The sequence below is a fragment of the Aeromonas sp. s12 genome (assembly GCF_040907925.1).
In the GTDB taxonomy this organism is placed as follows: domain Bacteria; phylum Pseudomonadota; class Gammaproteobacteria; order Enterobacterales; family Aeromonadaceae; genus Aeromonas; species Aeromonas veronii.
This window is the reverse complement of the sequence record NZ_JBFOCT010000008.1, coordinates 1-115,343: the sequence shown is the minus strand read 5'-3', so window position 1 is coordinate 115,343 and position 115,343 is coordinate 1. Positions and strand designations below refer to the sequence as shown.

At 59.0% G+C, this 115,343-nt stretch carries 107 protein-coding genes, 2 tRNA genes and 1 riboswitch (1 of these 110 running past the window's edge); of the genes, 48 read left to right on the top strand and 61 right to left on the bottom strand.

The genetic code is table 11. The features are described from left to right. From htpG to AB5Y67_RS02790, 4 genes are all read right to left on the bottom strand, one after another. On the bottom strand, nt 1–960 hold the 5' portion of the coding sequence (gene htpG, locus AB5Y67_RS02805) for a molecular chaperone HtpG (RefSeq protein ID WP_199427415.1). The gene continues 954 nt to the left of window position 1, outside the view; 960 of the gene's 1,914 nt are visible here — the first part of the coding sequence; its start codon is at nt 958–960; its stop codon lies beyond the left edge, outside the window. 177 nt (nt 961–1,137) lie between these two features. Further along, nucleotides 1,138–1,740: a recombination mediator RecR gene (gene recR, locus AB5Y67_RS02800; RefSeq protein WP_064341197.1), complete on the bottom strand. Its 603-nt coding sequence runs from the start codon at nt 1,738–1,740 to the stop codon at nt 1,138–1,140. A 184-nt stretch (nt 1,741–1,924) separates the two neighbouring features. Next, nucleotides 1,925–2,012, bottom strand: a tRNA-Ser gene (locus AB5Y67_RS02795). A gap of 134 nt (nt 2,013–2,146) precedes the next feature. Beyond that, a complete protein-coding gene (locus tag AB5Y67_RS02790) occupies nt 2,147–2,602 on the bottom strand; it encodes a YbjN domain-containing protein (protein WP_193859395.1) in 456 nt (151 codons plus the stop codon). 158 nt (nt 2,603–2,760) lie between these two features. Between AB5Y67_RS02790 and AB5Y67_RS02785 the strand changes: the two genes are divergently transcribed. Beyond that, complete coding sequence (locus tag AB5Y67_RS02785; RefSeq protein WP_005337120.1) at nt 2,761–4,098, top strand: flavohemoglobin expression-modulating QEGLA motif protein; 1,338 nt, start codon at nt 2,761–2,763, stop codon at nt 4,096–4,098. Between the two features lie 80 nt (nt 4,099–4,178). Here AB5Y67_RS02785 and AB5Y67_RS02780 read toward each other — a convergent pair whose 3' ends face one another. Together AB5Y67_RS02780 and AB5Y67_RS02775 are read right to left on the bottom strand one after the other, a co-directional pair. Continuing rightward, the gene (locus tag AB5Y67_RS02780; RefSeq protein ID WP_005351181.1) at nt 4,179–4,760 is read right to left on the bottom strand and encodes a thymidine kinase; all 582 of its coding nucleotides are present in this window, start codon (nt 4,758–4,760) and stop codon (nt 4,179–4,181) included. A gap of 91 nt (nt 4,761–4,851) precedes the next feature. Then, the gene (locus tag AB5Y67_RS02775; protein WP_005359896.1) at nt 4,852–6,432 is read right to left on the bottom strand and encodes a Na+/H+ antiporter NhaC family protein; all 1,581 of its coding nucleotides are present in this window, start codon (nt 6,430–6,432) and stop codon (nt 4,852–4,854) included. Between the two features lie 88 nt (nt 6,433–6,520). Next, a riboswitch (Lysine riboswitch) is annotated at nt 6,521–6,692 on the bottom strand. A 302-nt stretch (nt 6,693–6,994) separates the two neighbouring features. Between AB5Y67_RS02775 and AB5Y67_RS02770 the strand changes: the two genes are divergently transcribed. Next, a complete protein-coding gene (locus AB5Y67_RS02770) occupies nt 6,995–7,399 on the top strand; it encodes an H-NS family nucleoid-associated regulatory protein (RefSeq protein ID WP_005359895.1) in 405 nt (134 codons plus the stop codon). A gap of 69 nt (nt 7,400–7,468) precedes the next feature. Here the strand turns inward: AB5Y67_RS02770 and AB5Y67_RS02765 are convergent, their stop codons facing one another. The 5 genes from AB5Y67_RS02765 to AB5Y67_RS02745 all read right to left on the bottom strand — a co-directional run bounded on the left by AB5Y67_RS02765 (nt 7,469) and on the right by AB5Y67_RS02745 (nt 10,357). Then, a complete protein-coding gene (locus tag AB5Y67_RS02765; RefSeq protein ID WP_064341130.1) occupies nt 7,469–8,044 on the bottom strand; it encodes a cob(I)yrinic acid a,c-diamide adenosyltransferase in 576 nt (191 codons plus the stop codon). Further along, on the bottom strand, nt 8,041–8,271 hold the full coding sequence (locus tag AB5Y67_RS02760; RefSeq protein ID WP_005337126.1) for a DUF3820 family protein: 231 nt from the start codon (nt 8,269–8,271) through the stop codon (nt 8,041–8,043). The genes AB5Y67_RS02765 and AB5Y67_RS02760 overlap by 4 nt, the downstream gene beginning before the upstream one ends. A gap of 1 nt (nt 8,272) precedes the next feature. Then, complete coding sequence (gene queE, locus AB5Y67_RS02755; RefSeq protein ID WP_064341131.1) at nt 8,273–8,944, bottom strand: 7-carboxy-7-deazaguanine synthase QueE; 672 nt, start codon at nt 8,942–8,944, stop codon at nt 8,273–8,275. A gap of 61 nt (nt 8,945–9,005) precedes the next feature. Then, nucleotides 9,006–9,713 (bottom strand): 7-cyano-7-deazaguanine synthase QueC, encoded by a 708-nt coding sequence (gene queC / locus AB5Y67_RS02750; RefSeq protein ID WP_005359893.1) that lies wholly within the window; start codon nt 9,711–9,713, stop codon nt 9,006–9,008. Nucleotides 9,714–9,733: 20 nt separating this feature from the next. Continuing rightward, a complete protein-coding gene (locus tag AB5Y67_RS02745; protein ID WP_101529933.1) occupies nt 9,734–10,357 on the bottom strand; it encodes a tRNA-uridine aminocarboxypropyltransferase in 624 nt (207 codons plus the stop codon). On the opposite strand from AB5Y67_RS02745, the gene rrtA reads away from it, so the two are divergent. Next, a complete protein-coding gene (rrtA, locus tag AB5Y67_RS02740) occupies nt 10,356–10,949 on the top strand; it encodes a rhombosortase (protein ID WP_074042643.1) in 594 nt (197 codons plus the stop codon). The two genes, AB5Y67_RS02745 and rrtA, sit on opposite strands and share 2 nt — an antisense overlap. Here rrtA and pyrF read toward each other — a convergent pair. The 6 genes from pyrF to cmk form a co-directional block, all read right to left on the bottom strand. Continuing rightward, nucleotides 10,924–11,625 carry an orotidine-5'-phosphate decarboxylase gene (pyrF, locus tag AB5Y67_RS02735; RefSeq protein WP_064341133.1) on the bottom strand — a complete coding sequence of 234 codons (702 nt, stop codon included), beginning with the start codon at nt 11,623–11,625 and terminating at the stop codon, nt 10,924–10,926. The genes rrtA and pyrF overlap by 26 nt on opposite strands. 18 nt (nt 11,626–11,643) lie before the next feature. Further along, nucleotides 11,644–12,810, bottom strand: coding sequence for a lipopolysaccharide assembly protein LapB (lapB, locus tag AB5Y67_RS02730; RefSeq protein ID WP_064341134.1), 1,167 nt, complete (start codon nt 12,808–12,810; stop codon nt 11,644–11,646). Nucleotides 12,811–12,819: 9 nt separating this feature from the next. Further along, the gene (locus AB5Y67_RS02725; protein ID WP_005337143.1) at nt 12,820–13,104 is read right to left on the bottom strand and encodes a LapA family protein; all 285 of its coding nucleotides are present in this window, start codon (nt 13,102–13,104) and stop codon (nt 12,820–12,822) included. 158 nt (nt 13,105–13,262) lie between these two features. Continuing rightward, nucleotides 13,263–13,547 carry an integration host factor subunit beta gene (gene ihfB, locus AB5Y67_RS02720; RefSeq protein ID WP_005299934.1) on the bottom strand — a complete coding sequence of 95 codons (285 nt, stop codon included), beginning with the start codon at nt 13,545–13,547 and terminating at the stop codon, nt 13,263–13,265. Between the two features lie 92 nt (nt 13,548–13,639). Next, nucleotides 13,640–15,310 carry a 30S ribosomal protein S1 gene (gene rpsA, locus AB5Y67_RS02715; protein ID WP_368207570.1) on the bottom strand — a complete coding sequence of 557 codons (1,671 nt, stop codon included), beginning with the start codon at nt 15,308–15,310 and terminating at the stop codon, nt 13,640–13,642. Between the two features lie 94 nt (nt 15,311–15,404). Further along, nucleotides 15,405–16,097, bottom strand: a complete 693-nt coding sequence (gene cmk / locus AB5Y67_RS02710; protein WP_019444698.1) for a (d)CMP kinase — start codon at nt 16,095–16,097, stop codon at nt 15,405–15,407. Between the two features lie 248 nt (nt 16,098–16,345). Between cmk and ribA the strand changes: the two genes are divergently transcribed. Next, the gene (ribA, locus tag AB5Y67_RS02705) at nt 16,346–16,939 is read left to right on the top strand and encodes a GTP cyclohydrolase II (protein WP_005337152.1); all 594 of its coding nucleotides are present in this window, start codon (nt 16,346–16,348) and stop codon (nt 16,937–16,939) included. Between the two features lie 79 nt (nt 16,940–17,018). Here the strand turns inward: ribA and AB5Y67_RS02700 are convergent, their stop codons facing one another. Both AB5Y67_RS02700 and AB5Y67_RS02695 read right to left on the bottom strand, forming a co-directional pair. Then, nucleotides 17,019–17,975, bottom strand: a complete 957-nt coding sequence (locus tag AB5Y67_RS02700) for a LysR substrate-binding domain-containing protein (protein ID WP_325793815.1) — start codon at nt 17,973–17,975, stop codon at nt 17,019–17,021. 63 nt (nt 17,976–18,038) lie between these two features. Continuing rightward, the gene (locus AB5Y67_RS02695; RefSeq protein WP_325793816.1) at nt 18,039–18,914 is read right to left on the bottom strand and encodes a LysR substrate-binding domain-containing protein; all 876 of its coding nucleotides are present in this window, start codon (nt 18,912–18,914) and stop codon (nt 18,039–18,041) included. 95 nt (nt 18,915–19,009) lie between these two features. On the opposite strand from AB5Y67_RS02695, the gene AB5Y67_RS02690 reads away from it, so the two are divergent. Further along, complete coding sequence (locus AB5Y67_RS02690; RefSeq protein WP_325793817.1) at nt 19,010–20,233, top strand: MFS transporter; 1,224 nt, start codon at nt 19,010–19,012, stop codon at nt 20,231–20,233. Between the two features lie 145 nt (nt 20,234–20,378). On the opposite strand, the gene AB5Y67_RS02685 is transcribed toward AB5Y67_RS02690, so the two are convergent. From AB5Y67_RS02685 to AB5Y67_RS02665, 5 genes are all read right to left on the bottom strand, one after another. Further along, a complete protein-coding gene (locus AB5Y67_RS02685) occupies nt 20,379–20,933 on the bottom strand; it encodes a VOC family protein (protein ID WP_325793818.1) in 555 nt (184 codons plus the stop codon). Beyond that, complete coding sequence (locus tag AB5Y67_RS02680) at nt 20,927–21,691, bottom strand: hypothetical protein (protein ID WP_005337161.1); 765 nt, start codon at nt 21,689–21,691, stop codon at nt 20,927–20,929. Before AB5Y67_RS02680 ends, AB5Y67_RS02685 begins: the two co-directional genes overlap by 7 nt. 191 nt (nt 21,692–21,882) lie before the next feature. After that, nucleotides 21,883–22,608, bottom strand: a complete 726-nt coding sequence (nfsA, locus tag AB5Y67_RS02675; RefSeq protein ID WP_201957471.1) for an oxygen-insensitive NADPH nitroreductase — start codon at nt 22,606–22,608, stop codon at nt 21,883–21,885. A 71-nt stretch (nt 22,609–22,679) separates the two neighbouring features. Further along, nucleotides 22,680–24,245 carry an AbgT family transporter gene (locus AB5Y67_RS02670; protein ID WP_325793819.1) on the bottom strand — a complete coding sequence of 522 codons (1,566 nt, stop codon included), beginning with the start codon at nt 24,243–24,245 and terminating at the stop codon, nt 22,680–22,682. Between the two features lie 143 nt (nt 24,246–24,388). After that, the gene (locus tag AB5Y67_RS02665) at nt 24,389–26,341 is read right to left on the bottom strand and encodes a bifunctional diguanylate cyclase/phosphodiesterase (RefSeq protein WP_013723827.1); all 1,953 of its coding nucleotides are present in this window, start codon (nt 26,339–26,341) and stop codon (nt 24,389–24,391) included. Between the two features lie 861 nt (nt 26,342–27,202). Between AB5Y67_RS02665 and AB5Y67_RS02660 the strand changes: the two genes are divergently transcribed. Genes AB5Y67_RS02660 through AB5Y67_RS02650 form a run of 3 tightly spaced genes read left to right on the top strand, consistent with a single transcriptional unit; the run spans nt 27,203 to nt 29,658 of the window. After that, on the top strand, nt 27,203–28,141 hold the full coding sequence (locus AB5Y67_RS02660) for a LysR family transcriptional regulator (RefSeq protein ID WP_199427409.1): 939 nt from the start codon (nt 27,203–27,205) through the stop codon (nt 28,139–28,141). Between the two features lie 54 nt (nt 28,142–28,195). Then, entirely contained in the window at nt 28,196–29,218 is a 1,023-nt protein-coding gene (locus tag AB5Y67_RS02655; RefSeq protein WP_019444706.1) for a response regulator, read from the top strand. Nucleotides 29,219–29,226: 8 nt separating this feature from the next. Beyond that, nucleotides 29,227–29,658 carry a PAS domain-containing protein gene (locus AB5Y67_RS02650; RefSeq protein WP_005337175.1) on the top strand — a complete coding sequence of 144 codons (432 nt, stop codon included), beginning with the start codon at nt 29,227–29,229 and terminating at the stop codon, nt 29,656–29,658. 89 nt (nt 29,659–29,747) lie between these two features. Here AB5Y67_RS02650 and ltaE read toward each other — a convergent pair whose 3' ends face one another. The 3 genes from ltaE to AB5Y67_RS02635 form a co-directional block, all read right to left on the bottom strand. Further along, nucleotides 29,748–30,767: a low-specificity L-threonine aldolase gene (gene ltaE, locus AB5Y67_RS02645; protein ID WP_106844496.1), complete on the bottom strand. Its 1,020-nt coding sequence runs from the start codon at nt 30,765–30,767 to the stop codon at nt 29,748–29,750. A gap of 112 nt (nt 30,768–30,879) precedes the next feature. Further along, nucleotides 30,880–31,581 carry a short-chain dehydrogenase gene (locus AB5Y67_RS02640; protein WP_199427407.1) on the bottom strand — a complete coding sequence of 234 codons (702 nt, stop codon included), beginning with the start codon at nt 31,579–31,581 and terminating at the stop codon, nt 30,880–30,882. 87 nt (nt 31,582–31,668) lie between these two features. Continuing rightward, nucleotides 31,669–32,076, bottom strand: coding sequence for a helix-turn-helix transcriptional regulator (locus AB5Y67_RS02635; protein WP_005351138.1), 408 nt, complete (start codon nt 32,074–32,076; stop codon nt 31,669–31,671). Between the two features lie 147 nt (nt 32,077–32,223). On the opposite strand from AB5Y67_RS02635, the gene AB5Y67_RS02630 reads away from it, so the two are divergent. Beyond that, on the top strand, nt 32,224–33,123 hold the full coding sequence (locus tag AB5Y67_RS02630) for an aldo/keto reductase family oxidoreductase (protein WP_199427406.1): 900 nt from the start codon (nt 32,224–32,226) through the stop codon (nt 33,121–33,123). 71 nt (nt 33,124–33,194) lie between these two features. Here AB5Y67_RS02630 and AB5Y67_RS02625 read toward each other — a convergent pair whose 3' ends face one another. Together AB5Y67_RS02625 and AB5Y67_RS02620 are read right to left on the bottom strand one after the other, a co-directional pair. Continuing rightward, nucleotides 33,195–33,476, bottom strand: a complete 282-nt coding sequence (locus tag AB5Y67_RS02625) for an RNA-binding protein (protein WP_005337180.1) — start codon at nt 33,474–33,476, stop codon at nt 33,195–33,197. Between the two features lie 216 nt (nt 33,477–33,692). Beyond that, complete coding sequence (locus AB5Y67_RS02620) at nt 33,693–34,235, bottom strand: hypothetical protein (protein WP_199427405.1); 543 nt, start codon at nt 34,233–34,235, stop codon at nt 33,693–33,695. A gap of 106 nt (nt 34,236–34,341) precedes the next feature. Here AB5Y67_RS02620 and AB5Y67_RS02615 point away from each other — a divergent pair, with 106 nt between their 5' ends. The 32 genes from AB5Y67_RS02615 to AB5Y67_RS02460 all read left to right on the top strand — a co-directional run bounded on the left by AB5Y67_RS02615 (nt 34,342) and on the right by AB5Y67_RS02460 (nt 71,258). Beyond that, nucleotides 34,342–35,112: an amino acid ABC transporter ATP-binding protein gene (locus AB5Y67_RS02615; protein WP_199427404.1), complete on the top strand. Its 771-nt coding sequence runs from the start codon at nt 34,342–34,344 to the stop codon at nt 35,110–35,112. After that, complete coding sequence (locus tag AB5Y67_RS02610; RefSeq protein ID WP_042081929.1) at nt 35,105–35,902, top strand: amino acid ABC transporter permease; 798 nt, start codon at nt 35,105–35,107, stop codon at nt 35,900–35,902. Before AB5Y67_RS02615 ends, AB5Y67_RS02610 begins: the two co-directional genes overlap by 8 nt. 2 nt (nt 35,903–35,904) lie before the next feature. After that, nucleotides 35,905–36,726, top strand: coding sequence for a transporter substrate-binding domain-containing protein (locus AB5Y67_RS02605; RefSeq protein WP_005359852.1), 822 nt, complete (start codon nt 35,905–35,907; stop codon nt 36,724–36,726). Next, the gene (locus AB5Y67_RS02600) at nt 36,726–37,631 is read left to right on the top strand and encodes an amino acid ABC transporter permease (protein WP_199427403.1); all 906 of its coding nucleotides are present in this window, start codon (nt 36,726–36,728) and stop codon (nt 37,629–37,631) included. The genes AB5Y67_RS02605 and AB5Y67_RS02600 overlap by 1 nt, the downstream gene beginning before the upstream one ends. Further along, nucleotides 37,625–38,362 carry a penicillin-insensitive murein endopeptidase gene (mepA, locus tag AB5Y67_RS02595; RefSeq protein ID WP_005359850.1) on the top strand — a complete coding sequence of 246 codons (738 nt, stop codon included), beginning with the start codon at nt 37,625–37,627 and terminating at the stop codon, nt 38,360–38,362. Before AB5Y67_RS02600 ends, mepA begins: the two co-directional genes overlap by 7 nt. Nucleotides 38,363–38,447: 85 nt before the next feature. Next, on the top strand, nt 38,448–39,038 hold the full coding sequence (locus AB5Y67_RS02590; protein ID WP_005346564.1) for a LemA family protein: 591 nt from the start codon (nt 38,448–38,450) through the stop codon (nt 39,036–39,038). After that, on the top strand, nt 39,035–39,760 hold the full coding sequence (locus AB5Y67_RS02585; RefSeq protein WP_005351128.1) for a YgcG family protein: 726 nt from the start codon (nt 39,035–39,037) through the stop codon (nt 39,758–39,760). Before AB5Y67_RS02590 ends, AB5Y67_RS02585 begins: the two co-directional genes overlap by 4 nt. Nucleotides 39,761–39,780: 20 nt before the next feature. Then, nucleotides 39,781–40,398: a TPM domain-containing protein gene (locus AB5Y67_RS02580; protein WP_058058422.1), complete on the top strand. Its 618-nt coding sequence runs from the start codon at nt 39,781–39,783 to the stop codon at nt 40,396–40,398. A gap of 145 nt (nt 40,399–40,543) precedes the next feature. Next, nucleotides 40,544–40,631: transfer RNA gene (locus tag AB5Y67_RS02575), tRNA-Ser, on the top strand. A 381-nt stretch (nt 40,632–41,012) separates the two neighbouring features. Then, nucleotides 41,013–41,771: a flagellar motor protein gene (locus tag AB5Y67_RS02570; RefSeq protein ID WP_005351127.1), complete on the top strand. Its 759-nt coding sequence runs from the start codon at nt 41,013–41,015 to the stop codon at nt 41,769–41,771. Then, nucleotides 41,749–42,624, top strand: coding sequence for a flagellar motor protein MotB (locus AB5Y67_RS02565; protein WP_005337213.1), 876 nt, complete (start codon nt 41,749–41,751; stop codon nt 42,622–42,624). The genes AB5Y67_RS02570 and AB5Y67_RS02565 overlap by 23 nt, the downstream gene beginning before the upstream one ends. Before the next feature lie 163 nt (nt 42,625–42,787). Continuing rightward, nucleotides 42,788–44,926, top strand: a complete 2,139-nt coding sequence (locus AB5Y67_RS02560; protein ID WP_150389281.1) for a TonB-dependent hemoglobin/transferrin/lactoferrin family receptor — start codon at nt 42,788–42,790, stop codon at nt 44,924–44,926. Then, nucleotides 44,926–46,932: a prolyl oligopeptidase family serine peptidase gene (locus AB5Y67_RS02555; RefSeq protein ID WP_199416050.1), complete on the top strand. Its 2,007-nt coding sequence runs from the start codon at nt 44,926–44,928 to the stop codon at nt 46,930–46,932. The genes AB5Y67_RS02560 and AB5Y67_RS02555 overlap by 1 nt, the downstream gene beginning before the upstream one ends. Continuing rightward, on the top strand, nt 46,929–49,376 hold the full coding sequence (locus AB5Y67_RS02550) for a proprotein convertase P-domain-containing protein (protein ID WP_199427402.1): 2,448 nt from the start codon (nt 46,929–46,931) through the stop codon (nt 49,374–49,376). Before AB5Y67_RS02555 ends, AB5Y67_RS02550 begins: the two co-directional genes overlap by 4 nt. A gap of 59 nt (nt 49,377–49,435) precedes the next feature. Beyond that, nucleotides 49,436–50,875 (top strand): DUF1566 domain-containing protein, encoded by a 1,440-nt coding sequence (locus tag AB5Y67_RS02545; protein ID WP_199427401.1) that lies wholly within the window; start codon nt 49,436–49,438, stop codon nt 50,873–50,875. Nucleotides 50,876–50,888: 13 nt separating this feature from the next. Beyond that, nucleotides 50,889–51,458, top strand: coding sequence for a DUF1566 domain-containing protein (locus AB5Y67_RS02540; RefSeq protein ID WP_069527989.1), 570 nt, complete (start codon nt 50,889–50,891; stop codon nt 51,456–51,458). A gap of 379 nt (nt 51,459–51,837) precedes the next feature. After that, nucleotides 51,838–52,242, top strand: coding sequence for an NADH-quinone oxidoreductase subunit A (locus AB5Y67_RS02535; RefSeq protein ID WP_005344919.1), 405 nt, complete (start codon nt 51,838–51,840; stop codon nt 52,240–52,242). A 29-nt stretch (nt 52,243–52,271) separates the two neighbouring features. Continuing rightward, nucleotides 52,272–52,946: an NADH-quinone oxidoreductase subunit B family protein gene (locus AB5Y67_RS02530; protein ID WP_005344917.1), complete on the top strand. Its 675-nt coding sequence runs from the start codon at nt 52,272–52,274 to the stop codon at nt 52,944–52,946. A gap of 2 nt (nt 52,947–52,948) precedes the next feature. After that, on the top strand, nt 52,949–54,754 hold the full coding sequence (gene nuoC, locus AB5Y67_RS02525; RefSeq protein WP_040067274.1) for an NADH-quinone oxidoreductase subunit C/D: 1,806 nt from the start codon (nt 52,949–52,951) through the stop codon (nt 54,752–54,754). An 80-nt stretch (nt 54,755–54,834) separates the two neighbouring features. After that, nucleotides 54,835–55,377 (top strand): NADH-quinone oxidoreductase subunit NuoE, encoded by a 543-nt coding sequence (nuoE, locus tag AB5Y67_RS02520; protein ID WP_234915137.1) that lies wholly within the window; start codon nt 54,835–54,837, stop codon nt 55,375–55,377. Next, nucleotides 55,374–56,759, top strand: a complete 1,386-nt coding sequence (gene nuoF, locus AB5Y67_RS02515) for an NADH-quinone oxidoreductase subunit NuoF (protein WP_042056105.1) — start codon at nt 55,374–55,376, stop codon at nt 56,757–56,759. The genes nuoE and nuoF overlap by 4 nt, the downstream gene beginning before the upstream one ends. Nucleotides 56,760–56,800: 41 nt before the next feature. Then, nucleotides 56,801–59,557 carry an NADH-quinone oxidoreductase subunit NuoG gene (gene nuoG, locus AB5Y67_RS02510; protein ID WP_199427400.1) on the top strand — a complete coding sequence of 919 codons (2,757 nt, stop codon included), beginning with the start codon at nt 56,801–56,803 and terminating at the stop codon, nt 59,555–59,557. Continuing rightward, entirely contained in the window at nt 59,554–60,522 is a 969-nt protein-coding gene (gene nuoH / locus AB5Y67_RS02505) for an NADH-quinone oxidoreductase subunit NuoH (protein ID WP_005337244.1), read from the top strand. The genes nuoG and nuoH overlap by 4 nt, the downstream gene beginning before the upstream one ends. Before the next feature lie 10 nt (nt 60,523–60,532). Continuing rightward, nucleotides 60,533–61,075, top strand: a complete 543-nt coding sequence (gene nuoI, locus AB5Y67_RS02500; protein WP_005351100.1) for an NADH-quinone oxidoreductase subunit NuoI — start codon at nt 60,533–60,535, stop codon at nt 61,073–61,075. Between the two features lie 10 nt (nt 61,076–61,085). Continuing rightward, nucleotides 61,086–61,637: an NADH-quinone oxidoreductase subunit J gene (gene nuoJ, locus AB5Y67_RS02495; protein ID WP_199427398.1), complete on the top strand. Its 552-nt coding sequence runs from the start codon at nt 61,086–61,088 to the stop codon at nt 61,635–61,637. Next, the gene (gene nuoK / locus AB5Y67_RS02490) at nt 61,634–61,942 is read left to right on the top strand and encodes an NADH-quinone oxidoreductase subunit NuoK (protein ID WP_005337247.1); all 309 of its coding nucleotides are present in this window, start codon (nt 61,634–61,636) and stop codon (nt 61,940–61,942) included. Before nuoJ ends, nuoK begins: the two co-directional genes overlap by 4 nt. Continuing rightward, a complete protein-coding gene (nuoL, locus tag AB5Y67_RS02485) occupies nt 61,939–63,786 on the top strand; it encodes an NADH-quinone oxidoreductase subunit L (RefSeq protein ID WP_199427397.1) in 1,848 nt (615 codons plus the stop codon). Before nuoK ends, nuoL begins: the two co-directional genes overlap by 4 nt. A 98-nt stretch (nt 63,787–63,884) precedes the next feature. Continuing rightward, on the top strand, nt 63,885–65,429 hold the full coding sequence (gene nuoM / locus AB5Y67_RS02480; protein WP_199427396.1) for an NADH-quinone oxidoreductase subunit M: 1,545 nt from the start codon (nt 63,885–63,887) through the stop codon (nt 65,427–65,429). Further along, the gene (gene nuoN, locus AB5Y67_RS02475; protein WP_199427395.1) at nt 65,426–66,889 is read left to right on the top strand and encodes an NADH-quinone oxidoreductase subunit NuoN; all 1,464 of its coding nucleotides are present in this window, start codon (nt 65,426–65,428) and stop codon (nt 66,887–66,889) included. The genes nuoM and nuoN overlap by 4 nt, the downstream gene beginning before the upstream one ends. Nucleotides 66,890–67,121: 232 nt before the next feature. Continuing rightward, entirely contained in the window at nt 67,122–68,258 is a 1,137-nt protein-coding gene (locus AB5Y67_RS02470) for an FIST signal transduction protein (protein WP_199427394.1), read from the top strand. Further along, a complete protein-coding gene (locus tag AB5Y67_RS02465) occupies nt 68,255–69,712 on the top strand; it encodes an HD-GYP domain-containing protein (RefSeq protein ID WP_279487506.1) in 1,458 nt (485 codons plus the stop codon). The genes AB5Y67_RS02470 and AB5Y67_RS02465 overlap by 4 nt, the downstream gene beginning before the upstream one ends. A 1-nt stretch (nt 69,713) precedes the next feature. Continuing rightward, nucleotides 69,714–71,258 carry an HD domain-containing phosphohydrolase gene (locus AB5Y67_RS02460; protein WP_325793824.1) on the top strand — a complete coding sequence of 515 codons (1,545 nt, stop codon included), beginning with the start codon at nt 69,714–69,716 and terminating at the stop codon, nt 71,256–71,258. Nucleotides 71,259–71,322: 64 nt separating this feature from the next. On the opposite strand, the gene purL is transcribed toward AB5Y67_RS02460, so the two are convergent. Beyond that, complete coding sequence (gene purL, locus AB5Y67_RS02455; RefSeq protein ID WP_325793825.1) at nt 71,323–75,246, bottom strand: phosphoribosylformylglycinamidine synthase; 3,924 nt, start codon at nt 75,244–75,246, stop codon at nt 71,323–71,325. Nucleotides 75,247–75,395: 149 nt separating this feature from the next. On the opposite strand from purL, the gene mltF reads away from it, so the two are divergent. After that, complete coding sequence (gene mltF, locus AB5Y67_RS02450) at nt 75,396–76,880, top strand: membrane-bound lytic murein transglycosylase MltF (RefSeq protein ID WP_005344877.1); 1,485 nt, start codon at nt 75,396–75,398, stop codon at nt 76,878–76,880. 372 nt (nt 76,881–77,252) lie between these two features. Here the strand turns inward: mltF and AB5Y67_RS02445 are convergent, their stop codons facing one another. From AB5Y67_RS02445 to trmJ, 20 genes are all read right to left on the bottom strand, one after another. After that, nucleotides 77,253–77,477 carry a zinc ribbon domain-containing protein gene (locus AB5Y67_RS02445; protein WP_199427459.1) on the bottom strand — a complete coding sequence of 75 codons (225 nt, stop codon included), beginning with the start codon at nt 77,475–77,477 and terminating at the stop codon, nt 77,253–77,255. Between the two features lie 124 nt (nt 77,478–77,601). Then, on the bottom strand, nt 77,602–79,098 hold the full coding sequence (gene der, locus AB5Y67_RS02440) for a ribosome biogenesis GTPase Der (RefSeq protein WP_129504223.1): 1,497 nt from the start codon (nt 79,096–79,098) through the stop codon (nt 77,602–77,604). Between the two features lie 74 nt (nt 79,099–79,172). Further along, complete coding sequence (gene bamB, locus AB5Y67_RS02435; protein WP_005333796.1) at nt 79,173–80,357, bottom strand: outer membrane protein assembly factor BamB; 1,185 nt, start codon at nt 80,355–80,357, stop codon at nt 79,173–79,175. Continuing rightward, the gene (locus AB5Y67_RS02430; RefSeq protein WP_199427390.1) at nt 80,350–81,000 is read right to left on the bottom strand and encodes a tetratricopeptide repeat protein; all 651 of its coding nucleotides are present in this window, start codon (nt 80,998–81,000) and stop codon (nt 80,350–80,352) included. Before AB5Y67_RS02430 ends, bamB begins: the two co-directional genes overlap by 8 nt. Nucleotides 81,001–81,003: 3 nt before the next feature. Beyond that, on the bottom strand, nt 81,004–82,281 hold the full coding sequence (gene hisS, locus AB5Y67_RS02425; protein WP_199427389.1) for a histidine--tRNA ligase: 1,278 nt from the start codon (nt 82,279–82,281) through the stop codon (nt 81,004–81,006). A 138-nt stretch (nt 82,282–82,419) separates the two neighbouring features. After that, nucleotides 82,420–83,535, bottom strand: coding sequence for a flavodoxin-dependent (E)-4-hydroxy-3-methylbut-2-enyl-diphosphate synthase (gene ispG / locus AB5Y67_RS02420; protein WP_005333801.1), 1,116 nt, complete (start codon nt 83,533–83,535; stop codon nt 82,420–82,422). 10 nt (nt 83,536–83,545) lie between these two features. Then, nucleotides 83,546–84,514 (bottom strand): cytoskeleton protein RodZ, encoded by a 969-nt coding sequence (rodZ, locus tag AB5Y67_RS02415; protein ID WP_199427388.1) that lies wholly within the window; start codon nt 84,512–84,514, stop codon nt 83,546–83,548. After that, nucleotides 84,504–85,295, bottom strand: coding sequence for a PilW family type IVa pilus biogenesis/stability lipoprotein TapF (gene tapF, locus AB5Y67_RS02410; RefSeq protein WP_085943024.1), 792 nt, complete (start codon nt 85,293–85,295; stop codon nt 84,504–84,506). The genes rodZ and tapF overlap by 11 nt, the downstream gene beginning before the upstream one ends. Nucleotides 85,296–85,306: 11 nt before the next feature. Further along, nucleotides 85,307–86,410: a bifunctional tRNA (adenosine(37)-C2)-methyltransferase TrmG/ribosomal RNA large subunit methyltransferase RlmN gene (locus AB5Y67_RS02405; RefSeq protein WP_005344856.1), complete on the bottom strand. Its 1,104-nt coding sequence runs from the start codon at nt 86,408–86,410 to the stop codon at nt 85,307–85,309. Between the two features lie 167 nt (nt 86,411–86,577). After that, a complete protein-coding gene (gene ndk / locus AB5Y67_RS02400) occupies nt 86,578–87,006 on the bottom strand; it encodes a nucleoside-diphosphate kinase (RefSeq protein WP_005333805.1) in 429 nt (142 codons plus the stop codon). Nucleotides 87,007–87,273: 267 nt separating this feature from the next. Continuing rightward, nucleotides 87,274–88,557, bottom strand: a complete 1,284-nt coding sequence (gene pepB, locus AB5Y67_RS02395) for an aminopeptidase PepB (protein WP_199427387.1) — start codon at nt 88,555–88,557, stop codon at nt 87,274–87,276. Continuing rightward, the gene (pepB, locus tag AB5Y67_RS02390; protein ID WP_199427386.1) at nt 88,554–89,858 is read right to left on the bottom strand and encodes an aminopeptidase PepB; all 1,305 of its coding nucleotides are present in this window, start codon (nt 89,856–89,858) and stop codon (nt 88,554–88,556) included. Before pepB (AB5Y67_RS02390) ends, pepB (AB5Y67_RS02395) begins: the two co-directional genes overlap by 4 nt. Before the next feature lie 173 nt (nt 89,859–90,031). Then, a complete protein-coding gene (gene fdx, locus AB5Y67_RS02385; protein WP_005333808.1) occupies nt 90,032–90,370 on the bottom strand; it encodes an ISC system 2Fe-2S type ferredoxin in 339 nt (112 codons plus the stop codon). A gap of 1 nt (nt 90,371) precedes the next feature. Further along, nucleotides 90,372–92,219, bottom strand: a complete 1,848-nt coding sequence (gene hscA / locus AB5Y67_RS02380) for a Fe-S protein assembly chaperone HscA (protein ID WP_199427385.1) — start codon at nt 92,217–92,219, stop codon at nt 90,372–90,374. Between the two features lie 28 nt (nt 92,220–92,247). Continuing rightward, a complete protein-coding gene (gene hscB, locus AB5Y67_RS02375) occupies nt 92,248–92,766 on the bottom strand; it encodes a co-chaperone HscB (protein ID WP_005351031.1) in 519 nt (172 codons plus the stop codon). A gap of 118 nt (nt 92,767–92,884) precedes the next feature. Then, nucleotides 92,885–93,208 carry an iron-sulfur cluster assembly protein IscA gene (iscA, locus tag AB5Y67_RS02370; RefSeq protein WP_005333812.1) on the bottom strand — a complete coding sequence of 108 codons (324 nt, stop codon included), beginning with the start codon at nt 93,206–93,208 and terminating at the stop codon, nt 92,885–92,887. Between the two features lie 15 nt (nt 93,209–93,223). Further along, nucleotides 93,224–93,607 (bottom strand): Fe-S cluster assembly scaffold IscU, encoded by a 384-nt coding sequence (gene iscU, locus AB5Y67_RS02365; RefSeq protein ID WP_005333813.1) that lies wholly within the window; start codon nt 93,605–93,607, stop codon nt 93,224–93,226. Nucleotides 93,608–93,648: 41 nt separating this feature from the next. Further along, nucleotides 93,649–94,863: an IscS subfamily cysteine desulfurase gene (locus AB5Y67_RS02360; protein ID WP_199416035.1), complete on the bottom strand. Its 1,215-nt coding sequence runs from the start codon at nt 94,861–94,863 to the stop codon at nt 93,649–93,651. A gap of 53 nt (nt 94,864–94,916) precedes the next feature. Beyond that, the gene (gene iscR / locus AB5Y67_RS02355; RefSeq protein ID WP_026035025.1) at nt 94,917–95,420 is read right to left on the bottom strand and encodes a Fe-S cluster assembly transcriptional regulator IscR; all 504 of its coding nucleotides are present in this window, start codon (nt 95,418–95,420) and stop codon (nt 94,917–94,919) included. A gap of 92 nt (nt 95,421–95,512) precedes the next feature. Further along, nucleotides 95,513–96,235 (bottom strand): tRNA (cytosine(32)/uridine(32)-2'-O)-methyltransferase TrmJ, encoded by a 723-nt coding sequence (gene trmJ, locus AB5Y67_RS02350; protein ID WP_199416034.1) that lies wholly within the window; start codon nt 96,233–96,235, stop codon nt 95,513–95,515. A 187-nt stretch (nt 96,236–96,422) separates the two neighbouring features. On the opposite strand from trmJ, the gene AB5Y67_RS02345 reads away from it, so the two are divergent. Then, complete coding sequence (locus AB5Y67_RS02345) at nt 96,423–96,839, top strand: hypothetical protein (protein ID WP_005359788.1); 417 nt, start codon at nt 96,423–96,425, stop codon at nt 96,837–96,839. Here AB5Y67_RS02345 and AB5Y67_RS02340 read toward each other — a convergent pair. Next, entirely contained in the window at nt 96,792–97,325 is a 534-nt protein-coding gene (locus tag AB5Y67_RS02340; protein ID WP_005344837.1) for an SCP2 domain-containing protein, read from the bottom strand. The two genes, AB5Y67_RS02345 and AB5Y67_RS02340, sit on opposite strands and share 48 nt — an antisense overlap. 189 nt (nt 97,326–97,514) lie before the next feature. On the opposite strand from AB5Y67_RS02340, the gene AB5Y67_RS02335 reads away from it, so the two are divergent. Then, complete coding sequence (locus AB5Y67_RS02335; RefSeq protein WP_199427384.1) at nt 97,515–98,510, top strand: peptidase U32 family protein; 996 nt, start codon at nt 97,515–97,517, stop codon at nt 98,508–98,510. 11 nt (nt 98,511–98,521) lie between these two features. Next, nucleotides 98,522–99,394 carry a U32 family peptidase gene (locus AB5Y67_RS02330; protein ID WP_199427383.1) on the top strand — a complete coding sequence of 291 codons (873 nt, stop codon included), beginning with the start codon at nt 98,522–98,524 and terminating at the stop codon, nt 99,392–99,394. Between the two features lie 65 nt (nt 99,395–99,459). Here the strand turns inward: AB5Y67_RS02330 and nlpI are convergent, their stop codons facing one another. From nlpI to queA, 7 genes are all read right to left on the bottom strand, one after another. After that, complete coding sequence (nlpI, locus tag AB5Y67_RS02325; protein ID WP_005351017.1) at nt 99,460–100,404, bottom strand: lipoprotein NlpI; 945 nt, start codon at nt 100,402–100,404, stop codon at nt 99,460–99,462. A 90-nt stretch (nt 100,405–100,494) separates the two neighbouring features. Beyond that, nucleotides 100,495–100,863 (bottom strand): rhodanese-like domain-containing protein, encoded by a 369-nt coding sequence (locus AB5Y67_RS02320; protein WP_139400995.1) that lies wholly within the window; start codon nt 100,861–100,863, stop codon nt 100,495–100,497. Between the two features lie 84 nt (nt 100,864–100,947). After that, on the bottom strand, nt 100,948–101,895 hold the full coding sequence (secF, locus tag AB5Y67_RS02315) for a protein translocase subunit SecF (protein WP_005337322.1): 948 nt from the start codon (nt 101,893–101,895) through the stop codon (nt 100,948–100,950). A 10-nt stretch (nt 101,896–101,905) separates the two neighbouring features. Continuing rightward, entirely contained in the window at nt 101,906–103,759 is a 1,854-nt protein-coding gene (gene secD / locus AB5Y67_RS02310) for a protein translocase subunit SecD (protein ID WP_043823978.1), read from the bottom strand. 18 nt (nt 103,760–103,777) lie between these two features. Beyond that, a complete protein-coding gene (gene yajC, locus AB5Y67_RS02305; RefSeq protein WP_005337327.1) occupies nt 103,778–104,113 on the bottom strand; it encodes a preprotein translocase subunit YajC in 336 nt (111 codons plus the stop codon). 52 nt (nt 104,114–104,165) lie between these two features. After that, complete coding sequence (gene tgt, locus AB5Y67_RS02300) at nt 104,166–105,302, bottom strand: tRNA guanosine(34) transglycosylase Tgt (RefSeq protein ID WP_005337329.1); 1,137 nt, start codon at nt 105,300–105,302, stop codon at nt 104,166–104,168. A gap of 74 nt (nt 105,303–105,376) precedes the next feature. Further along, nucleotides 105,377–106,429: a tRNA preQ1(34) S-adenosylmethionine ribosyltransferase-isomerase QueA gene (queA, locus tag AB5Y67_RS02295; RefSeq protein ID WP_005344678.1), complete on the bottom strand. Its 1,053-nt coding sequence runs from the start codon at nt 106,427–106,429 to the stop codon at nt 105,377–105,379. A 212-nt stretch (nt 106,430–106,641) separates the two neighbouring features. Here queA and AB5Y67_RS02290 point away from each other — a divergent pair, with 212 nt between their 5' ends. The 3 genes from AB5Y67_RS02290 (at nt 106,642) to ahpF (ending at nt 110,065) form a co-directional block, all read left to right on the top strand. Next, nucleotides 106,642–107,088: a CBS domain-containing protein gene (locus tag AB5Y67_RS02290; protein ID WP_041235032.1), complete on the top strand. Its 447-nt coding sequence runs from the start codon at nt 106,642–106,644 to the stop codon at nt 107,086–107,088. Nucleotides 107,089–107,793: 705 nt separating this feature from the next. Beyond that, nucleotides 107,794–108,360 (top strand): alkyl hydroperoxide reductase subunit C, encoded by a 567-nt coding sequence (ahpC, locus tag AB5Y67_RS02285; RefSeq protein WP_005337335.1) that lies wholly within the window; start codon nt 107,794–107,796, stop codon nt 108,358–108,360. Between the two features lie 124 nt (nt 108,361–108,484). After that, entirely contained in the window at nt 108,485–110,065 is a 1,581-nt protein-coding gene (ahpF, locus tag AB5Y67_RS02280; RefSeq protein WP_199427382.1) for an alkyl hydroperoxide reductase subunit F, read from the top strand. Between the two features lie 136 nt (nt 110,066–110,201). Here ahpF and AB5Y67_RS02275 read toward each other — a convergent pair whose 3' ends face one another. The 3 genes from AB5Y67_RS02275 to AB5Y67_RS02265 all read right to left on the bottom strand — a co-directional run bounded on the left by AB5Y67_RS02275 (nt 110,202) and on the right by AB5Y67_RS02265 (nt 115,323). Continuing rightward, nucleotides 110,202–110,918 carry an SIMPL domain-containing protein gene (locus AB5Y67_RS02275; RefSeq protein ID WP_021229694.1) on the bottom strand — a complete coding sequence of 239 codons (717 nt, stop codon included), beginning with the start codon at nt 110,916–110,918 and terminating at the stop codon, nt 110,202–110,204. A 56-nt stretch (nt 110,919–110,974) separates the two neighbouring features. Next, nucleotides 110,975–111,535 carry a hypothetical protein gene (locus AB5Y67_RS02270; RefSeq protein WP_325793826.1) on the bottom strand — a complete coding sequence of 187 codons (561 nt, stop codon included), beginning with the start codon at nt 111,533–111,535 and terminating at the stop codon, nt 110,975–110,977. A gap of 86 nt (nt 111,536–111,621) precedes the next feature. Beyond that, nucleotides 111,622–115,323, bottom strand: coding sequence for a VWA domain-containing protein (locus AB5Y67_RS02265; RefSeq protein WP_368207569.1), 3,702 nt, complete (start codon nt 115,321–115,323; stop codon nt 111,622–111,624). Between the last annotated feature and the right edge of the window lie 20 nt (nt 115,324–115,343).

Genomic DNA, 115,343 nt, shown 5'->3' with positions numbered 1-115,343 from the left:
GTCATCCATGATGAAGACGCGCTGTACGTAGAGCTTCAGACCGTGCTTCTGCTCGCGGTTGTAGAGGTCGAACGGTGCGCGGGCCGGTACGTAGAGCAGGCTGGTGTACTCCTGCGCCCCTTCCACCCGGTTGTGACCCCACAGCAGCGGATCTTCAAAGTCGTGGGCGACGTGCTTGTAGAACTCCTGATACTCCTCGTCCTTGATATCTTTTGGGTTGCGGGTCCACAGTGCCGTGGCGCGGTTGACCTGCTCCCACTCGCCCGGAGTGCCGACGATGGTCTCACCATCCTCTTCGCGATCCGGGGTGCCCTCTTTGTACATCTCTACAGGCACGCTGATGTGATCGGAATATTTGCCCACCACGGAGCGCAGACGCCAGTCATCGAGGAACTCCTCCTCTTCGGCACGCAGGTGCAGGATGACATCGGTACCGCGACCCTCTTTGGTCACGTCAGCCACAGTGAAGGAGCCTTCCCCTTCCGATTCCCATTGTACGCCCTGCTCCGGAGCAGTACCGGCGGCGCGGGAGACCACGGTCACCTTGTCGGCCACGATAAAGGCGGAGTAGAAACCGACCCCGAACTGGCCGATCAGCTGGGAATCCTTACCCTGATCGCCGGAGAGGTTTTTGAAGAATTCTGCGGTGCCGGACTTGGCGATGGTACCCAGGTGCTCAATCACCTGATCACGGGTCATACCGATCCCGTTATCGGAGATGGTCAGGGTACGCTTCTCTTTGTCCACCACCAGACGCACACGCAACTGGCCGTCGTTTTCGAACAAAGAGGCATCGGAAAGCGCCTTGAAGCGCAGCTTGTCCGCCGCATCGGATGCGTTGGAGATCAGCTCGCGCAGGAATACTTCTTTGTTGGAGTAGAGGCTGTGAGCCATCAGGCTCAGCAGTTGTTTGACTTCAGTCTGAAAGCCGTGGGTTTCGGCATGAACACTTTGGGTCATGGACCAATCCTCAGAAACATCGGGTTGAACATATGCCCAACCTAGATGGGGACAGCGATCCAAATATCAAGGGGGCGAATGTGCAATCCTGCTCACTCGCCCCTTTAAATCCGCTCAAACGGCTATTTCTTACCCAGCTCGACCGCTATTAATGCGGGGAAACTGGCTGGCACCTTGCTATTTCAAGCGTTGGCGCCCCATCAGGGAGTGGGAGAGCGTTGTGCCATCCACCAGCTCCAGCTCGCCCCCTACCGGCACCCCGTGGGCGATGCGGCTCACCTCCACCCCGGCCGCACGGGCCATGTCGGCGATATACCAGGCGGTGGCATCTCCCTCGATGGTGGGGTTGGTGGCGAGGATCAGTTCGCTGATGTGCTCTTCCTTCAACCGGCGCTCGAGAATATCGAGCCCCAGCTCCTCCGGGCCTATGCCGTCCAGCGGCGACAGATGACCCATCAGCACAAAGTAGCGACCGGAGAACTGGCCGGTCTGCTCGATGGCCGCCACGTCCGCCGGGCTCTCCACCACGCAGAGCAGGCCATTCTCTTCCCGCTTGGGATTGGCGCAGATATCGCAGCGATCGTTCTCGGTAAAGGTGCGACAGTGGCTGCAATGACCAATCTCGGTCAGGGCGCGAGAAAGCAGCTGGGCCAGCCGCAAACCGCCGCTGCGATCACGCTCGAGCAGGGTAAAAGCCATCCGCTGGGCAGACTTGGGCCCCACCCCCGGCAATACCTGCAGGGCTTTCATCATCTCATCGAGCAGGGGACTGAACTTCATAACACTCCTTACACGGGCCTGCCCCTCGCCACCACCAGGGCCACGACGGGTCAGCAAAACAGGATAACGCCATTGGCGCAGGACTATACCCGAGCCCGCCGCCCATCGCCATCGGCTTGCCCACAGCGCCCGCAAAAACCCAGATAGCAAAAAGCCCTGATGTTTCCATCAGGGCTTTGCAATGTGGCGGTGAGGGAGGGATTCGAACCCTCGATACGTTGCCGTATACACACTTTCCAGGCGTGCTCCTTCAGCCACTCGGACACCTCACCAAATTTTGGTCTGTGGTTTAACGTGTTCAGCCAACACGGTGTTCGCTGCGCTGTTGCGCTGGAACGGGGCGTAATTTAGGGGAAAGCCCCGCCCGCGTCAACGGCTTTTTTCACCTGGCGAACCGTTCGAACACTTAATGCACAGATTCCGGTGCAACCTGGATTTCCGGCAGGTTGAGGAAGCCGAAACGTTCGCATTCGGCAACCAGTTCGTGGGTAGCGGCGATAGTGCTTTGCACGAACAGCAGGAACTGCTCGACGCTGAGTCCGGCCTTGGTAAAGACGGTGTGGCCGACCACCAGCCGCGGCAGGTTGTCATCGATGATATCGAGGAACACCTTGAGGGAGGGGTACTGCATATTGAGTCGGCCCAGTTCGGCAACCAGCGGCAGCATTGCGGAGGGGCGCACTTCCAGCTCGGAGGAGAACAGCAGGCCTTCCTCTTCCACGAAGATCCGGCTCTCCTGAATACCATCGACCGACTGCAAAGAGACAATGTGGATACCGTGACACTGGTCGCAGACATAGTGCTCGATACGAGCCTGTTGCAACCAACGCATGATCATTTCGGAGCTGGGGATATTCATCATTTCCACGACAAGATTGGGATCAAGGGGCGCAGTCTAAACCAATTTGCTATCAACAAAAAGCACGCCAACCCGATAACCCTGCGGCTCGCTTCTTTTTGGCAAGCGCTATGCATATACTCAGCCAAATCCACGATGACGCTTGCCCCACAGGGGGCCCCATGACTATCCAAGAAAAGTATCGCCTTCATCTGAAATCACTCTCGGATGAGCTGCTCACCCTGCAAAAACCCATCCGCATTCTGGATGCCATCAAATGGCCACGCCATCTGCAGGATCGCTTTCTGGCAAGCGGTGGCAGGGAGCTGCCCGCTATCGACAGGCACTTCTATGATGCCCTCCCCCTCGGCTTCGATCCGCGCAACAAGTATCTGGAGCTCAAGGAGCTGCGGGACCGGATCCGCAGAAAACTGGGGCCACAGGACGATCTTGGCCGGATCCTGCAAGAGACGGTCGATCAGTACATGGTGGTGATCGAGATGCTGCGCCAGCGGGGCCAACCCGATTTTCAGCGTTACAGCCAGCTGCTTTATGGCTCTGCCAGCGATCACCTGCGTGGGGATCGCAAGACTCTCAAGGAGCTGGGCGCCCGCCTGTGCGATATCTTCTCCCTGCCCGGCGCCCGCCATCTGGTGCGCCCCTACCCCAAGGAGTTCGAAGGAGAAGCCGCAGTCGCCAAACTGCAGGGCAAGCTGTCGAGCTACTTCAGTGACGGCACTGTGCAGGTGAAGCTGAGCGATGGGATTGTCTCCGATGCCGCTGCCGGGGGCGACTACATCAAGCTCAACTCCCACGCCCGTTTCTCCGAGCTGGACTTGCAGGTGCTGGAAGTACACGAGGGGTGGGTCCATGTCGGCACCACCCTCAACGGTCGCCAGCAGCCCTATGCCACCTGGCTGAGCGCCGGTTCACCGCGGATCACCGCCTGTCAGGAGGGGCTGGCGGTATTGATAGAGACCCTCACCTTCAGCTCCTTTCCGGATCGGGCCAAGCGTATCTCCGATCGGGTGATGGCCATCGACATGGCCGAGCGCGGCGCCGATTTTATCGAGGTGTTTCAGCACTTCGTGCAGCAGGGCACCAGCGAGCACGACGCCTACAAGATCACCCAGCGGGTCTTTCGTGGCGGCATGGTGGGCGGCGGCGCCTGCTTTACCAAGGATCTCTCCTACGTGCGTGGCTATGTGGAGACGGTCAACTTTATCCGCAGCGCCGTGCTGGAAGGGGTGCCCGAGATCCTGCCAATGCTGTTTGTCGGCAAGGTGACACTGGATGACATTCCGGTGCTCTATCAGCACTATCTGGAGGGGCTGATCGCCGCTCCCCGCTATTTGCCGCCGATGTTTCGCGATCTCACCGGCCTCTATGTCTGGTTCGGTTTTGCCTCCGGCATGTCACTGGTCGATATAGGCCGGGTACAGCACCATTTTCGCCAGCTGTTTCAACGCCTGCCGGTGGCAGACCCCATCATTGCGCCGGTGGATATCGAGATCGACTGAACCACAGCGATACAAGTTGGGGAAAATAAAAAGGGCGCCAGATTGGCGCCCTGCTCGACGATTCAAATATCGCAGCCGACTTACTTGTAGGCCCGACCTTCCAGATAGTGTTTGCGACAGAGCGACACATAGCGATCGTTGCCGCCGATCTCCACCTGTTCGCCATCACGCATCACCTGCCCCGCTTCGTTGACCCGGGAGTTCATGTGAGCCTTGTTGCCACACCAGCAGATACTCTTCAGCTCTTCAAACTTGTCGGCCAGACAGAGCAGATGGTAGGAGCCCGGGAACAGCTCGCCGCGAAAATCGGTCTTGAGGCCATAGGCCATCACCGGAATATCCTGCTCATCGACGATGCGGGCCAGCTGGTAGACCTGCTCACGGGTCAGGAACTGGGCCTCGTCCACGATGAAAACATCGATATGTTTCTTCGCATGACGCGCTTTCACCATTTCAAACAGATCGCAGCTGTCGCTGAACACGTCCACCTTCAGTTCAAGGCCAACCCGGGCACTGATCACCCCGACCCCAAAACGGTCATCGATGGCTGGCGTCATCGCCAGAGGATGCATGCCCCGCTCCAGATAGTTGAAGTGCGCCTGAATGAGCTGGGTGGATTTGCCTGAATTCATGGTGGCAAATTTGTAGTGCAGTGAAGCCATGATACTGTTCCGAAACTGAATTTATGGGGCGCATGCTAACCAAAGCCCCTGACAAAACCAAGGGGCCCGCGGGCCCCTTGCTCTATAAATGTTACGCGGTGGCCAGCACTGGCCGCGCTTTGGCCTTTTTCAGGTGATAGCCGGTAAAGAGCACGAACCAGAGGGCACTGACACTGAAACCGGCCAGGCTGGAGTGCATCAAGCCCATCGCCAAGTAACCGATGGCCGCACCGAAGGCGATGGCCAGTGCATAGGGCAGCTGGGTCATCACGTGATCGATGTGATGGCAACCGGCACCGGTGGCAGAGAGGATGCTGGTGCTGGAGATGGGCGAGCTGTGATCCCCGAATACCGAACCTGCCAGTACCGCGGCCAGCATCGGCAGCATCAGGCTGATGTCGCTGGCGGCGGCCATGTCACCGGCCAGCGGCAGCATGATGCCGAAGGTACCCCAACTGGTGCCGGTAGCAAACGCCATGGCACAGGAGAGGATAAAGACCACAGCAGGCAGCACTTCGATCGGCAGGTTACCGTTAGCCAGCGAAGCCAGATACTTGCCGGTCTCAACGTCGCGCACCACGGCACCTATGGTCCAGGCAAACAACAGGATGTTGATGGCTGGCAGCATGGCCATGACGCCTTGCGGAGCGGCCTTGATCCAGTTCTTGGCACCCAGCTTCAGGCGCATCGCCAGACCGATGGAGACCACCAGACTGCACAGGGCACCGTAGACCAGCGAAGAGCCGACGTTGGTATTTTCGAACGAGCCAAGCACGCTGAAGGGCAGCCCTTTCTCGCTCAGCACCGCAGCACCGGAATCGATCATAAAATAGATGGTGGCGGCGGTCAGGGTCAGGATCGGCAGTACCATGTCGATCATGCCGCCGTTGCTCTCCTCCGGGCTCTCCATATCCAGACCGATGGGGCGGCCCTTGGACTCATCCCACAGCTTGCCTTCCAGCGCCCACGCTTCGTGTTGACGCATCGGGCCGATGTCGAGTTGGAATGCAATCACCACCAGCACCATGATCAGGGTGAAGACGGCGTAGAGGTTCATCGGGATCATCTCGACAAATGCCGCGATGGGGCTCTGTTCAGTCAGACCGTGGGCCGCCATGATGCCGCCAACCAGGGCAATGATATAGGCCCCCCAGGAGGAGATGGGCATCAGCACGCAGACCGGCGCCGCGGTGGAGTCCAGCAGATAGGCCAGTTTGGCACGGGAGATCTGGAAGCGGTCGGTGACCGGACGGCAGATGGCCCCCACCGACAGGCTGTGGAAGAAGTCATCGATAAAGAAGGCAAACACCATCATACCGGTCAGCGCTTTGGCGCCCTTGCGGGTCTTGGCACGACGCTCGGCCCATTCGGCAAAGGCACGGGTCGCCCCGGAGACGCTCATCAGGCTGATGAGGCCACCCAGCAGCAGCATAAACAGGATCATGTTGACGTTGTCACGATTGAGCGCGCCATCGACCCAGAAGATCTTGAGCACGGTATTCAACATGTAATGCAGGGATTCGAGGGGCGAAAACTGATTGAGCAGCAAACTGCCGGTGACGATGCCCACACCAAGGGACAGCAGCACGCGGCGGGTCATGATCGCCAGTGCGACAGCCAACAGGGGGGGAAGAACGGACCAACCGGAGTCGGCGAAATGACTAATGTCCATGATCTCTTTGCACCTAAAGATTACAGGTGGAGATCTACCGAGAGGATCTAAAGAAACAAAACCTATGGGGAGGTCATACTCCTCAGCCCCTTCAGGTAGCGCTCCATAGTGGATGACTATGGCAGTCCTGCACCTATTAGATGCAGAACCAGCAGCCCGGTATGATGGCCTGGCCACTTCGGCGCTGACTCCTTTCCTTGTGCATCACAGGCATCACCCTCCGCACAAATACTCATAGGCAGCGCGCCTCTACTTAAAGGTATTCGCCGCACATTTTATCGAGATGGCAGCTTATAGCAAGTTTTTTGATTAAATAGTCACGATAAACATATCAAGGTCGAAAAATGGTAGTCAAATGATGCAATAACGCCTGTTTTGACGCTATTTTCACCTACTGCGGTTTCATTGGCATCCAATCACCAAGCCTATTGCTGGCCATATTAAATATCTGTATTGATGTTCCCCACGGATATTATATTTAACCCGGCTTGACTTATTTAAATCACCAAGCAAGAATCAGCTGGAACATAATATTTTTCTCTGACTCGACGTGGTAACTCCTATGAATGAATTTTTAAAGGTACTGCTTAATATCCGCAGTCTGCGTGCGACCTGCCGCGAGCTTTCTCTGGAACAACTGGAAGAGGCACTGGAAAAACTCTCTACTATCGTTGCTGAACGTCAGCAGGATGAAGCTGCCGAGCGTCAAGCCCGTGAAGAGCATCTGCGGAAAATTAACGAATATAGCGAAATGCTGAAAGCCGCCGGTATTGACCCGGCAGAATTGGTAAGCGCTGTCGCTACCAACCCCGGCAAATCAGAAAAAGCCAAGCGGGCGCCACGTCCTGCCAAATATCGCTATCAGGATAATGGCGTAGAGAAAACCTGGACCGGCCAGGGCCGTATGCCTTCGGCTATTGCCAGCGCAGTGGCAGCAGGCAAATCACTGGAAGACTTTGCTATCTGATCTCAATCTCGTTGCTAATAAAAAACCTCGCCAAGGCGAGGTTTTTTATTGCCGCTTAAATGTGACATATCAGATAGCCGATTGCGGGCGATCTGCTGCCTTGACCCACAGAACTTCACGTTCCCCTGCCACGCAGATAAGATAGCGGGCAACGGTAAAGAACCAGTCACTCATCCGGTTCAGATAGGGCAGCACCTCGGGATTGACCCGCTCTTCCCGGCTCAATGTCAGCAGCAAGCGCTCGCAATGACGCACCAGAGTACGCACCACATGCGCTTGCGCCGCGGCACGGGAACCACCGGGCAATATAAATTGGCGCAGCGGCGGCAATGGCTCGCTATAACGATCAATCTGCTGTTCAAGGCGAGTGGTCCAGGCGGCATTAACTTGCCAAATTGATTCATTCTGGGCGTCGCTGGAGAATGCCAACTCACCCCCCAGATCAAACAACTCCTGTTGCAACAGCTGTAAATCAGCCAATAAACCGATCTCTTGCGACGGCACGTCACAAATCAGCAAGCCAATATGGGAGTTGAGCTCATCGATATAACCGTAGGTCTCGACCCGCAAATGATCCTTTGGCAACTGGATACCATCGGCCAGCCGGGTCATGCCCTTGTCGCCCTGCCTCGTATATATTCTCATACCGACATCCTGTTAATAATGGGAATAATCATGGATTCGAGTCCATTGAGTTTGATTTCGTAAGCCAACGCCAGCGTCTGGCCCAATTTACCCGCCGGAAAACCGCTGCGCGCCATCCACACCAGATAGGGCTCGGGAATATCGATGATACGCCGCCCCTGATATTTACCGTAAGGCATCTTGTTGGTCAGAGTCAGCAGCACCTGTTCGTCGGATAGCCAATCCATATTAATCGATATCCAGATATTTATGAGTCTGGATTGAGAGTCGCCAGTTACGCGCGATACAGGTATCCATCGCCAATTGGGTGGCCCGTGGTTTCTGGCTGATCGGCTGCAAGGCAATAACCACGTCCGGGCGCAGGGTAGCAGTAGCGAGCAGCACATCCAGCTCTTCAATATGGTGCTCGGTGGCCACCGGATGCTTGATCTCGTTGGCCCGCTCCAGCGCCGAGACCAGCACAGGCAGCCCCCCTTTCATACCGATCTTGGGGGAGACTGTTACCCAGGTCTGCTCATGAGTCTTGATCTCGCTGGTGCCACTGGTTTCAATTTGCACCTGATAACCCGCCGCCAGCAGGGCTGACGAGAGTTCGTGCAGATCGTAGAGGCAGGGTTCCCCACCGGTGATCACCACATGGCGCGCCTGATAACCCAGATCGCCAAAGCTCTTGATAATCTGCGCGGTGCTGAGTTGGCTCCAGCAATCGGATTCGTTGGAACGATCCAGCACCGCCGCCTTACCCACTTCACGAGCCGGATCAACAACCCAGGTATGACGGGTATCGCACCAGGGGCAGCCCACCGGGCAACCCTGCAGGCGAACAAAGATGGCGGGCAGGCCGGTAAAGATGCCCTCCCCCTGGATGGTCTGGAAAATCTCGTTGATTGGGTAGTGCATCTCGATCACGGCTTGTTGCAAAAGTCGCGGATTATACCCCAAGCCACGGCAAGACGCAGGCTCACTCTGCGCTTTTCTCGCCCAGCCCGGTTTTCTCAAACAGTCTGGCCATGATGCCCGCCTTGTCGGCCAGATAGTTATTCAGACCGCGACTGCGCAGTTCACACGCAGGACACGTGCCGCAGCCGTCACCGGCAATGCCGTTGTAGCAGGTCAGGGTCTGCTGGCGCACAGTATCAAGGTGACCATAGTGATCCGCCAGTGCCCAAGTTTCGGCCTTGTCGAGCCACATCAAGGGAGTTTCAAAACGGATGCCGCGATCCAGCCCCAGCGACACCGCCTGATTGAGGGCCTTGACGAACTCGTCACGGCAATCGGGATAGCCGGAGAAGTCGGTCTCGCACACACCGGTGATCACCGCTTCGGCGCCCACCTGATAGGCATAGATGGAGGCCAGGGTCAGGAACAGGATATTGCGGCCCGGCACGAAGGTGTTGGGCAGCCCGTTATCCTGCAGCTCGCAGCTGACAGGAATGTCGTCACGGGTCAGGGCAGAGACCGCCAGCTCATTGAGCAGCGTCACATCCATCACCTTGTGGGCGGCAATCCCCAGTGCACTGCCCAGACGGCGCGCGGTGTCGATCTCTTCCCGATGGCGCTGGCCATAGTCAAAGGTGATGGCGTGCACTTCATCATACCGGGCCAATGCCTGCACCAGACAAGTAGTGCTGTCCTGACCGCCGCTGAAAACCACGACTGCTTTTTTCATCTTGATAACTCCTTCAAATGTCACGCGCGGCGGCCTTCGGCAAAGTCCTGCCACTGGGTATTCAACCGATTGAACAGGGTCAGCAAGGGCGCATAGCGCTCCGGCCTCCCCTCCCACCGGGACAAGAGGTGATAGCCCGCCTCTATGGTAGAGAGGGCATCGGGAAAGGGTTTCTTTCGAATGGCATATTGACCGGCAATGGCACCAATGCCGATGCGGGGCAAGCGGGCCAGAGCCGGGTTGCTCTGCAACATGCGATAGGCTTTGCGCCAGGTGCCGTCAAGCAAGATAAAGGCGACGGATGCGGAGCCAGAGGATTCACTCTCCCACTGTTGGCGAAGATCGGTCAGCGAAATGGCATCCTCATCCGGCCAGAGCAAATAATAACGACGGGATTGGTCAGCCAGCAGCATATTGAGCCACTCATCGCGGGAAAAGTCCTCCCCCACATGGATCTCGCACTGTTGCAAAGAGGCCGTCAGCAGTGCCGCGGTCCCCTTGGGATGTGCCACCTCGTTGGGGTGCTGCAAGATGTAGAGGGGCGTGTGATTGTCAACCGGCACAATATAATCGCACAGGCAGGCTTTGAGGGCTCGGGTGCAACGTGTACAGTATCGACTGTTCTTGTCGTTGGACTGTTTCATGTTGTCAGACAAATCTGGATTGCTCTGGGTTATCACGCTCTCTCTCACCAGCTTGCTACTCTTCTTTACCGTTCCCAATCTTCAGCTCTCCTTCGATCGGCCCTTGATCGCCGGGGGCGAAGGGTGGCGGATCATAACAGGCAATCTGGCTCATACCAATCTGTGGCACCTGCTGCTCAATCTGGGCGGCCTCGCCATCCTCTATAGCCTGTTTCGCGACTATCTGGGTGGGGCTCGCCTGCCGCTGCTGATGTTGCTGCTCTGGCTGGCAGTGGGCTTGGGGATCTGGTGGTGGTGCCCGCAGACCCAGTGGTACATGGGACTATCCGGCTCGCTGCATGGTCTGTTTGTCTGGGGGGCAATGCAGGATATCCGCCACGGACGCCGCACGTCGGGCTGGCTACTGTTGGCAGGGATGGGGCTCAAGCTGGCGATGGACTTCTACAACGCAGGAGAGAGTCCGATCTCCACCCTGATCAATGCCAGAGTACACATCGGCTCTCATCTTATTGGGGCCGGTGCAGGCCTGTTGCTCGGCCTGCACCGCGTATCACTGAGTGAGCCTGTTACGCACCAGCCAGCTCGGCATTGATGCTGGCCAGCATGGCGGCCGGATCGGCAGCCTGCGTAATGGGGCGACCGATAACCAGATAATCGGACCCCGCCTCGACCGCCGCTTTCGGTGTCATCACCCGGCGCTGATCCCCGGCCGCTGAACCAGTCGGGCGAATACCCGGGGTCACCAGCTTGAACTCATCACCCAGCAAGGCTTTAAGCTCATGGGCCTCGTTGGCAGAGCAGACAACCCCATCCAAGCCGGATGCCTTGGTCAAGGTAGCCAGCCGGATCACCTGCTCGGCAGGGCTCACATCCAGACCAAGAGGGATCATGTCGGACTGCTCCATGCTGGTCAGCACGGTCACGCCGATAAGCAGGGGGGCCTTGTCGCCATAAGGCAGTAGCGCCTCTTTGGCGGAACGCATCATCCGCTCACCACCACTGGCATGCACGTTGACCATCCAGACACCGAGCTCGGCACTGGCTGCCACTGCTTTGGCAACGGTATTGGGAATATCGTGAAACTTCAGATCCAGAAAGACATCGAATCCCTTGGCCACCAGCTGGCGTACAAACTGCGGGCCAAACAGGGTAAACATCTCCTTGCCTACCTTGAGACGGCACTGGGCCGGAGAGATACGTTCAACGAACGCTAAGGCATCTGCCTCGTGCTGATAATCCAGCGCTACCAGTACTTTGGGATCTTGCATCTCACATCCTATTGCTTGTTATTCACCGTCCAGACCGCGGATCGGCTTGATGGAACCCCACTGGCGACAAGACGGGCACTGCCAGAACAACGAGTGAGTGGCAAAGCCGCACTGCCGACACTTGTGGGTTGACTTGATTTTTATCTGCTCGCCGACCAGCTGTTGCAGCAGTTCGAGGCTCTCCTTGGCAGGCCCCTCCTCCGCACTGGCCAGTTGAAAACCCACCAACTGGTAAAAACCTTTCATCGAGGGATGACGACGCAGCTGACGCAGCACCAGTGAACGGGCCTGGCTCAGGCCATCACGCTCTTCAACCAGCTTGGCAAGGGCCAGGGTCACGCTGACACCGGCGTGATCTTCCACTGCCTTCTCAAGCAGCGGGATCAACGCAGGCGTGCGCCCCAACTGCTGATAGCACTCGAGCAATTTGGGCATCGCCTCGGAGGCAAAGTCGATATCCTGCTCGAACACCCGCAGCAGCTCCTTGCTGGCCTGCTCATACCCCCCTTCCGCCATGGCAAGCTCAGCGAGGCGCAAACTGGCCCGGGCACATGCCGGATTGATACTGAGCGCCCGTTTGAGCTTGGCCAGCCCCTCCCCTTTATTGCCCTCACGCAGCGCGATTTCGGCCTGTTCGCAATAGAAATGGGAGATGGGGTCGGCCAGCTTCTTGCCCTGGAATTTTTGCAGACGAACCGCCACATCGATGGCCTTATCCCAGTCCCGCAACTGCTGATGGATGATCAACAGCTGTGCCAGCGCCGTCTCTTCATAGTCGCTGTCGTCACACAGCTCATTCCAGAGCGCTTCCGCTCGGTCCAGCAGACCTGCAGCCAAAAAGTCGCGCGCAAGCTCCTGCAGGGCAAGCTGTCGCTGCTCCCGAGTCAGTTGGCGGGTTACCAGGTTCTGGTGGATCTTGATGGCACGATCGACCTCCCCACGCTGGCGAAACAGGTTGCCGAGGGAGAGGTGTGTTTCGATGGTTTCACTGTCCACCTCAAGCAGCTGGATAAAGAGATCCACCGCCTTGTCGGATTCATCGGACAGCAAATAGTTGAGGCCCGCCACATACTGGCGGGAAAACTGGTTACTCTGTTTTTGGGTGTCCTGGCGAACACTCCTGCGACCCATGTACCAACCATAACCGGCGGCGATGGGCAACAGCAGGAAAAGCAGTTCAAGCATTGAGGAACATTATTCCTTACCCGGTGACCGGGCCAGCTCCAACTCGCGGGATTGACGACGCATGGTGCGGTTGAGGGTGCGGTTTTGCATTTTCAGGCGCAGGAACAGCAGGCCGAATACCAGCCAGCCCAGCAAAAAACCGCCAGCGAAGAAGAAGCCCAACAGCATGGCAAGCGAAAACTCACCCTGAGCGATCAGGTAATTGAACTGAACCAGCTGGCCATTTTGTGAGCCCAGCGCCAGGGTCAGAACAAACACCAGCACCAGCGGAATGAGGGCCAAAATACGCTTCATAAGAGCTCCCTGTCAGTATCTAATGAGAGGCTGATTATCCTTAAAATCGCAGGCAGACTCTAGAGTGAATGGGAAAAGAGTTTAAGAAACAAGACGATTGGCACAGGAATCGGTGCCAAAAAGAAAAAAGGCATACCCGAGGTATGCCCATTTCTGCATTATTCAATGATGTTGACGCGCTCGCGCAACTCTTTACCTGGTTTGAAGTGCGGGACATATTTCCCGGTCAGTTCAACCTTGTCCCCAGTCTTGGGGTTGCGGCCCACACGGGGCGCACGATAGTGCAGTGAAAAACTGCCAAATCCGCGGATTTCAATCCGGTCGCCGTTTTGCAAGGTCGACGCCATCTGCTCAAGGATCTCCTTGATGGCGGCTTCGACATCCTTGGCCGGCATATGCATGCGGCTGGCTGCCAGTTGTTCGATGAGATCTGATTTGGTCATAACGTTAAATCTCCTTCCCCGATCACATGCAATATTCATTTTGCCAGGATAAAAAAGGGCGGCGCAATGCCGCCCTTTTCTTGCATCAAGGATTACTCACCCTTGGCGGCTTTGAACGCTTCCATCATAGCATTGCTGAACACAACTTCTTCTTGCTGGTTCAGGTTATCGATAGCAACACGCTCATCAGCCTCGTCCTTAGCACGGACAGACAGGCTTACGGTGCGGTTCTTACGATCAACGCCCATGAATTTAGCTTCAACTTCGTCACCAACAGACAGCACCAGAGTGGCGTCTTCTACACGGTCACGAGCAGCGTCGGAGGCACGCAGGTAGCCTTCTACGCCATCAGCCAGTTCGATAACGGCACCTTTGGCATCAACCTCGGTAACCTTACCCTTCACGATAGCACCTTTCTTGTTGTCAGCCAGGTACTTGTTGAACGGGTCTTCTTCGATCTGCTTGACACCCAGGGAGATGCGCTCACGCTCCGGATCCACTTGCAGAACAACGGCTTCGATCTCGTCGCCTTTCTTGAATTCACGCACGGCTTCTTCGCCCTGGTTGTTCCAGGAGATGTCAGACAGGTGAACCAGGCCGTCGATGCCGCCATCCAGACCGATGAAGATACCGAAGTCAGTGATGGACTTGATCTTGCCGGAAACACGGTCGCCTTTGGCGTGAGTTTCGGCAAACAGCTGCCACGGGTTGGATTTGCACTGCTTCAGACCCAGGGAGATACGACGACGCTCTTCGTCGATGTCCAGAACCATCACGTCAACCACGTCGCCAACGTTAACAACTTTGGACGGGTGGATGTTCTTGTTGGTCCAATCCATCTCGGATACGTGTACCAAGCCTTCAACGCCTTCTTCGATTTCAACGAAGCAGCCGTAGTCGGTCAGGTTGGTCACGCGGCCAGACAGACGGGTGGTCTCCGGGTAACGCTTGGCGATAGCAACCCAGGGATCTTCGCCCAGCTGCTTCAGACCCAGGGATACACGGGTACGCTCGCGGTCGAACTTCAGAACCTTGACAGCGATCTCGTCGCCAACGTTGACGATTTCGGAAGGATGCTTAACGCGCTTCCACGCCATGTCGGTGATGTGCAGCAGGCCGTCAACACCGCCCAGATCTACGAATGCACCGTAGTCGGTCAGGTTCTTGACGATACCCTTAACTTCTTGACCTTCTTGCAGGTTAGCCAGCAGGCTTTCGCGCTCGGAGGTGTTCTCGGTCTCGATCACGGCACGACGGGAAACAACAACGTTGTTGCGCTTCTGGTCCAGCTTGATGACTTTGAACTCGAGTTCTTTGTTTTCCAGGTGAGCGGTGTCACGGATCGGACGCACGTCAACCAGAGAACCCGGCAGGAAGGCACGGATGCCGTTCAGTTCAACGGTGAAACCACCCTTGACCTTGCCGTTGATGATACCGATAACGGTAGCTTGCTCTTCGTAAGCCTTCTCAAGCTGCAGCCAGGCTTCGTGGCGCTTGGCTTTTTCGCGGGACAGCTTGGTTTCGCCGAAACCATCTTCGATAGAGTCCAGAGCCACATCAACGGTGTCGCCGACGGTGATTTCCAGCTCGCCCATGGCGTTCTTGAATTCTTCAGCCGGGATAGCGGACTCGGATTTCAGACCGGCGTCAACCAGTACGAAACCGTTCTCGATAGCAACGACAGTACCCTTGACGATGGAACCTTGACGGGTTTCAACGGCGTTCAGGGACTCTTCAAAGAGTTGAGCAAAAGATTCGATCATTGTTTATGTCACAAATGAAACATCCACTTGCAATCCGGCACAAGCGGGGCTGTTTTAAATAATCTGCGCCATCCTTGGTGCAGACGACCGGATGTCAGCTTGCGCTGGCATCACCAAGTTGTTGCTCTGCATAGGCGAGTACTGTTGCCAGCACTTCATCTATGGTCATGGCGGTAGAGTCTACCACCAGAGCATCTTCTGCCGGTTTCAGGGGTGCAGTAGCGCGATTTCTGTCGCGATCGTCACGTTCCCGAATCTCGGTTAAAAGACGCTCAAAGTTAACATCAAAGCCCTTATCTTGCAACTGCTTATAGCGACGCTGGGCCCGTTCTTCGGCACTGGCGTCGAGGAAAATCTTCACCTCGGCCTCGGGGAAAACCACTGTGCCCATGTCACGACCATCGGCAATCAGACCCGGGGCCTGACGAAATGCACGCTGACGGCGCAGCAAGGCTTCGCGCACCCGGGGGAAGGCGGCGATTTTACTGGCAGCATTACCCACTTCTTCGGTGCGGATGGTGCGGGAGACATCTTCCCCTTCCAGGATCACCTTGACCAGATCGCCCTCAACCTGAAATTGCACATCCAGATTGGCGGCCAGCGGCACCAGTGAGGCTTCACTGTCCAGCTCTACATCGTGATGCAGGGCGGCCAAGGACAACACCCGATAGATGGCGCCCGAGTCCAGCAAGTGCCAACCCAGCTTCTCAGCAAGCAGCTGACACAAGGTGCCTTTACCTGCACCACTGGGGCCATCAATTGTCATTACGGGGGCCATCTGAGGCATAACTTCTCTCCTGCACTGTGTTGCTCCCATCCCGAAGGGGTGGGTTAATGGGCGCCGATTATACCCGAATGTGGTGAGCCTGGCAGTCATCAATCCGCACAAAGGGCCAAAACCCCGCCGGACAGCTGTGCTTGTATCTCATTTGGAGATTTCATTAAGCAATGCAGGGACTTGTTCTTATGGTCGTTCCTGATAAGGCGCGCTAAACTGGCCACCTTTTTTGAGCCGTTAGTAGTAAGGAGCAACCTATGAGCAGCGTTACCCTCGTGGCCAAATCCAAATTGCCAACCCCCTGGGGCACCTTCACGCTGGTAGGTTTTCAGGAAACCGGCACAGGCAAAGATCACGCCGCACTGGTGATGGGCGACATTACCGGTGAAGAGCCCGTGCTGGGCCGGATCCACTCAGAGTGCCTGACCGGCGACGCCCTGTTCAGCCTGCGTTGTGACTGCGGTTTCCAGTTGCAGGCGGCCATGGAAAATATCGCCAAAGCCGGTCGTGGCGTGTTGCTGTATGTGCGTCAAGAGGGCCGTGGCATCGGCTTGCTCAACAAGATCCGCGCCTATCACCTGCAGGATCAGGGGGCCGATACCGTGGAAGCCAACGTGGCCCTTGGTTTCGCGGCCGATATGCGCGACTACACCATCTGCGCCGATATGCTCAAGCAGCTTGAGGTCAAGTCTCTCAAACTGATGACCAACAACCCGCGCAAGATGAAAGCAATGGAATCCTTCGGTATTCCGGTGGCCGAACGGGTTCCGTTGCAGGAAGGACGCAATCCCCACAACGAGTTCTATCTGTCGACCAAGGCCAACAAGCTGGATCATATGCTCAAAAAATGAGCCTGCGTTGACGAATGTCAGATAGTCAAACGCCTCCCATTGGGAGGCGTTTTTCTTGGGATGACCACTACAACCCAAGCTATCTAAGTGGCACGGTCAGATTGGCCAGCAGAGCTTCAAGCTCTTCGCCAGTGCGGGCCGCGCAGTATTGATCGACCCGCTCGCGGGTCAATTGCGGCGCGAGACGTTCAATCAGGTCATACAGATAGCCGCATAAAAATGCCCCTCTGCGCAACCCGATAGCGGCCACACCGCCTGGTAGCCAGGGCGCCGTTTTGAGTACCAGATCGCCATCGCGCTGGGGCTCCCAAGCAAAAGTTGCCATCACTCCGATGCCCATCCCTTGTCTGACATAGGTCTTGAGCACATCGCTGTCGCTCGCACAGCAGGCGATCCGGCTCTCGGCATGAGCGCAATCAGTGCCTTGAGCTGTGAAGAGAGCCCTTCCATCGGTCACCAATGCAAACTCCACCAGCTCGGCCGGAGTCAGCGATGTTGCTTTGGCCAACGGATGATCCTTGGGTAGCACCAAGCCCCGTTGCCACCGAAAAGAGGGGAGCACAAGCAGATCGCCCCCATCCTCCAGTTCATCCGCCAGCAGCAGATCGGCAGCGCCATCATGCACGGCTGCGCGGCACTGCGTCGCACTCCCCTGCATCACAGTTACGGCAACTTTGGGAAAGCGGGCCATAAAACCCTTGAGGATGGCGGGCAGAATATAACGGGCTTGCAGATGAGTAGCCGCAATGGTGAGGGTTCCCTGCTCCGGATGCACATGCTGCCTGGCCATTACCTTGATGGTGGCGACCTTGTCCAACACCTCGGCGGCCACTTTGATCACATCCCGACCGATGGGGGTGATCTGGGTCAGGTGTTTGCCGCTGCGCTCGAAGATCTGGATCCCCAGCTCATCCTCCAGCATCCGCACCTGTTTGCTGATCCCGGGCTGGGAGGTAAAGAGGCTCTCGGCGGTGGCCGACAGATTCAGCCTGTGGTTCGCCACCTCGACGATATAGCGCAATTGCTGCAATTTCATGGTGTAGCCCTCAAGCGAACCCACCGTTAATAGTAACAAACTTTCAGCAATGGCCCGCCGCCATCAGGCCGGGCTCTCCTTGAGTAGGAAATCGCGCAAGGCACGGTTGGCCATGGAGAGCGGATCACCCCGCCGCCACGCCACGCAGAGATCGAGATAGATAGGCGGGTCGAAGGGCACGCCACTCAGATCCGGCTCCTCTTCCAGCACCATCCGCAAGAAGGTGGTCACCGCAAAGCCTTGCCGCACCACCGCCTTGAGCAGAGGGATAAGATTACTCTCGAAGGCAATATCGGGTTCAACGCCAAGGCTCTGGGCCAGTGCCTCCATATGCTCCCGGTGATAGAAACCACGGCGAAACAGCGCCAGCTCCTGAGCGAAAAACTGCGAGAGGGTGACGGCCGGTGCGCCACGCAAGGGGTGATCGTCCCCCACCACCATCAACATCTCTTCGCTCAGCAGATGTGCCCCCTCGATGGCGTGGGGGAGATCACTGGTGATGAGAATGGCCAGATCGAGGGAGCCATCCACCATCCGGCTGAGCAGCTCACGGGTGCCAGCCTCTTCGACCCGGATCTTGAGGCCGGGATAGCGATGCTTGAAGGCCATCAGACGAGGGGGGAAATAGTAGGAGCCCATCATATAGGGGATCCCGATCCGCACTTCCCCCCGCTCCAGCCCCTTGAGCTCGGCCATCTCGGCCTCGGCCTGATGCATCTGCAACAACAAGCGCTCGGCATGGCGACAGAGCACCTCTCCCTCCGGGGTGAGCCGTACCGCACGGTCCTGTCGATCAAACAGTCGCAATTCGAGCTGCTGCTCCAGCTTGGCGATGGCCATGCTGATGGCCGGTTGTGCCACATGCAGACTGTTGGCTGCCTTGGTAAATGAGCCGGCATCCCTGACCGCCAGCAGATATGTGAGCTGTTTCAGATCCATGTATCAATTCATCTTATGAGATGGATAACTTAAATATATTATATTTATAACCGCAAGGACTCTACCCTGACCAAAAGTAGTCAGGACAATACGCAATGATTGAAATTGGAAGTCGCGAGTGGATACGTGCAACCCTGGCCCTCAGCCTGGGCTCTTTTCTGGTGTTTCTGAACCTCTACCAGACCCATCCCCTGTTACCCCTGATCGCCGAGGTCTTCTCGGTCAACTCCCTCTCGGCCAGCTGGACCCTGGCAGGATGCACTGCTGGCCTCGCCGCCTCCCTGCTGATCTGCGCCAGACTGGCGGATCGCCATGGCCGTCGGCAAGTCATGCTGGGTACCCTCACCCTGGCGATCCTGCTCTCACTGTTAATCCCGCTGGTTGAGCAGTTTGGCACCCTGCTGCTGCTACGCATCCTGCAGGGCGCGCTGCTGGCAGGACTGCCCGCGACCGCGATTGCCTATATGGGGGAAGAGTTCAGCAAACGGGCGCTCCTCTCGGCGGTGGGGGTCTATATTGCCGCCAACTCCCTCGGTGGCATTGCCGGTCGGGTGATCGGCGGTCTGTTGGCGGGCTGGTTTGGCGACTGGCAGCATACCTTTCTGGGGATTGGTGTGATCAGCCTGTCACTGCTGCCGCTGGTCTTCTGGCTGCTGCCCCATCAGACCCGCTTTGTGGCGAGCGCCCCCGTTCGCGGCCAATTTGCTCGCGCCTTGCAGCAACACCTGACCAATCCCTTGCTGGTAGGGGCTTACCTTATCGGGGGACTCAACTTTATGGTGTTTTTGAACCAGTTCAGCTACCTCACTTTCCTGCTGGCCAAGCCTCCTTTCTCCTTGCCCACGCAGTGGCTCGGCATGCTGTTTCTCACCTATCTCTCGGGGACGGTGGCCTCCTCTCTGAGCGGTCGCTTTGCCAACCGCTGGGGGGCACAACGCATGCTGCTGGTGGGGATCGCCCTGATGGCTATCGGCAGTCTGTGGCTGCTGCAAGCTAGCCTGCCCGGGATCCTGAGTGGCTTGCTGATCTCCAGCTTCGGCTTTTTCCTGGCACACGCCTGCGCCAGTGCCTGGGTCGGTCATCATGTCGAACACAACCGCGCCCTCGCCTCCTCCCTCTATCTGGTGGCCTACTATCTGGGAGCCAGTCTGGGGGGACTTTACCTGCACCCCTTCTGGGAGCAGGGTGAGCTAGGCGGTCTGGTCATGGGGATTGAACTGGTCCTCATCCTGACGGCGGGCTTGAGCCTCTGGCTCGGCCGTCTCAAGCAGCGAAGCCAATCGCCACTGCCCGCCCAGCAACCCCACCGACACGGGTAACGGGCTCAGCGCAAACAGGGTCACCCACGAGCAGATGGCGCTCTCGCAACCCAGCACCGCCAGATAACAAAAGGGGTCACACCGGTGACCCCTTTTGCTGCGTTATTCAAGAGCCTGTCAGGCTCGCACCGCATTGAGCGCAGGATCACTCCTGATCGAAATAATCCGCAGGCACCGCGACCACAGCACCGGTCGCCACCTCTTCGGCGATCACCTCAGCCAGCGGGCGCAGATGAAACTTGATCTGGCCGGAAGGCAACATCAGGCCAATATCGGGGTTGCGGATATCCTGCATGTTGCCGGTTTTGAATGGCTGCTCGGGATAGCGCGCTACCAGATCTTGCAGTGAAGTGACCACCAGCTCGATATGTTCCAGCCCCGCCTGATGGACGCGACCCGGTTTCGGTGCAGCCAGCTCGATACAGGGTACCTGTACCTCACCAGCCAGCAGAGGCTGATGCAACTGATAAGTGGCGATGGGACGTCCGCCAATCATACCCTCCACCAGCAAGGAGCCCGCCTCAGCCAGCACAGCACATAGCGCGCGGTACTCCTGCAGGGTAGCCGCCCGATAACAGAGGTGATCGACCGTTGGCTGTGAAATTATGACGCCAGTGGCGGCCAGTTCGGCCAGCAGCTGAGAAACAAATGGGGCCATTGGCCCCAGTGTGGAATCGAGTGGGTGGGACATGCTTACCATTTCTTCTTGGGTTGAAACAGGACATCGAGCTCGTCAGCTTCCTTGTCCTTGATGTTTTGCAGATCCTGCGCGCTGTTCTGCTGCTGCAGCTCTTCCAGTTCCTTGAGCCCCTGACGCATATCCTCTTCACGGGCCAGCAGGTAGGGATCCTTGTCGCCCACGCTCGCCATGGCCGATAGTCCCTTGGTATAGAGCTGGCGGCAAGTACCATATTGGCCCTGAATGCGGGCATCCATCGCCCGCTTGACCAGATTGGAGATGTTGATCTTGAGCTGCATCAGCTCAAGGCGGCGCTCTTCTTGGGCAAACCCCTGAGGGTCAATCTTGCCCTTGTTGTGCTCGACCCGCAGCACGGCCCGCATCTTCTTGACCAACTGCAGCATCTGGATCGCCTGACGATCGGACTCCGGGGTCTTGAACTGACCCTCATCCTGAACACTGTAGTTCTCCTGCACATTCTTGATCTGGGTCTGCACATCGACGATGCGCTGCTTGATCTGATTGTTCGGCATCACCTGGGCGATGGCGCGATAGGCATCGAGGATCCGGTGCTGCAACAGCAACACCATGTTCTTGGAGAAAGGCACCAGATTGACGTTCAGCAACACCTCTTCGGTCTCGTCAGCCACCGTCTTGTGTCTGGCAACGGCGTGACGCTTGTCCGCCTCTGCCTTCTGCTTATATTGCTGCACCACGTTATAGGCGATAACCAAAAACAGGAGTGCGCCAATAGACAGCAATACCAAAGTTAAAATCATAGGATGTCCAAACCCCTGTTCCTATCCAATTGCGTGATCCTACAACAGCTTACCCACTTAAGGTAGCCTGCAGATCCCCCCTTGCCCACGATTTGTCACCAAGCTGTGCCCCCGGTCTCAGGGAGAGATTGCAGGATCAGGGGATGATGACCATGACGGTCACCTCCCCATAGTATCGCCCATCAGCGCCATTACTTGAGGTTAAAGCCCCGCGATTGCAGGAATCCCAGCATGAAAGGGCGGGACTCCTTGCCCAGAATGGCGCGGATCTGGCCGCTCCAGGTCTGCTGCTTGTTGTTGCTGCTACGGGCCTGATAGTAGTCCGCGATCTGCTGATCGTACCGGGCCAGCAGGTCGCGATCCAGCTCGTGCTGGTAGCGCTCCTGATGCACCACCAATCCCCTGGGCAGACGGGGTTTCTGCTCCGGCTGCTGGGCAGGATGACCAAGGCAGAGACCAAACAGCGGGATCACCTGATGGGGCAAGCCGAGCAGTTCGCTCACCTCGGCCGGATGGTTGCGAATGCCGCCGATATAGACCCCGCCCAGCCCCAGCGACTGGGCCGCCAGCAAGGTGTTTTGCGCCATCAGGGCGCCGTCGATGGCTCCGATCAGCAACTGCTCCGCATAGCCGGTCTGGGCCTCGGGCACGATCTGGGTGTGGCGGTGGTAATCGGCGCAGAACACCAGAAACTCGGCCGCCTGCACCACATAGGATTGATTGCCCGCCAGCATGGCCAACTGCTGACGCGCCTCGGGCTCGCAGACTCGCACAATACTGGTCACCTGCAAAAAGCTCGAGGTCGAGGCGGACTGGGCGGCGGCGAGAATGACATCCAGCTGCTGCGGGGCGATCGGCTCGGCAGTGAACTGACGAATGGAGCGATGGGAAAGGATAAGATCGATGGTCTGATTCATGGCACCTCCAAAATGAGGTAACACCATAGCGAAAAAAACGAGGGAGCCCAAGGCTCCCTCGCACACCCAGCTTAAGGGGCCGGATAGACGTAAGGGGCTTGCAACCCGAGCGGGAAGCCGAGCGCCCAGTAGAGCAGCAGGAAAATCGTCCAGCTCACCAGGAAGGCCAGCGAGTACGGCAGCATCATGGAGACCAGAGTACCGATCCCGGTGCTCTTCACATACTGCTGGCAATAGACCACCACCAGCGGGAAGAAGACCATCAGCGGGGTGATGATGTTGGAGGCGGAATCCCCGACCCGATAGGCCGCCTGGGTCAGCTCGGGGGAGATCCCCACCGCCATCAGCATGGGTACCAGGATCGGGCTGATCAGCGCCCACTTGGCGGAGGCCGAGCCGACTACCAGATTGACGGTGGCGGTGAGCAGGATCATCCCGACGATGGTCACCTCACCGGGCAGCGCCAGCGCATGGAGCACTTCGGCACCGGAGAGGGCCAGCAGGGTGCCCAGATTGGAGTCACCAAACGCTTTGATAAAGAGCGCGCAGAAGAAGGCCATCACCATGTAGGAGCCCATCTTGTTCATGGTGGCCGACATGGCATCGATCACATCCTTGCCACTCTTGAAGCTGCCTGCGACAAAGCCGTAGACAATCCCGGGCAGGATAAAGAGCAGGAAGATGAGCGGCACAATGGACTTCATCACCGGCGCGGCGAAGGCGGTCAGGGAGCCATCGGCAGCACGCAGCGGTGAATCGCTCGGAGAGAGCGCCAACGCCAGCAGCACGATGGCCGCCAGCATGGCAAACCCGGCCCAGTTGAAGGCCCGGCTCTCTTGCGCGCTGTAGCGCCCCATCTCGTCGGCACTCTCCAGATCCTCGTTGAGCGCCACGTGCTTGAGGCGCGGCTCCACCACCTTTTCGGTGATGAACCAGCCGACGCAGATGATCAGCAGCGAAGAGGCACCGGTAAAGATGATGTTGCACAGGGTGTTGACCATGTAGTCAGGATCGAGCAACTGAGCGGCGGACTGGGTAAAACCCTGCAGCAGCGCATCCCCGCCGGAGGGCAGGAAGTTGGCGGCAAAACCGCCGGAAACGCCGGCAAAGGCAGCGGCGATCCCCGCCAGCGGATGGCGTCCGGCAGCGTGGAAGATGATGCCACCGATGGGGATCACCAGCACATAACCCGCATCTGCGGCGGTGTGGCTGACGATCGCTACCAGGATCAGCATGGGAGTGAGAAAACGGGCAGGCGTCACTTTCAGCAACTTTTTCAGACCGGTATTGATAAAACCGGACTGCTCGGCCACCCCGACCCCGAGCATGGCCACCAACACGATCCCGAGCGGGGCAAAGCCGGTAAAGGTCGTGACCATGGTGGAGAGAAACTCGGCCAGACCGGCACCGGTCAGCAGGTTGTTGACCACTACCGCCTCCCCGGTACGGGGATTGACCAGATCAAACTGGAATTGTGACAACACCCAGGAGCCGACCCAGACGATCAGCAAGGCGTAGAGGAACAGCATGGCGGGGTCGGGTAATTTGTTCCCGGCTTTCTCGACGCCATTGAGGAAACGGTTCAGCCAACCTTTGGGAGGGCTGGCCGGACGGTCATTGACAGCAGCATGACTCATTATTGCGATACTCCTTTCCCTAGAAACGAGGTCGCATGCTAGCAATTCCAGCCAATCCGTCTCATGACCGATCGCAAAAGAATGATTAATTTTGATTAAATATTGCGGAATAAAATCCCAAGTTGTGGCCTAACGCACACTTGTTACTCTGCCATCACGGCATCTAGCAGTGGATAACGCCCAACCTGGCACTCCACCACAAAACCGCTAGCCTCGACTTGTGCCACTGTCAGCGGCTTGCTGAACAGATATCCCTGGAACACATGGCACCCCTGGGTCTGCAGGGCGGCCAGCTCGTGAGGCTCCTCTACCCCTTCCGCCATGATCCCCAATCCCAGATTGGTGGCCATGGCCGCAGTCGCACGGATCACCGGCAAGTTGAGGCCGACCACGAAGGAGCGATCCAGCTTGATGTTGTTGATCGGCAACCGGTTGAGATAGGCCAGCGAGGAGTAGCCGGTACCGAAATCATCGATGGCAATCTTGATCCCCTGCTCGCTCAAATCATCGAGAATGCCGAGGCACCCCTTCATATCGAGCATCAGCACGGTTTCGGTCAGCTCCAGCGTCAACAGGGAGGCATCCACCCCGTGCAGCTCCAGCTGCTGGCGAACTTGCCCGGGCAGCGCCGACGAGAGCTGGAAACCGGAGAGGTTGACGGAGACCGGCACCCGCTGATGGAAGCGCTTCTGCCAGCTGGCTACCTGTGCCAGCGCGGTGGAGAGCACCCAGCTGCCGATCTCGCGGATCAGCCCCATCTCTTCGGCCAGCGGGATAAATTCCACCGGCGACACATGGCCGAGCACCGGGTTGTACCAGCGCAGCAGTGCCTCGTAACCGATCAGACGTCGTTTGGCGGCATCGACCTGCGGCTGGTAACAGAGGCTCAGCTCCTGACGGCCGATGGCCTTGGCCAGAAACTGCTTGAGATTGAGTTTGCGCTGCAGGGTCTGCTGCATGCTGGGGGTGAAACGCTGCCAGCGCAGCCGCCCCATCTGCTTGGCCTGATACATGGCCATATCGGCACGGGTGATGAGGTTGTCCCCGTCATCCGCATCATCGGGATAAATGGCGATACCGATACTGCCGCCGATGGTCACCTCCGGCAGCCCGCTCAGTTGCAGCGGCTTGGTCATCTGGGAGAGCATCTGATCGGCCACCTCTTGCGCCCGATCCCCCTGATTGCCCAGCGGCACCAGTGCTGTGAATTCATCGCCACCGAGGCGAGCCAGCTCCACATCCCGCGGGCAAATCTGTTTGAGGCGACCGGCGACCCGCTCCAGCAGGCGATCTCCCGCCTTGTGGCCGTAGTTGTCGTTGACCAGCTTGAAGTTGTCCAGATCCATGAACACCAGCGCGAAACGCTCCCCCAGCCCGCAATAGGCCTCGAGGGATTTCATCAAGCCATACCGATTGAGCAGGCCGGTCAGGGAGTCGTGCCAGGCGAGGTGGCGATGCTCCAGCTCCTCAAGCTTGCGATCGGTAATATCCCGCATGGTGAGCAGAATGCGGGCCCCCTGCTGGATATAGCGGAACTGATACTGGAACCAGCGCATCCCCTTGAGGGTACGGCACTCCCCCTCGGTCACCACTTCATCGAGACGGGAGAGCTTCTGGTAGAAGCTGTCATCATTGCCGGAGAAAACCTGGGAGAGCTTGGCGATCTGATGACCGAAACACATCTCGAAGTGATAGTTGCCACTCTCGAACACACCGTGGCTATCGAACAGGCAGGCAAGGGTATCACCGGTTGCCAGCGAGGACTCCTGATAGAGGGTATCGGAGTCGAGCACCGCTTCGGTCATCATCATCAGCCGGCCAGCCAGTTGAATACCAGAGAGGCGCAGATAGATCTGCTTCTTGACCCCCTTTGGGGAGAGGGTCCACCACTCGTTGTAACTGCGCCCCTGCTGAAAATCACCCAGATAGCGCTGCAGCAGCAGATCGATGGCAGTTGCCATATCGGCAGAGAAGTCGCGGGAGCAGAGTTCGTCGAGAGACGTCGCCTCCCACACGGAGAGCGCGGCGCTGTTTGCCCAGAAAATATGGTGATGCTCGATGTCATAAACCCAGATCGGGGTATGCAGAACATCCATCGTCTTCAGTAACCGTTCGTCAAGCGTATTCATCTGGTCAAGGTCATTCATGCTGGATGGTCACTGGTTAACCGGAAAACAGATCTGGCAAACCGCTAGCTGCAGAATGCAAGGTGCAAATACCTCTCGGCCATTATCCCTTTTCACATAGCCAAGAGCGGACAAAACTATTTCAGATATCAACAACAGGGCAGCCTGTACGGCGATACTACAAAGGACTCAGCCAAGGACCCTGTTAATCCAGGCAAATCATATAGTCGATTTTTAACTTTTTTCCCCAGTAAAAACAAGCACTAAGAGCTATCCACTCGAGACCTTGAAAGAGCAATTGCATATTTGCTGCGACAAATTTGTTATTAACATTTAAATCAATGGCGGAAATAGTCATCACTCTCTGTCACAAAGCTTCCATTAATTAACCAAGCGGATGGATAAACAGCCAAAAAAACGCCAAAACGGACAAAAATAGTTCACTAAGGCGGAATTGATATACCCCAAATTCATTTTTCAACAGGCAATGAGCAAAACCCGAATATATGATCTGCATCACATTGGCTGTGGATGACAAACCACCCCGGCTGATTACGCAGAGCAACCCGGCGCCCTTCCATCAGGTTGCAATATCGGCCTTCGCCTGCGGTTATAGCGGAACAAATCAGGGAATATGGCAAACATCACTGCCGCAGTACCATTTGGCATCGTGCCGGAATAATCACCAGCTCGGGGAAACTGAGATGACGGGCGGGTGGAGAACTGGTATCAACAGAAATCGAATCCAGATCAATTAAACGCTGAATTAACCTTGCCAACCCGGAACGCTCTTTTTATGGTTGCCCCCTTGTTACACCCAGAACAGCGTTTATGAAGCACATCGAAGAGTTCTACCTGTTCGTCAAGGTGGTGCAAGAGGGAGGATTCTCCCACGCTGCAGCCGCACTGGGCATGCCAACAGGCACCATCAGTCGACGCATTTCCCAGCTGGAAGAGCAACTGGGTTGCTCCCTGCTACATCGCTCTACCCGCAAGCTCCGCCTTACCGATGATGGCCTCAGATACTACGAACGTCTCTGCACGCCACTCGCGCAAATCGAGCAGGCCACCAGCGAGATCCAGGGTCAAGAGGCCGATATCACCGGGCTTATCCGGATAGCTGCGCCGATCGCACTCTCCAACACCATTCTCATCGATATGCTGGCCGAATTCGGGCTGCACTATCCCGAGGTACAGTTCGATATCACCCAGACCAATGATCACCAGCACCTGTTCGACAATGATCGGGATCTGGTGTTCTTCAATGGTGAGCTGCCCCAGTCGCTGCCCAATGCGATCTGTCTCGGCCATATCGAGTACGGCCTGTTTGCCTCACCACTCTATTTGACCAAGAAGGGCACTCCCTCCCACCCCAACCAGCTGGAAGAGCACGATCTCATCTACTGCTGGCCTCACCAGCACTGGCAGCTGACCGACAAGGATAGCCAGAGCGTCTGCATCAAACGCAGCGCCAAACTGACCGTCAACCAGACCCAGGCCGCGGTACGTGCAGCCCGGCGTCATCTGGGGATCGTCAATGCCCCGCTGCACTATCTGAGCAGCTTCCTCCATGACGAGCAGCTGGTGCCGGTACTGACCGACTGGCAAACCGGCAATCGCCCCTTCTACATGTTGTGTTGCCAGCACCAGTTCGCTCCGTTGCGTGTTAAGATGTTCGTTGAATTTGTTGAAAAATACTCAGCACGCTATCGCAATCGGCAGTGGGACAACCAATTTTCACAAGGTGATAGCCTCACCCATTGCATCTGACCGTTAGCGGGCCACACTTATAGCATCCCTTGCCAACAGAGCCTGCCTAACGCCATGAATGTATTGATATGTGATGACTCCGGGTTCGCCCGCAAACAGCTGGCGCGGGCGCTCCCGGCCGACTGGAAAGTCGATTTGCACTACGCAGCCAATGGTCTCGAAGGGATCGAACAGGTGCTGATGGGTCATGGCGATCTCATCTTCCTCGATCTGACCATGCCGGAAATGGACGGTTACGGCGTGCTGGAGACCCTCCAACGGGAGGGTTTGCGCAACAAGGTGATCGTGGTCTCCGGGGATATCCAGCCAGAGGCCTATCAACGGGTCATGGGGCTGGGTGCGCTCGATTTCATCAAGAAACCCGCGGCCCCCGAGACCCTGCTAGCCCTGCTCAAAAAGCATGGTTTCTGGAGTGCCGCCCCGAGCGGTCAACCAAGCGCCCCCGAGCAGCTGACAAGCGGTGTAGTAGCCGATGCAGGCGTCAAGATCACCCCCGAAATCCGCGATGTCTATCAGGAGCTGGCCAACGTCTCCATGGGTCAGGCAGCCGACTTGCTGGCTCGTCTGCTCAACGCCTTCGTGGTACTGCCTATCCCCAACGTCAACGTGCTGGAGGTCTCCGAGCTGCACATGGCCCTCTCAGCGGCTGCGGATTCGGATACCCTCTCCGCCGTCTGTCAGGGGTTTATCGGAGCGGGGATCGCCGGTGAAGCGCTAATCCTGTTCCATGACTCCAGCTTCAAAGATTTGGCCAAGCTGATGAACCATCAGGGGACGCTGGATCGCACCGCCGAACTGGAGCTGCTGATGGATACCGCCAACGTGCTGATCGGCGCCTTCCTGCGCGGCTACGCCAACCAGCTCGACACCCCCTTCAGTCAGGGGCACCCGGTGGTACTCGGCCAGCACAGACCCATCAACGAGCTGATCAACACCAACAAGAGTCGCTGGCGCCGCACGCTCGCCATCGAGATCAACTACCGGATCCAGGATTACGCGGTGCAGTGTGATCTGCTGCTGCTGTTTACCGAAGATTCCATCGCCACCATGAACAACAAAATCATGCACATGCTCTAGGAGTGACTATGGAAATCCGTGAATTTCATTGGCTGATGAACATAGTCCAGAACCTGGACGTAGGCTTGGTTGTGCTCGACAAGGAGTACAAGGTACAGGTGTGGAACGGCTTTATGGAGAGCCACAGCGGCCGACTGGCCAGTGACGTGCGCGATGGCGTACTGTTCGAGCTCTTCCCCGATGTGGACAGAGCCTGGTTCGAACGCAAGGCCAACATGGTCTTCAAACTCAACAACCGCGCCTTCAGCACCTGGGAGCAGAAGCCCTATCTGCTGCGTTTCTCCAACTACCGCCCCATTACCGGCTCGGCCCCCCACATGTTCCAGAACCTGACCCTGGTGCCACTGGCCGATTTCGGCGGTCAGGTGACCCACATCGCGGTGATGATCTACGATGCCACTGATGAGGCCATGCTGATGAGCGGCCAGCGGCAGGCTTGAGCTTGCAGCAAATAACAGAGGGCGCCGCGGCGCCCTCTGTTATTTCGGTATGAACAGGTCTTGGTATAACCTCTACCTCACCAGCCGTCTCAACGCGCCCCGAGATACTCGGTGAAGGCGTCGATCACCTCTTCAATATCGTCATCGTTGATTTGCAGATGGGTCACCAGCCGCAGCTCGCCGTAACCGGAGAAGAGGATCCCCCGCTCCTTCATAAAAGCGAGCAGAGGGGCCGATTCCCCCTCACGCAGCCGCAGGAACACCATGTTGCTCTGCACCAGCGAGAGGTCGAGCTCGATGCCCGGGAGTGCAGCCAACCCTTCGGCCAGCCGTTTGGCACGGCGGTGATCATCGGCCAGACGGGTCACATGCTGCTCGAGGGCAAACAGACCGGCTTGCGCCAGAATCCCCGCCTGACGCATGCCACCCCCCAGCATCTTGCGTAGGCGGCGCGCACGGGCGATGAAATCGTGGCTGCCCACCAGCAGCGAGCCCACCGGTGCGCCCAACCCCTTGGAGAGACAAATCGAGATGCTGTCAAACGGTGCAGCGATCACCCCGACCGGGGTCTCGCTGGCCACGGCGGCGTTAAAGAGCCGGGCGCCATCGAGATGAAGCTTCAAGCCGCGATCGGCAACGAATGCCCCCATCTCCTGCAGATAGGAGAGCGGCAGCACCTTGCCGTTGTGGGTGTTCTCAAGGCAGATCAGGCGAGTCTGGACGAAGTGGGCATCATCAGGGGCCAGCGCAGCCTTGATATCATCGAATGCCAGCGTGCCATCGCGCTGCATCGGCAAGGGTTGCAGGGCTACGGAGCCCAGCACGGCACTCCCCTGCGCTTCATAGCGATAGATGTGAGCGGCGTTGCCGAGGATGGCCCCCTCACCGCGCTGACAGTGGCTCATCACCGCCAACAGATTGGACATGGTGCCGGACGGCACAAACAGCGCCGCCTGTTTGCCCAGCAATCTTGCCCCAAAGGCCTCCAGCGCGTTGACGCCCGGATCTTCACCATAGACATCGTCACCGACTGCGGCGTGGAGCATGGCTTGACGCATGGCGTCAGTAGGCTGGGTGACGGTGTCACTTCGTAAATCGATATAGCGCATGAGATCCCTCCTGAAACAGGAGAGTGACGTTAGCCATGCGCCCCTCGCTTGGCAAGGGACGCATGAGCAGAATGTGAAGCCAATAGACGTCCATAGAACCCGCAGGCGGGATTTACCAAGGCAGCGGCTGACCTTTGAGATCCAGCAGCTGACCCGATTGGGTCAACGATAACCCCTCGATGAGATTGAGCAGCTTCACCGCCACCTCGGCAGGCTCCTGTAATTGTTCCAAAGGCAACTCGCTCAGAAAGGGAGCATTCATCGGGGAGTCCATCAAGCCGGGCGCCACCGCCACCACCCCCGCTTGCGGGAAACGTTGCGCCCACTCGAGGGCCAGAGTTTTCACCCCCATGTCGAGGGCCGCCTTGCTCATCCGGTAGCTGTAACGTCCCCCCTCCAGATTGGCGGTGATGGAGCCCGCCAGATCGGAGATGGCACAGAGCCACAGCGGATGGTCATTGCCCATCAACCGACTGAAACGGGCAGCCAGCGCCAGCGTTGGCCAGGCATTGGCAAGCAGGCTGTCGCACAGCCACTTGGGGTGCACCTCTTCGACCCGCCGCTCTGGCATAAAGCTGACATCGTGCAACAGGCCGATGGTGTTGATCACCACAGTGGGAAGCGGATCGGTGTCGTAGAGGGTAAACAGGGCGTCGAACGAGATGGCGTCCACCTCTTGCAGCGGGAAGAAAGCCCCCATCTCGATCCCTTTTGGATAGGTGCGCCCGGCAAGAAGGAAGGACTCCCCCCTTGCCATCAGCTCTCTTGCCAGCGCCGAGCCCAGCGCACCACTTCCGAGGATCAAGTAGCTCATCGCCCATTCCATGGAGAGTTATCTTGCTTAGAGCGTATCAGAATAATCAACCGGCCGTGACACGACCAAAGGGTAATATGCCCCTCATCACGCTTCCCCCAGATGGCGACCAAACTCCCGCGCCAGCGCCAAGTCGAGAAAACCGTCCGCTTTCTTGTGGGTGCGCAAAAACTGGTAATAGGCGAGCAGGGTGACCAGTGCCTCCTCATCGGGCAGCCCCACCCCGGGTTGCTGCTCGCCCAGCAGTAGCTGTGCCGCTGCCAGCGCCTCCCTGTCTACCACTTCCGCCTGACGGTAGAGATAACCACAGCCGGTTGCCAGCCACTCCAGCGAGCAGTTGGCCCCCATGGCGATCTGGTTGGCCCGCGCCAGGCCAGGCTCGGCTCCCTTCAAATATTTGCGGATCAGCGCTTCACTGAGCCCCACCTTGCGGGCAAACGCGCTCACGCTCATCTCCCCGATCAGGCTCTGCAAGCGCTCGGCAAATCCTTCCATCCAACTCTCTCTCCTACTCTGCGATCAGAACCAAAGTTCGAATCATGCCACTGCCCATTATTGCTTTGCCAGCCACATGAGGCCAAGATGCCCGCAGTCATCTATGTTGCACATCGTTTTCGCATCGTGTTTTTCAAGGAGTCAACCATGTCTGTATCCCGTGTCGCCCTGCATCCGCAAGGCTCCACCTTCTCTCGCCTCATCATGGGTTACTGGCGCCTGATGGAGTGGCAGCTCTCTCCGGCCGCTCTGCTCGATCTGATGAAATATCATCTGGATCTGGGGGTCACCACCATCGATCACGCCGATATCTATGGTGGCTACCAGTGCGAAGAGGCCTTTGGTCACGCCCTACGCCTCGAGCCTTCCCTGCGCAGCCGGATGGAGATCGTCACCAAGTGCGGTATCGCCCTCACCGCCAAGCCGGAGCATGCTCTCAACCACTACAACACCGGCAAGGACCATATCATCGCCAGCGCCGAGGCCTCGCTGCACAAGCTCGGCACCGACCATCTGGACCTGCTGCTGATCCACCGCCCGGATCCCCTGATGAACGCAGATGAAGTGGCCGACGCCTTTATCACCCTGAAACAGGCGGGCAAGATCAAGCACGCCGGGGTATCCAACTTCACCGCCCGTCAGTTCGAGCTACTGCAATCGCGCCTCCCCTTCCCGCTGGTCACCAACCAGCTGGAGATCTCGCCGCTTCATCAGGAAGCGACCCTCGATGGTACCCTGGATCAGTGCCAGCAGCTTGGCATCAAGCCGATGGCCTGGTCATGTCTCGGCGGCGGCCGACTGTTCAGCGATGACGCCTATGCCCCGCTGCGTGCCGAACTGGAGCAGATCCGTCAGGAAGTGGGCGCCCAGACTATCGAGCAGGTGGTCTACGCCTGGGTAATGATGCTGCCAAGCCAGCCGCTGCCATTGATTGGCTCCGGCAAACGGGAGCGGATTGCTGCCGCCGTAGCCGCCGAATCTGTCGAGCTGAACCGCCAGCAGTGGTTCCGCATCCGCAAGGCGGCGCTCGGTTACGACGTCCCCTGATAACAGCAAAACGTCCAGAAACAAAAACGGCATGGGGGAAACCCATGCCGTTTTTTTATTGCCGAGGCACCTTAGCGGTGGCGCTGTTGCGGGCGACCACGGGGAGCATCTGTCTTCGGTTTGGCCTGGTTGACGGTGATGGTACGGCCACCGACTTCAGTGCCATGCAGACCAGCGATGGCCTTTTCGGCATCACCATTGACCGGCATTTCAATAAAACCAAACCCCTTTGACTGGCCGGTATCGCGGTCGATGATGATATCAACCTTGTCGACCTGTCCAAACTGGCTGAACAGGGTTTTCAGTTCGTCGGCCGTCATCCGGTACGACAGATTTCCTACGTAAATCTTCATGCCATCCACTCTCGATTCAAGGTGCCTTCTCTATGCAATTCCCAGCATAACGGTAAGGGCACAACCCCTATGCCGGACCTGCCATGGCTTCATGCCGTGGCCTTCTCCACACTGTCGTCAAGTGATTGATCTCTTGGGTTAACAGTGCAGACAAGATCAATTCGAGTCACTGGCAGTATCTGAGCTTTGCCGGGAATTGTCGAGAAAATAGTCGACTCAGGCCGATTGCAGATCTGACAACCGTTGCGCCAGCATCCGGCGACCGTGCCAGGCCCGTTTAAAGCCGAAGCGATAGACAGACGGGCTCACCAGATGCAGCTCCCCCGCTTTGAGATCCAGCAAGGCCATGGCCGCCGCCAGCTCCTCTTCACTCAGCTGCAGATCGAGGCTGAAGTCGAGCCACTGGCCGTCGTGACCCACTCTCCGCTCCCGTTCGAGCGCCACCAGCTGGTTGCGGGGCAGCGCCAGCGCCTCATCCTTGTTGCCATTGAGCAGATAGATATGCTGTTCGTCCCACCCCAGCTCCGCCAGGCGCCAGGGCTGCCAGCTGCGGGGCTGCGACACCATGATCCCGGTGATGCCACCAAAGACCACGCCCACCCAGTTGAGCAGCGCCATGGCGCCCCAACCATCCCACAAGGAGGCCGCCACCACGCCCCAACTCACCAGCAACAGCAGAAAAATGACGCAGCGATAGCGAACCGCTGGCGGCATCAACAGCTGCACCTGCGAACCGGCAAGCAAGGATGTAATACGCATGAAAAGCTCCTGTCATCACGAAATGGCGCCATTGTGAATAGCCATCAGGATGCTGACAAGGGGGTTTTCTTTGTCATCCCCCTATAAAATCAATACCATGGCGTAAATGATTCTCAGTGGAACCCGCTTCTTGACCAGCTCGCAACCCTGTGTGCGCTTTTGTGGCGTCGACAAATTCTATGGCGACTTTCAGGCTCTTCATCACATCGATCTCACCATTGAACGGGGAGAGAAGTGGGTCATCTGTGGCCCGTCAGGCTCGGGAAAATCGACCCTGATCCGCACCATCAACGGGCTGGAGGGGATCGACGACGGCCAGCTGTTCCTGTTTGGCGAGCCGGTGACCCCTTCCTACCTGCGCCGCCTGCAAGGTCGGGTTGGCATGGTGTTTCAGCAGTTCAACCTCTTCCCCCATATGACGGTGCTGGAAAACCTGATGGTGGCACCGGTGCATACCCTGGGGTTGCGCCCTCAGGAGGCCAAAGCCCGGGCGCTCGGGCTGCTCGAGCGGGTGCGCATTCAGGCACAGGCCGACAAGTACCCTAACCAGCTCTCCGGCGGCCAGCAACAGCGGGTCGCCATCGCCCGCTCCCTCTGCATGCAACCCGAGCTGATGCTGTTTGACGAGCCCACCTCCGCCCTCGACCCCGAGATGATCCGCGAAGTGCTCGATGTGATCCGCGAGCTGGCTGACGAGGGGATGACCCTGATCTGCGTCACTCACGAGATGGGCTTTGCCCGTCAAGTGGCGGATCGGGTGCTCTTTATGGACGAGGGAAAGATCATCGAGTCGGCCCCGCCCGCCCAGCTGTTCAGCGCCCCCCGGCACCCGCGCACCCAGGCCTTCCTCGAACAGGTGCTTAGCTATCATGGCTAGGCTCAATCGCCCCCGCCTGCTTGGCTGGCTGTCGGGCACTGTGATGCTCTCTGCGCTACTGGGCTGGGCGCTCTATAGCGGCGCTCGCCAGATGGGCTATGAGTGGCAGTGGCCGCGGGTGTTGCCCTTTCTCGGCGAGTGGGATGAGGGAACCTTTTATGCCGGCCCCTTGCTAAACGGCCTGCTGGTCACTTTGCAGGTGGCGCTGCTCAGCCTGTTGGGCACTCTGGCGGTCGGGGTGTGCGTGGTCAGCCTGCGGCTGCTCCCCTCCCGGCTCGGCCCATGGCTCGCCATCGCTTATCTGGCGCTGGTGCGCACCACGCCCCAGCTGGTGCAGCTCTATATTCTCTATTTCTTGCTGGGCCCCATGCTGGGATTGGCCCCCCTTGCCTGCGCCGTGTTGAGCCTCTCCCTCTATCAGGGGGCCTTCACCGCCGAAGTGCTGCGTGCAGGCGTACAGGCCATTCCCAAAGGACAGTGGGAGGCAGCCCAGTCGCTTGGCTTGTCACGGGCCATCACCCTGCGCAAGGTGATCCTGCCCCAGCTGGTGCGCATCACCTTGCCGCCGCTCACCAACGAGCTGGTCTCCCTTATCAAACATTCGGCGCTGGTGAGTGTGATCGCCATCTTCGATCTGACCAACGAAGGGCGTACTCTGGTTGCCGATACGTTTCTGACCTTTGAGGTGTGGTTTACCGTGGCCGCCCTCTATTTGCTGTTAACCCTGACGCTGTCAGCCTGTTCGCGGGTGCTGGCCCGTCACCTGAATCCGGATCAACAAGGACGCTAACCATGAATTTATCCTTCAAGACCGCCCTGTCGGGCGCAGCCCTGCTGCTGACAAGCTTGCTCACTCCGGCACTGGCGCAAACCGCCCCCTCCGACACCCAGGCGCAGATCGAGCAGAGCGGTACCCTGCGGGTCGGCATGTCCACCTTCGCCCCCTGGGCGATGCGCGACAAGCAAGGGGCGCTAATCGGTTTCGAGATTGACGTGGCCCGTCGCCTCGCCACAGATAACGGCTGGCAGGTAGAATTCGTCCCCACCGCCTGGGATGGCATCATCCCCTCCCTGCTGGCGAAAAAGTATGACGTTATCATCGGCGGCCTCACCATCACCCCCGAGCGGGAGAAGAGCGTGCGCTTCACCCAGGCCTACTCCCATTCGGGGGTGCAGCTGGCCGCCTCCAGCACCATGGCCAAAGAGAAGAAAACCGTGGCGGACTTCAACCAGCGCGGGGTGATCCTGGCGGTACGTCGTGGCGCCTCACCGGTACAGGTGGCAAAAGAACACTTTCCCAAGGCCACCCTGCGCCAGTTTGATGACGAGTCACAGGTATTTCAGGAGGTGTTGAACGGCCGCGCCCACGGCGCCCTCTCCTCTTCCCCGAAACCCGAGCAAGAGGCGCTGCGCCACCCGGATGCCCTCTTTATGCCGTTTGCCGAGCCGTTGGCACAAGGCGATGAAGGCTTTGCCCTGCGCAAGGGGGATGATGCCCTGGCTGAGCAGTTCAACGAGTGGATCGCCGCTCGTCAGGCCGATGGCTGGCTCAAGGCGCGCCATGACTACTGGTTCAAGTCGCTGGCCTGGGAAGCGCAGGTCGCCAACCCCTGATGCTGATTGCTCTAAAAGAGACCATACGGCGCATCGTCCGTGGGGCATGTCGGAACATCAACTGGCTGGATGGGGCGATCGTCCTGATCCTGCTGCTGGCTGGCCTCTGGCTGGCCAGCCGCTTGCACATCGGGGTAGCCTATCAATGGCGCTGGCATGAGGCCTTCGATCTGCTGTTCACCCCTGGCCCTCACGGCGAGTTGCCCTACTTTTTCAGCGGTCTGCTCACCACCTTGCGCATCGCCCTGCTCGGCATGGTGCTGGCGCTGCTGCTCGGCACTGCGCTGGGGGTAGCCGCCTTCAGCCGCCGCCCCTGGCTGGTGATGCCCGCGACCCTGTTTATCCAGCTGATCCGCAATCTGCCGCCGCTGGTCTTTATCTTCATCTTCTACTTCTTTATCGCCAACCAGCTGCTGCCTGCGAGCGGCCTCTCCCGCTGGCTCGGCACCGTATCACTCTCCCCGTGGCAAGAGGCGCTGTTTGGCCCACCTGCCCGCTGGGAAAACCTCATCTCTGGCCCCCTCTGCGTTGGCATGATCAGCGCAGCCTTCGTCGCCGAGATCGTCCGTGCCGGGCTTGCCGCCATCCCCCGTGGCCAGTGGGAGGCGGCGCAGAGCCTCGGGCTCTCTCCCTGGGTGCGGCTGCGCCATGTGATCCTGCCGCAGGCCATGCTGCTGATGTTGCCCCCCCTCACCGGGCAGCTCATCGCGCTGGTGAAGGATACCGCCATCGTTTCCCTTATCTCGGTGCAGGAGCTCACCTTCGTCGGCACCGAGATGGCCAACTCCAGCGGACTGGTCTACGAGATCTGGCTGCTGGTGGCCGCGGCCTATTTATTTATATGTTTGAGTCTGTTCGTATTGCTGAGCCGACTCGAAGCAAGACAAGGAGCACGCACATGCTGACGTCCCTGTTGCTGGCGACTGTATTGCAAGCGGAAGCCATCGGTGGTTATGCCGCCGGTTGCCTGAAAAACGGCGTATCCCTACCCCTCGAAGGGCCGGGTTATCAGGTGATCCGTACCAAACGGCTGCGCTACTACGGCCACCCCGACCTCATCCACTATCTGCAAGCGCTGGCCAACCAGACCCGCATGGCCGGGCTGCCGGATCTCTATATCGCCGATCTGGCGATGGCCCGGGGCGGCCCCTTTACCTCTGGCCATCGCAGCCATCAGACCGGACTTGATGCCGATATCTGGTTTCGCATGGCCAACCGTCCCATCAGCAAGTGGGAGCAGGATGCCCCCAAGGAGTGGGCACTGATCGACGAACCCAGCTACAAAATGTTACCGGGCCGCTTTGGCCCACAGCAGCTCACCCTGCTGCGGCTTGCGGCCAGCAAACCCGAGGTGGCCCGCATCTTCGTCAATCCGGTGATCAAATCCGCGGTCTGCCAACAAGCTGGTAACGAACCCTGGGTCGCCAAGCTACGCCCCTGGGTGGGCCACTTCAGCCACTTCCACGTGCGGCTGCGCTGCCCGGTGGGCAGCCCCGATTGTGAACCCCAGGCTCCCATTCCGCCCGGCAATGGCTGTGGGGAAGAGCTGGCATCCTGGCTAAAAGACAAGCCCCAGCTGCCCAAGGTATCCGGCATCAACAAGCGACCTGAGCTACCTGCGCGTTGTGGCAACTGACCCCAAGCTGGTATGGTTATGCACTCTTGGTCGTACACCATCCATGGCGCACTATCGACTCGAAATATCAAAGGAGAACAACAAGATGGCCACATCACTCTGGCGCAGAACCACGCAGAGCCTGTTGACCCTGACCCTGCTGCTCGGCCTGACCGGCTGCGGCATGAACAATATTCCGACCCTGGATGAGCAGGTCAAGGCGAGCTGGGGGCAGGTGGAGAACCAGTATCAGCGCCGTGCCGATCTCATTCCCAATCTGGTGGCAACCGTCAAGGGCTACGCCAGCCATGAGCAGGAGACCCTAAAGGCGGTCACCGATGCTCGTGCCCGGGTCGGCAGCGTACAGGTGAGCGATCCTGCCCAGCTCAAGGAGTTTGAAGCGGCGCAGAACCAGCTCTCAAGCGCCCTCTCCCGCCTGATGGTGGTGGTAGAACGCTACCCCGAGCTGAAAGCGGATCAGCAGTTCCTTGCCCTGCAGGCCCAACTGGAAGGAACCGAGAACCGCATCTCGGTGGCTCGCCGCGACTATATCGAGGCGGTACGCCAGTTCAATACCGAGATCCGCACTTTCCCCGGCGTTATCTGGTCCAAGCTGCTCTACTCGGATCTGGAAGCCAAACCCAGTTTCAGTGCCAAACCCGGTGCCGATGAGGCGCCCAAGGTCAGCTTCCAATGAAGATGATGCTGCGCTGGTTTCTTCCCTGTCTGCTGCTCTGGGCCAGTGCCCTGCAAGCGGCACCCGACTTCCCGACGCTGAGCGGACGGGTGGTGGATGAAGCCAGTCTGATGTCCCGCAAACAGGCCCATCAACTGACCCAACAGCTGGCCGCCTTTGAAAAGCGCAGCGGCATCCAGCTGGTGGTGGTCTCCGTCGACAGCCTCGATGGGGAGACTATCGAGGAGTACGGCTACCAGCTCGGTCGCCACTGGGGGATCGGCCAGAAAGGCAAAAACAATGGCGTGCTGTTGCTGATCGCCCAGGATGAGCGCAAGGTGCGGATCGAGGTAGGTTATGGATTGGAAGGCGCCCTGCCCGACGCCATCGCAGCCAACATCATCCATGGCCGCATCCTGCCCGCCTTCAAGCGCGGCGATATGGTGGCCGGGATCATGGCGGGCAGCCAGAGCATCATGAAGGCACTCGCCGGAGAATATCAGCCGGTCGAGCAGCCAAAGAGTGACAACGGTGGCGGCCCCTGGCTGTTTATTCTGGTGGTGATTGCGATGATCGTGCTCCACAACCTGCGCGGGGGTGGTGGCGGTGGGCCGGGAGGACGACGTCGGTCGACCTACATGGCTGGTGGATTGGGTGCCGGCTCCTTTGGTGGTCGCTCCGGCGGCGGATTCAGCGGTGGCGGCGGCAGTTTTGGCGGCGGCGGAGCCTCCGGTGGCTGGTAACAGGAGTAAAGAGACAAATCATGATTTCTAAACAGTTCTTCCACACGCTTCAGGCCAAGGTGCGTGAAGCGGAGCTAGAGACTGATGCTGAACTGGTCACCGTGCTGGCCCCGGCCAGCGATGGCTATCGCTACATTCCCACCCTCTGGGCGGCGCTGCTGGCGATGCTCACCCCGCTGCTGGTGTTCCAGCTCGGCTTTTGGCTCGGCTGGTACGAAATCCTGCTGGTGCAGTGGTCGGTCTGGCTGCTGCTGAGCCTGCTGTTCCACTGGACCCCCATCAAGATGCGGCTCATCCCGAAGAAGGTTCGCCAGCACCGGGCTGCCCTGATGGCTCGCCTGCAATTTGTCGAGCAGGGGCTGCACCGTACCCGCGACCGGCTCGGGGTGCTGATCTTCGTCTCGGCCGCCGAGCACTATGTAGAAATACTGGTGGATGATGGCATCGCCCAGCATATCGACAACGGCCAGTGGCAGGAGATCATCGACGACTTCGTGGCGCGCGTGCGCAACAGGGAGATCGAACAGGGTTTTCTGGAGTGCGTGGAGCGCGTTAGCGCCATTCTGACCGATGCCTTCCCAGCCACCCGGGATCAAAACGAGCTGCCGGACAGTCTGATCATCCTCGACAAGCCCTGATCCGGTTTAAAAAACCGGCATTCTGCGCAAGGGTTAGGCATTCGGAAAAGATTATGAAAAATAAGGGGAAAAGTGGTTGACCCACACAGCCCTTTCCCCTAAATTACGCCCCGTTCCAGCGCAACAGCGCAGCGAACGAAAATTTGGTGAGGTGTCCGAGTGGCTGAAGGAGCACGCCTGGAAAGTGTGTATACGGCAACGTATCGAGGGTTCGAATCCCTCCTTCACCGCCAAATCTAAAAAAACCGACCTCAGGGTCGGTTTTTTGCTTTCCGGCAAACACCTATGCCGACAAGTGAGCCAGAGCCACGCAGTGGCAGATCATCCACGCACTCATCCCCCGGTTTGCAAAGCCCTGATGGAACATCAGAGCTTTTCGTATTGCCAGCTCCCGCCCCCTACCTTGTTTTTGTGATTGCCCCACCCAACAAGCGCTCCTTCCTGTCACAACAGGAGCAACGGATGATTGCAATGCCATCTTATGGCCGCAACACGCCTTCTTTTATGGACGTTACCCAGCGCCCATTAATTGCTCAGCGATTGGATTTCATTTTGAAAAACTGATACTTAAGTAGCTACACTAGCCATTATCAACATGCAGGGACGTGTAAAAGATGAGCTTGATTGGCTTGGTACTGGCGTTGATCGCCATCCTTGGCGGCAACATGATCGAGGGTGGTCATCCCAGTGCACTGCTCGATCTGCCCGCATTTCTTATCGTGATCGGCGGTACCATAGGTGCTGCGCTGACCCAGTTCCCCTTCTCCGTTGTCGGCAGCACCATGAGGCGTTTCAAATGGCTGCTCTCCCCCCTCAAACTCGACCTGCTGGAGCAGGCACAGTTGCTGGAGACCCTGGCAGGCAACGCCCGCCGCAGCGGTATGCTGGCGCTGGAAGGGATGATCGAGGAGATCAAGGATCCCTTCCTGAAGAAAGGGGTGCAGATGATGGTCGATGGCTACGAGAAGGCCAAAATCCACGAGGTGCTGGAGAACGAGATCGAATTTGAACAGGAAGATCTCGAACAGACGGTCAAATTCTATGAAGCCATGGGCGGCTACTGCCCGACCATGGGGATCGTCGGGGCGGTATTTGGCCTGATCCACGCCATGGGTCTGCTGGATGCCCCCGACAAGCTGGGCGGCGCCATCGCGGTGGCCTTTATCGCCACCATCTACGGGGTATCCGCAGCCAACCTGATCTTCTTGCCGTTCGGCAACCGCTACAAAGGGTTCGCCCACCAGATCCGCCACTACAAGGAGATGACCCTGACCGGCATTCTCTGCATCGTGGATGGCGAATCCCAAGCGCGCCTGCAAGTTACCCTCGAACCTTATCTGGGAGGTCACGGTGGCCAAAAAGAAAAAGGCTGAAGCACCGGAGAACCATGAACGCTGGCTGGTCTCCTATGCCGACTTCATGACCCTGCTGTTCGCCCTGTTTGTGGTGCTCTACTCCTTTGCCATGGCCAAGCAGTCCGAAACCCGGGTGCTTATCCAGGGCTTTATCGAGTCGCTGGGTAAAATCGGCCTCATCTCCCCGCCTGCCGGCTCACCCTTGATGCAGGGGGGAACAGGGATTCTCGAGCCGGAATCGAAGACCACGCCGAGCAGCCCGAAAGAAGAGACTGTACTGGAAAAAGATGCCCCCATGGCGGCATCGGACCCCTTCAACGAGACCATAGGTGCCTCGGAAAAACCGAGCGCCACCGAAGCCTGGCCCCACAAGACCCGGGAGCAGGAGTGGGTGCAGGTGACCAAGCAGAAGCTTGAGCAGCAACTCAAGGCCCAGATTGAATCGAAGGATCTCGAGGTCGAGCAGCTTGGCAGTCAACTGGTGATCCGCATCGGCGAGAAGGCGCTGTTTCCCGCCGATTCGGCGTTCCTGCAGCCCCAGTTCATCCCGCTGGTCAACAAGATCGCCGGCATTTTGGCCAACATCCCGGGGCAGGTAGTGGTCACCGGTCATACCGACAACTCCCAGGCGCCGGTGGAGCTCTATCGCAACAACTGGGAGCTCTCGGTGCTGCGGGCCTCCTCCATCGTGCAGACCATGCTGACCAATCCCCAGCTCGATGCCAGACGAGTCATCGCTCAGGGTGTTGCCGACACTCAACCCCGCTTTGCCAATGACACCCCCGAACATCGCCAGGCAAATCGCCGGGTCGATATCACCCTCTCCCAGGGCAAGGCCGCAGAAGAGTCGCTGCAACTGCTCAAGCCCTGATCCCCCCGCTCCCGCCTCGCGCGGGAGCCTCTTTTTTAAAAACAAATAACTCAATAATATCAACACCATAAGATCTTAATGATAATGATTGCCATTTATTGTCAAGTGGTCAGGCCTCTGCAATAATGCCGCCCTTCAGGCTTAAATAAAAACAATTATCATTATGAACAAACTGCTTCAGGCATGGCCGGCACTCCTTTGTGCCTCCGCAGGCGCGGCCGATCTTCCCCCTGTGGAGAAGGCGCGCAGCGACGACACCATCATTGTCACCGGGCAACGGGTACAACAGAAACTCTCCGATGTTTCCGGCTCCATCACCGTCATCACCCAGGAAGAGCTGGACCGTCAGGTCGCCAGCGAGCTGACCCATGTGTTTCGCAAGATCCCCGGTGTCTCGGTCACCGGCTCTGCCGGACGACCGCAAAACATCAGCGTGCGCGGCATCGGTGGCAACCGTATCCTGCTGATCAAGGATGGGGTGCGCGTCAGCGACGGCTTTGGCGCCGACAACATCAATGACAAGGTGGGTCGCTTCAACTTCGACCTTGATGACATCAAGCAGATTGAGGTGGCCAAGGGGGCCGGCTCCTCCCTGCATGGCTCCGATGCCATCGGCGGCACCGTGGTGATGAATACCAAGCAGCCGGAAGATTATCTGCAACAGCAAGATAGCTATCTGGCGGCCAAGACCCTCTACGGTGGCGACAGCAACAAGAAGAAGCTCAGCATGACCGGCGCGGTACGGGCACTGGAGAGCGAACATCTGTTGCGCCTCTCCGGCTGGCGTGGCAACGAAACCGCCAACTTTGAAGAGAACCGCATTCCGGCGGATCTGGATGGCATGAGTGCCTCCACCAGCAGCCGCCTCCCCCTCAATGCCCATCACGCTCTGCGGCTGGAGCTGGACTACTACGAGGATCACGCCAAACGCCAGATGGGGCCCAAAGCGGTGCCCCAACCCGATGGCAGCTGGGACGTGGTCGGTTTTCAGGAAGATGGCGATCAGCGCACCCAGGGCGGCAAGTTCAGTTGGGAGGCCAGCGATCTTGGCATGGTCGATACCCTCAACTGGAGCCTGTTTGGCAACCAGTCACGCAACGAAGCCAACCAGCGCCAGCTGCTGCGCAACGATGCCCTGAGCGGCTATCCCAGATATCGCAGCCAGCGCACCCTCTCCACGTTCGAGGAGCTGCGCCTTGGCAGCGAGCTGGAGTTGCAGAGCAAGCTGAGCACCGGCTCGCTGGATCACACCTTCAGCTACGGTGTGGAGCTGGAGCAGGCCAACCACGAGCGGCCGGTCAGCAATCTGACCCTGGAAGATGGCATCACCACCCAGGGACAGAAAGCCCCCTTCAGCAAGGCCGAGACCCGCCGCGATGGTATCTGGCTGAGCGATGTGATCGATCTGGGCAACTGGCAGTTTACCCCGACCCTGCGCTTTGACCGCCAGCGCCTGCGCGCACCGGACAGCAATCTGGCCGAGAACCACAGCGATCACATCTCCCCCAGTGTGGCGGCCAGTTACCGCTTCAACGAAACATGGCGCAGCTGGCTCAGCTATGCCAACGGCTTCCGCGCTCCCGCTTACGATCAGGTTTACGGCAACATTCCCCACTACTTTGCCATGCCGCCATTCGAGATCATTGCCAACCCCAACCTCAAGGAGGAGACCAGCCACAGTCTGGAGTGGGGAGTGAATGGCCAAAGCGACAACTGGAGCGTCAAACCGGCCGTTTTCTACAACCGTTACTACAACTTCATCGACTGGCGCCAGACCGGTTTTCGCCTCGATGACGGTGTCTTCCTGCGCCAATATCGCAACGTTGCCAAAGCAGAAACCTGGGGCGCCGAGCTGGCCGCCAGCCTCTGGCTGAGCGACGAGTGGGAGCTTTCGACCAATCTGGCCTGGATGGATGGCAAGGATCACCGCGGTGAGCCGCTGCGCACCCAGACACCGCTGGAAGGCAACACCACCCTGCGCTGGCAACAGCTCGACTGGGGGGTTGAGCTCAGTGGCAACTATGCCGCCGCCATGACCAAGGTGCCACAGTGCGCCAATGCGCAGACTGGCTACAACGGTGCCTGCCAGAGCAGCGCAGGCTGGTTCAGCCTGGATCTCACCGGCGACTGGCAGATCACCGAGGCGCTCAAGGTCAATGCCACCATCGGCAACCTGCTCGATACCCGCTACGTCCGCTATCAGGATGTGGCCGGACTCCCGGCTGGCAGCGACACCTCCCTCTACAGCCAGAGCGGCCGCTACCTGTCAGCCAGCCTCAGCTACCGTTTCGTGGGGATGTGATGAAGCATCATGCAATCATGGTGGCCCTGTTGGCCGCCCCGTTGGCGTGGGCGCAAGAGGCCCTGCCACCGCCGATCCCGTCCCAATCGCACCTGATTTCAGGCAATCCCGTACGCCAGGATCCCTACTTCTGGTTGCGGGACGAGAGCCGTAGCAACCCGGCCATTCTCGCCCTGCTCAAGCAGCAAAATCGCTGGAGCGAGCAGCAACTCACCGCGCAGCAGCCGCTGGAAGCAACCTTGCGCGCCGAGTTTGCCCGCCATCCGGCGGGGGAATCTGTGCCAGAGAACTGGCTTGTCCGCGGCGATCAGGCATGGCTGCTGCGCCCGGATGGCTCACTCTGGCAACGCCACGGGGGTAAGGTGCAGCAACGGCTTCCCGCCAGAGCGGGTGAGGGCTATTACGAAGCGGGCGGCTGGGCCCTGAGCCCGGATAACCGCACACTGGCCATCGCCGAAGACAGGCGCGGCGATCTCGACTATCAGGTCACCCTGCTCGATCTCCAAAGCGGCAAGGCGCTGGCCAGTTTGGCGCAGCGCAGCGCTGATCTCGCCTGGTCACAAGATGGTCGCACCCTCTACACCATCGCCAACGAGCGTTACACCCTGCGCCCCTGGCAGCTGCGCGGCTGGCAGGATGGCCAGGAGCAGACTCTCTATGAGGAGCAGGATCCCGCCTGGCTGCTCAGCCTCTATCGCACCACGGATGGCCAACATCTGGTGTTGCAGGGCAACAACCACGACAGCTCGGAGCAGTACCTGCTCGACTCGGGCAAGCCGCAGCAGGTCAAACCCCGCCAACGCGGGGTGGAATACTATCTGGACAGCCAATCCGACTGGGTGATCAAGAGCAACCGGGAGGGGGCATTTGCCCTCTACTCAGCCAGCACGCCGCTCGGTGAGTGGCAGCGCCTGTGGCCCGCCAAAGAGGAGGATCTCGGCGATCCCGAGAAGTGGCGACTGTTTGATCGCCATCTGGTGGTGCAGTTTCGCCAGCAGGGGGAGGATTGGCTCGCCCTGCTCGATCGCAACGGCCATGAACGCCAGCGCCTGCCGCTGGCCAGTGGCGCCGGTACCGGCTGGCTGCAAGGAGAACATGACCCGACCAGCGACCGCATTTTGGTGCGCAGTCAGGGCTTGAGCCAGCCCCCCGGCCAGCGCTGGCTGGATTTGATCAGCGGCCAGTGGATCAACGACCAGCACACCGCAGGCAATAAAGCATTGCCCTATCAGAGCGAGCGGCGCTGGATCACCTCTGCCGATGGCACCCGGGTGCCTGTCTCGCTGGTGTGGCGCAAAGATCTGGCCCCCCGTGCCGTGCTGCTCTATGGCTATGGCGCCTATGGCACGCCGATGCGCCCCTACTACCAGAAAGAGCTGTTAAGCCTGCTGGATCGCGGCTTTGTCTACGCCATCGCCCATGTGCGCGGCGGCGGCATGCTTGGGGAGCAGTGGACCCGCGACGGACGGGGCATCAACAAGCAGAACGGCATCAGCGATTTTATCGCAGCCGGCAACGCCCTGCGCCACTGGTCGCCCGACTCTGCTCCCCTGCCTCTGTTTGCCATGGGGGGCAGCGCGGGGGGCACGCTGGTTGCTGCGGCCCTCAACCAGCAACCGACACTCTTTAGCGGCGCCGTGTTGCAGGTTCCCTTCGTCGATATGCTCGGCACCATGAGCGATCCTGCCCTCCCCTTGACCCGTCAGGAGTATCAGGAGTGGGGCAATCCGGCCAAGCCCGCAGAGTATCAGGCGATGCGTCGCATCAGCCCTTACGACAACCTGCACCGCGCCCCCTACCCGCCCCTGCTGGTCACTACCGCCCTGCACGACAGCCAGGTGCCCTACTGGGAGCCGGTCAAGTGGCTGGCCCGCCTGCGGCAGCACAGCACGGGCTCCGGCCCCTACCTGCTGCTGACCGAACTGGAGGGAGGCCACCGCGCCGGTGGTGGCGATCGGGCTCGTGAATTTGCCTTCTTGTTGCATCTGGCGGGGATCAATCAATGACCCTGCCGCTGATTGGGAGTACCACTATGAAACCCCTGTTGCCCGCCCTCTTGCTGGGGCTGGCTGGCTTTTCCACTCAGGCCGCCGAACTGCGTTTTGTCGAACAGGACGCCCCGGCCGATACCCGCCTCTGGCTCGAACAGCAGCTCGGCGTCACCCTGAGTGATGCCCCGGCCTATCAGCGCCAAGGCAAGCTGGGCCACTATCTGCATTATCGCCAGCAGCTCAATGGCGCACCGATCGCCGGCCTGATGGCCGCCGTCAGTCTCGATGAGCAGGGTCGCCCGTGGCGCCTTTATCACAATACCCGGCTGATGCAGGCACAGGCGGCGCCATGTGATGAAGCAAGCCGCGCCGGGGTGGATGCCTATACCGCCACGCTGGATGGTACGGTGTGGAAATTCGCTGGCAGTGACGAAGCCCAGCCGTGGTACTGGCAGGATGGCGACACACTGACTGCGGCCTGGCGTCTGCTGGCGGTGGAAAGCCAGCCGGGCAACAGCAAAAACAGCCACTGGCAACTGTTTGTCACCTGCGATGGCAGCGCCCTGCTGGGGCGCACGCTGCAAGAGGCCAACACCCGTGCCGAAGCGGCACCGCTGGCAGGGGAAACGGCCACGGTGCAGGCCCGCATCTTTGCCCTCGACCCACGCACCCAGCTGCAAGATGGCAACCTGCTGTGGCGCCACGATCTGGTGCTGGACAACCGGGCCTATCGCACCGTCCCGCTCACGGTACAAAAGGTGGATGACACCTACCAGCTAAGCGGCCCTCGCGCCCGGGTCGTGGATGGCACGGAGCCGGAAACAGCTCCCTTTAGCAGCCCTGATGCCGATGGCTTCCAGCTGGATCACCAGCAGCCCGCCTTCCTCGATATCAATGGCTACTACCATCTGGATCTGGCCCAGCGCCATGTGGAATCCCTCGGCTACCCGACGCTGATGGGCGGCCCCCTGGCCATCGATACCGATGCCGGGGAGCAGGACAACTCTCTCTATGACCCCTTCCTGCGCCGGTTGGAAATTGGCCGGATAGGGGTACCCGATGCGGAAGATCCCATGGTGATCTGGCACGAGTTTGGCCATGCGGTGCAGCACCATATCCTGCCCGACATGGGAGAAGAGGGTGACTGGGGCGCCATCGGCGAGGGCTTTAGCGACTATCTGGCCGCCAGCTGGCGCCAGCGTAGTCCAGAGGCTCGCCAGTTCGAGCCTTTCATGGTCTTCAACTGGGATGCCAGGATCAGCGGCAGAACGCCCCGTCAGCTCGATGATCTGCGAGCGCGCTATCATCCGGGCTTCCTCTATCCGGCTCACCTCACCATCAACGGCAGCAACGGCGACCAGCTGTGGGGCACCCCGCTCTTCACCGCGCTGCGCCAGGCCGTTGAACAATATGGCGAGGTAGCCCGTGACGAGTTCGATACCCTGCTGATTGAATCTCACTTCGGCCTCGGCCCGCAGGTGCGGATGCCCCAGCTGGCGCGCGTCACCGTGGATACCGCCAACCGCCTCTATCCGGATCGCAGTTATGGCAAGCTGCTGGAGCAGGCCTTCCGCCATCACGCCCTGCTGCCCACCCCCATCGCGGCCCGCCTTGCCGACGACAGCTACCTGTTGCCCGGGGAGAAAAAGAGCCTCGCCATCGAATTGACCAACCAAAGCGGCCGCCCCCTGACCGTGGCTGACGCCAGCCTGCTCCCGAGCAAGGGGCTCATGGGTGACGGTCACTGGCAAGGAGAGCTCAACGCCGATGGCACCGCCCGCTGGACCCTGCCGCTGGAAGCAGCGAGCAACCTGACCTGTGGCGAGGCAGTCACCTTGCCGCTGCAGTTCCAGCTCACCCTGCCCAGCCCCACCGAGCGCCAGACCCGCCTTGACCTGCAACTGCCGATCGGTGAACCGCTCTGGCAGCGGGCCATCGGCCAGGGTGGCCAGATCAAGGATGCGGTGAGCGATGAACGGCACGGCCTGTCCCGCTTCACTCTCACCCTGCCCGAGAGCAAGGCCCGTATCGACAGCGGATTCGTGGTCGCCCTCGATCTGGAGCACAGCAAACTGGAGCAGCTGGAGATCTGGCTCACCTCCCCTTACGGCACCCGGATCAGCCTGTGGAACAAGGGTTACGCCAGCCATACCCGGCTCAAGGGGGAGTTCCCCCGTGAACTGGTACCGTTCGAATCACTCGATAAGCTGCACGGCGAACCTCTCGCTGGCCGCTGGCTGCTGGAGATCAACGACACCATCGCCGGTGACACCGGTCAGTTGCGCAGCTGGCGGGTCGCCCAGCAAGTCGGCGCCCGCTGCGACAAGGATGAAGCCCTGCCCAACACCGGCATCATTCCCCTTGAGCAGGATGAAGGGGGTGGCGGCACGACTTCCCCCCTGCTGCTGTTGCTGGCCCTCTGGCCCCGCCTCTGGCGCCGGAGCACCCCGCGCCGCTGAATTCTGCACCACGGGGGTTACCGCCCCCGTGAACCTGTGACCGACTCAAGGAATGTGAAGTGAAACCATCCGTACTGGTTATTGCAACCCTCTCAGCCCTGCTCAGCGCCTGTGGCGGCGGGGAAGATAACGCACCACTGGCGATCCCGGACTACCGGGTCGATGTCGCCCTGCCGACTGCCGGTACCCTGTGCGCCGATCTGGATCAGAACTGGCAATGTGATCCTACCGACCCTGCCGTCAGCGGCGAAGGAGTTGTGGCCCTGGTCAGCCGTTCGGCCAACATCGTCAACTCGCCCCTGCTGTTCGTACCGAGGAGCGGAGGCCTGCTGCTGGCACATCCGGCCGCCAAAGGGGATCCACAACGGCTACAACCGACCCTGCTCAGCACCCTGTGGCAGAGCCGCATTGCCGAAGGGGTGGCCGCCGATCGCGCACTGACGCAGCTGCTGGCCGATCTCGCGCCACTGCAACCGGGCGGCGATCGCGCGGCCCTCGCAGGTCTAGGCCAGTTTGATCAGGCGCTACAGCAGGTGGCGATCAGCTTGCAGCAACAGGCCCGCACACGCCTTGCCACCGCCAAGGAGACCCAGTTGCTCACCACCAGCTATCGCGCCATCAGCCTGATGCTGGAGCAATTGGCTCAGGAGTGGCAGCGCAACGGCCAGTTTGCCGAAGAGACCCAAAGCGAGCTGCTGACCCTGCTGGTGCAGCAGCAGCCACGCAACCTGCTGACCGTCACCGGCGTCACCACCTTCAGCGATGGCAACGATCCGCTGCTGGAACAGGAGCCCGACGACTATCCGGGACAAGATGCCAGCTGGAATCGCACTCGTCCCCAGCTTGCCTATCGCAAACTCGATGATCTCGGTCAGGTTCTCCCCGACAACGCGCCGAGCTGGCAGTGCGTCAAGGATCTCAATACCGGTTTGGTGTGGGAGGTCAAATCGGACGATCCCTTGAGCCCGGCCTGGAAAAGCAGACCCTTTGCCTATGAAGATGAGCAGTTCAAGGCGACCGCAGGCGAGCAGCAAGCGGCCTACCAGCATATTCATAACAGGATCGAACAGCTCACCGCCGAAGGAGATCTGTCGGCCCTCGCCCGGGCACAGGCGCTGACCACCATGCTGACCACCCGCGCGTATCAGCAGTGGCTCAATGGCGAGCAGCGCTGCGGCATCAGCCAGTGGCGGCTGCCCACCATGGGTGAGCTGATGTCACTGATGCACTACGGCAGCCTGGCCAAGGACCCGCTGGGTCAGCGCATCATCGTGGATACCCGTTACTTCCCGGATATCGCCTCCTCGGAAGATAACACCTACCATGGCTACTACTGGAGCGCCACCAGCAACACCGCCCAGCGCTTCTCCGGTGGCCCCATCAGCAAACGCACAGTCCTGCTCTTGGGAGAAGATGCGGGCACCACCTATCCCGCGCTGGTGCAGCAAGATACCTATATCGAGCTGATGCAGGTACGACTGGTCGCCACTCCCCAATAATCCGAGGAATATCATGAGCCTTTATCGCTTTTCGTTCGCCATGATGGCACTGATGGCCCCCCTGGCCCACGGTGCTGCCATTTGTGATGACACCATGGATCGCACCGCCCCCTCTGCCCGTTTTCTTGACCATGGCAACGGCACCGTCACGGATCAACACACCGGCCTCACCTGGATGCGCTGCAAACTGGGACAGACATGGAGTGGCAACAGTTGCCTGGGTGAACCGACCGTTTACTACTGGCAGCAGGGGCTGCAAGTGGCGGAGCGGATCCGCAGTGACAGCAGTCATGCTCTCTATCACTTCGGCGGTATCAGCCAGTGGCGTCTGCCCGACATCAAGGAGTTAGCGACCCTGGTCGAGCATGCCTGCTACAAGCCCTCTCTCAATGAAGCCATTTTCCCGCGCGCCATGGCGGGGGGCGGTAAAGAGGTCAATGAGGGCTATGTCTATCTGATGAGCAGCACGGTAACCTCCGCCAATGGTCAGCGGGCGTATCTGGATATCACCTCGGGAGATATCGGTCTTCGCTCCATTGGCGCCTACCCGGATCAGGTCTTGCTGGTCGCCAATAAACCCTGACCGCCCCACGCTCGAAACCGGAACGCGATGACAGGAGAGGCTTGCGAGCCTCTCTTTTTATTGCTCTTGCCGCTCCCCTATCTCACCCGCCATCACGCTCTTCTCCCGCCTGTGCCCCCTGCCCGCGATACCGACCTGATCCTGCTTCGCCCGCGGCATTTACCCCTTTCAGGTGATGACGAGGAGCAGCTCTCTGCGCTTTACAGGCCTTTCTCGCCCGCCATAACCAGCAAAAAAGTGCGCTTCTTAACAAAATTTAATTACCGGTTAACCGATTAATAATTAACCCGTAAAAATGACATGTAAATCAGTGCGAAAGTGTCATAATGCGTAACATTATTGTTAAGTCGCTTGATTAATTTGGTTAGGAAAAACCTCTATGTTTGCTGATATTTCTGCTCAACATTGGGCTTTTGCCATTTATGTCATCGGTGCCATCACCATCTGTCTGGTGATGATAGGCCTCGCCGCCCTGCTGGGAGGTCGTGCCTACGGCCGCACCAAGAACAAGCCATTTGAATCTGGTGTCGACTCGGTCGGCAGTGCCCGCCTGCGTTTTTCCGCCAAGTTCTATCTGGTCGCCATGTTCTTCGTCATCTTCGACGTCGAGGCGCTCTACCTGTTTGCCTGGTCTGTCTCCGTACGGGAGAGCGGCTGGGTCGGCTTTATTGAAGCCACCATTTTCATCGGACTGCTGCTTATCGGCCTGATCTACCTCTGGCGCATCGGCGCACTGGACTGGTCACCGCGCAAACCGCAGCTGAACAACAAAAACAGTGATTGAACCACAGACCCTTTCCTTGAGGTTGCACCATGAAGTACACCCTGACCCGGATTGACCCGGATGCACCCGTTGAGCGCTACCCCCAGGAGCAGCGCCAGACCGTCGATGACCCACTGGCGCAAGAAGCGACGCGCGGCATCATGATGGGCCGTCTCGAGGAGGTGCTGCAAGACACAGTCAACTGGGGCCGCAAAAACTCCCTCTGGCCTTACAACTTCGGCATCTCCTGCTGCTACGTGGAGATGTGTACCGCCTTCACCTCCCCCCACGATGTGGCCCGCTTCGGCGCCGAAGTTATCCGCGCTTCGCCGCGTCAGGCCGATTTCATGGTGATTGCAGGGACCCCCTTCATCAAGATGGCACCGGTGATTCAACGCCTGTATGAACAGCTGCTCGAACCCAAGTGGGTGATCTCCATGGGCGCCTGTGCCAACTCAGGCGGCATGTATGACATCTATTCCGTGGTGCAGGGGGTGGACAAGTTCCTGCCGGTCGACGTCTACATTCCGGGTTGCCCGCCCCGTCCCGAAGCCTTTTTGCAAGCCCTGATGCTGCTGCAGGACTCCATCGGCAAAGAACGCCGCCCCCTCTCCTGGGTAGTGGGCGATCAGGGGATCTACCGTCCCCAGATGCAGGCCGAAAAAGAGCGCAAGCGCGGCGAACGGATCAATGTGACCAACCTGCGCACGCCGGATGAGATCTGACCATGAAACTGACTCGTGATTTTCCCAGCAATTACGCCATGGCCCAGTGGCAGCCCAGCGACCACAAGGATGCCAAAGTCATTGGCGAACTGTTTGCCCACTTCGGGGCCGAGCACTTCACCGTGCAAACCACACGCACCGGCGTGCCGGTGGTCTGGCTTCCCCGCGAACTGCTGCAGGATGTGATGGGCTTTTTGCGCAAGGTGCCCTCCCCGTTCGTGATGCTCTTCGATCTCAGCGCCACCGATGAGCGGCTGCGCAGCCATCGCGACGGTCTGCCCCAGAGCGATTTCACCGTCTTCTATCACCTCATCTCCATCGACCGTAACGCCGATGTGATGTTGAAAGTGGCGTTGGCCGAAAGTGACCTGCATCTGCCCACCATCACCAACCACTTCCCCAATGCCAACTGGTACGAGCGGGAAGTATGGGATCTGATGGGCATCACCTTCGATGGCCACCCCCATCTGACCCGCATCATGATGCCCAAGAGCTGGCAGGGTCACCCGCTGCGCAAGGATTACCCGGCGCGCGCTACCGAATTCGATCCCTTCATGCTCGATGCCGCCAAACAGGACATGGAGCAGGAGAACCTGCTGTTCAAACCGGAAGAGTGGGGACTGGCCCGCGGCAACGAGAACGAGGACTACATGTTCCTCAACCTCGGCCCCAACCACCCCTCTGCCCACGGCGCCTTCCGGTTGGTGTTGCAGCTCGATGGCGAGGAGATCCGCAACTGCGTGCCCGACATCGGCTACCACCATCGCGGTGCCGAGAAGATGGGCGAGCGCCAGTCCTGGCACAGCTACATCCCCTATACCGACCGGGTCGAGTATCTGGGCGGGGTGATGAATAACCTCCCCTATGTGCTGGCGGTCGAGAAGCTGGCCGGCATCAAGGTGCCGCAGCGGGTCGACATGATCCGGGTGATGATGGCGGAGCTGTTCCGCATCCAGAGCCACCTCTTGTTCCTCGGGACCTATATCCAGGACGTGGGGGCCATGACCCCGGTCTTCTTCACCTTCACCGACCGGCAGAAGATCTACACCATCATCGAAGCGATCACCGGTGCCCGCATGCATCCGGCCTGGTTCCGTATCGGCGGTGTGGCCCACGACCTGCCGAAGGGATGGCAACGGCTGGTGCAGGACAACCTGCTGAGCTGGCTGCCCAAGCGGCTGATGGATTACGAAAAAGCGGCGATGCGCAACAGCATTCTGCGCGGTCGAACCATAGGCGTCTCTGCCTACACCACCGAGCAGGCGTTGTCCTGGGGCACCACGGGGGCCGGATTGCGCGCCACCGGCCTCAACTTCGACGTGCGCAAGTGGCGCCCCTACTCCGGTTACGATCAGTTCGACTTTGAAGTGCCGGTCGGCAGCAATGGCGATGCCTACGACAGAGCCACCGTGCGGATCGAAGAGATCCGCCAGAGCATGTCGATCATCGAACAGTGCATGAAGAACATGCCGGAGGGGCCGTTCAAGGCGGATCATCCCCTCACCACACCGCCGCCTAAAGAGCGCACCCTGCAGCACATCGAGACCCTGATCAACCACTTCCTGCAAGTGTCGTGGGGCCCGGTGATGCCCGCTGCCGAGTCGTTCCAGATGATTGAGGCGACCAAGGGGGTCAACAGTTACTACCTGACCAGCGATGGCTCCACCATGAGCTACCGGACCCGGATCCGCACCCCGAGCTTTGCTCACCTGCAGCAGATCCCCTCGGTGATCAAGGGCAGCATGGTGTCGGACCTCATCGTCTATCTGGGCAGTATCGATTTTGTTATGTCGGATGTGGACCGTTAAGTGATCCCGCCTCCCGGCCATGGCCGGGAATTGGGATCGCCGGACGAGCAGTAAAAGGACAAGCCACCAAAGGTCAAGTCATGAGCCAGCAATGTCAGTGTCACAATAATCAGACCCCACAGGGGCAAGGGGCATGCAGCAGCAAACAGGACGACTTCGTTCTGAGCCAGGCTGAATGCGATGCCATCGAACACGAGAAACACCACTACGAAGATCCCCGCGCCGCCAGCATCGAAGCGCTCAAGATCGTGCAGCAGGCCAGAGGCTGGGTACCCGACGGCGCCATTCATGCCATCGCGGCCGAGCTCGGCATTCCCGCCAGCGACGTGGAGGGGGTCGCCACCTTCTATAGCCAGATCTTCCGCCAGCCAGTAGGGCGCCACATCATCCGCGTCTGCGACAGCATGGTCTGCTACATCAATGGCCATGAAGATCTGCTGGCCGGTCTCAAGGAGGTGATGAACCTCGGCCCCGGTCAAACCACCCCGGATGGCCGCTTCACCCTGCTGCCGGTCTGCTGTCTTGGCAACTGCGACAAGGGGCCAGCCATCATGATCGATGACGACACCTATGGCGGCCTCGATCCGGTGACCTTGCTGAAAACGCTGGAGGCTTACCCATGAGCCTGCCGCAGAACAAGATCCTCGCCTCTCTTGGCACCGCCAACCGCACGGCCCGCACCGCCGAGACCCACCCGCTCACCTGGCGGCTGCGGGACGACGGCCAGCCGGTGTGGCTGGAGGAGTATCAGGCCAAACAGGGCTATGAAGCCGCCCGCAAGGCGCTCGGCCAGATGAGCCCGGACGAGATTGTCAGTACCGTCAAGGATGCCGGTCTCAAGGGGCGTGGCGGCGCGGGCTTCCCCACTGGCGTGAAGTGGGGGCTGATGCCCAAAGATGAGAGCATGAACATCCGCTACCTGCTCTGCAACGCCGACGAGATGGAACCCAACACCTGGAAAGATCGCCTGCTGATGGAGCAACTGCCCCATCTGCTGATCGAGGGGATGATCATCAGTGCCCGGGCGCTCAAGGCCTATCGCGGCTATATCTTCCTGCGCGGCGAATACGTTGATGCTGCCATCCATCTGCGCCGTGCGGTGGAAGAGGCCAAGGCCGCCGGTCTACTGGGCAAGAACATTCTGGGATCCGGTTTTGACTTCGAGCTGTTCGTCCACACCGGCGCCGGCCGCTACATCTGTGGTGAAGAGACGGCGTTGATCAATTCGCTGGAAGGGCGCCGCGCCAATCCGCGCGCCAAACCCCCCTTCCCCGCCGTCTCCGGCGTCTGGGGCAAACCCACCTGCGTCAACAACGTCGAAACCCTCTGCAACGTCCCCGCCATTATCGGCAACGGAGTCGCCTGGTATCACGCTCTGGCGCTGCCGGGCTCGGAAGATCACGGCACCAAGCTGATGGGCTTCTCCGGCAAGGTGAACAACCCCGGGGTCTGGGAGCTGCCCTTTGGCATCACCGCCCGCGAGCTGTTTGAAAATTACGCCGGCGGGATGAAGAGCGGCTATCGCCTGAAAGCGTGGCAACCGGGCGGCGCGGGAACCGGCTTCCTGCTGCCGGAGCACCTCGATGCCCAGATGTATACCGCCGGTATCGGCAAGGTCGGCACCCGGATGGGGACTGGCCTCGCCATGGCGGTGGATGACTCCATCAGCATGGTGAGTCTGCTGCGCAACATGGAGGAGTTCTTCGCCCGCGAGTCGTGTGGCTGGTGCACGCCCTGTCGCGATGGCCTGCCCTGGAGCGTCAAGCTGCTGCGGGCACTGGAACGTGGCGAAGGGCAATCCGGCGATCTGGCGACTCTGGAACAACTCTGCGGTTTCCTTGGCCCGGGCAAGACCTTCTGCGCCCACGCACCGGGCGCCGTCGAGCCGCTGGCCAGCGCCATCAAATATTTCCGCTCCGAATTCGAGGCCGGGATCAAAGGCAGCGGTGATAACCGCAAGCCGGTCAAAGGGATCCAGCCCAATCTGCTGGGCGAGCGCTGGTAACGACACCACAGATTTCACAAAACAGGTTTCAGGGAAGTTGTATGGCAACCATTTATGTAGACGGCAAAGAGTACGAGGTAGACGGAGCAGATAACCTGCTGCAAGCCTGTCTGTCGCTGGGTCTGGACGTCCCCTATTTCTGCTGGCATCCGGCGCTGGGTAGCGTTGGCGCCTGCCGCCAGTGTGCGGTCAAACAGTATCAGAATGCCGATGACAAACGCGGCCGTCTGGTCATGTCCTGCATGACCCCGGCCACCGATGGCAGCTACATCGCCATCGAGGATGAAGAGGCTAAAGAATTTCGCAAGAGCGTGGTGGAGTGGCTGATGACCAACCACCCCCACGACTGCCCGGTGTGTGAAGAGGGCGGCGCCTGCCACCTGCAGGATATGACGGTGATGACCGGCCACAACAGCCGTCGCTACCGTTTCACCAAACGCACCCACCAGAATCAGGAGCTGGGCCCCTTCATCGGTCACGAGATGAACCGCTGCATCGCTTGCTACCGCTGCGTCCGTTACTACAAGGATTATGCCGGTGGCGAGGATCTCGGGGTCTATGGTGCCCACGACAACGTCTATTTCGGGCGGGTCGAGGATGGCTCCCTGGAGAGTGAATTTTCCGGCAACCTGGTGGAGGTCTGCCCCACCGGCGTCTTCACCGACAAGACCCACTCCGAACGTTACAACCGCAAGTGGGACATGCAATTTGCCCCCAGCATCTGCCAGCAATGCTCCGTGGGCTGCAACATCAGTCCGGGCGAGCGTTATGGCGAGCTGCGCCGTATCGAAAACCGCTTCCACGGCAGCGTCAACCACTACTTCCTCTGTGACCGTGGCCGCTTTGGCTATGGCTATGTCAATCTGGCCGACCGCCCGCGCCAACCGCTGCTCAAAGATGGCAACGACCAGCTGACCATCACAGTCGATGGCGCCCTCAACCGAGCCGCCGATGCCCTGCGCACGGCCCGCGGCCTCATCGGCATCGGCTCGCCCCGCGCCTCGCTGGAGAGCAACTTTGCCCTGCGCGAGCTGGTGGGTGAAGCCAACTTCTACGCAGGCGTCGAGCAGGCCGAGTGGGCCTGTCAGCTGAAGATGCTGCAGATCCTGCAACAGGGCGGCGTGCCGACTCCGAGCCTGCGGGACATGGAAGAGGCCGACGCCATTCTGCTGCTCGGCGAAGATGTCACCATGAGCGCAGCCCGTATCGCGTTGGCGCTGCGCCAAGCCGTCAAGGGCAAGGCTCGCGAGCTGGCCCGCAAGATGAAGGTCGATCTGTGGCAAGTCGCCGCCGTTCAGACGCTGGGTCAGAACGAGCGCTACCCGCTGCTCATCACCAGCCTCGACACCACCCGTCTGGACGATGTGGCGGCCGACAAGCTGCACGCCCCCTATGCCGATCAGGCGCGCCTTGGCTTTGCCATCGCCAACCTGCTCGACCCGAGTGCACCGGCCGTGGCCGACCTCTGCCCCGAGCTGCAGGCACAAGCGACTCGCTGGGCCGAGCTGCTCGGCAACGCCAAGAAGCCGCTCATCATTGCAGGCTCCACTGCCCGCGATGTGGCGCTGCTTGAGGCGGCCAGCAACATTGCCCGCGCCCTGAAAGGCCGTGGACAGGAAGCCAACATCGCGCTGGTTGGCCAGGAGGCCAACTCGCTGGGGCTGGCCATGCTGGGCGCTCAAACCTTGTCAGACAAGCCGCTCGAAGCCGCCCTTGCGCGTATCGAGGCCGAAGAGGGGTTGGCGCTGGTCACCCTGGAGAACGATCTCTACCGCCGCGCGCCGCGCAACCGGGTGGATGCTGCGCTGGCACGGCTGCAGCACCTGCTGGTCATCGACCATCAGGCGACCCCGACCACCAACAAGGCAGATCTGGTGCTGCCAGCGGCCAGTTTTGCCGAGGCCGATGGCACCCTGGTGAACATGGAAGGGCGCGCCCAGCGCTTCTTCCAGGTCTATGCGCCCGCCTTCTACAACGCCGATATTCAGGTGCGTGAAGGGTGGCGCTGGCTGGCAGCGCTGCAAGGGGCGATCGAACGCAAGCCGCTGCGCTGGCAGAACTTCGACCAGGTCAACCATGACTGTGCCACCAGCAATCCGCTGCTGGCCACCATGCTGGAAGCGGCGCCCAACGCAGGCTTGCGGATCCGTGGCATGCGACTGGCCCGTGAGCCGCATCGTTACAGCGGTCGCACCTCCATGCTGGCGGATCAGAACGTCAGCGAGCCGCGGGTAGCGCAAGATCCCGACTCCCCCTTCAACTTCTCCATGGAAGGGTATGCCGGAGCCCGTCAGCCGCTGCCGCAAGTACCGTTCGCCTGGGCGCCGGGCTGGAACTCTCCCTCCGCCTGGAACAAGTTCCAGGATGAAGTGGGTGGCAAACTGCGTGCTGGCGATCCGGGTCGCCGTCTGCTGGAAGCAACAGACCCGCAGGCAGAAGGCAAGGAGCTGCTCGGCTGGTTCACCACCATCCCCGCCCCCTTCAAGGCCGCAGAGGCGCTGCAAGTGGTCAATTATGCCCAGCTGTTTGGCGGCGAGGAGCTGTCGGCTCGCAGCTCGGTCATTCAGGCCCGGATGAACGAACCCGAGCTGGTGCTCAATCCCCTTGATGCGCAGCGTCTGGCCCTGCATTCAGGCAATCAGGTCTCCTTCTCCTGGGGCGGTAGCCACTGGCAACTGCGTCTGCGGCTTAGCGAGCAACTGAGCGCCGGTCTGGTGGGGCTCCCCCTTGGGGTGAACGGCCTGCCGACGGCCCTGCAACAAGCCTCAATCACTAACCTGCAGGAGGTGATCGCATGAGCGAGTCGCTGATCGATCTGTTGCTGGAGGTGGGCAAGGCACTGATCGTGCTGGTGGGGATCGTGGGGGCTGGCGCCTTCATGAGCTTCATCGAGCGCCGTCTGCTGGCCCTGTGGCAGGATCGCTACGGCCCCAACCGGGTGGGGCCGTTTGGTCTGCTCCAGCTGGCCGCCGACATGATCAAGATGTTCTTCAAGGAGGACTGGATCCCGCCGTTCGCTGATCGGCGGATCTTTATCCTGGCCCCCATCATCGCCTTCACTGCCTTTATTCTGGCGTTTGCGGTGGTGCCCATCACCCCCACCTGGGGCGTGGCGGACCTCAATGTGGGGCTGCTCTACATCCTGGCCATCGCAGGGCTGGCGGTCTATGCGGTGCTGTTCGCCGGCTGGTCGAGCAACAACAAATACTCATTGCTCGGCAGCTTGCGCGCCTCGGCCCAGACCCTCTCCTACGAGGTGTTTCTCGGGCTCTCCCTGATGGGGATTGTGATCCAGACCGGCAGTTTCAACCTGCGGGATATCGTCGAGGCACAGGCAGACTTGTGGAACGTGGTGCCCCAGATCCTGGGCTTTGTCACCTTCCTGTTTGCCGGTGTCGCCGTCACCCACCGTCACCCGTTCGATCAGCCGGAAGCCGAGCAGGAGCTCGCCGACGGCTATCACATCGAGTATGCGGGGATGAAGTGGGGTCTCTTCTTCGTGGGCGAATATATCGGCATCGTGCTGATCTCCTCGCTCATCGTGACCCTCTTCTTCGGTGGCTGGCACGGCCCCTGGCTGCCCCCCTTCATCTGGTTTGCCCTGAAGACCGCCTGTTTCATGGTGTTCTTCATCCTACTGCGGGCCTCCCTGCCTCGCCCGCGCTTTGACCAGGTGATGTCGTTTGGCTGGAAAGTCTGCTTGCCGCTGACCCTGATCAATATGCTGGTCACCGCGGCAGTTGTACTGATAAGTACGCAGTGAGGCACTCAATATGAAAATTGTTAGCATTATTCAGGGTGTCGGCACCCAGTTACGCAGTCTGGCCATGGTCTTCTCCCATGCCTGGCGGCCCCGTGAAACCCTCAACTATCCGGAGCAGGCGGTCTATGCGGCCCCCCGCTACCGCGGTCGCATCGTGCTGACCCGCGACCCTGACGGAGACGAGCGCTGCGTGGCCTGCAACCTCTGCGCGGTTGCCTGTCCGGTCGGCTGTATCTCGCTGCAAAAATCTGAGCGGGATGATGGCCGCTGGTATCCGGAGTTCTTTCGCATCAACTTCTCTCGCTGCATCTTCTGCGGCCTGTGTGAAGAGGCTTGCCCCACCACCGCCATCCAGCTGACACCGGATTTCGAGATGGGTGAGTATCGCCGCCAGGATCTGGTGTACGAGAAGGAGGATCTGCTGATCAGCGGGCCCGGCAAATACCCGGACTACAACTTCTATCGCATGAGCGGGATGGCCATCGACGGCAAGCCGAAAGGGGATGCCGAAAACGAAGCCAAGCCCATCGATGTCAAGAGCCTGCTGCCCTGAGGAGTCAATCATGGAACTGGCATTTTATGCCTCGGCCCTGGTGGCCATTTACAGCACGCTGCGGGTGATCAGCACCAGCAATCCCATGCATGCGCTGCTCAATCTCATCATCTCCCTCATCGCCGTGGCCATGATCTTCTTCTGCCTGGGTGCCGCCTTTGCGGGCGCCCTGCAGGTGATCGTCTACGCCGGCGCCATCATGGTGCTGTTCGTGTTCGTGGTGATGATGCTGAACCTGGGGAGTGCCCAGGCACAGGAGAAAAAGTGGCTCACCCCCATGACCTGGGGGGGCCCAGCCCTGCTCTCGCTGATCCTGCTGGGCTTTCTGGCCCACGGCATTCTCGGGGTGACCGGGGGCCTGATCGGGGTGGCCGAGGTGACCGCCAAGCAGGTGGGTGTCGAGCTCTTTGGCCCCTATGTGCTGGCGGTGGAGCTTGCCTCCATCCTGCTGCTGGCGGGTCTGGTAACCGCCTATCACCTGGGTCGGGAAGAGAAGAGCGGTGAAGTGCTCTCCGTCCCGCGCTCTGCTTCCCGCTCTGCACAAGAAGGAGGTCAGCAATGAATGGAATCCCTATGGAGCACGGCCTCCTGCTGGCCGCGGTGCTCTTCTGCATCGGCTTGTGCGGTCTGCTGATCCGCCGCAACCTGCTCTACATCCTGATGAGTATCGAGATCATGATGAATGCCTCGGCACTGGCGTTTGTGGTGGCGGGTAGCCGCTGGGCCCAGGCCGATGGCCAGATCATGTATATCCTGGTGATTTCTCTGGCGGCAGCGGAGGCCAGTATCGGCCTTGCCCTGTTACTGCTGCTCTATCGTCGTTACCACACCCTGAACGTGGACACTGTGAGCGAGATGCGCGGATGAGCCTCTTATATCTGACTTTTCTATTTCCGCTGCTGGGATGGTTGGTGTTGGCCTTCTCCCTCGGCCGGTTTGGTGAGCGTACCTCGGCGCTGATCGGGGTAGGCTCCATTGGCCTGTCGGCCCTCACTACCCTGTGGGTCGGCATCGACTTTCTGGGCAACCCGCCCGAGGGGGGCGTCTATGTCCAGCGCCTGTGGCAATGGATGGCCGTGGGCAACTTTACCCCGAGCTTCTCGCTGGCACTGGATGGCCTGTCGCTGACCATGCTGGGGGTGGTGACCGGGGTGGGTTTCTTTATCCACCTGTTCGCTTCCTGGTATATGCACGGGGAAGAGGGTTACTCCCGCTTCTTCACCTACACCAACCTCTTTATCGCCAGCATGCTGTTTCTGGTGCTGGCCGATGACCTGCTGTTTGTCTACCTCGGCTGGGAAGGGGTAGGGCTGTGCAGCTATCTGCTGATCGGCTTCTACTACAAGGATCGCAAGAACGGAGAGGCGGCCCTCAAGGCATTTGTCGTGACCCGGGTGGGTGATGTCTTCCTCGCCATCGGCCTGTTTATCCTCTATCGGGAACTGGGCACCCTCAATATCCACGAGCTGCTGGTTCGTGCCCCGACCCTGTTTGCCGAGGGCTCCCCTGCCCTGTCGCTGGCCTGCCTGATGCTCCTGGGCGGCGCGGTCGGCAAATCGGCACAGCTGCCGCTGCAAACCTGGCTGGCGGATGCGATGGCAGGCCCGACCCCTGTCTCCGCGTTGATCCACGCTGCCACCATGGTGACTGCTGGTGTCTACCTGATTGCCCGTACCCACGGCCTGTTCCTGCTGGCGCCGGAGATCCTCCATCTGGTCGGGCTGGTTGGCGCCATCACGCTAGTGCTGGCAGGCTTTGCGGCGCTGGTTCAGACCGATATCAAGCGGATCCTTGCCTACTCTACCATGAGCCAGATTGGCTACATGTTTCTGGCACTAGGTGTCGGCGCATGGGAAGGGGCCATCTTCCACCTGATGACCCACGCCTTCTTCAAGGCGCTGCTGTTCCTCTCCGCCGGTGCCGTTATCGTTGCCTGCCACCATGAGCAGAACATCTTCAAGATGGGTGGCCTGCGCAAGAGTCTGCCACTGGTCTATGCCTGTTTCCTGGTGGGGGGCTCGGCGCTGGCGGCGTTGCCGCTGGTCACTTCCGGTTTCTACAGTAAGGACACCATCCTGTGGCAAGTAGAAGCCTCTGGCCAAAGCGCGCTGCTGTGGGCAGGTCTGGTAGGGGCATTCCTCACCTCGCTCTACACCTTCCGGCTGATCTTTATCGCCTTCCATGGCAAAGAGAAGACCAAAGCCCATGCGGGCCACGGTCTGGCTCACCATCTGCCGCTGCTGGTATTGCTGGTGCTCTCCACCGGCATAGGCGCGCTGATCACCCCGCCACTGGCAGGTGTACTACCCGCAGGCCCTGGTGACCATATCGAAGAGGGTCGCCATGCGCTGGAGGTAGCCTCTGGCATCATTGCCATTGCTGGCATCGCGCTGGCCGCATTTCTGTTCCTTGGTGAGCGCCGCCTGGCCACCTCCATTGCCAACAGCGCGCCAGGCCGGCTGCTCAGCACCCTCTGGTTCAACGCCTGGGGCTTTGACTGGCTCTACGACCAGCTGTGGGTCAAACCCTATCTGCTGGCGACCCGGCTGCTGGCCAGAGACCCGCTGGACTGGATGATGGGCCTGCCCGCCTGGCTTGCCCTGCGTGGCAACCAGCTGCTGGCCTGGACAGTGACCGGCAAGTTGCGCTGGTATGCCGCCTCCATGGGGATCGGCGCCGTGCTGGTGCTGGCGCTGTTGCTGCTGGGATAACGCGATGAACAACACGAAGATCGTACAGCCGGGCTGTTTGCTCTCCCTGATGGAACAGGGAGCGCAATCTCATATGAACTTGAACGAGAGCTGATACCGTGACCTTACTCTGGATCTTGCTAATTCCTTTTATCGGCGGCTTGCTCTGCTGGCAGATGGAGCGTCTCGGCGGGCAGTTTGTCCGTTGGGTTGCCCTGCTCTCCATGAGCGCCAGCCTGCTGCTCTCCTGTGCCATCTGGCTAAGTGGTGATTTCTCCCTTGCCACGACCGGCCTCGACAGCGCGGGCGTCTCTGGTGCTGCCTCCGCCTGGGCCGCCGAGTGGCGCCTGCCGTGGATCCCCCGCTTCGGCATCTCTTTGCATCTGGCGGTGGATGGCCTGTCGCTCTTGATGGTGATCCTCACCTGCTTTATCGGGGTGCTGGCCATCCTCTGTTCGTGGAAAGAGATCGTGCAGCGCATCGGCTTCTTCCACCTCAACCTGCTCTGGATCCTGGGCGGCGTGCTCGGCGTCTTCATGGCGCTGGACCTGTTCCTCTTCTTCTTCTTCTGGGAGATGATGCTGGTCCCCATGTACTTCCTGATTGCGCTATGGGGCCACTCGGTCACTGACGGCAAATCACGGATCAACGCCGCAACCAAGTTCTTCATCTACACCCAGGTGAGCGGCCTTATCATGCTGGTGGCCATCATCGGGCTGGTGCTGACCCACCAGCATGCCACCGGAGTCTTCACCTTCAACTATCTGGAGCTGCTCAATACACCGATGAGCAAGGGCGTTCAGTGGCTGCTGATGCTGGGATTCTTTATCGCCTTCGCGGTCAAGATGCCACTGGTGCCGCTGCACGGCTGGCTGCCGGATGCCCACAGTCAGGCGCCGACCGCAGGCTCGGTGGATTTGGCAGGTATTTTGCTAAAAACCGCCGCCTACGGTCTGCTGCGCTTTGCCCTGCCGCTCTTCCCCGAAGCCTCTGCCGAATTTGCCCCCTACGCCATGGTGCTGGGCCTGATCGGCATCGTCTACGGCGCCATCGTGGCCTTTGCCCAGACCGACATCAAACGGCTGGTAGCCTACACCAGCATCTCCCACATGGGTTTTGTGATGATCGCTATCTATTCGGGTAGCGAGCTGGCCCTGCAGGGCGCCGTGGTGCAGATGATCGCCCACGGTCTCTCCGCTGCCGGCCTCTTTATCCTCTGCGGTCAGCTCTACGAACGGTTGCACACCCGGGATCTGCGCCAGATGGGCGGCCTGTGGGGACGCCTGCGCTATCTGCCCGGCGTGATGCTCTTCTTCTCGGTGGCGTTGCTCGGCATGCCGGGCACCGGCAACTTTGTCGGCGAGTTCCTGATCCTGGTCGGTAGCTTCCAGGTCGCCCCGGTGATCACTGCGGTCGCTACCTTCGGCCTGGTGCTGGCCTCGGTCTACTCCCTCATCATGCTGCAGCGCGCCTGCTTTGGCCCGGCCAAGGACGAGAGCATCCTGAAAGGACTGGATCGCCGCGAGCTGACCATGATGATGGTGATCGCGGGCCTGCTGGTTCTGCTGGGCCTCTATCCCCAACCCGTGATTGATACCGCCAGCAGCAGCCTCATCAACGTGCTGCACTGGTATCTGCTGCCAACTGCTGGAGCTCTGCAATGACTTTCTCCGCTTCCCAACTGCTGGCACTGCTTCCCCTGCTGCTGACCACCGGGGCCATGGCGGCCCTGATGCTGGCCATCGCGTGGCGCCGCTGTGTCACTACCGCCTTTACCGTCACCATCATTGGTCTCAACCTGGCGCTCTTCTCCCTGCCCATTGTGATGGCGCAAGGAGAGCAGGGGGTCACCCCGCTGCTGCAAGTCGATGGCTATGCCGTCTTCTACATGGGATTGGTACTGATTGGTGCGCTGGCAACCTGTACCTTCGGCCAGTCGTGGCTGAAAGCCTACCCGGATAACCGGGAAGAGTTCTTCCTGCTGCTGCTGATTGCAACTGCCGGTGGTCTGGTGCTGGCCTGCTCCCGCCACCTCGCCTCCCTCTTTATCGGGATCGAGATGCTGACCCTGCCGATGTTTGGTCTGGTAGGTTACGCCTATCGCGAGCGCCACTCGCTGGAAGCCGCGGTGAAGTACATGGTGCTCTCTGCCGCTGCCACCGCCTTCCTGCTGTTTGGTATGGCGCTGCTCTATGCCCAGGCTGGCAGCCTGAGCTTTGATGCCCTCGGGGTAACCATGGCCCAGAGCCCGGCTCACCATCCGCTGCTGATGGGTGGCCTCGGTCTGATGCTGGTCGGTTTTGCCTTCAAGCTCTCGCTGGCCCCCTTCCACCTCTGGACGCCGGATGTCTATGAAGGTGCACCGGCACCGGTCGCCACCTTCCTCGCAACCGTCAGCAAGGTCGCCGTGTTTGCCGTACTGCTGCGCTTCTATCTGGCGGTACCGGCTGCTGCCGATCCCATGATCCACTGGTTGCTGGCAGCCATGGCGATCATCTCCATCCTGGTCGGCAACCTGCTGGCCCTGGTGCAGACCAACGTCAAACGGATGCTGGGTTACTCTTCCATCTCCCACTTCGGTTACCTGCTGGCGGTGATCGTGGCGAGCCGATTCGGCCAGATGCCGGTGGAAGCAGCCGGGGTCTACCTGCTGATGTATCTGTTCACCAGCCTGGGTGCCTTTGGGGTGGTGAGCATGATGTCGAGCCCCTATCGCGGCAAGGATGCCGACTCCCTGCACAGCTATCGTGGTCTGTTCTGGAAGCGCCCCTATCTGACTGCCGTACTGACGGTGATGATGTTGTCACTCGCGGGCATCCCGATGACCCTCGGCTTTATCGGCAAGTTCTACCTCATCGGCGTCACCGTCGAGGCGCAGCTCTGGTGGCTCTCCGGTGCCATCGTGCTCGGCAGCGCACTGGGTCTCTACTACTACCTCAAGGTGATGGTGACCCTCTATCTGCGCGAACCGGGTATGCAGCAGCGCGATGCCAGCGCCGACTGGGCACTCTCCTCCGGTGGTGTGGTAGTGCTGCTCTCTGCAGCGCTGGTGGTGTTGCTGGGGCTCTATCCCCAGCCGGTCATCAGCCTGGTACAAGGGTTCCAGCACGTGGTATTGCAGTAACCTTTACCGTTACTACCCCTCATTACCCGCAAAACCGGCAGCCTTGGCTGCCGGTTTTCTATTTCCGGCCCGACAGCATCACGCATTCCGCGAGCCAGCAAATGACAGATCAGTCAGCGAGGGTGATACCCATCATGGTTTTTGCCATACAACCAGAACCGGGCGAGATCCTCATACCCTCTTGAATTCCTTATTGATATATTGGTTACATTCTGGAATGGAGTTCAGATTGATGAAGCAACACTACGTTTGCCAATTTAACCCGACAGAACTGGCCGCCACGCTGGCACCCTTGCAAGGAGGCAAGCTGACCATACTGCTGGCCGAACAGGATTACGCGCAGGTTCCCCTGTTGCAGCAGTTGTGCCGCGACTTCAACATCGCCCTGGATGGCGCCATTTTCCCCCAGCTGATCGGTGCGCAAGGATTGTTGCCGCAAGGGGCCTGGATACTGCCCAGAGCCAACCCCTATCACGCCACACTGCTGCCCCTGACACCGCAGGCCAGCGCAGTATCCCTTGCCCACCGGATTGCGGAACAGGTGGAGAACATGCTGGCCACCTGGCCAACCCCTTCGCCGCCACCAACCCTGTTTCTGACCTTCGACAACCTCATTCCCAATATCGCCTCCATTCTGGATGCGCTTTATCTGCAACTGGCCAATCGCGTCAACTATGCCGGCGCCAACGCAGGCAGCGGCAGCTTCACCCCCCTTGCCTGCCTGTTCGACAATCAACGGCAACTTGCCTACGGGGTCACCTGCACGCTGCTGCCCAGCAATAGCTTTCCCTTTCTGGAACATGGTTACCAACTCTCGGCCCAACCAATGCTGGCCACCAGCAGTGAAGCGAACAAGATTGCCTACATCGATTGGCAACCGGCCTTTCAAAAATATCAGGGGCTGATCCGCCAGCAATTCCAGCACACGATGGTGCGCGAGGAGCTCTACCGTTTCGTGGTGCACATGCCACTGGGCCTGCTGCGGGCCAACGGGGATGTGATTGTCAGGATCCCCGTCGAGGCAAACGATGACGGCGCCCTGCTCTGCGCCGGCGAGGTCGCAGAGCACAGCATCCTCACCCTGCTGAAGGCGCCAGAGAGTGCCACCGAACATGCCTGCTCACTGGCCAAGCGCCTCAACCAGCAACAAACCCTCACCCGGGCACACTTGTTGGAGGTCTACTACTGCGCAGGACGCCAGCTGCACTTCGACCAGCAGACGGTGACCGAGCTGCGCACCCTGCTGACCCACTCAGGGGCCGGCGATCTGGCAGGAGCCCTCTCCCTTGGCGAAATTGGCAGCGTGCGCCATGGGGATTACCCCCAATTTCATAACGGCGCCATTCTCTGTAACGGGGCAGTGATATGAACAACCACCACGCCATGGCCATCGTCTGCGATCTGGCGCTCTGCATCGGGCGTGAAGTCACGCTGGATGCGCTGCTCACCAAGGTACTGCAACGTTTTATGCATCACTGCGCCACGCCGGTTGGCGCGGTATTGCAGCAGCAACAGGAGGGATACAAGCTGCTCAAGGTGATCGGCGACGAGCAGCTGCGTCAGCACACCGGCACCACCCTGACCCTGCCTGGGTGGGTCAGCGAGGAGGAGCACTGCCTGCTGCAACAGACGCTCCCCCTGCCGGGCAGCCGCCCCTACCAGTTTGCCTATCGGCTCAAGGTTGAAGGGGGTTATCTCATCTTGCTGCTCGCCCCCCAGCCACATCAGCAGATCGTACCGGTCTGCCATCTGTTCAGCCCGGTGCTCGGCAACTTGGCCCGCGCCATTTCCCTGTGCAAGGACAGCGAGCTGCTCGCCCTGCGTCAGCAGGCCGAACTGAAGGATCTGAAACACTTCAACGAATCCCTGCTCAAGGCTATCCCGATCCCGGTGTTCTACAAAGATATCGAAGGGCGATTCCTGGGCTGTAACCAGGCCTTCAATCAGGTGATCGGCCTCGGCAAGGAGGCGCTGCTGGGTCGACGGGTCGAGGAGCTGCTGCCAGTCGGGCTTGCCGAGGCCTACAGCATGCGGGAAGCCGAATTGCTGCGAAGTCGCCAGCCCCAGTGCATCGAACAGCAGTTGCATGACCGCAATGGCATGCGCTATCAGGTCATCTGTTTCAAGGATCTCTTCTATGACCATCAGGGGATGGTTGCCGGCATCATCGGCACCCTGGTCGACATCACCCGCCTCAAGGAGAGCGAGCGCCACCAGCGTGACCTGCTGTTCCAGACCATCAGTGCCCTCGCCAGCGCCATCAGCCACAAGGATCGCAACAGTGTGGGCCATGAGCTGAGGGTGCGCGATTTGGCACTGGCCATCGGGCAGGCCATGCAACTGCGGCAAGAGCGGCTGGATGCGCTGGGACTGGCGGCCATGGTGCACAATATCGGCCTGCTGCAGATCCCCACCGAGATCATCACCCGCCCACGTGAATTACGGCCGGTGGAGTTCGAACTGATCAAGCAGCACCCCCAGGCCGGCCACGATATTCTCAAACAGATCGACTTCCCCTGGCCCATCGCCACCATAGTGCTGCAGCACCACGAAAACCTCGATGGCAGCGGCTATCCGCAGGGGCTGGCGGGCAACGCAATTATCCTGGAGGCGCGCATTATCCGGGTGGCCGACTCGCTGATCGCCATGACCTCCCATCGCCCGTTTCGCCGGGCCATGCCTCTGAGTGACGCCATTGCCGAACTGACCCGCTATGCCGGGATCCATTACGATGAAAAAGTGGTCAACAGCTGTATCGTACTCTGGCAGACCGGCTACCACTTCGGCCCTCCCATCAGTCAACTTGCAGACAAGGCGGGATAAGATGTCCGAACTCCTCACCTCCTGTACACTCCCCCACCCACTGACCGATGCGCTCCCCTCCTCGGCGCTGTTGCTGACCCAGGTGATGGATCAGCTTCCCTATCGGGTGCTGCTCAAAGACACCCGCTTCAGCTACATCGCGGGCAACCGCCTGCTGGCGGCGGATCTCGCCCTCTCACCAGAGGCACTGGTGGGCAAGAATGACTGCGACTTCTTTCCCCCCGAACTGGTACAACGCTATCGGGAGGATGACGCCCGAGTCATGCGCGAGGGGATACACCAGCACATCGAAGAGCCCTATCTGAAGGGGGGGGAAGCCCGCTGGCTCAGCACCACCAAGTTTCCCCTGCGTGATGAGGCGGGGAGTATCGTGGGGGTCGGCGTCTTCTTCGAAGACATTACCGAGCAGAAGTGGCAGCAGGAGAAACTGCAACAGTACAGCTGGACCCAGCAGGCGATCAGCCGCGCCCACCACGCCCTGCTCAAACCGGGCGATGAGCCGCAACTGCTGCAGGATATCTGCGATGCCATCGCCGTCGATGACCGTTTTCCGCTGGTGGCAGTGCTGCAAGGCCAGCCCGAACTCGCCCACCCGCCGAGGATCGTGGCGCAGGCAGGCAGTGCCGATGCCTCGGAACAAACGCTGTGGTTGAACGATGAGGCCCTCACCCAGGCCATCCTCCACCAGCGGCGTCTCAATCAGGTGATCTTCCACGAGCGGCCCCATACCGGCCACCACCCGTTGCGTTCCCGCCTGCTGATCCCCTTGCCACTGCAGGAGGATCTGGCCGGTGCGCTGATCATTCACAGCGACCAGCCACGGTTGTTCAGCCAGGAGGAGGAGCAGCTCTTCATCCAGCTGACCGACTACCTCACCTATGGCCTGCAGGCGCGCCATACCCAGCAGGCTTATCTGCGCTCGCAACAGGAGAAGATCTTCCATGCCCGCCAGCTGGAGCTGGCACTGGAAGATGCACTGGGTGCCATCGCCGCCGTGCTGGAGCAGCGCGATCCCTATACCGCTGGCCATCAGAAACATGTGGCCAAGCTGGCCCAAGCCATCGGCCGGGAGCTCAGGCTGGAAGAGAAGCGGCTGCGGGGGATCTATCTGGGCGCCATGGTGCACGATATCGGCAAGATCCAGGTACCGGCCGAAATTCTCACCAAACCGGAGCGCCTCACGCCACTGGAGTTCGAGCTGGTCAAGGAGCACCCCGCCATCGGTTATCTGGTGCTCAAGGATATCGACTTCCCCTGGCCCATCGCCCGGATGATCCACCAGCACCACGAGTATCTCGATGGCTCCGGCTATCCGCTGGGACTCAAGGGGGATGAGATCCTGCTGGAGGCCCGCATCCTCACCGTCGCCGATATCGTCGAATCCATGTCCTCTGATCGCCCCTATCGCGCCGCCCTCGGCATTCCCCAGGCCAGGGAGCAGATCATCCAGATGCGCGGCCATCAGCTCGATGAGGATGTGGTGGATGCCTGTCTGCGGATCCTCGACCGGGGAGACTTTATCCCCCAACCGCTCGGCAAGCCGTAACGACACGGATAAAAAAACCGGCCAATTGGCCGGTTTCTGTTTTTATGCGCTGGTGCTGTCTCTATTAACCCAGACGAACCCGGGCGTTGCGGAACATCCGCATCCAGGCACCATCCTCGCCCCAGTTGTCAGGGTGCCAGGAGTTGGCCACGGTGCGGAACACCCGCTCCGGGTGCGGCATCATGATGGTGGCGCGACCGTCGGTGGTGGTCACGGCGGTGATACCATCCGGCGAGCCATTCGGGTTGGCCGGGTAACGCGAGGTCACGCTGCCGCGGTTGTCGACAAAGCGCAGCCCTACCAGACCGCTCTGCTGTAGTGCGCTCAGGTGAGCGGCATCGCGTACCTCGACACGCCCTTCCCCGTGGGAAACGGCAATGGGCATCACGGAGCCTGCCATGCCGGCGAAGAAGGCCGACGGGGACTCCTGCACCTCAACCAGACTGAAGCGGGCTTCGAAGCGCTCGGAGCGGTTGCGTACAAAGCGCGGCCAGAGATCGGCACCCGGGATAAGGTCTCGCAGGTTGGACATCATCTGGCAACCGTTGCAGACACCCAGAGAGAGGGTATCGCCACGCTCGAAGAAGCGCTGGAACTGCTCGCGGGCGTTGTCATTGAACAGGATGGACTTGGCCCAGCCTTCACCGGCACCCAACACGTCACCGTAGGAGAAGCCGCCACAGGCCACCAGGGTCTGGAACTCCTCCAGCTTGATGCGACCGGAGAGAATATCGCTCATATGGACATCGACCGCCGCGAAACCGGCACGATCGAACGCCGCCGCCATCTCCACATGGGAGTTGACCCCCTGCTCGCGCAGCACCGCCAGACGGGGGGAGACCCCGCGAGCAATGTAAGGTGCAGCCACATCCTCGGACGGGTTGTAAGTCAGCTTGGCATGCAGACCCGGATCGGTGGCGTCCTGACGGGCCGCGTGCTCACTGTCGGCGCACGCCGGGTTGTCGCGCAGGCGCTGCATCTGCCAGCTGGTCTCGCCCCAAATGGTGCGAAGTGCGGTACGGCTGGCACGATAGACCTCCTGACCGCCCCGCTGCAAGGTGATGAGATCCCCTTCGCGCACGGTACCGAGCACATGGGAGCAGGCCGCCAGACCGTGACCGGCCAGCAGGGTCATAACCGCCTCTTTATCTTCACGACGCACCTGAATGACGGCGCCCAGCTCTTCGTTGAACAGCGCCGGCAGCAGCTCGCCGCCGATGCGATCGAGCTGGATGTCGAGGCCGCAGTGACCGGCAAACGCCATCTCGGTCAGGGTGACGAACAGGCCACCGTCGGAGCGGTCGTGGTAGGCGATCAGCTTGCGATCGGCCACCAGCGCCTGAATGGCGTTGAAGAAGCCCTTGAGCTGGACCGGATTGTCGAGATCCGGCGCCTTGTCACCCAGCTGGCGATAGACCTGCGCCAGCGCCGAGGCGCCGAGGCGCTGCTTGCCATTGCCAAGGTCGACGAGGATAAGGTCGGTTTCACCGAGATCGGTACGCAGCTGTGGCGTGACTGTGTTGCGCACATCCTCGACCCGGGCAAAAGCGGAGATGAGCAGGGAGAGCGGCGAGGTGACGCTGTGCTCCTTGCCATCCTGCTGCCAGCGGGTCTTCATGGACATGGAGTCCTTGCCCACAGGAATGGTGATGCCCAAGGCCGGGCAGAGCTCCTCGCCCACCACCTTGACCGCCTCATAGAGACCGGCATCTTCACCCGGATGACCGGCAGCGGCCATCCAGTTGGCGGAGAGCTTGACCCGCTTCAGCGACCCGATATGAGCCGGCGCCAGGTTGGTGAGCGCTTCCGCCACCGCCATGCGAGCGGAGGCGGCGTGGGAGAGCAGCGCCACCGGGGTACGCTCGCCCATCGACATGGCTTCGCCGTGATAGCTGTCATAGGTGGCAGCGGTGACGGCGCAATCGGCCACCGGGATCTGCCAAGGGCCAACCATCTGATCGCGATTGACCAAGCCAGTCACGCTGCGATCGCCGATGGTGATAAGGAAGGACTTCTCCGCCACGGTCGGCAGACGCAGAACCCGCTCGGCCGCGTCACTCAAAGTGATGCCATCGAGCTGGAGCGCTTTGCCCTGTGCTGGCAGAGTCACCACGTCGCGGTGCATCTTGGGCGCCTTGCCGAGCAGCACATCCAGCGGCAGATCGATGGGCTGATTGTCAAAGTGGCTGTCAGAGAGGGTCAGATGCTTCTCTTCGGTCGCGGTACCGATGACGGCATAGGGGGCGCGCTCACGCTCGCACAGCGCCTTGAACAGCGGCAACTTGTCCTGCGCTACCGCCAGCACGTAACGCTCCTGAGATTCGTTGCACCAGATCTCCAGCGGGCTCATGCCCGGCTCGTCGCTCTGGATGGCGCGCAGATCGAAACGACCGCCACGCTCACCGTCGTTGACCAACTCCGGCATGGCGTTGGAGAGACCACCCGCCCCCACATCGTGGATAAAGACGATAGGGTTGTCTTCACCCAGCTGCCAGCAGCGATCGATCACCTCCTGGCAACGGCGCTCCATCTCGGGGTTGTCACGCTGCACCGAGGCAAAGTCGAGATCTTCGGCTGACTGGCCGGAGGCCATGGAGGATGCGGCACCACCACCCAGACCGATGTTCATCGCCGGGCCGCCCAGCACGATCAGCGCAGCGCCGACCGGGATCTCCCCTTTCTGGACATGTTCGGTGCGGATGTTGCCGATGCCGCCTGCCAGCATGATGGGCTTGTGGTAGCCACGCACCTCGACGCCGTTGTGGCTCGGCACCTCCTCTTCGAAGGTACGGAAGTAGCCGAGAATGGCCGGACGGCCGAACTCGTTGTTAAACGCGGCGCCGCCGAGCGGCCCCTCCTGCATGATGTCGAAGGCACTGACGATACGGCTCGGCTTGCCGAAATCCTGCTCCCAGGGCTGCTCGAAGCCGGGAATGCGCAGGTTGGAGACGGAGAAACCGACCAGACCCGCCTTGGGCTTGGCACCGCGACCGGTGGCTCCCTCGTCGCGAATTTCGCCGCCGGAGCCGGTGGCTGCGCCCGGGAACGGGGAGATGGCGGTCGGGTGGTTGTGGGTCTCCACCTTCATCAGGATGTCGACCTGTTCCTGGTGATACTGGTATTCGCCGTTGGCCGGGCTCGGGAAGAAGCGGCCACCCTGGCTCCCTTCCATCACGGCGGCGTTGTCTTTATAGGCAGAGAGGACATGATCCGGCGTCTGCTCGAAGGTGTTCTTGATCATCTTGAACAGCGACTTGGGCTGCTGTTCGCCATCGATGGTCCAGTCGGCATTGAAGATCTTGTGACGGCAGTGTTCGGAGTTCGCCTGGGCGAACATGTAGAGCTCGATGTCGTTGGGGTTGCGACCCAACTTGGTGAAGTTCTCCACCAGATAGTCGATTTCGTCGTCGGCCAGCGCCAGACCGAGCGCCACGTTGGCTTCGGCCAGGGCTGCGCGACCACCGCCCAGCACATCCACCTGGGTGAAGGGGCGCGGCTCGTGGTGAGCAAACAGGGCGGCAGCTTCGCTCATCTCGGCAAACACCACTTCCATCATCCGATCATGGAGCACGGCGGCAATGGCGCTGCGCTGGGCGGCACTCAACTCACCCTGCCCCTTGATGGTCAGGTAATAGGCAATACCACGCTCCAGCCGCTTGACCTGTTTCAGGCCGCAATTGTGGGCGATGTCGGTTGCTTTGGAAGACCAGGGGGAGATAGTGCCGGGGCGGGGGGTAACAAGAAACAGCTGACCGCTGGGGGTGTGTTCGGGGATGGTCGGGCCGTAGCGCAAGAGCTGGCCCAAGGTCGCTCGCTCGGGGGGAGAGAGGGGGCTTGTCAGCTCGGCAAAGTGCACGTATTCGGCATAGACATCCTCTATCTCTACTCCGCTCTCTACTCCACTCTCGTTTCTCATCTGTGCGAAGCGTTGCAGCAGTTTTTGGACACGAAAATCAGACAGTGCTGGGGCACCACGCAAGATATCCATATGACCTTTCTCACCAAGTTTTAAAGTGGGGGGGAATTGAGACGCGCGTATTATAGGGATCTGGCTCACAGCGGACAAACGTTTTTCTCACTTCGTGCAGTGTGACTCTGCGCACACTCTCTGGTATAAAGGTGCCTCTTTTTTGACAAATGCCGATTTTTTCAACAAAGGTACTCACCTACTTGCGCTGCATTTTTCGACTGTTTATCGGGCTGTTGTTGACGCTGACGCTGGTTGGCTGCGACTTCTATAGCCCCTCCAGCCAGCTGGAGCAGATCCGCCAGCGAGGCGAGATCCGGGTTGGCACCATCTATGGTCCCACCTCCTATTACCAGCGTGACGACCTCGCCCAGGGGTTCGATTACGAGCTGGCGCAAAATTATGCCGACTGGTTGGGGGTGAAACTCACCATCATCCCGGTCGACACCACTGACCAACTGGTCACCCTGCTGAAAAAGGGCAAACTCGATCTGGCGGCTGCCGCCATCATGGTCACCCCCGAACGGCGCGAGCTGTTTCGCTTCGGCCCGGGCTTCTACCAGGTCTCCCCCAAACTGGTCTACCGCAACGGCAAACCCAAGCCGGCCTCATTGAACGATATCAAGGGCAAGCTGGTGGTGGCCGCCGGCTCCACCGGTGAAGATCTGCTCAAAGAGATGAGCAAAGAGAATCCGAAACTAGCCTGGAGCACCAGCGACAACGCCGATGTGGAGGAGCTGCTCAAGCAGGTGGTGGATGGCAAGATTGACTACACGGTGGTGCAGGATACCGTGCTGGCCCGTACCCAGCGCTACTACCCGGAGCTCACCGAGGGGCTGACCCTGGCCCAGAAGCAGACCGTTGCCTGGGCCATGAGCAAGCTGCCCGATGACAGCCTCTATGCCAGCGTGATCGACTTCTTCGGTCAGCGCTTTATGGATGGTGCCATCGCCAAGCTGGACGAGAAGTACTTCGGCCACGTGCAGAACTTCGACTTTGTCGATACCCGCACCTTCCTCAAGCGCGCCAAGAGCCTGCTGCCCAAGTACCAGCCGCTGTTCCAGACTCACGCCAAGAATATCGACTGGCGTCTGCTCGCCGCCATCAGCTATCAGGAGTCCCACTGGGACCCGCAGGCCCGCTCCTACACCGGCGTGCGCGGCATGATGATGCTGACCGAGCCCACTGCCAAGGCGATGGGAGTCAACGACCGGCTTCATCCGGAAGAGAGCATCAAGGGTGGCTCCCTCTATCTGCAACAGATGATGGAGAAGGTGCCGGATTCGGTGCCCGATGACGAGAAGGTGTGGTTTGCCCTCACCGCCTACAACATAGGTTACGGCCACATGATGGATGCCCGCCGCCTGACCAAAGAGCTCGGCAAGAATCCCGACGCCTGGAGCGACGTGAAAGAGGTGCTGCCGCTGCTGCAGCAAGCGCGCTGGCACCGCAAGGTACGTTACGGCTATGCCCGTGGCAGCGAGGCGCGCAACTATGTCAACAACGTGCGCCAGTATTACCAGAGTCTGCTCTGGCTCGACAACGAGCAGCAGAAGGCACATCAGCGGGAGAGTCTCGACAACGACAGCGAGCCCGAGCTAGCCGAGCGCCCCACCGCAATCGCCGAAGTGGTCAATCAAATCACCATGCGCTAACCAGCCATTATTCGGCTGTTTTCACGCAAACTTCTCTGTTACCATCGATTCACATCGGAGCCTATCCGAAATCGCATTGTTTTCATTATGTTGAGAGATTAAATAACAGCAATTTCGGATGGGCTCCATCAATGACCCAAGGCCGGGATGGCCAACTTAGTTGGGAGGAGACCAAGATGCAAAAACGTAGAAAAATCAGTCTGGTCAGAAAAGCGAAGTGCAGCTGGAGCCCCAGACGCAAACTCAAGCTTAATGACATCAAGCGCAACCTGTGGCGCAGAAATCGATCCTATACCCTGCTTATTGCAGAGCACACAGCATAAACCCGGCATTCGCCGGGTTTTTTATCTTCTTTCTCACCTGAATACTGTCTTACACCAGCGCCGCCTTGAACTGTACCGACCGCTTGGAGATCAGCGAGTTGCAGTGGTTGCAGAAGTAATCCACCGCGCCGCACGCCTTGAGACGTTCCAGCTCCTGCTGGCAGGTAGGGCAGATGGCCGTGACGTGGACATTGGCCTGGCACTGGCCACAGGTTTGCTCCTTGCTGCGGGTATCCAGTTCAGCCTGGCATGATGGACAAAGCTGGGCTTCCATAATCAACTCCTCGAAAAGTAGATCTGCCATGGTCTTGTTCCATGGCAGATCCCCCTCACCTTATTCCTCACCTTAACATGGCGAGGATAACAAAGCGGCTGCCGGTAAGGGCAGCCGCAAGGACTTATTTCTTCTTCATTTTCAGCAGGCGTTTGCGCTGACGTTCCTGACTCAGGGTCATGGTGTTTTTCTTGCCTTCAAACGGGTTGATCGACTCCTGGAACTCGACCCGGATCGGCGAGCCCATGATCTTGAGGGACTTGCGGAAGTAGTTGATCAGATACCGCTTGTAGGAGTCCGGCAAATCGTTCAGCTGGTTGCCGTGGATCACGATGCGCGGCGGGTTGTAGCCACCGGCGTGGGCATACTTGAGCTTGACGCGGCGACCATTGACCATCGGCGGCTGGTGATCTTCCTGCGCCATCTGCATGATGCGGGTCAGCATGGCCGTGCTGGTACGACGGGTGGCGGACTGGTAAGCCTCCTGAATGGATTCAAACAGATGGCCGACACCACTGCCGTGCAGGGCGGAGATGAAGTGAACGCGGGCGAAGTCGATGAAGCCCAAGCGACGATCCAGCTCGTTCTTCACATCCTCTTTCACCTTCTGATCCAGACCATCCCACTTGTTCACCACCAGCACCACGGAGCGACCGGCGTGGAGCACATAGCCAAGGATGCTCAAGTCCTGATCGGTGATGGTCTCCTGGGCGTCGATCACCAGCAGGCAAACGTTGGCATCTTCGATAGCTTTCAGGGTCTTGATAACGGAGAACTTCTCAACCGTCTCGTGCACCTTGCCACGACGACGCACACCGGCTGTGTCGATAACCACATACTTCTGCTCGTCACGCTCCATCGGAATGTAAACAGAGTCACGGGTGGTGCCGGGCATGTCATAGACGATGACCCGATCTTCACCCAGCATGCGGTTGGTCAGAGTAGATTTACCGACGTTGGGACGACCAACGATGGCGAACTTGATGGGCAGGTCAGCGAACGGGGTCTCCTTGGTGTCCTCTTTGGTATCGAGTTCACCGGCAGCCACCATGCGCAGCAGGGCTTCTTCGTCGAAGTCCTCCTCTTCCTCATCCTGCGCATCTTCATCGGTAGCGGAGTCGACCAGGGTCTCCAGATGGGGAGCCAGGGCCAGTTCCAGCAGGCTCAGCACGCCACGACCGTGGGCGGCCGCGATCTGGTAGACCTCACCCAGCGCCAGACCGTAGAACTCGGAGACCGCGGAATCACCGTCGATACCGTCGGTCTTGTTGGCCACCAGAAATACCTTCTTGTGGGCCTTGCGCAGGTGCTCGGCGATGGCTTGATCCGCCGCGGTAAGACCGGCACGGGCATCAACCATGAACAGCACGACGTCTGCTTCTTCGATGGCCAGCAGGGATTGCTCGGCCATCTTCAGCTCGATCCCCTCTTCGGTGCCATCGATACCACCGGTATCGACCACGATAAATTCCAGCTCGCCCAACTTCGCCTGACCGTATTTACGGTCCCGGGTCAGACCGGGAAAATCGGCAACCAGGGCATCCCGAGTACGGGTCAAGCGGTTAAACAGGGTGGATTTCCCCACGTTGGGGCGGCCCACCAGGGCTACTACAGGAGTCATAAAAGCCTCATTCTCAAGACGACAAAGGCTCCGGGTCCGAAGACCAGGAGCCGGATATTCACATTATCGGACGATCAAGGACGCTTGAGGGCGTACAACTTGCCGTCACGGCTCTGCACATACAGGGTCTCGCCATCCACCAGCGGGGCGGCATAGAGACCACTGCTATCGAGCTGCTGCATCGCCTTGATGGTACCGTCGGTACGATCAAGCCAATACAGGTATCCTTCCACATCACCCACCACCACATAGTCACCGAAGATGACAGGTGCAGTGACGGTACGATTTTCCAGCTGGGTGTTGGACCACAGCTCCAGACCGTTGCGACGGTCGATGGCAAACAGATGGCTGCGGCTGTCGGTCAGCACGATGGCATTGCCGGTCATCGCCAGATCGCGATAGCCGGAATACTTGCGCTTCCACACTTCATCGCCGGTCATCAGCTTGCGCGCCATCAGCTGACCGTTGTAGGCGATGGCGTAGAGCTCATCACCGGCAATCAGCGGGCTGGCATCGACGTCAACCATACGGTCCAGCTCGGTGGCACCGCGCGGATCAGCCACCTTGGACTGGCGCACCGGCTGGCCGTTGCTCAGCAGGGCGATGCCCACCTTGCCATCGGCACGACCGTAAATCACGGCGCCGTTGGTGATCACCGGTGCACCGGCACTGCGCAGGGTCAGTGGCGGCTGCTCTTCGGAAAGCGACCACTGCATCTTGCCTTCATCGGTATCGAGCGCAATCAAGCGACCGGAGGTGGTCAGCACTACCACGCGGCCATCTTCCACCGCGGGGCTTGCCACCACTTCGCCGGGCACATTGGTCTGCCACAGCACTTCACCATTCTCTTCGTTCAGGGCGTAGACCACCCCGTTCTCGGAGCCGAGGAACAGCTTGCCGTAACGGGAGACCAGACCACCGGAGAGGCGGGCGCTGCGCTTGTCGGCGTTGACCGGCAGGTCGGCCAGATCGACAGTCCAGAGGCGATCGCCACTGGCACGGTCAAAGGCGCTGACATCGCCGTCGCGGGCCGCCGCATAGATACGATCCTCTTCCACCACCGGCTTGAGCTGGGAGTAGAAGTCACCGATGCCATCACCCACAGTAGATGACCATGCGGTGTCGGCAGTGAAGGCAGATTCAACCTTGGGCAGCGGCGCCATCGGGTTGAGATCCTCTTCGGAACTGAACAGGGAGCAACCCTGCAGAGCGAAGGAGACCGCAGCCCCCAGCGCCACCATCTTGAATAGATTACGCATCCGGTGCCTCACCAGTCGCAACGGCCGGCAGGGCCAGATCGTCCATTTTCAGCTTGAGCTCGGCGCTACCCTGCAGGCCGTCGGCATCCGCCGCTGCCTGATAGGCATCACGAGCCTCTTCGGTCTTGCCCTGCTTTTGCAGCACATCACCACGGGCTTCGGCTACCTGCGCCTTGAAGGCCTCATTCTGGATGGTCGCCAGCTTGGCCAGTGCTTCATCTGCCTTGCCCTGATCATTCAGCACACGGGCCAGACGCAGCGCCGCGATGGGACGAATGCTCTCGTCACCCGTGGTCGCCACCAGCTCCAGCTGCTCGGCAGCCAGATCCAGCTTGCCCGCCTTGACGGCAGCGGCAGCCAGTTGCAACGCAGCCAGTTCACCGTAGGAGTCACCCTTGTTGGCGGTAACAAACTGCTGTGCCTGCTCGAAACCGGCGGCATCGCCCTTGGCCAGCTGCTCAATCACCTGGTTGTAAGAGTGGGAGGAGGCCTCCATGGTCTCTTGCTGGTGCTGGTTGTAATAGCGCCAGCCGAACAGACCGACCAGACCGATCACGGTCCCGGCAATCACCGAGGTTCCGTTCTCTTTCCACCACTCCTTGATAACCTCAACCTGTTGTTCTTCGGTGGTATAGACTTCCACAGCTTACTCTCCTTTGGCTGCCAGCAGGGCAATGGCGGCGTCAACCTTGACGGTCTGTTGCTCGGCCTGACCACGCAGATATTTGATAGTGATCTCCCCGTTTTGCACCTCGGTCTCACCAAGGATCAGGGCGATTGCCGCGCCGCTCTTGTCGGCACGTTTGAGTTGTTTCTTGAAGTTGCCACCACCGCAGTGGCTCATGAGGCGCAGGTCCGGCAGGGCATCGCGCAGACGCTCGGCCAGCTGGAAGCCAGCCTGTTCGGTCCCCTCGCCCACCATCGCCAGATAGACATCCACTGCCGGGCGGATATCGGCGTTGAGCTCGAGAGTTTCCAGCATCAGCACCAGACGCTCCATGCCCATGGCAAAGCCCACGGCCGGGGTCGGTTGACCACCGAGCTGCTCTACCAGACCATCGTAGCGGCCACCTGCACAGACGGTGCCCTGGGCACCCAGACTGCTGGTGACCCACTCGAACACGGTCAGGTTGTAGTAGTCAAGACCACGCACCAGACGCTCGTTCACTTCGTATTTGATACCGGCAGACTCGAGCAGGCGCTTGAGCCCCTCGAAATGGGCCAGGCTCTCTTCGCCCAGATGGTCGAACAGACGCGGGGCACCCGCCAAAATGGCCTGCACCTTTTCATCCTTGGAGTCGAGCACCCGCAGCGGGTTACTGTACATGCGGCGCTGGCTCTCTTCGTCCAGCTGCTCCTTGTACTGCTCCAGATAGGCCACCAGCGCATCGCGATAAGCGGCACGCTCGACGCTCTGACCCAAGGTGTTGAGCTGCAGGGTGACATGCTCGCTGATGCCAAACAGACGCCACAGGCGGTGGGTCAGCATGATCAGTTCAGCGTCAATGTCCGGCCCGTTGATGCCAAACAGCTCGACACCGAACTGGTGGAACTGGCGATAACGGCCCTTCTGGGGACGCTCGTGACGGAACATGGGGCCCATGTACCACATCCGGCGTTCCTGGTTGTAGAGCAGACCGTGTTCGATACCGGCACGGACGCAGCTGGCGGTCCCTTCCGGACGCAGGCTCAGGCTGTCGCCATTACGGTCTTCAAAGGTGTACATCTCTTTTTCGACCACGTCGGTCACTTCACCGATGGCGCGCTTGAACAGATGAGTCTGCTCGACAATCGGCATGCGCACTTCGCTGTAGCCATAGCTGGCAACGACCTGGCGCAGGATCTGTTCAACCTTCTGCCATACCGGGCTCTGCTCCGGCAGGCAATCATTCATACCGCGAATAGCTTGGATCTGTTTTGCCACGTTGATACTCGAGAAAAAGAGGTAAAATTTGGCCGCATTATAGGGATTTTCCCCCCCAAGGTAAAATCAGGGAATCCGGATGCGGGATTTAAAATCAGTCACCTGGAAAAAGGGCCACCCAATGTGGCCCTGTTTCGCTCACTCCTTGTCCATCGGGATCCGGTTAGCGGGATCCAGCATGGCGGCGCGGGCACGAATGCGGCGCTCCAGAGTTGGAATGAGATCCTTGTTGTCGAGCCGATCGACCCGCTGGCCCCCTTCATAGAAGGCACTCTTGTTGGCGGCACCCGCCAGACCAAGGTCGGAGACCAGCGCTTCGCCCGGGCCATTCACCACACAGCCGATGATGGAAACATCCATCGGGGTGATGATGTCTTCGAGCCGTTCTTCCAGCGCGTTGACAGTGGCGATCACATCGAACTCCTGCCGTGAGCAGGATGGGCAAGCGATAAAGTTGATGCCACGGGAGCGAATACGCAGGGATTTGAGGATATCGAAACCGACCTTCACCTCCTCCACGGGATCCGCCGCCAGCGAGATCCGCAGGGTATCGCCGATGCCGTCGGTGAGTAGCATACCCAGACCGATGGCAGACTTCACCGCGCCGGCACGGAAACCGCCCGCTTCGGTGATGCCAAGGTGCAGCGGCTGTTCAATCTGCTTGGCCAGCAGGCGATAGGCACCGACTGCCAGAAACACATCGGAGGCCTTGACGCTCACCTTGAAGTCCTGGAAATCGAGACGATCGAGATAGTCCACGTGACGCATGGCGGACTCCACCAGCGCCTCTGGGGTCGGCTCGCCGTACTTCTCCTGGATATCTTTCTCCAGCGACCCGCCATTGACCCCGATACGGATCGGGATATTGAGGTCGCGCGCGCAATCGACCACCGAGCGCACCCGCTGCTCGTTGCCGATGTTGCCCGGGTTGATACGCAGGCAATCGGCACCGTACTCGGCCACTTTCAGGGCGATGCGATAGTCGAAGTGGATATCGGCAACGATGGGAATGCGGGTTTGCTGTTTGATGAGCCGGAAGGCTTCCGCCGCTTCCATGGTGGGCACGGAGACACGGACGATATCGGCACCGACCCGCTCGATCCGCTGGATCTGCTCGATGGTGGCGGCGACATCTGTGGTCTTGGTGTTGGTCATGGTCTGCACGGTAATAGGGGCATCGCCCCCAACCGGTACATTACCAACCATGATCTGTCTGGATTTACGACGAATGATGGGTGATTCGTGAGAAGACATGGGAAACAGATTACTCCTGCGGCAGTGAGAAGCGGGCTGTACGACCGTTGTTGTAACGGCTCATATCAAACGACTGCCCCTTGTAGTCAAGCTTGACGGCCATGGGCGCGCCAATGATGAACTTCAGGGGCTCGGCGCCTTCCAGCACCAGCTCGTCGTTGGCCTTCTTCAGACCACTGAACAGGGTCTTGCCGTTGGCATCCTTCACATCCAGCCAGCAATCGGCGGTGAAGCTCATCTTCAGTTGCGGCGCAGTCGCCGGATCAACGACAGCCTCTTCAGATTCAGTGCCATTGGCACCGGATACTGCAGCATCGGTCGCAGTGCCGACAGCCGCACTGACATCGGTCGGGGCAACAGCCGCAGAAGCAGGCGCCAGGGTAGCAGACGCATCAGAGACCACTATAGGGGCAGCCACATCCGTGGCGGCCGGTGCGATGGCTGCGCCTTCCACCGGGGCGGTGTTGATCGCATCGGGCGGCGTGATAGCAGGTTCAGCCGGAGTCGAACCGGTTGCACTCATCTCGGTGGCTGCCAGCGCTTCATCACCGGCGGAGCGACGGGAAGTACTCTGCCACCACCAGGCGACCGAGAGCGCAATCAACACCAGGATCACCAGCCAGGTCACCACCTTGAGCCGACTGTCGTTGGCTTGCTGGCGGGAGCGACGGGAGAAGCTCTGCATGTCGATATTGTCGGGAGGAGTCAGACCCAGCTTGTCGTAAGCAGCCAGAATGGTCTCGTCGGGGATCCCGACCAGCTTGGCATAGGTACGCAAATAACCCCGAATAAAGGTGTGGGACGTGTGCTTGTCGTAGGTATCCGATTCGATAGCGGCGATCAGGGTCAGACGAAGGTGAATGCGGGACGCAACCTGTTCTCGTGTCCAGCCAAGCTGTTCACGGGCGTTGCGCAGCAATTGGCCTGGGCCTACTGCCTGGGAGTCGTCTTGGAAATCGTGTTGCTGTTCAATAGTCATTGGCTAAATAACGCTTGGCTTGTTGCGAAGTGGGATATTGCCTTACCAGCTCAGTCCCGAATTGGTGAAGTAATGCCGGCTTGTCCATCGCCTGTGCCAGCCGAAGTCTCAACCAGAGACTCTCCTCGTTCTCGTCTGACACATCGGCAAAACGGGCGAGGTAGGACTGCACATCAGGCAGCTTGCCATCTTTCATGGAAAGCTCGGCCAAGTCCAGCAATAACCCTGGATTGCGGGGATTATACCCCAAGGCCAGGCGATAGTACTCGCCTGCTTTATCATTTCTGCGATTTTGCAGCGCACAAAGTGCCGCATTTTCATAGGTATCGGCAATTTTTACGTAGCCTGGCTGAATAACAGCCTGGTTGAACGCCTGATCTGCCTCGGCATACCTGCCGCGATCACAGAGGAAGGCACCATAGTTGTTCATTGCGTCAGCATTGGACGGATCCATGGCAAGGGCGTTCTTGTAATGGGTCTCGGCTGCCTTGAAATCTCCTACCTTCTGGTAAAAGTAGGCAAAACCGATCTGGATCTGGGGGTTGGAGGGGTCATACTGGAGGGCGCGGTCAAGATTGAACTTGGCCTGCTCGGCATTGCCCTGACGCAGGTACTGGATACCCAGGTCGAGGCGGGTTTGGGCAGCCGCCTTGAGGTCAGGACCCACTTCACGCTGGGTCGAGTTCTGGCCAGCGTAAGTGGTCTCGGTCACACAGCCTGGCAGCGCGCAGAGCGCTGCCACTACGATCAATGTACGTGTATCCATTCCCTGTCTATACAATGGCTTAGCATTTAAACCATTTTGACGGAAATCCCATCCTGTTGCATCCGATTTTTGATAGTTCGCTTGGTACGGTCAATCACGTCACCCACCAGCTGACCACAGGCGGCATCGATGTCATCACCACGGGTCTTGCGGACAATCACGGTAAAACCGTACTCCATCAGCACCTTGGAGAAGCGATCGATACGACTGTTGCTCGGCTTGCCGTAAGGGTTGCCCGGGAAGGGGTTGAACGGGATCAGGTTGATCTTGCTCGGCGTGTCCTTGAGCACCTTGGCCAGCTCGTGAGCATGCTGCATATCGTCATTGATATGATCGAGCAGCACATATTCGACGGTCACCCGACCACCGTTGGCATTGGATTTGGCCAGGTAACGACGGACACCGGCGAGGAACTCCTCGATGTTGTACTTGTCGTTGATCGGCATGATCTCTGAACGCAGCTTGTCGTTCGGGGCGTGCAGGGAAATAGCCAGCGCCACGTCGATCTGGTCACCCAGCTTGTCCAGCGCAGGTACCACGCCAGAGGTGGAAATGGTCACCCGGCGCTTGGAGATGCCAAAGCCGTAGTCATCCATCATCAGACGCATGGCGGGCACCACGTTGGCGAGGTTGAGCAGCGGCTCGCCCATCCCCATCATCACCACGTTGGTGATGGGACGCTTGCCACCGACCACGCGGGCCGCACGCCACACCTGACCGATGATCTCGGAGACTTTCAGATTGCGGTTGAAGCCTTGTTGAGCCGTGGAGCAGAACTTGCACTCCAGCGCACAGCCAACTTGAGAGGAGACGCAGAGGGTCGCGCGGTCATCTTCCGGGATGTAGACGGTCTCTACCTCCTGATCACCCACCTGCAGGGCCCACTTGATGGTGCCATCGGCAGAGCGCTGCTCGCGGCTGATCTCGGGCGCCTTGATCTCGGCGATCGCCTTGAGGCGCTCTTTGAGCACCTTGTTGACGTTGGTCATCTGATCGAAATCATCACACCCAAAGTGATAGATCCACTTCATGACCTGATCTGCCCGGAATGGCTTCTCGCCCAGTTCGACGAAAAAGGCACGCATGGCATCCCGATCAAGATCCAGCAGGTTGATTTTTGTTTCGCTCATCAATGGCCTCAGTTCAAACACTTCATCAATTATTGGCTGACGACGTCAGGGGGCGGCATTGTACAAATAATGGGTCTGGCTTTCCACCTGGAGAATAGAGGGATATTGCGTAAACGGCGAAAACAACAAAGGGAGCCGAGGCTCCCTTGGGTCATCATCCACAAAAATCAGCCGCGCGGGCAGATCTCGTTGTCAGAGAAGAAGTAGGCAATTTCGCGGGCAGCGGATGCAGGTGCATCGGAGCCATGCACTGCGTTGCGATCGATGCTCTCGGCATAACAGGCACGCAAGGTACCAGCCAGCGCCTCTTTCGGGTTGGTAGCACCCATGATCTCGCGATTGCGACGGATGGCGTCTTCCCCTTCCAGCACCTGCACCATGACAGGGCCAGAGGTCATGAAGCTGACCAGATTGTCATAAAAAGGCTTGCCCTGATGCTCGGCATAGAAACCGGCAGCCTGTTCACTGCTCATGTGCAGCATTTTGGATGCCACCACTTTCAAGCCTGCGCTTTCGAAACGGCTATAGATGGCACCGATCAGGTTCTTGCTGACAGCATCCGGTTTAACGATAGAGAAGGTACGTTCGATGGCCATTGATATCTTTCCTTAACTACAGAGTTTTATTGTTAGAATCCATGTTCGCTGGCGATTATACGTAAACAAAAACCGGAAAAACACACAAACAAGCAACTTTTTATTAAACATCACTCCCTTGCAATCAACATCCACACTCATCTTGACCGAGCAGAGCCGGAAAATATGTGCGCTTGCGCACGATAGTTACCTTAAGCCGCCAAAACCCCATCTTTTGTTTACAATTCGAACAGCATGAAAAAGGCACCCGAAGGTGCCTTGTCTCGCCTATTTGGCTTCCGCCAGCAGGGCCCGCGCTATGGTGCGCATCCCCAGGGTATTGGCCCCCGGCGCCCAGAGGGCATCGCCGTTGTCACTGAAGCAGGCGGCCAGATCGATATGCAACCAGCCCATCCCTTCGTTGGCAACGAAACGGGAGAGGAAACCCGCAGCGTTGGAGGCACCACCCGGCCCGCCCCCCTTCACCGGACGGCTGTTGGCCGTGTCGGCGTAATGGGAGGGGCACTGCTGGCGGTGCCAGGGCTCCAGCGGCAGCGGCCAGGCAGGCTCATGCTCGGCATCGGCATAGGTCATGGCCCGGCTTACCAACCCTTTGTCGAGGCCGAACAGAGCATTGTAGCGCCCACCCAGCGCCATCACAGCAGCACCGGTCAGGGTCGCGGCATCGATGATCAGCGGTGCGCCGGACTCGCTCGCCAGTTGCAGGCCGTCGGCCAGCACCAGCCGCCCTTCGGCATCGGTATTCACAATCTCGACCGTGGTACCGTTCTTGTAGGTGAGGATGTCGCCGAGCTTGTAGGCGTGGCCGGAGACCAGGTTCTCGGCGCAGCAGAGGATCAGCTTCACCCGCTTGTCGAGCCCACGCAGCATAGCCAGCGCCAGCGCACCGGTGACAATCGCCGCACCACCCATGTCGCACTTCATGGTGAGCATCCCCTCGGAGCTCTTCATGGAGTAGCCGCCGGAGTCAAAGGTGATCCCCTTGCCCACCAGCGCTGCCGCCACCGGCGCCTTGGGGTCACGCCCCGGGTTGAAGTCGAGCTCCAGCAATACCGGTTCGCGCGCACTGCCGCGGCCCACCTGATAGAGGCCGACCCAGCCCGCCTGTTGCAGCGCTTCGCCTTTCAAAATACGATGACTCACCTTGTCCGGCGCCAGCTCGGTAATAAAGGAAGCCGCTTCCACCGCCAGCTCCAGCGGGCCCAACTGCTCCGGGGTGGCATTGGTCATCTCGCGCACCCAACGACCGCAGAGCCAACGCGCTTCCAGCTCCTCTCTGTCGTCTTCCGAGGACATGGCCCACTGCAGTTGCACCTCCGCCTTGGGGGTTTGCAGCCCTTGGGCAAAAGCCCACTGCTGTTCACGCTCCCAGTGACCAGCCAGGGTCACTTTCTGGATCCCCTGCTGGCAGAGGCGACGGGCCGCCTGCTGGATATCGAGCAGCGGATTGTCCGTCACCAGATGGATCACCATGCCGTCGGTACGGTGAGAGAGCAGCGCCCCCTCCCCCCACTCGGCCGGTGCAAATTCACGACTTAACCAGACATTCATGCGGTTACCTCCTGCAGCCAGCGGGCGATGGTACGCAGACCGTGCCCCTTGGCGCCGGTCGCCCAGAGATCATTGCCCGATTTCTGATAGGAGGCTGCCAGATCCAGGTGCACCCACCCCTTGCCCTCATCACGTACGAAGCGGGAAAGGAACGCAGCAGCCGTGGTGGCACCGGCCGTGCCTTCTGCCGAGGCGACGTTGCCCAGATCGGCAAAGGCCGAGGTGAGCTGGCTGGCATGCCAGGGCTCCAGCGGCAGCGCCCACGCCTGTTCGTTTTCCACCTTGGCGGCGGCCAGCGCACGCAGCTGTTCGGTCTCATCGAGGGCAAACACCGCATTATAATCGCGCCCCAGCGCCATCTTAGCGGCGCCGGTCAGGGTGGCTGCGTCAAGGATATAAGCCGCACCGCTGTCGGAGGCCGCCATCAGGCCATCGGCCAGCACCAGACGACCTTCCGCATCGGTGTTCTGGATCTCGACCGAGATGCCGTTTTTATAGGTAAGGATGTCGCCCAGCTTGAAGGCGTGGCCGGAGACCAGGTTCTCGGCGCAGCAGAGAATGAGCTTCACCCGCTGGTTCAGACCGCGGCTGATAGCCAACGCCAGCGCGCCGGTCACCATGGCCGCGCCGCCCATGTCGGACTTCATCGGCAGCATGTTGTCAGAGGACTTCATGGAGTAGCCACCGGAATCAAAAGTGATCCCCTTGCCCACCAGCGCCGCCACCACGGGCGCATTGCGCTCCCCGGTCGGGTTGTAGTCGAGCTCCAGCAGCACAGGCTCGCGCTCGCTGCCACGGCCAACCGACCAGATCCCGATATGACCGGACTCGCGCAGCGCTTCACCGGCGGTGATGCGAGCTGTAACCTGATCCCCGGCCAGACCACGAATAAGCAACAGGGCCGATTCCGCCAGACTCATGGGGTAGATCTCTTCCGGACAGCCATTGGTGATGTCACGTACCCAGCGAGCAGCCTTGAGCAGCGCATTCAGTTCACGGGCGTCCGCGTCGCTCTGCTGGCCGAAATCCAGTTCACGGGCTCCCTTGGCGGCGTAGAACCCCTGGGCGAACGCGTAGCGACGCTCCAGATCCCACCCCTCTCCAGCCAGCGTCACCCGCTTGATCCCGCTCGATTCGAGGCGACGGGCAGCGCGCTGAACGGTGCGCAGGACATCCTTCTCCTGACCGGCGGCACCGAGATGGATCAGTGCCTCGTCGCCATTGAAACTGAGCTGGGCGCCCTCGCCCCAATAGGCAGCCGCAGCCTGGGTGGATAACGCTACCTTCATCATGTCAGCCATCGTGTTTGCTTCCTTTTTACTGGCACTATGTATAAGCACTCTTTATGGGAAAGAGCTTATTAGCAAAGAGAGAATAACGAATACAAAAAAGGCCGTGCCCCCGAGGGTCACGGCCTTCCACCATATCACTGAAGCACCACAGGATGCTGCACGTGCAATTCACTCATGTGTAATTAATGGCGTTCAGAGGCAAGGTTCAGGGTGTACTTGGGCAATTCCACCACCAGATCCTCGTCCGCCAGTTTTGCCTGGCAGCTGAGGCGCGATTCCGGCTCCAGCCCCCACGCTTTGTCCAGCATGTCGTCTTCCAGCTCGTCACTTGGCTCGAGGGAGTCAAAGCCCTCGCGCACCACGCAGTGGCAGGTCGTGCAGGCACAGGATTTCTCGCAGGCATGTTCGATTTCGATACCATTGCGCAGCGCCACATCCAGAATGGTCTCGCCGCTTTGCCCCTCGAGGGCGGCGCCATCCGGACAGAGTACGGGATGAGGAAGAATGATCAGTTTTGGCATATTACACCTTGTTGACGTTTTGTCCGGTCAGCACCTTGCGGATGGAGGCATCCATCCGGCGGGCTGCAAACTCGCCACTGACAGCATCGGCTGCCTCAATGGCTTCTTTGATTTGATGGGTTGCGCCGCTGTTGCGCATGGTCAGCAGATGGGCGATGGCGGCATCAATCTCGGCACGCTCGGCAGCATTGAGCAGGGTATCGCCATCGGCGGCCAGCGCCGCATTGAGACTCTCGACCACCCGGTCGGCTTCAACCTGCTGCTCGGCCAGCATGCGGGCATCCATATCCTGCTGGGCATTCTCGATGGAGGCACTCAGCATGTTGAGGATATCCTGCTCCGCCAGCCCGTAAGAGGGCTTGACCTGGATCTCGGCCTGCACGCCGGAGGATTTCTCCATGGCGCTGACCGAGAGCAGACCATCCGCATCTACCTGGAAGGTGACGCGAATATGGGCGGCACCAGCGGCCATCGGCGGAATACCGGTCAGGGTAAAGCGGGCCAGGGAGCGGCAATCGGCCACCAACTCGCGTTCACCCTGTACCACGTGAATGGCCATGGCGGTCTGACCATCCTTGAAGGTGGTGAACTCCTGGGCGCGAGCCACCGGAATGGTGGTATTGCGCGGGATCACCTTCTCGGCGAGGCCCCCCATGGTCTCCAGACCCAGCGACAAGGGGATAACGTCCAGCAGCAGCATCTCGGCATCGGGCTTGTTGCCCACCAGAATATCGGCCTGGATGGCGGCGCCAATGGCGACCACCTTGTCCGGATCGATGCTGGTCAGCGGCGTACGCTGGAAGAACTCGCCCACCAGTTCACGCACCAGCGGCACCCGGGTGGAGCCACCGACCATCACCACTTCCAGCACTTCCACCTGCTCGAGGCCGGCATCGCGCAGGGCGCGGCGACAAGCCAGCAAGGTCCGTTTCACCAGCGGGGTGATGAGTTCATCAAACTGGCTACGGCTCACTGAACCCTGCCAGCCAGCAAAGGTGCACGCCACCTGCTCGGCATCGGTCAGGCCGTGTTTGACGGCAGCGGCCACATCCAGCAGCTCTCGCTGCAGATGGGCATCCAGCTCACCGGAGAGGCCCGCTTGCTCCTTGATCCAGTCCGCCAGCAGGTGATCAAAATCATCACCGCCGAGGGCGGAATCGCCGCCGGTCGCCATCACTTCAAACACACCGCGGTGCAGACGCAGGATGGAGATATCGAAGGTGCCACCCCCCAGATCGTAAACCGCGATCACCCCTTCCTGACCGGAGTCAAGGCCATAGGCAATCGCGGCTGCGGTCGGCTCGTTGAGCAGCCGCAGCACGTGCAGACCGGCCAGACGGGCCGCATCCTTGGTGCCCTGACGCTGGGCATCATCGAAATAGGCGGGCACGGTAATGACCACGCCATCGAGATCGCCCCCGAGTGTCTGGGCGCCACGCTCGGCCAGCTTTTTGAGAATTTCGGCCGATACCTGCACCGGATTGACCACCCCCTGACGGGTTTGCAGTTGCGGCATGCCATTGTCGGCGGCAACAAACTGGTAAGGCTGCTGGCGGGTATCGATATCGGCCAGCGCCTTGCCCATCATCCGTTTGACCGAGACGATGGTGTTGTGAGGATCGAGCGCCGCTTCGCGCTTGGCATCAATCCCCACTCGAATGGCGTCGCTTTGATAGTGCACCACTGACGGGAGCAGGTCGCGCCCTTGCTCATCGCAAAGGGTATCGGCGTGACCGCTGCGAACCGCAGCGACGAGAGAGTTGGTGGTGCCGAGATCGATGCCGACGGCACGTTTGTGCTGATGAGGAACAGCGCTCTGGCCGGGTTCGGCGATTTGCAGTAATGCCATGGGTAATGAAACTTCCAGCGTTAAAGGATCAAGACTCGAGAAGCGAGTCTTCGAATCGTTCCAGCTCTTCGAGGAGCTTGTCGACAAACTTGAGTTTGCGAACGCAATCAGCGGCAACGAGATCTCTGCCGGCGGCAAGAGACTCGGTCAGCTGCTGCATCAACATCTGGTGATCATGCCTGATCTCGCTGCGAAAATCCTTGATGGCGCGCTCAGGGTCGGCGTCATCTTTCAGATCGGCCAAACGCTCGCGCCACTCCAGCTGCTGCATCAGAAACGCGGTATCTTGCAGAGTCTGCTGTTCACCACGGATATCGGTGCCACGCAGGGAGAGCAGATATTCTGCACGGCGCAGCGGCGCCTTGAGGGTGGTGAATGCTTCGTTGATCTGGGCGGCACGTTGCACCGCAGCCAGCTGCTCCCGTTCGGGGGCGGTGGCAAAACGATCAGGATGGAATTGGGTTTGCAGCTGGCGGTAGGTATCAGCCAACTGACGGGTATCGAGCTCGAAGCCTTCAACCAGCCCAAACAGCTCGAAATGATTCATGCAAACCTCTTGGAAACGTTCGCCACAACCTCACTCGCCCCTGGCAAATGAGATGTGGTTGAACGGGTCATGGGCAACCCGCTCAACCACAGACGAAGGATCATTGACGTCAAACAGCTCAGACACTGAAGCTTTCGCCGCAACCACACTCGCCTTTGGCGTTGGGATTGTTGAACTGGAAGCCCTCGTTGAGGCCCTCCTTGACGAAATCCAGCTCGGTGCCATCCAGATGGATCAGGCTCTTGGCATCGACAATAATCTTGACGCCCTGCTGCTCGAACACCTGATCCTCATCGGTCAGTTCATCAACGAACTCAAGCACGTAGGCCAGACCGGAGCAGCCAGTGGTTTTGACGCCGAGGCGCAGGCCAATGCCCTTGCCCCGGTTAGCCAGAAAAGAGGAAACCCGTGCCGCGGCGGCATCTGTCATGGTAATAGCCATACTGCTCTCCGGCGCTTAGAGACCTTTCTTCTGCTTGTAATCGGCGATGGCGGCCTTGATGGCGTCCTCGGCCAGAATGGAGCAGTGGATCTTCACCGGTGGCAGGGCCAACTCTTCAGCGATATCTGTGTTCTTGATGCCAGCCGCTTCGTCCAGGGTCTTGCCCTTGACCCATTCGGTCACCAGGGAGCTGGAGGCGATGGCGGAACCGCAGCCGTAGGTCTTGAACTTGGCATCTTCGATGATGCCTTCGTCGCTGATCTTCAATTGCAGCTTCATCACGTCGCCACAGGCGGGCGCACCGACCATGCCGGTTGCAACGCTGGGATCATTCTTGTCGAAACCACCGACGTTGCGAGGATTCTCGTAGTGGTCGATTACTTTTTCACTGTAAGCCATATCTCACTCCTGCTAATTCTGTTGCTCACTGACCAAATAGATCAGTGATGAGCCCATTCGACCGTGTTCAGATCGACGCCGTCTTTGTACATCTCCCACAGAGGGGACATCTCGCGCAGACGACCGATGGAGTCACGAATAAGCTTGACCGCGTAGTCAATCTCTTCCTCGGTTGTGAAGCGACCCATGCTGAAACGGATGGAGCTGTGTGCCAGCTCGTCGTTCAGGCCCAGTGCGCGCAGCACATAGGAAGGTTCCAGGCTGGCGGAGGTACAGGCCGAACCGGAAGAGACTGCCAAATCTTTCAGCGCCATGATGAGGGATTCCCCTTCCACATAGGCAAAGCTGACGTTGAGGTTGCCCGGAACACGCTGATCCAGATCGCCATTGATGTAGACGGCTTCAATATCCTTGATGCCATTCCACAGACGCTGGCGCAGAGCCAAGATGCGCTCGCCTTCACTCACCATCTCTTCTTTAGCGATGCGGAAAGCTTCGCCCATCCCGACGATCTGGTGGGTCGGCAGAGTACCGGAACGCATGCCGCGCTCGTGGCCGCCACCGTGCATCTGTGCTTCCAGACGAACGCGGGGTTTGCGGCGAACAAACAGTGCACCGATCCCTTTCGGACCATACACCTTGTGCGCAGAGACAGAGAGCAGATCCACTTTCAGTGCTTCCACATCTACCGGGATCTTGCCCACACTCTGAACGGCATCCACGTGCAGCAGGATCTTGCGGGAACGGCACAAATCGCCGATGGCGGCAATGTTCTGAACCACGCCGATTTCGTTGTTCACATGCATGATGCTGACCAGGATGGTGTCATCACGCATGGCATTCTCGATCATCTCGATAGTGAACAGGCCGTTGGGCATCGGCTCAAGATAGGTCACCTCGAACCCTTCACGCTCCAGCTGGCGACAGGTATCGAGCACCGCCTTGTGTTCGGTCTTGGAGGTGATGATGTGCTTGCCCTTGCTGGCATAGAAGTGGGCAACACCCTTGATGGCCAGGTTATTGGATTCGGTCGCACCGGAAGTGAAGACGATCTCGCGGGGATCGGCACCGATCAGATCTGCCACTTGATTACGGGCCAGATCCACCGCCTCTTCGGCTTGCCAGCCAAAGCGGTGAGAACGGGAAGCCGGATTGCCGAACAGGCCATCCATGGTGAGACACTGCATCATTTTTTCTGCGACACGCGGGTCCACCGGACAGGTTGCCGAATAATCAAGGTAAATAGGCAGTTTCATGTTTTTCTCCGTCACAGTCCGGGTCATACAGAGTCCCGCTGTGGAAAGCACGTTTATAGTTGGACTTTCAAGCTCACATCGCCGTGTTCTGCCCGATCAACCAGGGACAACACGGTCTTCATTTGTTCATCTTGCTTGCCGGCAATGCGGCGCACATCGGCCTGGCGTACCAGCTCGGCCAGGGTGATATCCCCGAGGAAACTGGAGATCCGCTCACTCAGGTCGCGCCACAGGGAGTGCGTCAGACACTGGGTACCACCGTGGCAACCGCCCTTGCCTAGGCACTTGGTTGCATCGACCGACTCATCGACCGCGGTTATCACCTGACCAACCGAAATCTCGCCTGGAGCCAACCCGAGGCGATAACCACCGCCCGGGCCACGCACGCTGCTCACCAGACCATGTTTGCGCAGGCGGGCAAAGAGCTGCTCGAGATAGGACAACGAGATGCCCTGGCGCTCGGAAATATCGGCAAGGGGGACGGGCCCCTGCTCTGCATGCAGCGCCACGTCGAGCATGGCGGTTACAGCGTAACGTCCTTTTGAAGTCAGTCTCATGTGCCTTACCGTCTTGCGAAGCAATTTAATGGTGCACATGGTCACATACCCGACCAAATCAGTCAAGTATATGGTTGAGTAAATCAGTCGGATTAATCCGGTACGCGCGCTTTCTGCACCGAGGTCAGAATACCGCGCAGAATGTTGAGCTCCGCCGCTTCCGGCCGAGTCCGATTGAACAGGCGACGCAGCTTGCTCATCACATGACCCGGATGGTCATCGGCAATAAAACCGGTCTTCATCAGGGTTTGTTCCAGGTGCTGATAAAACCCTTCCAGCTGGGCGGCACTCGGATAGACCATCTCCTCTTCAGGCTCGGCGGCCTGCCCCTGCAGCCAGCGCATCCGCACTTCGTAACAGAGGGTCTGCACCGCCATGGCCAGATTGAGAGAGCTGTAATCAGGATTGGCCGGAATGGCCACGTGGTAGTGGCACTTTTGCAATTCGTCGTTGGTGAGACCGGTGCGTTCACGGCCAAACACCAGCGCGACCGGGTGCTGCATCCCCTCAACCACCGACTTTTCGCCGGCCTCACGGGGATCGAGCATGGGCCAGCTCAGGGTTCGAGAGCGGGCGCTGGTGCCAATCACCAGACCACAATCGGCGATCGCGTCGTCCAGTGTCGGGACGATACGGGCATTGGCAAGCACATCGCTGGCACCAGCAGCCAAGGCGAAGGCATTGTCATCCGGCAAGGCTTGCGGATCAACCAATACCAGCTGGGTCAACCCCATGGTCTTCATGGCGCGAGCCGCAGACCCCATGTTGCCGGTATGAGAGGTGTTTACCAAAACGATACGAATCTGATCCAACATGCCCAGTCATTCTTCAGTCAAAAATGGCGCGCAATTGTAACATAAGAGAACACGATGTTGGCACCGTAAAAGCCGAGCCATTTCAGAACAAAACTACCCGTTTGTATAACAAACCAGCATGAGGGAAGTGAGAGGGGGGGGCTAAACTTGATGGATATCCGATAAACGGCACAGGAGACACCACGCCATGCTTCCTCCCTTTATCTATGAGAGATTGCCCAGCCTCTACCTGCTGGCAGCCATTGCCATTATTACGTTGAGTGATCAGCCCCTGCTCTGGTTTGCTGGCGCCTTGCTGTTTATCGCCGGAGCGGTGACCTGGATGATGCGCTCCAGCTACCGACGTACCGATCTGATTATCTTTCCGAGCAAACGCTGGCTACAGCCGGAGTGGCTGTATGAAGCGCAGCCCTTTATCTGGCTGGCTGCGGGGCTGGCCATGTCACAGCTGCCCGCCCCTGCGGCACTCATCGCCTTGGTGCCCTGTCTGTGGGCCTGTCGTTGCCTCTGGGCACGGCACCATTATCGTCGCCATGCCCATGGGGTGATTGTCCACTTAAGACGGGATCCCGCCCGGCGCCGTCTGCACCGGAGCCTGCGCTGACTCGGTGCGGGCCCGTTCGATAAACGTCGCCAGATCCATCAGGGGATACTTCATCAGGCTTGGCAAGCCATCGAGATCCAGACTGTCCATCAGGTTTTTCACCTCAAGGCCCAGTTCGGTATCCCCTTCTATCTTCAGCTTGCGCTGGAAAAAGAGCGAATCCGGATCCTCTTTGCGACCGGCAATCAGGATCAGGTCGTTGGCGGTACCGCTGAAGCAGACATCGGCCTTGTCACACTCGCGAGCCACCACCAGCTGGCCATTCTGCTCACTGATAAACCAGCACAGCTCCAGATCAGAGACTTCGACTTTCAGCCACTTGTCTGCCAGAAACTCGAAATCGCCATCTTCGATAGCCTCTTTGAATACCCGGGCCAGTAAACTCTCCATCAGCTGCTTTTGCAGATTGAAGGGAACAAGCTTGAGGGGATGGCGCAAGAAGCGCGGAGCCTGTTCGACCAGGCGGCGTTGCAGTTGTTGAAACACGATAGACTCCCTTTTTTGCGCATTCAAACACAGGGAGAGTGGCAAGATCCTGTTGGAAATCAAACTTGTGCAGGGTTACCTCAAGAAGGGTAAAGCCACATAAAGCTGCCTCAGGTCAAAAAGCGGGAGTGCATGGCTGCATACAATCAGGGCTCGTTTGCCCTTCATATGCACTCTCGGAGCGTACCAATGGAATTACTCTGTCCGGCAGGCAGTTTGCCGGCACTGAAAACCGCCGTGGATAACGGGGCCGATGCCGTTTATATCGGTTTCAAGGATGACACCAATGCACGCCACTTTGCCGGTCTCAACTTTACCGACAGCAAACTGGAGAAGGCGGTAGATTATGTGCATCAACATGGTCGCAAGCTGCATATTGCCATCAATACCTTTGCCCATCCCGGGGCCGATATTCGATGGAAACAGGCGGTTGATCGCGGGGTGGCCCTCGGCGCCGATGCGTTAATCATCGCCGATCTCGCCGTGCTGGAATATGCCAGCCGCCACTACCCCGAGATGGAACTCCATGTCTCGGTGCAGGCCAGCGCCACCAATGCCGCCGCCATTCGCTTCTATCAGCAGCAATTCAATGTCACACGGGTGGTGCTGCCCCGGGTGCTCTCCATGCATCAGGTCAAGCAGCTGGCCCGCGAGACCGATGTTGGCCTTGAGGTATTCGCTTTTGGCAGCCTCTGCATTATGGCCGAGGGGCGCTGCTATCTCTCCTCCTACATGACTGGCGAGAGTCCCAACACCGTCGGCGCCTGCTCACCGGCCAAGTTCGTCCGTTGGGAAGAGACCCCGAATGGTCTCGAGTCGCGGCTCAACGAGGTGCTGATCGACCGCTATGGCCCGGGCGAAAATGCTGGCTATCCGACCCTGTGCAAGGGGCGTTTCGACGTGGATGGCCAGACTTACCACGCGCTGGAAGAGCCCACCAGTCTCAATACCCTGGGTCTCCTGCCCGAGCTGTTCAAGACCGGGATCCAGTCGGTCAAGATTGAAGGGCGCCAACGCAGCCCTGCTTATGTGGAGCAAGTGACCCGGGTCTGGCGTGCGGCCATCGATGCCTATCAGGCCAATCCCGAGGCCTATCAGGTCAAAGCTGAGTGGGATGCCCAGCTCGCCCGCGTCTCCGAAGGTAGCCAGACTACCCTCGGCGCCTACCATCGTCAGTGGCAATAAGGAGTCCACCCATGCAATTTTCTCTCGGGCCTGTGCTCTTCTACTGGCCCAAAGCCGATACCGAATCCTTTTACCATGCTGCTACCGACAGTCAGGCCGACATCATTTATCTGGGGGAGACCGTTTGCAGCAAGCGGCGCGAACTCAAAGTCGATGACTGGATTGCACTGGCCCGTCAGGTGGCCAGCTCCGGCAAGCAGGTGGTGCTCTCGACCCTCGCCCTTATCTCCGCCCCCTCCGAACTCAAGGAGGTGAAGCGGCTGGTCGACAATGGCGATCTTATGGTCGAAGCCAACGATCTCGGTACGGTGCAACTCGCCAGGGAGGCAGGGATCCCCTTCGTCTGTGGTCCCGCCATCAACGCCTATAACGCCGATGTGCTGCGCATGTTGCTCAAACAGGGGATGAAACGCTGGGTCATGCCGGTGGAGCTCTCCCGTGACTGGCTGATCCAGCTCAATCAGGATCTGGGCACCCTGCGCGACCAATTTGAGGTGGAGGTGTTTGCCTACGGCCATCTGCCGCTCGCCTACTCGGCGCGCTGCTTCACCGCCCGATCCCTCGACAAGCCCAAGGACAACTGCGAGCTAGCCTGCATCAACTACCCCACCGGACGACTGGCCAACAGCCGCGAGGGGCAGCGGGTGTTCAATCTCAACGGGATCCAGACCCAGTCCGGTTACTGCTACAACTTGGGTAACGAGCTGGCTGGTATGGAAGGTCTGGTGGATGTGGTCAGACTTTCACCGCAAGGGATGGAGACGCTGGAGATGCTGGCTCGCTTCAAGGCTAACCAGCAGGGCAATCAGCCCCTCGTTCTGCAGCAGGATCGCGATTGCAACGGCTACTGGCGCCAGATCCCCGGCATGAGCCTGGTGGAGTAAACCCGCCATTCGCCCAACAAAAAGGCCTCATCGCGAGGCCTTTTTTACCACTATCTGGCAGTGGATCAGGAGGGCTGATCACCCTTGTTACGAGCGCTCTGGGCACCTGGCGGCAAGGGCTTGCGCGCCATCAACTCCAGCTCCAGCAGCGCATAGCGGTGCTCGATAAAGTCATAGACGTTGTTGGATAAGGCCAGCTTGAAGTAGCTGATGGCTTCCTTGCGGTTGCCTTTGCCCAGCTCGAACTTGCCCAGATAGAAGTAGGTTTCACACAGACGCTCGGCAAGCTCCCGGTTATCCTTCACCCCTTTCACCACGTTGCCCATCAGCTGGGAAGCGTTGATCTCGCCGGTATAGAGGCGAACCAGATCCCAGTTCCAGGCATCGTCATCGTACTTGTTGAGACGCTCGCGCATCCGGCTCATGGCGGCCGATGGGTCGAGTTTCTGCTCGGCCAGATAGAGCCAGATCACCCGATAGGGGTCTTCCGGCTGCGCCTCGTAGAAACGCTTCATATCGGCCGCGGCCAGTTCGGGACGGTTGCCGTAATAGAGGGCGATGCCACGGTTGAGATAGGCATAGTCATAGTCCGGTGCCAGTTCGAGGGCGGAATCGAACGCATCATAGGCTTCGTCGTAATTCTGCTGCTGTACCAGATAGACGCCGATGAAGTTGTAGGCTTCGGCGAAATCCGGTTTCTCCCGCAGGGCACGGTTGAAATCGAGCCGCGCGAGGGAACGCAGACCAACCCGATCAAACACCACGGCACGCTCATAGAACAACTCTGCCCGTTGCTCGGTGGTCAGTTCCATTTCACTGAGCATCTGCCCGAGTCGGGCGAGCGCCAGCTCACTCTGGTAGGAGACCTGCAGGGGGGTCGCCAACACCAGTGAAGCAGGCTGCGGCTTGGGAACCTTGGGGGTGTTAACCTGACTGCTACTGCTGCAACCCCACATGGGAAGCAACAACAGGATACCGAGGAGGTATCCAATCCCTTTCCTGACGTTCAATGAACACTCCGACGCTTACGCTTGACCCCGCATATGGTAAAGGTCAACTGCCGCTTTGTCATGTAGCTGTGCCCCTCTACCTCAAATAAATCAGGATTCGACAGGGTATCCGGCATCGCACCAACCGCGAAACCCACCGTCGACGCTGATCACCTTGCGATAACCCATCTGTTGCAGGTTGTCCGCCGCCAGAATTGAGCGAAAACCACCACCACAATAGAGGTAGAGCTCGGTCTCGAGATCCGGGAACTGGGTCTCGATATCCCGCTCAATCACTCCACGACCCAGATATCGGGCACTGGGCAGATGGCCTTTGGCCCACTCGCTCTCTTCCCGCACGTCGATCAGGTGAAACGTGCGCCCTTCGTCCTGCCAGCGCTTGATCTGGTGAACATCGGTTTCGGTGATGCGGGAGCGGATCCCGTCAACCAGCGCCAAAAAACGGGGATTGTGATGCATGACAAACTCCTGTTGTTTAAATCATGTGCGTCAGCAAACGACACGCAGAGATAAGAAAAGAGCGCCATGAGGCGCTCTTCACTGTTACGGCAGGATTTCCTGTTGGTCCGCACCCTCTTTCTCTACCTGGGTGGGCAGCATGTGCTCGCGCTTGACGCCGAGGAACATGGCAAACGCACTCGCCACATAGATGGAGGAGTAGGTACCGAACGCCACACCGATCACCATGGCCACGGCAAAACCGTGGATCAGCGCACCGCCCTTGAGCAGCAGCGCCAGCACCACGATAAAGGTGAGGCCGGAGGTGATGATGGTACGACTCAGGGTCTCGGTCATGGAGAGATCCAGAATGTACTCGGTATCCCCTTTACGCACCTTGCGGAAGTTCTCCCGCAAGCGGTCGAACACCACGATAGTATCGTTCAGGGAGTAACCCACCAGGGTCATCAGTGCCGCCAGTACGGTCAGGTCGAACTCGTACTGGAAGTAGGCAAAGACACCTAGCGTGATCACCACGTCGTGCACCAGGGAGAGAATGCCCCCCAGCGCCAGACGCCATTCGAAACGCACTGCCACGTAGGCCAGGATACAAAGGATGGAGGCCAGCATGGCCAGCGCACCGTCTGTCGCCAGCTCATCACCCACGGAAGGGCCGACGAACTCGACGCGTTTGAGCACTGCACCCTCGTCGAGCTGCTTGGCCGCCGCCAGCACTTCGTTACCCTGTTGTTCTACCTTGACCCCCTCTTTCGGGGTCAGGCGGAACAGCACGTCACGGCTGGAGCCAAAGTGTTGCAGGGTTGCCCCTTCAATCTTCTGCTCTTCCAGAGCGTCGTGGATCTTGTCCAGGCTCACCGACTGCTGGAACCCCACCTCGATGGTGGTACCACCGGTAAAGTCCAGACCCCAGTTCAGACCCCGATCAAACAGGAAGAACAGGGCTACCACCATCAGCACGGAAGAGAAAACCACACCCGGCTTGGCATAGCGCATAAACGGGATCGGTTTTTCAAAATGTAGAATCTGAAACATCTCTCTATCCTCAGATGGGCAGCTTGTCGATACGCCGTCCACCCCAAGCCAGGTTGATAATGGCACGGGAAACTGTGATGGCAGTAAACATGGAGGCGGTCAGACCAATGCCCAGCGTCAGAGCAAAGCCCTTGATGGCGCCAGTACCGATACCGAACAGGATCACGCAGGTGATCAGCGAGGTCACGTTGGAGTCGGCGATGGTGGAGAATGCCCGATCAAAGCCCAGATGGATGGCTTGCTGAACACCGCGACCGTTGCGGATCTCTTCACGAATACGCTCGTAGATCAGTACGTTGGCATCCACCGCCATACCCAGCGTCAGGACGATACCGGCGATACCCGGCAGGGTCATGGTGGCACCAGGGATCATCGACATGATGCCGACAATCAACACCAGGTTCATACAGAGCGCCAGGTTGGCAACCCAGCCGAACGCGCGGTAGTAGATCCCCATGAACAGCACGATCACCAGCATGGCCCAGCCGATGGCTTCCATACCGCTGTCGATGTTCTGTTGACCCAGGCTCGGGCCAATGGTGCGCTCTTCCACGATCTGGATCGGGGCGATCAGGGCACCGGCACGCAGCAGCAGCGCCAGGTTGTGGGCTTCGTTGGCGTTGTCGATACCTGTGATACGGAACTGGCTGCCAAGACGCGACTGGATGGTGGCGACGTTGATCACCTCCTCCTGCTTGCGGAACTTGCGCTTGCCATCCGGACCCGGTTGACCGACCGGTTTGTACTCGATGAAGACGGTCGCCATCCCTTTACCGACGTTGTCCTTGGTAAAGTTGGCCATCTTGTTGCCACCCTGGCCATCCAGCTTGATGTTGACCTGGGGACGGCTGTACTCGTCGAAACCGGACTGGGCACCCACGATGTGGTCACCGGTCAGGATCACTCGCTTGTGCAGCACCACGGGACGACCATTGCGATCGTTGTAGACCTTGGAGCTGGGCGGGACACGGCCATCGGCCGCAGCCTGGATGTCGGCTGTCTCATCGACCATGTGGAATTCCAGGGTCGCGGTTGCCCCCAGGATCTCCTTGGCGCGGGCGGTATCCTGAATACCGGGCAGTTCAACGACAATGCGCTCGGCACCTTGCTGCTGTACCAGCGGCTCGGCCACACCCAGTTCGTTGACCCGGTTACGGATGATGGTGATGTTCTGCTCGAGGGCGTACTTCTTCACTTCCTTGATCTTGGCTTCGCTCAGACCAGCCAGCAGGATGAACTCATCCCCTTTCTGCTCGGTAGTGAAGGTCAAATCAGGGTTCTGACGACGCAAATGAGAAACGGCGCGTTCCTGATCGGCTTCGTCACGGAAGATCACCTGCACCTGATCACCGACCCGGCGCACGCCGGAGTAACGGATCTTCTGGGTGCGCAGCTCGGAGCGGAAATCCTGCACCATCTGCTCTTGCTGCTTGGTCAGTGCTTCGGCCATGTCCACTTCCATCAGGAAGTGCACACCACCGCGCAGATCAAGACCCAGCTTCAGAGGCGCCGCACCGATGGCTTCGAGCCAGGCGGGAGTGGAAGGTGCCAGGTTGAGTGCGGTAATGAAGTTGTCGCCCAGCTTGTTGGCAACGATATCGCGCGCCTTCAGCTGGTCTTCGGTGTTCTTGAAACGGATCAGGATAAAACCGTGCTCGAATGCAGCATGTTTGACCGGGATCTTGGCCGCTTCAAGGGTCTCTTTCACCAGATCAAGAGTATCTAGCTTGACTTCGGCACCACGGCTGGCAGAAACCTGCAAAGCCGGATCTTCGCCGTAAAGATTGGGGGCTGCATATAGAAAACCGATGGCGATCACCAGGATCACCATCAGGTATTTCCACAGCGGATAGCGATTCAACACGCTGTGCTCCTTGGGAGATTAAAGGGACTGGATAGAACCCTTGGGCAGAACGGCAGAGACGAAGTCCTTTTTGATGGTGACTTGAGTCTGGTCGTTCAGGGCGATCACCAGGTAATCGCTGTCTGCAGCCACTTTGGCAATTTTGCCAACCAGGCCACCGGAAGTGAGCACTTCATCACCCTTGGACAAGGAGCTCATCAGATTGCGGTGATCCTTGGCACGTTTGGCCTGGGGACGATAGATCATGAAGTAGAAGATCAGGCCGAATACGGCCAGCATGATGATCATTTCCATACCACCACCCTGTGCACCCGGTGCTGCGCCTTCTGCATACGCCTTGGAGATAATGCTCATTTAACAACCTCTTATTGATGTAGATTTAAAAAAACAAAATTATATGTTGTTGTTATTTAACGTCATTTTCAGCTAACGGAGGCACAGGCTTCCCTTGCCGACGGTAAAACTCTGTTACAAAGTCGTCTAATTTACCCTGCTCGATCGCGTCCCGCAAACCCTGCATCACACGCTGGTAGTAACGCAGGTTATGAATCGTATTCAGACGGGCACCAAGGATCTCGTTGCACTTGTCAAGATGGTGCAGGTAGCTGCGGCTGTAGTTCTTGCAGGTGTAGCAATCGCACTCGGCATCCAGGGTGCTGGTGTCGTTGCGGTGCTGGGCGTTGCGGATCTTCACTACGCCATCGGTGGTGAACAGGTGGCCGTTGCGGGCGTTGCGAGTCGGCATGACGCAGTCGAACATGTCGATACCACGGCGCACCCCTTCCACCAGATCTTCTGGCTTGCCGACACCCATCAGGTAGCGCGGCTTGTCGGCCGGGATTTTCGGGCAGACGTGCTCTAGGATGCGGTGCATGTCCTCTTTGGGTTCACCCACGGCCAGACCACCGACCGCATAACCGTCGAAACCGATCTCCAGCAGCCCCTTGAGGGAGACATCCCGCAGATCTTCGTAGACCGAGCCCTGAATGATGCCGAACAGGGCGTTCTTGTTACCCAGCGCATCAAACTTGTCGCGGGAACGCTTGCCCCAGCGCAGGGACATCTCCATGGACTTGCGCGCTTCTTCATAAGTGGCCGGGTACGGGGTGCACTCGTCGAAGATCATCACAATGTCGGAGCCCAGATCGTACTGGATCTCCATGGATTTCTCGGGGTCGAGGAAGATCTTCTCGCCATTGATGGGGTGACGGAAGTGGACGCCTGCTTCAGTGATCTTGCGAATATGGCCCAGGCTGAACACCTGGAAACCACCGGAGTCGGTCAGGATCGGGCCCTGCCAGTTCATGAAGTCATGCAGATCGCCGTGGGCACGCATCACTTCCTGACCCGGACGCAGCCAGAGGTGGAAGGTGTTACCCAGCAGGATCTGGGCGCCGGTTTCACGCACTTCTTCCGGGGTCATCCCCTTGACGGTGCCGTACGTCCCGACCGGCATAAAGGCCGGCGTTTGTACCACACCACGTTCGAAGACCAGTTGACCGCGACGGGCACGGCCGTCGGTGGTTTTCAGTTCAAATTTCATTGCTACCTCGGCTGCGTCAGATAAACAGTCTGACAATAGGAGGGCCGCGCACGGCCCGGTAAATAAGCTGAAGCTTATGCTTCAACCTGGCGACGGGTGACGAACATGGCGTCCCCGTAGCTGAAGAAACGGTACTGCCCGGCCACGGCTGCCTGATAGGCCGCCATCACGTTGTCATAACCGGCAAAGGCGCTGACCAGCATGATCAGGGTCGACTCCGGCAGATGGAAGTTGGTGACCATGGCATCGACGATCTGGAACTGGTAGCCAGGGAAGATGAAGATATCGGTGTCACTAAAGAAGGGCGCCAACGGTTTGCCCTGGGCCAGGGTGACCTTGGCCGCGCTCTCCAGCGAACGGACCGACGTGGTCCCCACCGCAATCACCCGGCCACCACGGGCACGGGTGGCCGCGATGGCATCTACCACCTCTTGCGGCACTTCCGCATACTCGGAGTGCATGTGGTGATCTTCAATCTTCTCAACCCGCACCGGCTGGAAGGTCCCCGCCCCTACATGCAGGGTGACGAAGGCCGTTTCAACCCCTTTGGCCCGAATTTTCTCAAGCAGCGGCTCATCAAAGTGCAGGCCGGCGGTCGGCGCAGCGACAGCCCCCGGTTTTTGATTGTAAACGGTCTGGTAGCGCTCCTTGTCAGCATCCTCGTCGGGACGGTCGATATAGGGGGGCAGCGGCATGTGGCCGATGGCCTCCAAAATCTCCAGCACCGGACGCGGGTCGAGGAAGTGGATCTCGAACAGGGCGTCGTGGCGGGCGCGCATCTCTGCCTCCACACCACCATCCATGATCATCCGGGTGCCGGGCTTGGGCGCCTTGGAGGCACGGACATGGGCCAGCACGCTGTGCTCGTCCAGAATGCGCTCGACCAGTACCTCCAGCTTGCCGCCGCTGGCCTTCTGGCCAAACATGCGCGCCGGAATGACACGGGTGTTGTTGAATACCAGCAGGTCACCCGGATTGAGCTGATCCAGCACATCGACAAATTGACCGTGGCGCAGGGCGCCAGTTTGACCATCGAGCTGCAACAGGCGGCTGGCGGTACGCTCTGCCATCGGATAGCGGGCAATCAGCTCGTCTGGCAGATCAAAATGAAAATCGGATACTTGCATCTTTCACCTCGGGGGGAATCGGCGGCTAGTCTAGTTATCCCCATCTTCCAAGGCAACCCAAAAGACCAAAAACCCAAGAGAGACAAGGGGTAGCGAGCAATATTGAGACACACCTCCGGTTAATGATTCTTTAATGTTCTGTATTGACCCTGATCATGTTTTGCCAGTTGGGGCTGGGCTAGGGTGAAAGCAGATACACAAGGAGGCCCACCATGATGACCCTATCCGAAATCATGACCGAACACCCCTTCACTCTGGGTCCGTCAAACAGTGTCAAACAGGCGATGGACCTGATGCAGCAGGAGCGGATCCGCCACATTCCCATCGTCGACGAGCAGCACCACCTGCTGGGGCTGGTGACCCTTACCGATATCCTGGCCACCCGGGAATCCAAGCTGCTGCTCATCAGCCCGGAGCGGGAAGCCGAATTTACCGACAGCGTGCAACTCGACGAGATCATGACACGGCAAGTGGCGAGCGTAGATCCTCACGCCGGTATCAAGGAGGCAGCACTCTACCTGCAGCGGCACAGATATGGCTGCCTGCCGGTACTCAAAGGACGCAAGCTGATCGGCATTGTCACCGAGTCGGACTTTATTGCCGTGGCCATCAACCTGCTGGAATTGATGGAAGAGCAGGAACCACCTATCGACTTTTGATAGATCTAGCTGTAATTAAATTACAATAAAAGCGTTTTCAGCCGTCAAAATAAGCTGAAATGATGAAACACTTTCATTTTGATTGAAAAATTACACCAAATGCTTGCCTTGTGATCTGCGTCACACTATCATCCCTCTCATGCAATAGTTGCCGAGGGGGAGACGAGGGATTGTGCACCCATTATCTTCCTCTCATATGTCTGCAAGTTTGCACACCCCGTAGTTAGTCTTTGCTGTAAAGCATTTGTTTATATAGCCATTCCTTGTTTGATGACCCGGCCCTGTCGTTGCGATAGCGCCGGGATTTTTTTTATCTGCGCCTTTCTGCCTCCCCTTGCCAGCACATCCCCCATCGCTGCGAGCAGCGGCCTCAACCTCCTGCGCCATCTGTTTGCTCCATATGTTTGCACCACCGTTTATCTCATCGCGTTATCGTGGCTCTGCACACCTCTTCCCATGCCTTGAAAAGGCGATGTAGCGCACAGATATTGAACCACGACAAGGAGTTATCTCAGTAGGCCTGAGATATTCATGTTAGGTACAGCCATAGTGAGTTATCTAATAAGTAGATTTAAGCGATTCAAAATTGCGGCTTTTCTCGATTAGCGGAAGCCCCTATGATGAATCCATCGAAAGTTAAGCGCCTCGTCTGGCAAGACTCTTCAACACCAGACCGGCATATGTACATCACCAAGGAGCAATTACATGTCTACCTACATCAACACTGAAATCAAGCCGTTCAATGCTACCGCCTACCACAATGGCAAATTCGTTCAGGTGTCTGACGCTGACCTGAAAGGCAAGTGGTCCGTGGTCTTCTTCTACCCGGCTGACTTCACCTTCGTTTGCCCGACCGAGCTGGGCGACCTGGCTGACAATTACGCTGAATTCCAGAAACTGGGCGTCGAGATCTACTCTGTCTCTACCGACACCCACTTCACTCACAAAGCATGGCACGACACTTCTGACACCATTCAGAAGATCCAGTACCCGATGATTGGTGACCCGACTGGTACCATCACCCGCAACTTCGGCGTGATGATCGAAGAAGCTGGTCTGGCTGACCGCGGTACCTTCGTGATTGACCCGCAGGGCATCATCCAGATCGTCGAGATCAACGCTGGCGGCATCGGCCGTGACGCACTGGAACTGCTGCGCAAAGTCAAAGCAGCCCAGTACGTTGCCTCCCACCCGGGTGAAGTGTGCCCGGCTAAATGGAAAGAAGGCGAAGCCACTCTGGCCCCGTCCCTGGACCTGGTAGGCAAGATCTAAGCCTCCCGCTTCCAAGACCGGCCCGTATAAGGGCCGGTTTTGTTTCCGGCCCCAAGCAAAGGCGCCGGTCTGCTTTCCGGCTTACATCTCACGCCGACCCGCAATCACAAGAAGGAATTCGAAGATGTTGGATACCAACCTCAAACAACAGCTGAACACCTATCTGCAGTACATCGTCAATCCCATCGAGATCAGCGTGTCCGGCAACGACAGCGACAAATCTGCAGAGCTGCTGGCACTGGCCAGCGAGATCGCCGAGATGTCCCCCAAGATCACCCAGACCTCTGGCACTGCCGCTCGCAAGCCTTCCATGAGTGTCGCGCCGCAGGGCCAAGCCCCGCGCGTTCACTTTGCCGGCATCCCCATGGGTCATGAATTTACCTCTCTGGTGCTCGCCCTGCTGCAAAGCGGCGGCCACCCCTCCAAGGCCGATGCGGCCGTGCAGGAGCAGATCCGCAATCTCAAGGGTGAGTTCCACTTCGAGACCTATATCTCCCTCTCCTGCCACAACTGCCCGGACGTAGTACAGGCCCTCAACCTGATGGCGACCCTGAACCCCGGCATCACTCACACCATGATCGACGGCGCCCTGTTCCAGGAAGAGGTCAATGAGCGTCAAATCATGGCGGTACCGAATGTCTACCTGAACGGCCAACCGTTCAGCCAGGGCCGTATCTCGCTCGAAGAGATTGTCGCCAAACTCGACACCGGTGCCGCCGAGCGTAAGGCCGCCGAGCTGAATGAGAAAGATCCCTACGATGTGCTGGTCGTGGGCGGTGGCCCGGCTGGCGCCGCAGCGGCCATCTATGCCGCACGTAAAGGCATTCGCACCGCCATCGTTGCCGAACGTTTCGGTGGTCAGGTGATGGACACCGTCGGCATCGAGAACTTTATCTCCGTGCCCTACACCGAAGGCCCCAAGCTGGCCGCCAGCCTGGAGCAGCACGTCAAAGAGTATGGCGTGGAAGTGATCACCGAGCAGCGTGCCGCCGCCATCAGTAAAGATGGGTATGTGAACGTGGATCTCGCCTCTGGCGCCACCTTGAAGAGCCGCGCCGTGATCCTGGCTACCGGTGCCCGCTGGCGTGATCTGAACGTACCGGGCGAGCTTGAGTACCGCACCAAGGGCGTGGCCTACTGCCCGCACTGCGATGGTCCCTTCTTCAAGGGCAAGCGAGTAGCTGTGATCGGTGGCGGTAACTCCGGCATCGAGGCAGCGATCGACTTGGCTGGCATCGTCGAGCATGTGACTGTGGTGGAGTTCGCCGACACCCTGCGTGCCGATGAAGTACTGCAGAAGAAGGCTCGCTCCATGGGCAATATCGACATCATCATGAGCGCTCGCACCACCGAAGTGATCGGTGATGGCAGCAAGGTGGTCGGCATGGATTACGAAGATCGCACCACCGGCGAGATCAAGCACCTGGCGGTAGCGGGCATCTTCGTCCAGATCGGCCTGGTACCGAACACTGAGTTCCTCAAAGGGAGCGAGATTGCCATGACCCGCTTTGGCGAGATCGAGATCGATACCAAAGGGGCTACCTCCCTGCCCGGCGTCTACGCCGCAGGGGATGCCACCACGGTACCGTTCAAGCAGATCATCATCTCCATGGGTGCTGGCGCCACCGCCGCACTGGGTGCGTTTGATTACCTCATCCGCAACCCTGCTCCTGAAGCGACCAAGGTTGACGCTGTGACTGTCTGATAAACCCAGCGCAACAAAAAGACGACGCCCGATGAAGTAAACACGAGCGTCGACTTTTTTATATCTGCATCGATGCGCAATAAAAACCCCGCAGCAAATGGCGGGGTTGTTCATGACTGGACTTAAACGACGGGCATCACTCCAGCAAGAAAACAGCCTCGATATTATCACTTACCGTGATCTGCTGTTGTTGATAGCTGTTGTCCGCCATATCCGGCGCGGGAGCAGCCATCGCCATGGCCTGCACCACCTTCAGGTTGCGGCTGTAGGCGGTAATGGGCGAAGCATTGCGGTACTCCACACTGTAGACCTTGCCAAGCTTCATCCCGAACGCCTTGGCCAGAGATTCAGCCTTGGTTTTGGCATCCTCAACTGCATTCAAACGGGCCTGCTCCTTGATGACCTGCGGCGACTTCAACCCGTACTCAATCTGGGATACGGACTCCAGCCCAGCTTTGAGGGCGGTATCCATCAGGGGGCTCAATTTATCCAGTTGATAGAGTTTGACCGCCAATTGCCGCTGGGCACGGTATCCCAGCAATACCGGCTTTTTGTTCTCGCCATACTGATATTCCGGAGAGACCATCAGGTTGCCAGCCTCAACATCGCTGCGCTTGATCCCCAGCCCTTCCAGTTGGCTGAAAAAGGCTGCGACCTTGGTATCGACCTGCTGCTTGGCCTTGAGGCCCTGCTTATCCAGTGCACTCACCGCCACATTGAGGGTGAGCATATCGGGTTCGGTCTTCTGCTCGGCATAACCACTCACCACCAGATGGGGCGCTTGCGGCACTTCAATCGCCAGCAGCGGAGCACTGACAACCAGAGCAGAAAGAGTAAGAAGGGGACGCCACATAGAAAAAAACCTCAATCGGAAAGATTGAGGTCATTATGCCCGTGCAGTTACGGGATTCATATATCATGCAAGGGGGGGAGCTGATCCAGTATCTGATTGGTCAGATCGAGACTGATGGTGACCACGCTGCAGACATCTGGGCTCTGCTCTACCTTATCTTGTGACGATGTCGCACCGCAGACCTGCACCTCATCATCGAAATGGAACGAGTCCCACGACAGAACATGTCCTTGCACCACCTGTCCGATATCGGTGCCACCACTTGCCTCCTCCATCGCAGACCAAGGGATGGTATCAGACGGCCCAAGCAAATTTTGCAACAACGGAGGGTGAAAACTGACCAGCGGATACTCCTGCTGACCCTGCTCATGGCCAACCAGAATCATGTTATGGGCAGACTCGGTATCCAAAACAGGCACATAGGTGATAGAGGCTGCAGCAAAGTCAACATAGAGCGAGCCCGCGACATCACCGGCCTCATTCTCTATCTCCATCCCATCCAGCCGATCACCGGCGATCGAGGCCTGATAGCCAAACTGGCCTGCGCAGGTAATGTTCCCCTGCCCATCCCAGCTATAACGGATGCCATCAATGTCGACCCAGTTGAATGACTGCATGATTACCCCTCTCCTCTACTGCCGCTATCTTATCCATCCCCTTGAGGAAAAAACAGGGGCCAGGCAAGCCCGGCCCCGAGACAGGGTTACGGATCAACCTTCAAGTTACCGTCATCCAGCAAGTGCTTGATGATATCCTGATTGGATCCAAGCGAAGCCAGATCGAGTGAGTTATGGAACTGGATGGTCAGTTCCGGGCTCCCACCGGCCCCGGCAGGATCTATCGTCAACGTCTTGGTCGTCGTGTTGAACTGCAGATAGTTGTCCAGCACGGCTGCCAGATCCTCGTTGTTCCCCACTGCAGGTACGCCGACCAGCAGATCCGAGAGATCCAGTACATCTCCACCATTGTTGGTATCACCTAAAGTGAAATCAGTAATGGTATCGATACTGCCGTCCGCATCCCCCGCCAGCCACTTGAAGGTGTCACTCTCCCCAGCACCGGTCATGGTATCGCTGCCAAGGCCGCCGATCAGAATGTCCTTACCAAGGTCGCCCGTGAGTATATCGCTACCAGAACCACCATCCAGATAATCATCACCGACACCTCCAACAAGGGTGTCGTTCCCTTCCTGGCCAAAAAGGATATCGTTGCCACTGCCACCATATAGGGTGTCATTACCACCACTGCGGCTACTCTCCCCACTCAGCTCAGTAATATGGGTCCGGATGTAATCCACCGTCTGTTCACGTGTCCACCCATGACTGGACTCCAGCGTTTCAAATACCAGCCAACCAGAACCTTGGGGCAGATCCAGTCCCAACTCGCTGGCCAGCGTATCGGTATTGAGTACATCGCCAAACAGGATGTCATTGCCAACACCACCATCGGCCACGTCATTGCCGGCCCCCAGCAACACGGTAATCTGATCCCCCTCGGTCAGGGCTGCCGTCAACTGCTCGGCACTGGTCACAATCTGGGCATCGCCGATCGGGGCATTGAAACCCTGCTCGATCCGGATATTGTCTATCCGTACCTCAGCATTCCGGTCATTGGAGCTGTCGAGCAGTTCGAACACAAACCCGTATTGCCCGACAGGCAGTCCATCGGTTGTGATAGTGCTGTAAGCCGTCAAAACAGATGAACTAACGCCAGTAATGGTGCCCGTTTGCACTGGATTGAGCATATCCCAGACGCCACCCTCGAGTTTCACCAACTTCCAGGTGAAGCTGTCGCTGCTATTAACACCATTCAAGGCATACTGGAACTGCAGACTTGCTCCGGCTTGTGCCGCAGAAACCTGGATGGCATTGGCCACGGCGAGCGCCAATATTGTCCTGTCAGAATCAGAACCGGTTCGATCATCCCGGATCCGCAAGCTTCCATTTGTAACAGTATGCGATCCCTGAGCATCACCACTGAGCACCCATCCCGGGGCGGCATTTATGCCGCTACCACTACCAAATGTGGCCAAGTCAAGGAAGCTGCCTGCCGAGTAAAACTGATCTGCCGTTTCAGTCGTGTTATCAAAGAACTTCAACAAATCCTTGTTAACATCATTGGTCACCCCGATTGCATTGACCTGGCTGATGGCACTGAGTGAAACAAAAGCATCCACCGACTCCTTGATCACCTCAAATGTGGTGCTGTTGCCTGGTCCGGCGACCTGATTGCTGTCATTGAGGTAGTAAGTCGGGTTACCATCCGTGACAAAGAATGTCAGGTTCTGGTAACCGGGAGCAGCCTTGCTACCATCATTGAACCACTGCACGGCCTGATTGAACGCGGCTTCATAGTTGGTGCCACCATTGGCAACCAGTGCATCAATGGCATTGGTCAGGTTGCTCACATTACTGGCATCAAGCCCTACTATTGTCACACTCTCGCTGGCATTCGCCGCAAAACCAATCAAGGTGACATTGATCTCACCATCATGATCTTTCAACTGGTTGGCCAAATGGGTCAGGGAGGCCTTGAGCATATTCAGTCGTGCTCCAGCCATACTTCCAGACACATCGACCACCAGGGCAATATTGTAATTCTCACCCGGGATGAAATTGGTACTGGTGCCGCCGATGTCCCCCACCACAATATCGTGACCAGCACCGCCTGCAACCAGACCATCCACACTACCGTTGGAGTTGGGCACCTTGTGATCATCATCCGTGCCGGGGGTCCCGGTAGTGTCGGGGGTATCCGAGGTGTTGCTGCCCACAACCAGAATATTGGACGCGACGGGAGGCTCATTGCTCTTGACCGATACAGTAAAGTTGGCGCTGGCTTTATCTCCATCGGCATCAGTCAAGGTAGCACTGAAATCAAGGTCAATATCAGGAGGCGTGATCTTGTCGATCACTCCGAAATTCTCGATCCTCACTGAGTCATTGCCATTCAGCACAAAGCGGACATAAAGCTGGCTGAACTCCCCATCGGGTTCTATGCTGGCCAACTGCATCGACCCTTTGAGTCCTGACAGAACAAGCTCTCCGGAATCGACGACGGTCACGCCATCGGCAGCATAAGCCACCCACTGTATGGTGCTGGTATTGGTGTTGCCAACCCCGTAGACGTTGAAAGAGAGCCCATCAACGGCTGCAGTCGTGGATACCTTGAACCCTTCGTTATTGTCCAGGTTGCCGTTCTTAATCCCGAAACCATTGTTGTTCGGGTTGAGATTATCTGCATCACTCCCCGGCAGATCCTGAGGATTATTGACGCTGCCATTGAACAGCAGACCATCGAACAGTACACCAATCCCGCCAGCAGTAACTCCGATCGTCTCAACAGGCCCGCCAGCACCGAACTGTGCCCCGATCGAGAAAGTTTGGGTTGGCTGGGGAGTAACCAGTTCAAAGCTGTAAGTATTGTCGTCATTGAGTGTCAATGTATAGAACACTTTAGGTGGCTGCCCACTACCATCAATGGTTGCTACCAGAGTCTTGCCATCAGTCGACAAGGTTTCGGTGATCCCTGCCAAATCAGGCCATCCAGTCAGTTTCAGTCCACCAGTACCCAGAGGGCCATCAGCACCAAAAGAGACGCCAAACAATCCACCGGTAGTGATGTCGGCTACATTCATCACTTCCAGACTTTCGATGCCTGTGATCACGGGCATATCGTCTTCAATAACAACACTGACCTGCTTGGTATCACTCAAGTCACCATCACTGGCTGACAGGTTGAAGGTAAATGTCTTCAGTCCTTCCTTATTGTCTCCAAATTCATGATCGATGGGCCCCAGCAAGGTGACGGTATATTTACCAACCGGATCTACAGATACTTGTATGACTGGGATCCCTCCCGCTGAACCCACCAGTGTCGCAGACCCTATACCACTCCACACAACTGGTACCCCTCCAGAGCTCAGGCCAGATGGAGCAGAAAGAGTGAACGTAAAGGTATTGCTGTCGATATCTGTCACACTTGCCGTCGCATGGGTCGAGGTGCTGTCGGTAATATCGCCGGGATTGGGTGAATTGTCTGGATTGGATCCCGGTAATCCCTCCTCGGATATGCGCAGATCCGAGACAGTCAGCATGGGAGCATCATTAGTTGCAGTGACGGTCACGGTGAAGGGCTTGCTGTCTGCCCCACCCTCGTCCGTGGTCCCCGCCACATTGCCATTCACGACCCCGCTCCAGTCCGCCGGCAAGCTAAAGCCAGGNACGCCCGCTGTGCTCGCACCGCTCCAGCTGTAGCTGCCCGCCACCGCGCCAGCCACCCAGCCTGCCCCCATCAACGCACCTGCCGGGACACCGCTCAGGGTCACCGTCACGCCGGTCACCTGCTCCGAACCATCCGCGTCGGTCGCAGTGACACCCAGCTGCGCCGCCAGCGATACCGCCACCGGTGCATCCGTTTCTGCCA

Coding starts and splice junctions, on each gene's coding strand:
- AB5Y67_RS02360 (WP_199416035.1), bottom strand. CDS start 94,863: ATGAAACTGCCTATTTACCTTGATTATTCGGCAACCTGTCCGGTGGAC.
- queC (WP_005359893.1), bottom strand. CDS start 9,713: ATGAAAAAAGCAGTCGTGGTTTTCAGCGGCGGTCAGGACAGCACTACT.
- AB5Y67_RS02320 (WP_139400995.1), bottom strand. CDS start 100,863: ATGCATCACAATCCCCGTTTTTTGGCGCTGGTTGACGGGATCCGCTCC.
- pepB (WP_199427386.1), bottom strand. CDS start 89,858: ATGGCTGACATGATGAAGGTAGCGTTATCCACCCAGGCTGCGGCTGCC.
- AB5Y67_RS02405 (WP_005344856.1), bottom strand. CDS start 86,410: ATGAGCGAAACAAAAATCAACCTGCTGGATCTTGATCGGGATGCCATG.
- mltF (WP_005344877.1), top strand. CDS start 75,396: ATGCCGATTTTTTCAACAAAGGTACTCACCTACTTGCGCTGCATTTTT.
- iscR (WP_026035025.1), bottom strand. CDS start 95,420: ATGAGACTGACTTCAAAAGGACGTTACGCTGTAACCGCCATGCTCGAC.
- nuoI (WP_005351100.1), top strand. CDS start 60,533: ATGAAAATTGTTAGCATTATTCAGGGTGTCGGCACCCAGTTACGCAGT.
- AB5Y67_RS02625 (WP_005337180.1), bottom strand. CDS start 33,476: ATGAAGATTTACGTAGGAAATCTGTCGTACCGGATGACGGCCGACGAA.
- tgt (WP_005337329.1), bottom strand. CDS start 105,302: ATGAAATTTGAACTGAAAACCACCGACGGCCGTGCCCGTCGCGGTCAA.
- ahpF (WP_199427382.1), top strand. CDS start 108,485: ATGTTGGATACCAACCTCAAACAACAGCTGAACACCTATCTGCAGTAC.
- hscB (WP_005351031.1), bottom strand. CDS start 92,766: ATGAATCATTTCGAGCTGTTTGGGCTGGTTGAAGGCTTCGAGCTCGAT.
- nuoN (WP_199427395.1), top strand. CDS start 65,426: ATGACTTTCTCCGCTTCCCAACTGCTGGCACTGCTTCCCCTGCTGCTG.
- AB5Y67_RS02600 (WP_199427403.1), top strand. CDS start 36,726: ATGCTGATTGCTCTAAAAGAGACCATACGGCGCATCGTCCGTGGGGCA.
- AB5Y67_RS02615 (WP_199427404.1), top strand. CDS start 34,342: ATGATTCTCAGTGGAACCCGCTTCTTGACCAGCTCGCAACCCTGTGTG.
- AB5Y67_RS02775 (WP_005359896.1), bottom strand. CDS start 6,432: ATGGACATTAGTCATTTCGCCGACTCCGGTTGGTCCGTTCTTCCCCCC.
- AB5Y67_RS02630 (WP_199427406.1), top strand. CDS start 32,224: ATGTCTGTATCCCGTGTCGCCCTGCATCCGCAAGGCTCCACCTTCTCT.
- AB5Y67_RS02330 (WP_199427383.1), top strand. CDS start 98,522: ATGCAATTTTCTCTCGGGCCTGTGCTCTTCTACTGGCCCAAAGCCGAT.
- AB5Y67_RS02670 (WP_325793819.1), bottom strand. CDS start 24,245: ATGAGTCATGCTGCTGTCAATGACCGTCCGGCCAGCCCTCCCAAAGGT.
- AB5Y67_RS02770 (WP_005359895.1), top strand. CDS start 6,995: ATGAATGAATTTTTAAAGGTACTGCTTAATATCCGCAGTCTGCGTGCG.
- AB5Y67_RS02530 (WP_005344917.1), top strand. CDS start 52,272: ATGAAGTACACCCTGACCCGGATTGACCCGGATGCACCCGTTGAGCGC.
- AB5Y67_RS02785 (WP_005337120.1), top strand. CDS start 2,761: ATGACTATCCAAGAAAAGTATCGCCTTCATCTGAAATCACTCTCGGAT.
- AB5Y67_RS02345 (WP_005359788.1), top strand. CDS start 96,423: ATGCTTCCTCCCTTTATCTATGAGAGATTGCCCAGCCTCTACCTGCTG.
- lapB (WP_064341134.1), bottom strand. CDS start 12,810: ATGCTTGAACTGCTTTTCCTGCTGTTGCCCATCGCCGCCGGTTATGGT.
- der (WP_129504223.1), bottom strand. CDS start 79,098: ATGACTCCTGTAGTAGCCCTGGTGGGCCGCCCCAACGTGGGGAAATCC.
- ispG (WP_005333801.1), bottom strand. CDS start 83,535: ATGTCTTCTCACGAATCACCCATCATTCGTCGTAAATCCAGACAGATC.
- recR (WP_064341197.1), bottom strand. CDS start 1,740: ATGAAGTTCAGTCCCCTGCTCGATGAGATGATGAAAGCCCTGCAGGTA.
- AB5Y67_RS02690 (WP_325793817.1), top strand. CDS start 19,010: ATGATTGAAATTGGAAGTCGCGAGTGGATACGTGCAACCCTGGCCCTC.
- AB5Y67_RS02760 (WP_005337126.1), bottom strand. CDS start 8,271: ATGGATTGGCTATCCGACGAACAGGTGCTGCTGACTCTGACCAACAAG.
- purL (WP_325793825.1), bottom strand. CDS start 75,246: ATGGATATCTTGCGTGGTGCCCCAGCACTGTCTGATTTTCGTGTCCAA.
- ltaE (WP_106844496.1), bottom strand. CDS start 30,767: ATGCGCTATATCGATTTACGAAGTGACACCGTCACCCAGCCTACTGAC.
- AB5Y67_RS02580 (WP_058058422.1), top strand. CDS start 39,781: ATGATTTCTAAACAGTTCTTCCACACGCTTCAGGCCAAGGTGCGTGAA.
- trmJ (WP_199416034.1), bottom strand. CDS start 96,235: ATGTTGGATCAGATTCGTATCGTTTTGGTAAACACCTCTCATACCGGC.
- fdx (WP_005333808.1), bottom strand. CDS start 90,370: ATGCCAAAACTGATCATTCTTCCTCATCCCGTACTCTGTCCGGATGGC.
- AB5Y67_RS02665 (WP_013723827.1), bottom strand. CDS start 26,341: ATGGATGTTCTGCATACCCCGATCTGGGTTTATGACATCGAGCATCAC.
- AB5Y67_RS02555 (WP_199416050.1), top strand. CDS start 44,926: ATGAAGCATCATGCAATCATGGTGGCCCTGTTGGCCGCCCCGTTGGCG.
- AB5Y67_RS02650 (WP_005337175.1), top strand. CDS start 29,227: ATGGAAATCCGTGAATTTCATTGGCTGATGAACATAGTCCAGAACCTG.
- queE (WP_064341131.1), bottom strand. CDS start 8,944: ATGCACTACCCAATCAACGAGATTTTCCAGACCATCCAGGGGGAGGGC.
- nuoE (WP_234915137.1), top strand. CDS start 54,835: ATGAGCCAGCAATGTCAGTGTCACAATAATCAGACCCCACAGGGGCAA.
- AB5Y67_RS02540 (WP_069527989.1), top strand. CDS start 50,889: ATGAGCCTTTATCGCTTTTCGTTCGCCATGATGGCACTGATGGCCCCC.
- nuoK (WP_005337247.1), top strand. CDS start 61,634: ATGAATGGAATCCCTATGGAGCACGGCCTCCTGCTGGCCGCGGTGCTC.
- AB5Y67_RS02270 (WP_325793826.1), bottom strand. CDS start 111,535: ATGCAGTCATTCAACTGGGTCGACATTGATGGCATCCGTTATAGCTGG.
- AB5Y67_RS02590 (WP_005346564.1), top strand. CDS start 38,448: ATGGCCACATCACTCTGGCGCAGAACCACGCAGAGCCTGTTGACCCTG.
- AB5Y67_RS02790 (WP_193859395.1), bottom strand. CDS start 2,602: ATGATGAATATCCCCAGCTCCGAAATGATCATGCGTTGGTTGCAACAG.
- AB5Y67_RS02290 (WP_041235032.1), top strand. CDS start 106,642: ATGATGACCCTATCCGAAATCATGACCGAACACCCCTTCACTCTGGGT.
- ihfB (WP_005299934.1), bottom strand. CDS start 13,547: ATGACCAAATCAGATCTCATCGAACAACTGGCAGCCAGCCGCATGCAT.
- AB5Y67_RS02660 (WP_199427409.1), top strand. CDS start 27,203: ATGAAGCACATCGAAGAGTTCTACCTGTTCGTCAAGGTGGTGCAAGAG.
- hscA (WP_199427385.1), bottom strand. CDS start 92,219: ATGGCATTACTGCAAATCGCCGAACCCGGCCAGAGCGCTGTTCCTCAT.
- AB5Y67_RS02620 (WP_199427405.1), bottom strand. CDS start 34,235: ATGCGTATTACATCCTTGCTTGCCGGTTCGCAGGTGCAGCTGTTGATG.
- AB5Y67_RS02585 (WP_005351128.1), top strand. CDS start 39,035: ATGAAGATGATGCTGCGCTGGTTTCTTCCCTGTCTGCTGCTCTGGGCC.
- cmk (WP_019444698.1), bottom strand. CDS start 16,097: ATGCCTCAGATGGCCCCCGTAATGACAATTGATGGCCCCAGTGGTGCA.
- AB5Y67_RS02570 (WP_005351127.1), top strand. CDS start 41,013: ATGAGCTTGATTGGCTTGGTACTGGCGTTGATCGCCATCCTTGGCGGC.
- AB5Y67_RS02700 (WP_325793815.1), bottom strand. CDS start 17,975: ATGAAATTGCAGCAATTGCGCTATATCGTCGAGGTGGCGAACCACAGG.
- AB5Y67_RS02680 (WP_005337161.1), bottom strand. CDS start 21,691: ATGATTTTAACTTTGGTATTGCTGTCTATTGGCGCACTCCTGTTTTTG.
- AB5Y67_RS02560 (WP_150389281.1), top strand. CDS start 42,788: ATGAACAAACTGCTTCAGGCATGGCCGGCACTCCTTTGTGCCTCCGCA.
- AB5Y67_RS02725 (WP_005337143.1), bottom strand. CDS start 13,104: ATGAAGCGTATTTTGGCCCTCATTCCGCTGGTGCTGGTGTTTGTTCTG.
- AB5Y67_RS02695 (WP_325793816.1), bottom strand. CDS start 18,914: ATGGATCTGAAACAGCTCACATATCTGCTGGCGGTCAGGGATGCCGGC.
- nuoC (WP_040067274.1), top strand. CDS start 52,949: ATGAAACTGACTCGTGATTTTCCCAGCAATTACGCCATGGCCCAGTGG.
- mepA (WP_005359850.1), top strand. CDS start 37,625: ATGCTGACGTCCCTGTTGCTGGCGACTGTATTGCAAGCGGAAGCCATC.
- ndk (WP_005333805.1), bottom strand. CDS start 87,006: ATGGCCATCGAACGTACCTTCTCTATCGTTAAACCGGATGCTGTCAGC.
- ribA (WP_005337152.1), top strand. CDS start 16,346: ATGAGCAGCGTTACCCTCGTGGCCAAATCCAAATTGCCAACCCCCTGG.
- pepB (WP_199427387.1), bottom strand. CDS start 88,557: ATGAATGTCTGGTTAAGTCGTGAATTTGCACCGGCCGAGTGGGGGGAG.
- AB5Y67_RS02745 (WP_101529933.1), bottom strand. CDS start 10,357: ATGAAACAGTCCAACGACAAGAACAGTCGATACTGTACACGTTGCACC.
- AB5Y67_RS02685 (WP_325793818.1), bottom strand. CDS start 20,933: ATGGTAAGCATGTCCCACCCACTCGATTCCACACTGGGGCCAATGGCC.
- bamB (WP_005333796.1), bottom strand. CDS start 80,357: ATGCGTAATCTATTCAAGATGGTGGCGCTGGGGGCTGCGGTCTCCTTC.
- AB5Y67_RS02635 (WP_005351138.1), bottom strand. CDS start 32,076: ATGGAAGGATTTGCCGAGCGCTTGCAGAGCCTGATCGGGGAGATGAGC.
- rpsA (WP_368207570.1), bottom strand. CDS start 15,310: ATGATCGAATCTTTTGCTCAACTCTTTGAAGAGTCCCTGAACGCCGTT.
- AB5Y67_RS02275 (WP_021229694.1), bottom strand. CDS start 110,918: ATGTGGCGTCCCCTTCTTACTCTTTCTGCTCTGGTTGTCAGTGCTCCG.
- AB5Y67_RS02470 (WP_199427394.1), top strand. CDS start 67,122: ATGAAGCAACACTACGTTTGCCAATTTAACCCGACAGAACTGGCCGCC.
- AB5Y67_RS02550 (WP_199427402.1), top strand. CDS start 46,929: ATGACCCTGCCGCTGATTGGGAGTACCACTATGAAACCCCTGTTGCCC.
- queA (WP_005344678.1), bottom strand. CDS start 106,429: ATGCAAGTATCCGATTTTCATTTTGATCTGCCAGACGAGCTGATTGCC.
- AB5Y67_RS02460 (WP_325793824.1), top strand. CDS start 69,714: ATGTCCGAACTCCTCACCTCCTGTACACTCCCCCACCCACTGACCGAT.
- AB5Y67_RS02780 (WP_005351181.1), bottom strand. CDS start 4,760: ATGGCTTCACTGCACTACAAATTTGCCACCATGAATTCAGGCAAATCC.
- AB5Y67_RS02605 (WP_005359852.1), top strand. CDS start 35,905: ATGAATTTATCCTTCAAGACCGCCCTGTCGGGCGCAGCCCTGCTGCTG.
- yajC (WP_005337327.1), bottom strand. CDS start 104,113: ATGAGCATTATCTCCAAGGCGTATGCAGAAGGCGCAGCACCGGGTGCA.
- AB5Y67_RS02610 (WP_042081929.1), top strand. CDS start 35,105: ATGGCTAGGCTCAATCGCCCCCGCCTGCTTGGCTGGCTGTCGGGCACT.
- nuoJ (WP_199427398.1), top strand. CDS start 61,086: ATGGAACTGGCATTTTATGCCTCGGCCCTGGTGGCCATTTACAGCACG.
- iscU (WP_005333813.1), bottom strand. CDS start 93,607: ATGGCTTACAGTGAAAAAGTAATCGACCACTACGAGAATCCTCGCAAC.
- AB5Y67_RS02445 (WP_199427459.1), bottom strand. CDS start 77,477: ATGGAAGCCCAGCTTTGTCCATCATGCCAGGCTGAACTGGATACCCGC.
- AB5Y67_RS02765 (WP_064341130.1), bottom strand. CDS start 8,044: ATGAGAATATATACGAGGCAGGGCGACAAGGGCATGACCCGGCTGGCC.
- nuoF (WP_042056105.1), top strand. CDS start 55,374: ATGAGCCTGCCGCAGAACAAGATCCTCGCCTCTCTTGGCACCGCCAAC.
- AB5Y67_RS02465 (WP_279487506.1), top strand. CDS start 68,255: ATGAACAACCACCACGCCATGGCCATCGTCTGCGATCTGGCGCTCTGC.
- rrtA (WP_074042643.1), top strand. CDS start 10,356: ATGTTGTCAGACAAATCTGGATTGCTCTGGGTTATCACGCTCTCTCTC.
- AB5Y67_RS02655 (WP_019444706.1), top strand. CDS start 28,196: ATGAATGTATTGATATGTGATGACTCCGGGTTCGCCCGCAAACAGCTG.
- rodZ (WP_199427388.1), bottom strand. CDS start 84,514: ATGACTATTGAACAGCAACACGATTTCCAAGACGACTCCCAGGCAGTA.
- nuoG (WP_199427400.1), top strand. CDS start 56,801: ATGGCAACCATTTATGTAGACGGCAAAGAGTACGAGGTAGACGGAGCA.
- nuoH (WP_005337244.1), top strand. CDS start 59,554: ATGAGCGAGTCGCTGATCGATCTGTTGCTGGAGGTGGGCAAGGCACTG.
- iscA (WP_005333812.1), bottom strand. CDS start 93,208: ATGGCTATTACCATGACAGATGCCGCCGCGGCACGGGTTTCCTCTTTT.
- pyrF (WP_064341133.1), bottom strand. CDS start 11,625: ATGCAAGATCCCAAAGTACTGGTAGCGCTGGATTATCAGCACGAGGCA.
- AB5Y67_RS02535 (WP_005344919.1), top strand. CDS start 51,838: ATGTTTGCTGATATTTCTGCTCAACATTGGGCTTTTGCCATTTATGTC.
- secF (WP_005337322.1), bottom strand. CDS start 101,895: ATGTTTCAGATTCTACATTTTGAAAAACCGATCCCGTTTATGCGCTAT.
- AB5Y67_RS02640 (WP_199427407.1), bottom strand. CDS start 31,581: ATGAGCTACTTGATCCTCGGAAGTGGTGCGCTGGGCTCGGCGCTGGCA.
- nuoL (WP_199427397.1), top strand. CDS start 61,939: ATGAGCCTCTTATATCTGACTTTTCTATTTCCGCTGCTGGGATGGTTG.
- nfsA (WP_201957471.1), bottom strand. CDS start 22,608: ATGAATCAGACCATCGATCTTATCCTTTCCCATCGCTCCATTCGTCAG.
- ahpC (WP_005337335.1), top strand. CDS start 107,794: ATGTCTACCTACATCAACACTGAAATCAAGCCGTTCAATGCTACCGCC.
- AB5Y67_RS02335 (WP_199427384.1), top strand. CDS start 97,515: ATGGAATTACTCTGTCCGGCAGGCAGTTTGCCGGCACTGAAAACCGCC.